Origin of the sequence: Aminobacter niigataensis (genome assembly GCF_014200015.1) — a bacterium.
Lineage (GTDB): Bacteria > Pseudomonadota > Alphaproteobacteria > Rhizobiales > Rhizobiaceae > Aminobacter > Aminobacter niigataensis.
On sequence record NZ_JACHOT010000001.1, the window covers coordinates 389660 to 501403 of the forward strand.

The window sequence follows — 111744 nt, forward strand, 5'->3', positions numbered from 1 at the left end:
GTTCTCCCTTTGCTGGCACTACGGGCCTTTGCCGAAACCGGACGCCACGGCAGCATCAAGCGTGCGGCTGAAGCGATGGGGGTGACTTCCGGTGCGGTGAGCCAACAATTGAGGTTGCTCGAGCAGCGCTCTGGCGCGCCGCTGTTTTCGCGAACACGATACGGCGTCGAGTTGACGGAAGTCGGCGCAAGCGTCCATCCGGCAGTCCTGCGTGCCTTCGACCAGATCGAACATGGCCTTGACCTGCTCGAGGCCAGAAATGCTGCGCAATCGATCACCATCTGCACCGTGCCATCCTTCGCGGCATCCTGGCTCGTTCCTCGTCTCGGCCGGTTTACTAGCCGGCACCCTGAGATCGAGGTCCGGGTCGAGGCATCATCCGAACTGGTGGATCTGCGCAAGGGAAGGGTGGATGTCGCAATCCGCCACGGGCTTGGCGACTATCCCGGCCTCGATGCCATTCATCTGATGGCGCCCGAACTGATACCGGTGGCTAGCCCGGCGCTGCTGGCCGGCGGCCCTCGACTGACGGAGCCTGGCGACTGTCTTGCCTACCCCCTTCTGCAGGACTCGGACAGGGCCGACTGGCGGCTCTGGCTCAAGGCAATGGGGATCGAAGGCGACGCGCGCATCGAACGCGGGCCTTCATTCGACGATGATTTTCTGCTGATCCGAGCGGCTGAAGCCGGGCAGGGCATCGCGCTCATTCGTGACATCTATGCCAAGGAAGAGATCGCCTCCGGCCGGCTCGCTGTCGCCATCGAGCGCCCATGGCCAACCGCGTTCGCCTATTATGCCGTCACCTTGCCGCATGTCGCCGAACGCCCCGCGATCGCGCGCTTCGTTGCCTGGCTCATGGAAGAGGCGCAAGCAGGCTGAGTTACTCCGCCCATTCCTTGTCGGCGGTGAAGGCGATGGTCAGCCAACGATCAGGGCCTTCATCGCCAAGGGCGTCGCCTATCTCGTCGCGCAGCCGGTCCCATTCCTCGATGGTTTTCGCGGGCAGGCCGGGCGGCACGATGAAGTAAAGCTCGACCTGCATCAAACGGCCGACCTTGGCGACATAGGCGCGATAGGAAACGAAACCGTGTTTCTTCACGGTTGCACGGGCAACCTCGTCGACATGCGTCTTGAGCGTTTCCGGCGTGATCAGCAGAATGTCGGAAAATGCCTGGCGGACGGTGGCGATGGGCATCGGTATGATGATCAGGCAGACCAGCGCCAGCACCGCAGGGTCGACATAAGGCGCGACCCAGCTCAGTTCGGTGCCTTCGACCAGACTGCCGCCGATGAAGGCAACCAGCAGCGCTGCGGTGATGCCGCCGGACATCATCCATGCTGTGACGTCGAGGGTGACGAAGTCGGACTGGATCGTCCGGTTGGCGCGGCTGCCGATGAACGCCATGGTCAGGCAGGCGGCGAGCGTCACCGCGGCATAGACGATGGCGAAGTCGAACTCGAGCTGGCGGCCGCCGGCCAGCAGGTTGGCGATGGCGTTGATCAGGGCGTAGATGGACACGCTCATCAAGACGATGCCGTTCATGCCCAAAACGATGGGCTCCAGGTGCCAGAAGCCGAGCGAAAAGCGCTTGTGCAGCCGGCGGTTGTGATTGGCGTTGCTGGTGATGAGCCGCGCGACGATCAGCGCCAGGATGGTCATGGTCGCATCGGCGAGGGAATAGGCGCCATCGAAAGCGATCGAGGACGAGCCGCTCAAGACACCGAAGGCAATGCCGAAAACCGCGACGACGAAGGTCACGGCGATGGAAATTCGAAGGACTTTCGTTTCGCTGAGCATGTCGCCGGTTATGGAATGGCGCTGCCGCGATGTCTATCGACTGTGGCAGCGGCTCATTGCCTTGGCGAAAGCACCCGCGGCCCCGGGATTGGCTTGCCCGTCAGATGGACTTGCCGTTCGAGGCAAGGCGGAAGCTTTCGCGCCCACCGCTCGGCACGACGATGATCTGCTTGACCTTGCCCTGCTTGAAGGCAGTGAGGAAACGCTTGTAGTCGGCGAAGGCAACGCAGCCATGCGACTCCTCGCGGCCGCCGCGCAGCAGGTAGCTATGGGTCAGGAAGCCATCGCGGCCGAATTTGTTCTTGCCATCGACGGGCAGCATGCGGATCGCCTCGACGCCATGGAAGCGCTTTTCACGCATTCTGAGATTGTAGGTATGCGGCGGGGTCGGGCCGTTCATCTTGACATGGGTGTAGCGCGGATTGTCGGCCATGTTGCCGATGCCGGAATGGGCCTCGAGCACGCTGCCGTCGGGCATGTAGACCTTGGCGGCGCTGATGTCGTAGACGGCGACGCCGTTGCCGGCCCTGGTCTTGCCGCCGAACATGTTGCGCAACGACTGGCCAAGGGTGCTGCCTGGCTTGTCTTCCGGGATTTCCGGACGGGCATAAGCGAGCTTCTGATGCTTCTGCGTTTCGCGCTTGTCGGCTGCCTTCGGCTCAGCGGCCTCGCCAGCGTCCGGCTTGCCGGCGTCGGCGGGCCGGGCGGTTGCTTCCGGGCGAAGTTCGGGCCGGGGGGCCGCAGAAGGGGTTTCGGCATAGTCGGGCAGGGCGGCGGCTTCCGCTTCAACCTGTGCTGCGGCGAGTTCCTCCTCGGAAGGACCCGTCAGCAAGGTCGACAGGGCCGTGTCGGCGGCGGCGCCCGGCGACGGATCGGCATAAGCGAGGATCGTCGGGTGCTGCGTCGTCGAGGCGGGCAGCGGCACGTCCGGGCTGGACGTTGTGGCGTCCGCGGCGAGGCGTTGCGGTGCGGCCGCATCGGCCGAGCCGAACAGGCTGGCGAGCTTTTTCGAGCTGAGGTCGGCCTGCCTGGCGATGGTGTCGAAGCGGGCGGAATGGCCGGTTGGGGGTGCAATAGCTGCAACATCGACATGCCGGGGGGATTTGCCTGAGCCAGAAACCAGGCTCGCGGTCACAACGGGCTGCGCGGCGTTGGCGATAACGGGCCTCTGCCTTGGTGCGGTCAGCCGCGACGCCTTGTCGGTACTGACATAGGCCGTCAGACGCGCCTTGGGGACCTTGACCGCCTGGACCGGTGGCTTGGGCGCAAAGTGGGTCGCATCGAAGGCGCTGACATTGCCCATCGCCACCACGCCGGCCATCGACCACGCGGCCGCGCCGGCAAAAGCGGTGCCAAGGGAAGCGATCAGCAATGGACGCAAAAGACGGCGCAAAGGCCGGAAACGAACGGTTTTACTCACTAACGCGTAGCAGACCAGTTGTCTCGCAACGTCTACGGCCGGCGAGCGACCGCAGTGCGTGATTTCCGGAATGTCCCCAACTCGACAGAACGATGGAGAAAGGATGGACAAATATGGTTAAATTTTGCTTTGCGGCTGCGACGACGCTCCGGGAGCGTCTGTTGGCGCTGATTTGGCTCACCCAAAAGCATTTGCCGTTTGGGGTGGGATGGCCTACATAGCGCCCAACTCCTATCACTTGAGAAGCAGGATACGCGCGCGTGGCACGCCAGTTCATCTATCACATGTCGGGACTGACCAAGTCCTACGGCACCAAGAAGGTGCTGGATAATCTCAACCTGTCGTTCTACCCCGACGCCAAGATCGGCATCCTGGGCCCGAACGGTGCCGGCAAGTCGACGGTGCTCAAGATCATGGCCGGCCTCGACAAGGAATGGTCCGGCGAGGCTTGGCTGGCTGATGGCGCGACCGTCGGCTACCTGGCGCAGGAGCCGCATCTCGATCCTGCCAAGACCGTGTTCGAAAACGTCATGGACGGCGTTTCCAAGAAGACCGCCATCATCGAGCGCTATAACGAGCTGATGATGAACTACTCGGACGAGACCGCCGACGAGGGCGCCAAGCTGCAGGACGAGATGGACCGTCTCAACCTGTGGGACCTGGAACAGCAGGTCGAGATGGCGATGGACGCGCTGCAGTGCCCGCCCGCCGACTCCGAAGTGACCCAGCTGTCGGGTGGCGAACGCCGCCGCATCGCGCTGTGCCGCCTGCTGCTCGAACAGCCTGACCTCCTGCTGCTCGACGAGCCGACCAACCATCTCGATGCCGAGACCACGGCGTGGCTGGAAAAGCACCTGCGCGACTATCCGGGCTCGGTGCTGATCATCACCCACGATCGCTACTTCCTCGACAACGTGACCGGCTGGATCCTGGAACTCGATCGCGGCCGCGGCATCCCCTATGAGGGCAACTACACCAAGTATCTCGACGCCAAGGCCAAGCGCCTGATCCAGGAAGGCCGCGAGGACGATTCCCGCCAGAAGGCGATCTGGCGCGAACGCGAGTGGATCGCATCCTCGCCCAAGGCACGCCAGACCAAGTCCAAGGCGCGTATCAAGGCCTATGAGGAGCTGGTGGAGAAGGCGGATCAGCGTCGTCCGACCGACACGCAGATCGTCATTCCGGCTGGCGAACGCCTCGGCAACGTGGTGATCGAGGTCGATAGCGTGAACAAGGGCTACGGCGACGAACTGCTGATCGAAAACCTGAACTTCAAGCTGCCGCCCGGCGGCATCGTCGGCGTCATCGGCCCGAACGGCGCCGGCAAGACCACGCTGTTCAGGATGATCACCGGCCAGGAAACGCCCGATAGCGGCTCGATCCGTGTCGGCGAGACCGTCAAGCTCGGCTATGTCGACCAGAGCCGCGACGCGCTCGACCCGACCAAGACCGTGTGGGAAGAGATCTCCGGCGGTGCCGAAGTCATCAAGCTCGGCAAGCATGAAGTGAACAGCCGCGCCTATTGCTCGTCGTTCAACTTCCGCGGCGGCGACCAGCAGCAGCGCGTCGGCAACCTGTCGGGTGGTCAGCGCAACCGCGTCCACCTTGCCAAGATGTTGAAGAACGGTGGCAACGTTCTGCTCCTCGACGAACCGACCAACGATCTCGACACCGAAACTCTGGGCGCGCTCGAAGATGCACTCGAAGCTTATGCCGGCTGCGCCGTCATCATCTCCCACGATCGTATGTTCCTCGACCGCATGGCTACCCACATGCTGGCCTATGAAGGCGACGCGCATGTCGAGTGGTTCGAAGGCAACTTCGAGGAATACGAGAAGGACAAGATCCGCCGCCTTGGCGCCGATGCGGCCAACCCGCACCGGATGAGCCACAAGCGCCTGACGCGCTAAGCTCCAGACTATTCCAAGCGCCCCGCCAAAAGCGGGGCGCAATTGGTTTGGTGTGCGGAAACCCGGCCGGTCAACCCATCAATGCGGCGATGCGGGACGGATCAGGTTCGCGGGCGAGATTGAATATCTCGGCGTGAAAGCCGCCAAGCTTTCCCTTGTCTTTAAGGACCATGGGAAAGTTGTGCTTGCGGCCGGGTACGCCAATTCTGTGGCTTGCGGGTGCGATTGCCGCGAGCTTGGCCGCGTGGTCGAGGTCTTCGCGGCAGCCCACACTGTACAGGAGATAGCAGCGCGTCGTCAGTGGCGAGCGGCAGTTGCAGAGCGTGTCGAACGCGCCAACCCGCAGGCCCTTTGCCATCGACCCGGGATGCCAGGCATATCTGCCACCGACGCTGATCGCCCGATCGGCGCCCATGAGGTTGCCGGCCCGAATGGCAGGAAATCCGCCCATGCTGGTGCCGTAGGTCATGATCGACCGATAGCCGCGTTCGCGGGCCAGGTTGCCGACGCGCAATGCCAGATCGCGCATCGAGGAAGCAAATCCCTCGATGCCGCCGTCGAAGAATTCACGCCTGGGATCGGCCAGTTGCAGGAAGTCATGCTGGGCATCGTCCAGATCTTCGAGGAACAGCGCCGCGCCCATCATGATGAAGCCATGCTTGGTAGCGAAGCCGACGATGAGATTGGGCGCGCTGCGCCCGGCAGAGTAGAGATTGACGTGCGTTGCGATTTCCGTGCGCGAGAAGCGCGTCAGCGGCGGTTCGCCCGAGCTCAACAGGCCGAAACGGACAAGATTCTTCACGATCCCGTTGCTGCGCGGCAACCTCAACCCAAAGCTGGGCGAAGCCGCTTCGGCGGCGACTTCCGAAGCGGATCGTCTGCGGAACTTAAACACGCGCAGTCGAGATGAGGGCTGCAAGCTCGCCGACATTGGCGCAGCCGTTGACGGCTTCTTCGTCGAGCACAACGTCGAAGCGCTCTTCCAAGCCCATCACGTATTCCATGGTGGTGAGGCTGTCGACGTCGAAAGATTCTATCGGATTGGACAGTATCTGCGCATCCGATATGCCGCCGCCGTGGCTTGAGCTGTTCAAGCCGGCTATGTCGCGGAACATCTCGACGCAGACCAGGCGAACATCTTCAGTCATGGATGGTGACTCGCGCAAATTCGGGGAAGCTGAAGGCATAGTCGCCCGTTCTCATCTTGATCTCACCAACGGTGAATTTCCGTGAGTTGGCCGACAAGGCTTTGATCAGGCTGCTCCAGATCGTGAGGGTTGCCGGCTTTCCCAAGCAAAGGTGACGCCCCTTGCCGAACAGCAGATCTGCCTGGTCTTCGGAAACATGGTAGGCGGTCGCGTCGATCATCAGCCGTACGCGTTGCCCCTTGCTCACGATCAAGCCGCCGATTTCCACGTCCTCGGCCGCTACCCTTTCGATGTACGGGACGCCGGTCGAGGGCAAATTGTCGGGATAGTCGATTTCATCGAGACGCTTGCCGGCGTTGCGCGCCAGTGTGTGCCACAACGACAGCGCAATCGAGCCAATGAGGGCGTCGTTGCCAAGTATGTTCATGGCGACGGCGATCTCCGGCGTCGTCGGTAGCCGGGTTTCCTGCGAGGCAAAAGCGCAGGTCATGGCCGCAACCTGATCATTCACGCCTTTGCGGCGGTTCAGACTCAGCACCATGTCGAAGACTTGCGAAACATTCATATGCCCGACAAGTTCAGCCTGCTCTAGGCCGAACCAGAGTGAGAACAATTTGTTGAAGATCGGCCCCGCAACGTCATGCACCAGATCGACATCACGTCCGCCGGTGAAGGTATTCGTTGCCAGCCCGGCAATGAAATTTTCGATAGCACGCAACTTGCTGCGGGAATCCGCGCCCACGACCGACGCGACCTGTCCGCGGAGATGTCGGTGGCGGCTGCCCTCATTTGCCAGCGGGACATGGTCAAGTGCTGCGATGCTCGCATCGAAATTGAACTTGGTGCGATCTGCTATCTGGCGATAATGATCGGCAAAAGCGATAACCTTGAATCGATCCGATCGAAATATTTCGGATATGAGATTTTTATCGAAAACGCATATACATCTTAACTTTTCGTCGAAACGAAACGGATGCATGCTCAGGTATACATCAGCTCGGTCGGGATCGTGATGGATCTTTAGCATTGGCGGCTGCTGTGCATGTAGAACTCACTTCTCGTAGCGGATTCAACTTGGCAGCTCAAGCAGGTTCGCGTATTCCGCGCATCGGCTTGACCTAGTTCAGCGAAAAGTTGGTATTCAAATGCGAGAAGGCCGACGATGATGGCGATGCGAAACCGATTCCGGAATTGCAGTCGATGCGCTAGACGTCAGTAAGATTGTGCAGGCGGTGTTCCAGTGACCGCACGAGAATTGGACGGACAGTACTTCATGCATCGCGTCATCATCAGCGGTATCGGCGTTGAAATCCCCGAGGCGTCGATCAGCAACGACGAATTGGTCGAGAGCTTCAACGCCTGGGTCGACATCGAGAACGCCAGGAGGCAGGCCGCCGGCGAGGAACTGGTCCGCAAGTCGGACAGCGAGTTCATCGTCTATGCCTCGGGGGTGAAAAACCGCCACGTCCACACGCTTGACGGCATTCTCGACCCCCAACGCATGGCGCCACGCATTCCGCCACGCGCCGACGACGCATTGTCTGTCGAAGCCGAGTTCGGCGTCGCCTCGGCGCGCAAGGCGCTCGACCATGCCGGGCTGACTGGCGCCGACATCGACATGGTGATCTGTGCCGCCTCGCACCAGCAGCGGCCTTATCCGGCGATATCGATCGAGATCCAGAAGGAACTGGGCATCGAAGGTGCGGCCTTCGACATGAGCCTCGGCTGCTCGTCGTCGGCGGCGGCGCTGCATGTCGCCTTCAACCTGGTGCGCTCGGGCGGGCAGAAGCGCGTGCTGATCGTCACGCCCGAGATCATCACCGGCCATCTCAACTTCCGCGACCGGCAGACGCATTTCATCTTCGGCGATGCCTCGGTGGCGATGGTGGTAGAGGCGATTGGGCCGAAGGAGACGCGGCCCGGGCGCTTCGAGATCATCGATACGCGCAACTGGACGCAGTTCTCCAACAACATCCGCACCAATTTCGGCTTCCTGCTGCGTGCCGGCCAGGAAAACACCTCCGTCGTCGAGATGGAGGGCAACATGATCAAGCAGGTGGGCAACAAGGTGTTCAAGGAGGTGACGCATGCGGCGCACCGCTTCATCACCGCCTTCCTCGCCGACCACGGCATGACGCCATCAGACGTCAGGCGCTACTGGCTGCACCAGGCCAATGCGCGCATGAACGCCATGATCCTGAAGCTGGCGCTCGGCCACGAGGCCGACCAGGACACCGCACCGATGGTTCTGGAGCGGCTGGGCAACACGGCCGCGGCCGGCGCCATCATCGCGCTCAAGGAAAACCACGAGGACATGAAGGCGGGCGAGCACGGGTTGATCTGCGCCTTCGGCGCCGGTTATTCGATCGGCGGCGCCCTGGTGCGGATGCACTGACGCATCAGTCCGGGTGATGCCGGGATCAGGCTTTTTGTCTGGATTTTCTGTGGGCTGATTGGCAATGTGCCGCCTCTAATTGAGAGGCAAAAGATGCTCGATCCGACGATGCGCAGGGAAGGCGAACCCGAAATCCTGCCCGGCAGGAAGCTCGCCGCGCGCGTCGCTGGCGTCTACACCGCGCCCTTCGACCATTTTGTCACCCGGGCAGTGGGAACGCTGCCGCTGAGCTTCGAGGGCATCGACGGCGATTTTCATGCCGGGCATGTCAGGCGGTCGGGCGGGCGCGAGCCGTGGTATCCGCGCGGCACCGAAATGCGCAACGAGCGGCAGCTTTCCATCGTGGCGCCCGACGAACTGGCCGTCGTCGCCGAGCGCATGGGGCTCACCGAGATCAAGCCGGAGTGGATCGGCGCCAACCTCCTGCTCGACGGCGTGCCGATGCTGTCGATGCTGCCTTCCGGCACCATGCTGTTCTTCAAGGGTGGCGTGACGATCAAAATCGATGGACAGAATGCTCCGTGTCGCCTCGCCGGGCGCTCGATCGCCGAGCATGCCCGCATGGCCGACCACGACGCCGGCTCGCTGATGTTCCCCAAGGCCGCAAAGCGCCTGCGCGGGCTGGTCGCCTGGGTGGAAAAGCCCGGCGTGATCGCGGCCGGCGAAGAGGTCTCGGTGCGGGTTCCCGAGCAGTGGATCTACAGGGCCTAGCCCGTCAGCGGGGGAGGCCTGCGCCAGTCAGCGGGTTGTCCGCTTGGGACGGCCGCCTTCCTGATGGTGGTGACCTTGTAGACCTTGCCTGCCTTGTCATAGGTCGTCCATTCGCCGACCTGGACGCCTTTGGAAAAATGGCCGGAACGCAGTTTCGTGCCGTCCTTGCGGAACCATTCCCAATAGCCGTCGGCCTGGCCGGCACGCAACTGGCCGACGACCCACAGGCTGCCGTCCTTGTGATGATGACGATAGGGTTCAGTGCTTTCGGTGATGCGCTTGCTCCTCTCAAGCTGCGATGCGCCGGAGGAAAGCAGAGATGGCGCGAGCGGGCAATGGGCCAAGGATACGCGCGGCCGGGTGACTAGACGTCCTCGTCGTCGGGATCGAGCAGCCGCGTGGCGCGCCAGCGGGTGAGGGTGGCGTTGATCTGGCCGATGACGAAGAAGCGGGCGGAATCGCGGTCGTAGCCTTCCGACAGGAGCTTTTCGTAGTCGCTGTGGGCGTGGCGGACATGGGCGACGGTCGCCAGCCAGACGGCGATGGAAGGTGGCAGCGTCTTCATGTGCACGGCGAGCGCGTCGGCGCGGATGGCCTCCGTGTCCGCGTAGGGCGCCAGCGGCAGCAGTGCTGTCAGCGACCTGGCAACAGCGCGGCGGCGGCCGGTGGGTGCAGCCATGCTCAGGTGTCCTTGCTCGGACGCGAAGCGTCCGGAAAGGCGTCGACGGATGCGAAATAGGGTTTCAGGTCGATGACGGGGGTGCCATCGAGCGCGTCAATGGCATCGAGCTCGATCACCCCGGTTTCGACGTCGAGCGCAACGATGCGGGCGACATGCATTCCAATGGGGTTGGGCCGGGCAGGCGAGCGAAGGGCGAAAACGCCTTTTGCTTCAGTTGCATGGCGCGGTTTTTGCACAATCAGATTCCGCGGCGCCTTTTCGAACCAACTGAGGATGACGACGTGGCTGAAGCCGGCCAGCCCGGCGAGGCCCGGCCGGTAGAGCTCGTCGACGGTGACGGTTGCGCCGCCGCCGCGCTCGCGTGCGGCATCCATGTTCTTGGGGCACTCCTCGCGCAGCTTCCACGGCGAGGTGATGCGGCCGATATAGGCAAGGCTGGCGTCGGACGACTGCGCGGGATCGCCGGTCAGCGCAATCTCGCCCTCGCGCTGTTCGAACATCTGCATAGGCCCCTCCCACTGTCGCGCCATTTTCTTGCCCGCATGCGACATTGGGCGTTGCAATCGCTCGCTTCGTCACATAAAGATATGTTTATGTCTTTTGGCGAGAACCAAAGCCGATGCACGTTACGCTCGACACCATGGTAGATACCTTGAAGGCGGCTGCCGAATCCAGTCGCCTTCGCATCCTGACGCTGCTTTCGCGCGGCGACCTCACCGTCTCCGACCTGACCGAGATCCTCGGCCAGTCGCAGCCGCGTGTGTCGCGCCATCTCAAGCTTCTGCTCGAGGCCGGGCTGATCGACCGCTACCAGGAGGGTTCCTGGGCTTTCTTCCGACTGTCCGACGCCGATCAGGCGCGTGGCTTCGTGCAGGGGCTGGTGTCTGGCATCGACAAGGGCGACGGCCAGGTGGTGCGCGATTTCGAGCGGCTCGTGGACGTCAAGCGCAAGCGGCAGGAGAGGGCGGCACATTACTTCAGCGCCAATGCCGCGAGCTGGGACGAGATCCGTTCGCTGCATGCGCCCGACCGCGCCGTCGAGGCCGCGCTGGTGAAGCTGGTCGGCAAGCGGCCGTTCCAGTCGATGCTCGACCTTGGCACCGGCACAGGCCGGCTGCTAGAAATCTTTGCGCCGCTCTATCGCCGCGGCGTCGGCATCGACATGTCGCGCGAGATGCTGGCGGTGGCGCGTGCCAATCTCGACAAGGCCGGGGTGGCCCATGCGCAGGTGCGCCAGGGCGACATCTTCTCCCCGCCGGTCGAGCGCGACGCCTTCGATCTCGTCACCGTCCACCAGGTGCTGCATTTCCTCGACGATCCGGCCCGCGCCATCCAGGAGGCGGCACGCCTGCTGCGCCCGTCGGGGCGGCTGGTGATCGTCGATTTCGCGCCGCACGGCCTCGATTTCCTGCGCTCCGAGCATGCGCATGCGCGCCTCGGATTCTCGGACCGGCAAATCGCCGACTGGCTGGCCGAGGCAGGGCTGGAACTCGATGATACGCAGGAGTTCGAGCCGCGCGGATCGTCCAAGGCCAGCCTGACCGTCAAGCTGTGGCTGGCACGCGACCGCCGCCAGCTGATCGCCGAACCAATTCCAGACATTCAAGCCGCAAGGGAAACCGCCTGATGAACCAATACCCCCTGTCCAGGCGTTCCGACATCGGCAACAAGATCCGGGTCTCGTTCGAATTCTTCCCGCCCAAGAACGACGAGATGGAGGCACGGCTGTGGGAAACGGTGACCAGGCTCGAGCCGCTGAAGCCTCAGTTCGTGTCGGTGACCTATGGCGCCGGCGGCACGACGCGCGAGCGTACCGCGCGCACGGTGAAGCGCATCCTGCAGGAATCGACGCTGACGCCGGCAGCCCACATGACCTGCGTCGACGCCACCCGCGAGGAGGTCGACCAGGTGATCGCGGAGTTTGCCGCCATGGGCGTCAAGCGCTTCGTGGCGCTGCGCGGCGACCCCAAGGAAGGCGTGGGCGCTGCCTACCAGCCGCATCCGGGCGGCTATGCCAATGGCGCCGAGCTGGTCGGCGCGCTCAAGGCGCAGGGCGATTTCGACATCTCGGTGTCGGCCTATCCGGAAAAGCATCCCGAAAGCCCTGATTTCGCTACCGATTTCGACATGCTGAAGCGCAAGGTCGACAATGGCGCGACGCGGGCCGTCACCCAGTTCTTCTTCGACAACGACCTCTACGAGCGCTACGTCGAGCGCGCCCGCAAGGCCGGCATCTACATTCCGATCGTGCCGGGCGTGCTGCCGATCCACAGTTTCGCCCAGGTGGCGAATTTCTCCGCCCGTTGTGGCGCACATGTGCCGAACTGGCTGGCCGAACGCTTCGAAGGGCTGGACAAGGACCCGCAGACGCATGCGCTGGTGGCTGCGGCAGTCGCGGTCGAGCAGGTGCTCGATCTCGTCGAGCGCGGCGTCAGCGACTTCCATTTCTACACGATGAACCGCTCCGACCTGGTGGTGGCGGTGTGCCACATGATCGGCATCCGGCCACAGCCGGTGGTACAGGGTGCGGCGGCGGCCTGAGGCGGTTTCGACAAGCTGCAAAGTAGTTTGCGCGTCCGTGGGGGCGCGGCGCTGTAGAAACCAAAAAGGCCGGGACTTTGATCCCGGCCTTTTTTTAAGTTGTCCACCTTAGAGGTGCTATCGTCTTCCGCCGTCTTAGCGGCCTTATGGAAGAACTCCAACGATGAGCGCGCCGATAAAAGCAAACGCGGCGCAAATCATGAGTGCATTGATTGACCTAGTCAGTCCCATGCATAGCCTCCTCTGCGCAAGCCACAGGCCGGAATCTAGGGTCATTTCGGCCACACACAAGCAAAAAATGTGCTGCATTGCGACAAGATTGTGAGAAATGCGACGCATTCCCCGCCCTTAGCCTTTGGTTTTGTTTACCAAAACGGCTGGCTGCAGTTGTGGACAAATTGTGGCAAACAGCTAGCCCGCAGCGGCCGCCCGGCGCCTGAACAGGCGTCCGTCGATGGTGACGAGGCCCAACGCGATCAGCGCCATGCCACCCAGTTCGAAGGCTTCAAGCCGCTCTCCGAGGAAGGTCACGCCAAGCAGAATGGCGCTCGCCGGCACGATGAGGGTGACCAGCGAAGTGTTGGTGGCGCCCGCCGACGCGACCAGGCCGAAGAACAGCAGATAGGCGCAGGCGGTTGAAATGAGCGCCAGCGCGAAAACAGCCATCCACGCGCCACTGCTCGCCACAAACAGGCCGTCGGTGCCGTGCACGGTGAGCACGACCGGTATCATGATGATGGTGGAAGCGGTGAGTTGGCCGGTCGCCACGACTGCCGGCGGCACGCCCCTGAGCCGCCGCGCCACCATCAGCGCAAAGGCGTAGGAAAGCGATGCGCCGATCAGCGCCAGCTTGGCCCAGACCGGCCCGCCGAGGCCGGCGACCAGCCCTGGTCCGATCATGACGGCGGTGCCGGCGATGCCGAGCGCAATGCCTGCGAGCTTGTTCCAGTTCAGTTTCTCGTCCGATGTCATCATGTTGGCGATGATCAGGGTCCAGAACGGCGTGGTGGCGTTGAGCACCGAAGCCAGGCCGGCGCCGATCTCGGTCTGGCCGGCAAAGATCAGCGAGAAGGGAATGACGTTGTTGAGCAGCGACAGCCCGAACAGCGTTGCTGCCAGCGGCAGCGCGAGGCGGAAGGAGGGGCCGCGGACAAGCAGATAGAGGTGCAGCGCGCATGCAGCGATCATCACCCGGAACAGGACAAGCTTGAGCGGCGCAATCTCGGCCACCGCGATATGGACGAAAAAGAACGAGCCGCCCCAGATGACGCCCAGAAGCAGCAGTCTTGCCCAGTCGCGTGCACTCATTTCGGCTTCCTTCTTCGCTTTGTCACATTCGACAGCTACGCGCGATTCTCGGGTAGGGCCACCCGAATCCAAACGGTGACGCAACGCTCCTGCCAAACTCGTTCGGGTTGCATCATCGGCGACTTGCTTTAGATTCCGGCCGGTAACGAGGAGCTTCCATGCAGCGATTCGAGAATGCGCGCGAAGCGGCACTGGCGCTCCGTCCGGATGCCCCGGTCTATTGTTTCCGGCCAGAAGTGCTCAAGACCGATGCCAGGAACTTCATGGAGATGTTCCCCGGCAGGACGGCCTATGCCGTCAAGACGAACGGCGAACTGATCGTGCTCAAGGCGCTGGTCGAGGCCGGCGTGACGATGTTCGACGTGGCATCGCCCGGCGAATTCGCGGCAGTCAGGGAGGTCACGGCCGAGGCCGAAATGATCTACATGCACCCGGTCAAGGCGCAGTCCGACATCAGGCTGGCGCTGGAAACCTATGGCATCAGGGTGATCGCCGTCGATCATGAGGACGAGATCAACAAGCTCAACCGCGTGGTACGGGCGCTCGACATCGATCCTGGCGCGATCACCGTGTTTGTGCGGGTGCAGACCAAGGGCTCGGCGGCCTACGAGCTGTCGAAGAAGTTCGGTGCCGGGCCAGCCAACGCCGTCGAACTGGCCGAGCGGCTGAACCGCAACGGCTACAAGGTCGGGCTGTGCTTCCATGTCGGCAGCCAGATCGAGGATCCCGACACCTATGAGCGCGCGCTTGCCTCGGTCGACTGGGTGCGCAACCGCATCAGCTTCGATCTTGCAGGGCTCGACGTCGGAGGCGGGTTCCCGGCCGAATACGGCCACGATCCGAACAGCAAGAAACCGGCGATGCCGTCAATCGGGCAGATCATGTCGCGCTTCCGCGCCGACCTGAAGGAATACAATTTCGACGAGATGCCACTGGTGGCCGAGCCCGGCCGCGTGATCGTGGCGCGCTGCCTGTCGCTGATCGTGCGGGTGCTGCTGCGCAAGGGCAGGCGGCTCTACATCAACGACGGTATCTGGGCGTCGCTGTCGGATTCGTGGACCGGCAAGATCACGCTGCCGGCGCGCTTCATTCCTGATCCGGCGATCCGCACGCGCAACGGCGATGCCGGCAGCATCGTGCCGTTCAAGGTGTGCGGGGCGACCTGCGATTCCGTCGACATCCTGTCGCGGCCGTTCTGGCTGCCGGAGACCATCGACACCGGCGACTGGATCGAGATCGGCCACATCGGGGCCTATTCGCTGTCGCTCCGCACCCGCTTCAACGGCTTTTACCCCGACACTTTCGTCGAGGTGACGACGCCATTCGACGAGGGCGACGCACCTGTCGGCTTCGCCAGCCTGGAGACGATGGCGGATTGAGGGGGATGAGGTGATTGGCCTGGCCCGCTCGGAGACCTCGGCAGATCGCCTGACGGCTGCCGGGGCGACGCCGCTGCTCGGCGACCTGCGCGCGCCGGCGGAATGGGTGGCCAAGCTACCGACGTTGGATGGGGTCATTCATGCCGCATCAGACTTTGGCGACGACATGGGGCCGGTGGACATGGCGCTGCTCGATGCGCTGTTGCCTGTGCTGGGCGCGATGCCGAAGCGGCCGCGCTTCGTCTACACCGGCGGCTGCTGGCTGTTCGGGGCGACGGGAGAGAGGGTGGCATCCGAAGACAGCCCGTTTGATCCGCTGCCGGCATTCAGCGAGACGATCACCAATATGAGGCGGGTTCTCGAAGCCCCCGAGATCGACAGCTTCGTCGTGCATCCGGCGATGGTCTATTCGAGTGAAGGCGGCGTGTTTTCCTCGTTCATGGAAGCGATGCGCGAGGGAAAGCCGGTCGAGGTTATCGGCTCGGAGCAGGTGGTCTGGCCGCTGGTCCATGCCGACGATCTCGCCAACCTGTATTTGCAGGTGCTCGAAAAGGCGAAACCCGGTTCGGTCTACAATGGCTCGGCCATCGACGGTCTGGCCGTCGGCGAGATCGTGCCGGAAGTGGCGCGGTTGATCGGGACGGAGCATCCCGAAGTCCACATCGTCAGCGCCGACCTTGCGGCGGAGCGGCTGGGTGAATGGGCGCGGGGCTATGCCCTCAGCCAGCGGCTGAGCGGGCATAAGGCACGTGCCGAGCTTGGCTGGAAGCCGGTCCACCAAGACGCGGCTTCGTTGTTCCAGAGAGCGAATAGGGAATAGGGAGTAGCGAATAGGGAAGAAGCGCGAGTATTCCTACTCGCCACTCGCTACGCCTCAGAGGTTCGCCAGCAGCTCGTCCGTCGGCCAGCCGTCGACCGGCAGCTTGAGGCGCATCTGCTCCTGGCGGATGGCTTCGCGGGTGTTGGTGCCCAAAATGCCGTCGATGCCGCCGACATCGTAGCCCTTGTCGGAGAGCTTCTGCTGCAACTGCTTCATGGCGTCGCCGGTCAGGCCGGCGTCCGGATTGCCGCGATCGAAGGCTGGCTGGCCGGCGAGGCGTGCCGCCAGGTTCGCGGCGGTCAGCGTGTAGGTCGCCGACTGGTTCCATTCGAGATAGACGTCGTAGTTGTCGTAGGTCAGGAAGGCAGGACCCTTGCGACCCATCGGCAGCACGATGCCGGCCTTGAGGCCGGTGTCCTTGAGCGGGGTGCCGTCGCGCATGGTGACGCCCATCGCCGCCCATCTGGCGAGCGGCTGCTTGTTGGTCCGGCCGGTTTCTTCCCAGGCCATTTCGGCAGGCACGCGGACTTCCTCGATCCAGGGCTCGCCGCGCTTCCAGCCGCGCGACTGGATCTTCTTGCCGGTGGTGAGGATGACGTCGGCCGGCGTGTTGCGCAGGTCGACAGTGCCGTCGCCGTCGCCGTCGACGCCGCGCGCCAGGTAGTCCGACGGCAGGATCTGGGTCTGGCCGATCTCGCCGGCCCACGCGCCCTTGACGTCGGCGGGCAGCACGTTGCGGTCGATCAGGGTCAGCAGCGGCACGACCTGCGGACGGAACAGCGTCGGGCGGCGGCAGTCATGGGCCAGCGTGACAAGCGCGTTGAGCGCGTTGAAATTGCCCTGCACGGCACCGAAATCGGTTTCCAGCGCCCAGAACGCGGCAATGACAGGGCCGGGCACGCCATAATCCTGTTCGGCCTTGGCGAAGTACTGGCCGTATTTCTGCAGGTTGGCAGCGCCGTGCTTGAGCCGGTAGTCGCTGATCATGCGCTCGGAAAACTGGGTGAAGGTCTGGGCAAAGACGCCCTGGGCGCGGTCGCGCTCCAGCACCTTCGGGTCGATGACGGCATTTGCCAGCGCCGACAGGCCCTTTTCGCCGACGCCGGCGGCGCGGGCCTCGTTGGCGAGGCTCTGCTTCCAGGTGGCGAAATCGTCGCCGCATTCAGAGGTTGCCGCAGGCGCGGCCTGGGATACGGCAGCGGTGTCCTGGGCGATAGCGGGCGCGGCGGCTGTGGCGAACAGAACAGCGGCCAGCGCTTTGCTCAGCAGATTCATTGGGCAGGTCTCCTGCTTGGCCCGTCATTCCGGGTTCTTGCCTTCGCCGAATGGCGAAATGCAGGCAGACGGCCAAGTCGATGTCTTTGCCGCGCCTTCTACAGAACCAGGGCGAGGGCCGCACCCCCTCTTCTTGTCGCATCTGCCATGCGAAATACGCAGCCCGGCGGTGCAGGCAGGGCTGCGGGGAAAAATACTACCTCGTGTTGGCGGCGAGCCACTTCTTCCAGTGGGACTCGGTGCCGTTGAACACGTTGATGTCGGCGTCGCCCCTGATGCCTGGCACGACACCGGTGCCGGTGTACTGCCAGAAGGTGAAGGGGTGGCTACCGTATCTCGAGGTCGGATGGCCGGCGACGGAGCGCAGCCAGTAGGGATAGCCGCGGAAGGTCGACAGATCGTTGTCGTCGAAGAAATCGATCGATGTGTAGATGATCGGCTTCTTGCCGTAGTGGTTTTCGACCATTTCGAGGAAGATCTTCATCTCGCTGCGCACCGTGGCCGCTGGTGGCCGCAGCTTGCAGGACGGCGACTGCGGGTTCCACTCCATGTCGAGGATCGGCGGCAGCGAAGAACGCTCATTGGGCACGTTCTGGATGAACCAGCGCGCCTGTTCGGCGGCAGGCCGGCAGAAATAATAGAAGTGGTAGGCGCCGCGCGGCACGCCGGCAGCCTTGGTCTCGCGCCAGTGCTCGCCGAAATAGTCGTCGACGCGGTCACCGCCCTCGGTCGCCTTGATGAAGGCGAAGGAGATGCCGCTGCCCTTGGCCTGCTGCCAGTCGATCGAGGTCTGGTACTTCGAAACGTCGGTGCCGTGGACGGCATAGGTCCAGGGCGCGCCGCTTTCCCACTGGTGCGGATCGCTGTCGCTGAAGCGCGGATTCTTGACCGAAACGCTGGCCATGGCGCCTGGCTTGCCCGTCGGGGCAAGCGACAGGGTGTCCGATGTCGAGCAGGCGCCGAGAAAGGCGAGCAGCACAAGAGCCGAAACGCGGCGCATTACTTCTCCTTGCGACCGGCAGAACCGGCCAGAGCACATCGTTTATGGGGCAGGCCCTGCGGCCAGATACTGTTCTGATGGATCGGCGGTTTCCCCGAGACACCGCATATCCCCCTCTGTGATCGCCGATCATGGTTGATAAACCGTTGATCGCGCTCGACAGCCTCAAAGATTTGCGTGAGGAATGACGGCAATTCCAAGGCGGAAGCAAGACAGCGGGGCGGGGACAGCAATGCGCAGGCTCGGGAAGATCCTGAAGTGGCTGGTGGCTCTTGTCGTCGTGGCGGTTGCGGGGCTCTCCGCTTGGCTCTATTTCGCGCCGCCTGATTTGATCCGGGTCGGCTCCGGCTATGCCGCCAAGATCGTCTGCTCCAACGTCTTCATTGCCGGCCGGGATGCCGGTCAGGTGCTGGCCGACGATGTCCAGGCGCCGGGCCATCCGCTGCTCAGGCTGATGTCGGTCGATGTCGATGACAGCGCCGGAACTGTGCGGGCGGGGCTGTTCGGCATCTTCGGCAAGGGTCTTGCCGTGGTGCATGACGGCGCCGGCTGCAGCAACGTGCCGGATGGCGACATCGCTGCTGCGGCGCTCGGCCCGGTTCCGGCCGCGACCGCAGCCAAGAGCGATGCGCTGTGGCCGGAAGGCGACAAGGTCGATGCCTCGCAGAACCCGGCTATTGCTGCGATCCTCGACGACGCCGGCCTTGCCGGTCCGGGAATGCGGGCCATCGTCGTCGTGCAGAACGGCCGGATCGCCGGCGAGCGCTATGGTGAGGGTTTCAGCGCCGCTACGCCCTTGCTGGGCTGGTCGATGACCAAGACGGTGACGGCGGCGATCATCGGCACGCTGGTCGGCGAAGGCAGGATGTCGGTCGACAAGACCGGGCTGTTCGAGCAGTGGAAGGCCGACGGCCGCGCAGCGATCAGCCTGGCGGACCTGATGGCGATGTCGAGCGGGCTCGCGTTCAACGAGGATTATGGCGACGTCACCGATGTGACGCGCATGCTCTATCTCGAACCCGACATGGCGAGCTTCGCCGAAGCCAAGCCGCTGGCCGGCGAGGTCGGCAAGGTGTTTTCCTATTCCAGCGGCACGACGCTGCTCTTGTCGCGGCTGTGGCAGGATGCGGTCGGCGATCCCGCCAAGGCGCTTGCCTGGCCGCACGAAAAGCTGTTCGGGCCGCTCGGCATGACAAGTGCGGTGCTGGAGGCCGATGCGCGCGGCACTTTCGCCGGCTCGTCCTATCTCTATGCCACGGCGCATGACTGGGCGCGCTTCGGCCAGTTCCTGATGCAGGAAGGGGTGTGGAACAGCACGCGCGTGCTGCCGGAAGGCTATGTCGCCTGGATGCGGGAGGCGGTTCCCGCCTCGAACGGCGAATATGGCCGCGGCCAGCTCTGGCTGCGCGGCCCCGAAGGCGGCTCGCCCGAAGGCGAAGATTCCGACGCCGGCTTCGACCTGCCTGCGGATGCGTTCTGGATGCAGGGCCATGACGGGCAGACGGTGGCGATCGTGCCATCGGCCAATCTGGTGGTGGTGCGCATGGGGCTGACGCCGTCGAAGCTGCACTACAAGCCACAGGCCATGCTGGCGGCGCTGGTGGCGGCGCTCAAATAGGCTTCGGTCCGCCCACGACGATGAGCCAGGCATAACCTCGGTACAGCGAGGTGAAGCGAAAGCTCTTGCCGGCAGCCTGGGCCTGCTGTGCGATCTCCTTGGCCAGACTCTCGCGTGGCGAAACATGGAATTTTCCAAGCCAGCCGCGAAGCAGCTTGCGGAACCAGCCGGGCAGGCCTTCCTGCTGGCCGAAATCGACGATGTGGAGCGAGCCATCTGACACCGAGAGCGCAGCGGAAACCGAGCGCTCCCAGCCGGGGATCATCGACAGGGCGTAGGAGACGAACACCCGGTCGAAGCCGCTGCGCCCGAACAGGGCGGCGGCGTCGAACGAGGTTGCATCCGCCTGCGCCAGCGATATGCGGTCCGAAAGGCCGGCCCGGGCGATCGATGCCCTGGCGGTTGCCAGCATCTCGGCGGAAATGTCGAGGCCGTAGAAATGGGCGTTCGGAAAGCGCCGGGCGGCAAGGATCAGGTTGCGCCCGGTGCCGCAGCCGAGTTCGAGCACGGTTCCGCCCGTCGGCGGGGACAGCTCCGAAATCATCCGGTCGCGGCCGAGCAGGTAATATTTGCGCGTCAGGTCGTAGATATGACGCTGATGCCGGTAGACCTGGTCCATCAAGCCGGAATGGCTGGCCGAGAGCTCGGGCGCACTCATCAGGGCTTGTTCACATAGAGGTGGAAGCCGCCATAGATCGCCGAACGGTCGCGCGCGGTGAAGTCGCGCGACATCTCGTCCGCGTAGCTCCACTGGTCGAGAAGAGCAGGCGAGAGGCGGCCGGGCAGCAGGCTCGGCTCGGCGGCGGTGCGGAAGATGACGCGTGCGCCGGGGGCTGCGGTGCGGGTGATTTCGGACCACAGGGCGTTGAGCTGAACGTCGCTCATCCAGTCCTGGGCGTCGAGCAGGACGTATCGATCGACCGAACCGGCATCCTTGCTGGCGAGCAGTTCGGTGAAATTGGCGTGATGGATCGCCACGCGATCGATGTTGTCCCGAATGGTCGCATAGTTGGCCTGCTCGAGATAGGCGGGCAGCGCGGCTTCGCCGGGCTCCGGATAGCGGCGGGCGAAGGCCTGCCAGGCGAAATAGTTGTTCTCGAGCGGGAAATCGCAGGCGAGCTTTTCGAGGCGAGCCCGGAGCACGCCCGCCATCGAACCGTCGCCCGAGGTCAGCAGGGAGTCGTACTGCGCCGGCGGAATGCCGAGGCCGAACAGCGACGACTTTCGCGACGTTATCCAGCGCAGGGCGCGGCGGTCGAAGATCGGGGCCAGGTATTCGTCGAAGAAGCGGCGCTGTTCTGCCCTGTTGCCAGTCGCCATGATACCGGCCGGATCGACGCCATAGAGCTTCGCCGCGCGGTGGCCGGCGGCGATGAACAGGCCAAGCAGACCGGTCTTGTAGAAATTGTTGTCGAAGGTTGCGATGCGCCGCTTGCCGCGCCAGTTGCGGCGCTCCCAGTAGCCGCGGGTGGCGGTGTCGAGGTGAGGGGCGATGAAGCGGTCATAGGCATGCGAGTTGTGCTCGGTGCCGGCAGTGCCGAAGAAGCGGAACAGGTCGGCCTGCGACGGCAGGTGGCGGACGGCGGCCAGCTTCATCTTGTTGAGAGCGATGTGGGCGGCGTTCAGGTCGACGGCATCGATCCGCGCGGGCGAACGGGTGAGATAGGCGAGGATGTTGCAGCCGCCTGAGGCTATGGTGACGATGCGGTGGCCCTCGGCCAGTTGCATCGCTTCGATGTCGACCTCGGGGTCTTCCCAGATCTGGGGGTAGACCAGGCCGGAAAACAGAAGCGCAAAGAGGCGCTCTGAAAGCCCTTCCTTGGAAAGCGGGCGGTTCTGATAGACCGCCTTTCCAACTTTCTTGCCGCGACGAAAGACAAGTTCTCCGGAAACGTTGGTCATGGAAATGCGATTCCCCGCTTCGTTGTTGGCCGCAGCGGGTAGCGCACCGGCGTGACAGCGCGGTGACGCCCAAATGACGCCTGTGCGACATTGCCGGGCTGCCTGGGAATGTGACAGCCGGACTCCGAACGTTATGAAACCGCCGCCACGCCCATGCATTTTTCTCTCCGACGCCCGCCTGACGGGCCGTTTCGAAAGGAGATTGTCATGAAGAAGCTCATTCTTGGTTCGGTCGCTGCGATTGCACTGTTTGGCGTTGCCGCCTGTAGCGACACCGACGACACGACCACGCAGAGCGTGCAGCCGCCCGCCACCGAGGAGCCGGCACCGATCACTCCGGCGCCCGCGACGCCTGAGGCGACCCCTCCGGCCACCGACAACTCGACCACCCAGAGCATCACGCCGACGCCGGAGACCGGCACTGACGGTGAGATGCAGAACCACGACACGATGCAGCCCAAGCCGGTCGAACCGGCAGCCCCCGCACAGTAAGCGAGCGGGAGGAGGAAAAGGCCGGAGCAACTGCTCCGGCCTTTTTCGTTGGGTCTCAGCGCGAGACGCGCGCGCGCCTGCCGAGAGCGACTATGGCGATGACGCCGAGGGCGAACAGCACCGTATGCGCGCCCACATGTTCGCCGAGCAGGAATGCCGATATGGTCAGCGTGACGAAAGACTGAAGCAACTGGACCTGGCTGACCCGGGCGATGCCGCCCATGCCGAGGCCGACATTCCAGGCAAAGAACCCCAGAAACATCGAGCCGAAACTGAGATAGAAGAACGCGAAGGTCTCTGACGACGTGGCCTGGGTGAATTCAGGATGCCAGCTCCAGATCGCCGCGGGGACGGAGATGGGGGCGGTCAGGATCAAGGACCAGCAGATGACCTCCCAGCCCGGCATGTGGCGCGAAAGCTTGCCGGAGACGACATAGCCCAGGCTGGCCGACAGGGCTGCGAGGAACAGGAACAGGTCGCCGGTCGAAAGCTGCATGCCGCTGTCGCTTATGGCGAAAGTGACGACGAGGACGGCGCCGGCGACCCCGCAGATCCAGAAAAACACCGATGGCCGCTCGCCGCCGATGATCGCGGCGAAGATACTGGTGGTCAGCGGCAACACGCCGAGCACCACCCCGCCATGCGAAGCGGGGACCGTCTGCATGGCGATCGAAGAGAAGATCGGGAAGCCGAACACCAGAAGCAGGCCGGCCAGGAACAATGCCGGCGCATCGCTCTTCGGAAAGCGCTTGCGCAGGATGAAGAGCAGCAGGGCCGCGGCAAGGGACGCCATCGCGGCGCGTCCGTGGGTGACGAACCAGGGCGTAAATGTGGTCAGCGCGACGCGCGTCGCCGGCAAGGTGCCGCCGAAGATGACGACGCCAAGCGTTCCCAGAGCGAGCCCGATGGTCTCGCGGGAAGGCCTGTGGGTCGACTGCGTGGTGTTGCGCGCATCCATGGCGCACCGTTAGCGGGGGCGGGCTTTCTCGTCGTGGATTTTCCGTTGGTCCAGAGTTTTGGTCCAGGGTATGCAGTGCCGACAAAGTTATGCGTCGAGCGCAATGGCATCTCGCATTTGCGAATGTTTCATCCTAAGAAGCGGCCATGTCGATTTGGGACCGCCTCGGCGACTTCATTGCGCGTATCTCGGCCTCGGCGGCAAACGGCGTGGCCGATGTCGTGGAGGCTGTCCGAACCGTCTTTTCAGGCGATGCCGAATTGCGCCGCCGCGTCGCTTTTTCGGTGGCGATGATCGCGCTTTCGGCCAAGATGGCCAAGGCCGATGGCGTGGTGTCCCAGGACGAGGTTCGCGCCTTCTACGAGATCTTTGCGGTTCCGCCCGAGCATGCGCGCGACGTGGCTCGCCTCTACGACCTCGCCCAGCAGGATGTTGCCGGCTACGAGCTCTATGCCCAGCGCATGGCCCGGCTGTGCGGCTCCGGCCATGCGAACTGCGGCATGCTCGAGGACATTCTCGACGGGCTGTTTCACATCGCCAAGTCGGATGGCATGCTGCATCAGCGCGAGAGCACGTTCCTGCATCGGGTGTCGGAGATCTTCCGTATCGAGGAATCCCACTACCAGACGATCCTGGCGCGCCATCTCGATCTCGGCGAGGCCGATCCGTATCGGGTGCTCGGCATCGAGCGCGGCAGATCGTTCGAGGATGTGCGCAAGCACTATCGCAAGCTTGTCGCCAACAACCATCCCGATAAGCTGATTGCACGCGGCCTGCCGGAAGAGTTCATCCGAATCGCCACGACGCGCATCGCCGCAATCAATGCGGCCTACGAAATGATCGAAAGGGGGCTGCGGCACGCATGAGCGGTTTCCAACCCGACCACCCGCATGCCGAGGTCCGGCTATCGCCCAATTTCGGGCTGCGGCGTGAGGGTGTGAAGCCCGACATGATCGTGCTGCACTACACCGGCATGGAAACCGGCGAGGGCGCCGAGGCCTGGCTGTGCGATCCGGCGAGCGAGGTGTCGTCGCACTACCTTGTGCACGAGGACGGCCGCATCGTGCAGATGGTGCGCGAAAGCGACCGGGCCTGGCATGCCGGCAAGAGCTCCTGGCGTGGCCAGACGGACATCAACTCCTGTTCGATCGGCATCGAAATCGTCAATCCCGGCCATGCCTTCGGCTATCGTTCTTTTCCACGGCGGCAGATGGAGGCGGTTATCGCGCTCTGCCAGGGCATTGCCAAGCGCCACAATGTGCCGCCCGAACGTGTGCTGGCGCATTCGGATGTGGCGCTGGGGCGCAAGGTTGACCCGGGTGAGAAGTTTTCGTGGCGCACGCTGCACGAGGCCGGCATAGGTCATTGGGTCGCACCTTCGCCGCGCAATGGGCGCCGGGAAATGCAACCTGGCGAGGTCGGCAACGCTGTCGAGGAGCTGCAGTCGATGCTGGCGCTCTATGGCTACGGTGTCGAGATCACCGGCCATTTCGATGCGCAGACAGCGGTAACTGTCCAAGCTTTTCAACGACATTTTCGCACCAGCTGTGTTGACGGGGTGGCCGATGCCTCGACAATTTCGACCTTGCGGCGGCTGCTTTCGTCCCTCGAAGGAAGCCTTGACTAGCCTAGGTAGCTGATTCGCAAAGATTACAACCTGTCACCCTTTGTGACTTGCCCGGCCATTTTTCCCGCCAGTTCGCCCGTCACATGCATCTCCGTGCAAGGCGCCGGCTAATCCTGCCATGCCCCGAAGAGGGCCCCGGCGTCGAGGAAGGGATGCTGCACGACAGCTTTCGGCTGTCGCGCGGCCTGTTCGAGAACAAGGATAACATGAAGAATTTGACCGTTGTTGCGGTGGCGTTAGCCGCCGGCCTGACTTCTTTTGCCGCTCACGCCCAGGACGGAGCAGTCAGGGCCTCAAAGGCGATCATCGAAACCACCACAAAAGCCAAGATGAACAAGGCGGCGGACGATTGCCCCTATCTCTTCGGCTGCAGCTCCAAGAAAGAAGCTGCCATCGACAATTTCAAGACTGCATCGATCGGCGCCAAGGGTGCCAAGACCGTCAAGGAACAGGCCGGAAAGACGGCCAGGGCAACCAAGTCGAATGCGCCGTTCGGCGAAATCGTCGCGCGTTATGCCTCGTCCTATGGCGTCCCAGTGTCGCTTGCCCATGCCGTCATCAGCGTCGAGAGCAACTATCGCCCGAACGCGCGTGGCAAGGCCGGCGAGATCGGCCTGATGCAGATCAAGCCGGCAACGGCACGGATGATGGGCTATTCGGGATCGGCGAAGGGCCTGTTCAATCCCGAGACCAACATCAAGTTCGGTCTTAAATATCTGGCCAAGGCGCATGAGCTTTCGGGCGGCACCACCTGCGGCACGATCCTCAAATACAACGCCGGCCACGGCGCCAAGCGCATGAACCCGATTTCTGCCGCCTATTGCAAAAAAGTGCAGGCTCGTATCGGCGGCTAACGGCCCGAAGACAGGGATGGTTCCCGGGACGGCGCACGTTTTTGTTTGCCTTTTGCCGTGCGAACCATTCTATACGCCTTGCCAGCTGGCCGGGCGGCCGCACCCGCAATTGCCGAAAGGCCGCGGGTGAGGAAAGTCCGGGCTCCATGGATACACGGTGCCGGTTAATGGCCGGCGGGGGCGACCCCAGGGAAAGTGCCACAGAAAGCAAACCGCCGCGGTTTTCCGCGGTAAGGATGAAAGGGTGGGGTAAGAGCCCACCGCGCGACTGGCAACAGGAGCGGCACGGCAAACCCCACCGGGAGCAAAACCGAATAGGGGCGGTACGAGGGGCGACCCTCAGGGCTGTTTCCGGCTCACCGCCCGGGTAGGTTGCGTGAGGCGCATGGCAACATGCGTCCAAGAAGAATGGTCGCCACGTTCCCGTGCCGCAAGGCGCGGGGGCCATACAGAACCCGGCTTACAGGCCAGCTGGCGCTGCCTTTTAGCCCCATGACTTCAGCGACTTGCGGCGATGCTTGCGCGTCTTGAGTCAAGGGCGCCGATGTTGCCCGCCAGGGCAAACCCCGCTGCTGTTTTTGAGTCTGGTACGATTTGATCGTGCCATTGTCGCAAACGGGAGTAGAGCCATGGGCCATGTCGACAAACGCAGCATCACGCTCTCACCCGAGCTTGCCGCCGCCGTCGATGGCGCGGTCGATGCCGGGGAATATGCCTCCGCCAGCGAAGTCATCCGCGACGCATTGCGGCTCTGGAAGGAACGGCGCGACCTCTTTGGCTACACCATCGAGGAACTGCCAGGAAGGCATCGATAGCGGGCCGGGGCAGTTCGACACCATGGATCAGCTAAAGGCCGAAGCGCGCAAGCGGCTTGGCCAAGCAGGTGGTTGAGGCCAACCCGTGCGCATCAGGCGGACGGCTTCGTAGGTGTTCAGCCGCCGATCCTGTCCAGCGACGCCTCGATCGCAGCCCACAATTCCTCGACCGGCTCGCAGCCGACTGAAAGCCTGACGAAGCCCGGCGTGACCGCATCGCCGCGGCGGAGCCTGCGTTCGGCGACCGTGTGGACGCCGCCGAATGATGTCGCCGCATGAATCAGTTCGCAGCCGTTGATGAAATCCTCGGCCCTTTCTTCCGAACCGAGGTCGAAGCTGATCAGGAAGCCGAAGCGCTCCATCTGGGCGCGCGCCAGATTGTGGGACGGGTCGTCGGCCAGGCCCGGGTATCGGAGGCCGCTGACAGCCGAATGTTGCTTCAGCCTCTGCGCGATGACTTCCGCCGACGAACACATGCGGTCGAAGCGCAATTCGAGCGTCTCCAGGCCGCGATGGACCAGCCAGGCTTCGAACGGGCCCGGAATGCCGCCGGCATTCTGCCGCCACTCGGCGACGGCGGTGACGATTTCGGCGTTGCGGCTGGCGACGTGGCCGAACAGCACGTCCGAATGACCGTTGGGCGCCTTGGTGTCGGCGGCGACGACGATGTCGGCGCCGAGGTCGAGCGGCCGCTGGCCGAAGGGCGTCATGGTGGTATTGTCGACCACCAACTGGCCGCCAGCCTTGTGGACCGCAGCCGCCACCGCGGCGATATCACAGATGTCGAGTGCCGGGTTGGAAGGGCTTTCCACAAAGACCAGCCGATAGCCGTCGAAACCACCGTCGAGGAATGACGATGTCGGCCTGACGTCGCAGGCAACGCCAAAGGCACCGAGGAAGCGGTCCGCCAGGATCCGGGTAGTGTGATAACCGTCCGACGGCAGCAGAATGCGGTCGCCTGACTTGAGCAAGGCGAAAAACACCGCCGAGATCGCCCCCATTCCCGATGGGAACGCCACGCAGGGCGCGTCCTCGAGATGCCCGAGCATTTCTTCGACCGCGTCCCAGGTCGGATTGCTGAAGCGACCGTACTGGTTGAAGCCGGTGGCGTCGCCGGGAGCGTGGAAGATTGCCGCCATGGTCAAGGGCAGGGGAATGGGGTCGCCGACGGAGAGCCTGGCGCGGCGCAGGTGGGCTAGCTTTGCTGCGCGGGAACTCGATGCATTCGTCATGGTTTGCGGGCTCTCGGTGAAGGTGGCATCCGACGCTAAGGGCAGTGGCGCGAGCGGGCAAGGGAACTCGTCTTGTGCCAGCCGCTCGTAACCCTTCGTTAGCCTTAAGGGATCATAAAAATCGGGATGCCATGAGAGGGCTCGAAAGGTCCGTCAAGGCATTGAAGTGCACCCTGTTCCCGTTGACGCCCATATCACCCCATGTTATCCCAAATCGGTAACCATGATTTCGTTCCAGTAGAGGGTGAGGCGTTCGCCGATCCGGCAGTCGCGGCGGCTGCGGATGGCGATGCATTGTCGATCAACGGAGACAGTCTGGATTTGCGGTTGGGCCGCGCCATTGGGGCGCGGGCGACATGACGACGAGGGGCGCGGCCGCGGAAGCGGTCGGATCATACGATGGATCGGTTTCTGTCAAATGCGGTGAACAGGATCGATGCGAAGGGACGGGTCTCCGTTCCGGCGCATTTCCGTGCCGTATTGCAGAAGCGCGGATACGCCGAGCTATATGCGTTGAGGGCGCTCGACGTTCCGGCACTCGATGTCGGCGGGCTCGACCTGCTCGACCGTTACGAGCAGCGCATCGCACAAGAAGATCCGTTCCTGCAGACGGCGGACGACATGTCCTTTTTCATCCATGGCGACAGCACGTTCCTGAAACTCGACCAGGACGGGCGCATTTCGGTCTCGGATTTCCTGCGCGAGCATACGGGGATCACCACCGACGTGGCCTTTGTCGGGCGTGGGCAGTTTTTTCAAATGTGGGAGCCGGAGCGGCTGCGCAGCCATGGCGCGGATGTTCGCGCCCGGCTCTTGAAGCTTCGGCAGGCGACGAAGCCTGGGGAGCGACCGGAATGATGGCGGGTCACGGCGATGACCAACATGCTGTCGGCGGACCGGCCCGCCACATTCCGGTGCTCCTCGCCGAGGTCCTGGCCGCGCTCAAGCCGCAGCCGGGCGAAGTCGTCATCGACGGCACGTTCGGCGCCGGCGGCTATACCAAGGCCATCCTGGCGACCGGTGCTTCCGTCGTGGCGATCGACCGCGATCCCGATGCCATCGCTGCCGGCCGTGATCTGGAGGCGCAATCGGGCGGCAAGCTGCGCCTGGTGCAGGCGCCGTTCTCCAGCCTCGATGAACATGTCGAACTGGTCGATGGCGTGGTGCTCGACATCGGCGTTTCGTCGATGCAACTCGACCAGGCACAGCGCGGCTTCTCGTTCCGCGCCGACGGCCCGCTCGATATGCGCATGGCCCAGGCGGGTGCGAGTGCCGCCGATGTCGTCAATCGCTTCAAGGCCGGTGATCTTGCGCGCATCTTCGGTTTCCTCGGCGAGGAGCGGCACGCCGGGCGCATCGCCCGCATGATCGAAAACCGCAGGGAAAAGCGGCCGTTCGAGCGCACGCTCGACCTGGCGGATGCGATCGAAACGCATATCGGCCGCGCCCCCAAGGACAAGATCCACCCGGCGACGCGCGTGTTCCAGGCGCTGCGCATTTACGTCAACGACGAACTCGGCGAACTGGCGCGGGCGCTGTTTGCCGCCGAGCGTGCGCTGAAGCCCGGCGGACGCCTCGTGGTCGTCACCTTCCATTCGCTCGAAGACCGGATCGTCAAGCGCTTCATCGCCGATCGCTCCAGCGCGCCGTCGCGTTCGCGCTACATGCCGGAACTCGAAGTGATTGCGACGACCTTCACCAAGGCGGGCAATGCGGTCGGGCCAGGCGACGCCGAGACCGCGATCAACCCACGTTCGCGGTCGGCCAAGCTGCGTGCCGCGGTCCGCACGAGCGTTGCGCCACGCGGCGAAGACTTTTCCATTTTCGGACTTCCGAAGCTTCCCGACGTCAGCCAGTCGGGAGAAAGGTGAGCCCATGTTCCGCACCAGTGACATCGTGCTGATCGCCGCAATGGTCGGCGCTGCCGCCTTCACTTACCAGACCAAGCACGAGGCCGAGAACCAGCTCGATGCCGTCCGCAAGATCCAGGCGCAAATCCGCTTCGAGGAAGACACTACCGACCTGCTCAAGGCCGACTGGAGCCTGCTCACCCAGCCGTCGCGGCTGCAGAAACTGGCCCAGACCTATGAGTCGGAACTCAAGCTTCAGTCCGTGGATGCCCGCCAGATCGTCAGTCTCAAGGATCTGCCGGTGCGCCCGCTGACCATCGAAGACATCACGAGCGAGCGTTTTGGCGGGGTTGCCGAAATTGCGCCGGACCAAACCACGACCGGAGGGATCGCCCAATGATCGGATTGTTCGGCAAGAAGCGCAGCGCGGGCGACAGCTCCATCGTCGTCGACAGCGCGCGGAAAGCCACCGGCGGACGCACGCGCAACCGCGTCGTCATGACCATGGCCGTGTTCTTCGGTATCTATGCGACGATCGGCGGCCGTCTCGTCTATCTCGCCATGCAGGACCCCGAGACGTCGAACGGACCCGAAAGCCGCGTGACCGCATCGCGCCCCGACATCGTCGACCGCAATGGCGAGGTCCTGGCGACCGACATCAAGACCGCCTCGCTGTTCGCCGAACCGCGCCGCATCGTCGACGCCGACGAGGCGATCGAGAAGCTGTCGACCGTGCTGCCCGACCTCGAGGTCGAGCAGACCTACCTCAAGCTCAAAAGCGGCACAGGCTTCGTCTGGCTGAAGCGGCAGCTGACGCCCAAGCAGCAGGCCGAGATCATGCAACTCGGCATTCCCGGCATCGCCTTCCGCACCGAAAAGCGGCGCTTCTATCCCGGCGGCGAGACGACCTCGCACATCATTGGCCTGACCAACATCGACAACAAGGGTATTTCCGGTCTCGAAAAATACATCGACGACCAGGGGCTCGCCGATCTGCAGGCCTCCGGGCTGGCGATCGCCAAGGACCTCAAGCCGGTCAAGCTGTCGATCGACCTGCGCGTCCAGCACATCGTTCGGGACGAACTGGTCACCGCGCTCGAAAAGTATCGTGCCATCGCTGCAGGTGCTGTCGTAATCAACGTCAAGACCGGCGAAGTGCTGGCCATGGGCTCGGTTCCCGATTTCGATCCCAACAACCCGTTCAACGCCCAGGACAAGGACCGCCTGAACCGCATGTCGGCGGGCCTGTTCGAAATGGGCTCGACGATCAAGAGCTTCACCACGTCAATGGCGCTCGATTCGGGCAAGATGACGCTCAACAGCACCGTCGACGCCAGCCGTCCGATCACCATCGGACGCCAAACCATCCGAGACTTCCACGGCAAGGGCCGGGTGCTGACTGTGCCGGAGGTGTTCATCTATTCGTCCAATATCGGCTCGGCCAAGGAGGCCGACGTCGTCGGCATCGAAGGGCACCGCGAATTCCTCAAGCGCCTGGGCCTGCTCGACCGCCTGCAGACTGAACTTCCCGAAACGGCTCGTCCGACCGAGCCGAAGGTCTGGAAGAAGGTGCATTCGATCACCGCTGCGTTCGGTCACGGCTTTTCGACGACGCCGTTGCAGACTGCGGCCGGCACGGTGGCGCTGATGAATGGCGGCCGTTACATGACGCCGACCTTCCTGCCACGAACCTTGGAAGAGGCAATGGCTGTTTCAAGGCAGGTGGTAAGCGAAAAGACCAGCGAAGAGATGCGCTATCTGTACAATCTGAACGCGACGGCGCCGGGTGGTTCCGGCAAGCGCGGCACGGTTCCCGGCTATCGAGTTGGCGGCAAGACCGGTACGGCTGAAAAGGTCGTCAACGGGCGCTACTCGAAGGAAAAGAACTTCAACGCCTTTATCGCCGCCTTTCCGATGGACGATCCGCAATATCTGGTGCTGACGATCATCGACGAGCCGAAGATGGAGGGGTCAACCCGTTCAGCCACGGCAGGCTTCACCGCTGCACCGATGGTGGCCAATATTATCCGGCGTTCGGCGCCTCTGCTTGGCGTCAAGCCAGAATTCGGCCAAGAAGGTGGTGCAACTCTGGCTTCTTATCCCTGATTCTGCAGGCGCGCCGGCGGCGCGCCGCTTTGTATGTAGCGAACGGAACTCGATGAAACTGATTGACCTTGCCGGTATCCTGCCCGTCGATGGGGTTCTGCCCAGAGATGTCGAGGTGAGTGGAGTTTCGTCGGATTCGCGGCAGGTGACGCCAGGAACGCTGTTTTTTGCCGTCTCCGGAAGCAAGGCCGACGGGGCCGCCTATGCCGGCGATGCCGCAAGGCGCGGCGCCGTTGCCGTCATCGCTGCCAAGGGGGCCCAGCTCGGCTCGGCCGGCGTGCCAGTGATATCTGTCGATGATCCGCGCCAGGCATTGGCGCTGGCTGCCGCCAAATTCTACGGCCGCCAGCCAGAAACCATGGTTGCGGTGACAGGCACCAGCGGCAAGACTTCGGTGGCAGCGTTCGCGCGACAGATCTGGACGCATGCCGGCTATGCCGCCGCAAGCATCGGCACGACAGGTGTGGTGGCGCCCGGCCGCAACGAATACGGACAGCTGACTACTCCGGACCCGGTCGCGTTGCACAAGCTGCTTGCCGAACTCGCGGACGCCGGCGTGACTCATGCCTCGATGGAAGCGTCGAGCCATGGTCTCGACCAGCGCCGCCTCGACGGCGTGCGGCTGGCCGCCGGCGGTTTCACCAATCTCGGCCGCGACCACATGGACTACCATCCGACGGTCGAGGAGTATCACCGCGCCAAGCTGCGCCTGTTCGATGCGCTGCTGCCGAAGGGCGCTCCGGCGGTCGTCTTCGCCGACGATCCGTGGTCACAGCCGACCATCGCTGCGGCGCGTGCTGCCGGCCTCAAGGTACTTACCGTCGGCCGCCATGGCGATTTCCTCAGCCTCAAGCGGGTCGAACACGAACGCCACCGGCAGCGCGCCGAGATCGAATGCGATGGCGTCATCTACGAGATCGACCTGCCGCTGGCCGGCGATTTCCAGGTCGCCAATTCGCTTGTAGCCGCCGGTCTTGCGATTGCCACCGGAACCGATGTCGCCAAGGCGCTCGGGGCACTGGAATATCTTGAAGGCGCGCCAGGCCGCCTCGATCTGGTCGGCACGACGGCTGCCGGTGCGCCCGTCTACGTCGACTACGCCCACAAGCCAGATGCACTGGAAAATGTCCTGGCGGCGGTTCGGCCGTTCACGACAGGCCGTGTCATCGTCGTTTTCGGCTGCGGCGGCGACCGCGACCGCGGCAAACGTCCGATCATGGGCGAAATCGCCACGCGACTGGCCGACGTCACCATCGTCACCGACGACAACCCGCGCTCGGAAGTGCCCGAAACCATCCGCGCCGCAATCATGGCGGCGGCACCGGGCGCCATCGAGATCGGCGACCGCAGGCAGGCCATCCACGAGGCGGTGAGCATGCTCCATGCAGGCGACACGCTGATCGTTGCCGGCAAGGGCCACGAGGAAGGTCAGACGATCGGCGCGGAAACGCTGCATTTCTCCGATCATGAGGAAGTGCGCAACGCGCTCGCCCGGAGTTCGGCATGAGCCTGCTGTGGACTTCCGAGGCACTTGTCGAGGCGACAGGCGGCCGTCCCTTCGGCCAGATGCCTGAAGGCATATCGGGCATATCCATAGACAGCCGCAGCCTGAAGCCTGGCGAAGCCTTCTTCGCCATCAAAGGCGATACGATGGATGGCCACGACTTCGCCACCGCCGCCATCAAAGCAGGCGCTGGCCTGCTTGTAGTTGCCGAAGGCAAGCTGCCGGCGCTCGGGCGTCTGAGCGCGCCGATGATCGTCGTGCCCGATGTGCTCGCAGCCCTTGTAAAGGTTGGCATTGCGGCGCGGACCCGCTCGCGGGCGCGCATCATCGCCGTCACCGGCTCGGTCGGAAAGACCTCGACCAAGGAAGCGCTGCGCCACGCACTCTCGTCGGTCGGCAAGGTGCATGCTTCGGCTGCTTCCTTCAACAACCATTGGGGCGTGCCACTGACGCTGGCGCGGATGCCGGAGGATTGCGACTATGCGGTCTTCGAGATCGGCATGAACCATCCGGGCGAGATCAGCCCTCTCGTGCGCATGGTCCGGCCTCATATCGCCGTCGTGACGCTGATTGCCGCCGCCCATCTCGGTTTCTTCCGCAATCTCGACGAGATCGCCAAGGCCAAGGCCGAAATCTTCGAAGGCGTCGAGCCGGGTGGGGCGGTGCTGCTCAACCGCGACGACGGCCGCTTCAAGCTGCTGGAGAAATTCGCCCGCGCCGCCGGCATCGACAACGTGATGAGCTATGGCGAAAACGCCCGCGCCAACTTCCGGCTGCTGAAATGCACGCTCGAGGCCGACCATTCGATGATCGTGGCGCGCATCGGCGGCCGCGACGTGCCCGCTCGCATCGGCGCGCCGGGCCGACACATCGTGCAGAACGCGCTCGCCGTGCTTGGTGCCGCCCATCTCTGCGGCGCTGACGTGCCGACTGTCGCTACGGAACTTGCCTCGATGTCGGCCGAGAGCGGCCGCGGCCAGCGCCATGTCCTGCTCCTGCCCAACGGCCCGATCACCCTGATCGACGAGAGCTACAACGCCAATCCGGCCTCGATGAAGGCGGCGATCGAATTGCTCGATGCAACGCCGATCCATGGTGCCGGCCGGCGGATCGCCGTGCTCGGCGACATGCTTGAGCTCGGCAGCCATTCGGCCAAGCTGCATGCCGGGCTCGCCGAGCTGATCGGCTCGACGAGGACCGACATGGTGCTGATGGCGGGACCCGAAATGAAGGCGCTTGCCGATACGCTGCCCGAGGGGTTCAGGGCGGAATATCGCACCGGTGTCGAAGAGTTGAAGGCTGTCCTTTTGCAGACGCTTCAGCCCGGCGACGCCGTCATGATCAAGTCGTCGAAGGGCATTGGTTTTTCCAGGCTCGTCGACGCGCTCGTCAAGACATTCCCGGCGCATGCCGGCAACACCACAGCGACCTGACGGGGTCTCGGGGGACGGATACGCATGCTAACTTTGCTTGTCGACTTTGCGGACAAGGTGTCGTTTTTCAACGTCTTCCGCTACATCACCTTCCGCACCGGCGGCGCGCTGATCACCTCGGCGCTGATCGTCTTCATCTTCGGCCCGGCGATCATCAACGCCCTGCGCCTGAGGCAGGGCAAGGGCCAGCCGATCCGCGCCGACGGCCCGCAGACGCACTTCAAGAAGGCCGGCACGCCGACCATGGGCGGCCTGATGATCCTGTGCGGTATCATCGGCTCGACGCTGCTTTGGGCCAATATCACCTCCGTCTATGTCTGGGTGGTGCTGTTCGTCACGCTCGGCTTCGGCGCCATCGGCTTCTATGACGACTATCTCAAGGTAACCAAGCAGTCGCATCTGGGCCTATCCGGCAAGGCGCGTCTCGGCATCGAGTTCGTCATTGCCGCCATCGCCGCATGGATCATCATGCACAACGGCCAGGCGCCGTTCTCGTCGTCGCTGACCTTCCCGTTCATCAAGGACTTCCTGCTCAACCTCGGCTGGTTCTTCATCCCGTTCGCCTGCTTCGTCATCGTTGGCGCGGGCAATGCGGTGAACCTGACAGACGGTCTCGACGGCCTCGCCATCGTTCCGATCATGATCGCCGCGGCCTCGTTCGGCGTCATCGCCTATCTCTCGGGCAACGCGGTCTTCGCTGAATACCTGCAGATCCATTTCGTGCCAGGCACCGGCGAACTCGCCGTCATCCTGGGTGCTGTCATTGGTGCTGGCCTCGGCTTCCTCTGGTTCAACGCGCCGCCGGCGGCCATCTTCATGGGCGACACCGGTTCGCTGGCACTCGGCGGCCTGATCGGTACGGTCGCGGTCGCCACCAAGCACGAGATCGTCATGGCGATCGTCGGCGGCCTGTTCGTCATGGAGGCGCTGTCGGTCATCATCCAGGTCGGCTTCTTCAAGATGACCGGCAAGCGGGTGTTCCTGATGGCCCCGATCCACCATCACTTCGAAAAACTTGGCTGGACCGAAAGTCAGGTCGTCATCCGCTTCTGGATCATCGCCGTCATCCTGGCGCTGATCGGTCTTTCCACCCTCAAGCTGCGCTGAGGCCATCATGATCCCCGCCACCTCATTTCAGGGAAAGCGAGTAGCGCTCTTCGGCCTCGGCGGCTCGGGGATCGCCACTGCGCGCGCGCTGGCGGAAGGCGGGGCAGAGGTGCTGGCCTGGGACGACAATCCCGAAAGCGTGGCAAAGGCCGCTGCAGAAGGCATCGCCACGGGCGATCTGCGCGGCGCCGAGTGGGCAGGCATATCGTCCTTCGTGCTGTCGCCGGGCGTGCCGCTGACGCATCCCAAGCCGCACTGGACGGTGGAACTGGCGCGCGGCGCCGGCGTCGAGGTGATCGGCGACATCGAACTGTTCGCCCGCGAGCGCATCGCTACGGCATCGGCTGCGCCCTTCATCGCCATCACCGGTACCAACGGCAAGTCGACGACGACAGCGCTGACGGCGCATATCCTGCAGTCGGCCGGACGCGACACGCAGATGGGCGGCAACATAGGCCGCGCCGTCATGACGCTCGATCCGCCGCAGCCGGATCGTCACTACGTCGTCGAGTGCTCGTCGTACCAGATCGACCTTGCGCCTTCGATCAACCCGACGGCGGGCGTCCTGCTCAACCTGACGCCGGATCATCTCGACCGTCATGGCACGATGCAGCACTACGCCTCGATCAAGGAGCGGCTGGTGGCCGGCAGCGATACCGCTATCATCGGCGTCGACGACGTCTATTGCGCCCAGATCGCCGACCGGCTCGAGCGGGCCGGCAAGAACGTCGTGCGCATCTCCAAGCGGCTGCCGCTGACCGATGGCTATTTCGCCGATGGTACCGATCTGATGGAGGCGGCCGACGGCCGCTACAGCCGCATCGCCTTCCTGGAAGGCATCGGCTCGCTGCGTGGCCAGCACAACGCCCAGAATGCACTTGCTGCTGTAGTGGCCTGCCTCAAGGTCGGGCTCGATCTCGGTGAGATCCAGGCGGGCCTCGAATCCTTCCCCGGCCTTGCCCATCGCATGGAGCAGGTCGCACGCAAGGGCCATGTGCTGTTCGTCAACGATTCCAAGGCGACCAATGCGGACGCCGCCGCACCTGCGCTGTCGAGCTTCCCGCGCATCTACTGGATCGCCGGCGGCCTGCCCAAGGAAGGCGGCATCGAGCCGCTGCGCAGCCTGTTTCCGCGCATCGCCCGGGCCTATCTGATCGGCGAGGCTGCTCCGGCATTCTCCGCGACGCTGGGCGAGGCTGTGCCTTACGAGATTTCGGGCACGCTGGCCGCAGCCGTCGAACATGCGGCCGAGGATGCAGCTAGGGACGACTCGAGCGAGGCGGTGGTGCTGCTGTCGCCGGCCTGCGCCAGCTTCGACCAGTTCAAGAACTTCGAGATTCGCGGCGAAGCCTTCAGGCAAGCTGTGAATGCTATTGATGGCGTGAGCGCTATCGGAGGGGCAAGATAATGGCCAGCCGTCTCGACAGAAGTCCCGTCGCCCTGTGGTGGTGGACGGTCGATCGATGGTTCCTCGCGGCATTCCTGTCGCTGATGGGACTGGGCATCGTGCTTTCATTCGCCGCAAGCCCGGCTGTCGCCGAACGCATCGGGCTCGGCAGCTTCCACTTCGCCACGCGCCAGATCATCTTCACGATCCCGGCGCTGGCAGTGATGATCGCGGTGTCGTTCCTCGATACCCGGCAGATCAGGCGCGTGGCGCTGGTCATGCTCTGCATCATGCTGGTGATGATGGTTGCGGTGCTGTTCGTCGGCGTCGAGGTCAAGGGTGCCCGACGCTGGCTCTCGCTGGCCGGCCTCTCGATCCAGCCGTCGGAATTCCTCAAGCCGGCCTTTGTCGTCATCTCTGCCTGGCTGCTCGCCCAGCACGAGCGCCATCCAGACATCCCCGGCAATCTGTTTGCGATGATCCTGCTCGGCGTGGTCCTGGCGCTGTTGATGGCGCAGCCGGACTTCGGCCAGACGATCCTCGTTCTCGGTACCTGGGGCGTGATGTTCTTCATGGCCGGCATGTCGTGGTTCTGGATCATCACCCTTGGTGCCGTCGGCCTCGGCGGCGGCTTTGCTGCCTACACTGTGTTCCCGCACGTGGCGGGCCGTATCGATCGCTTCCTCACCGGCGAGGGCGACACGTTCCAGGTCGACATGGGCCGCGAAGCGATCATCAGCGGCGGCTGGTTCGGCGTCGGACCGGGCGAGGGCATGGTCAAGCGGGTCATCCCCGACAGCCACGCCGACTTCGTCTTCTCGGTGGCGGGCGAGGAGTTCGGCATCGTGCTGCTCCTGATCATCATGTCGATCTTCGCCTTCATCGTGCTGCGCGGCCTGCGTACCGCACTGAAGGAACATGACGACTTCACCCGCTACGCGGTTGCCGGTCTTGTCGTGGTGTTCGGCTTCCAGTCGATCATCAACATGAGCGTGAACCTGCAGCTGATGCCGGCCAAGGGCATGACGCTGCCGTTCATCTCGTATGGCGGCTCGTCGCTTATCGCCATCGCCATCTCCATGGGCATGGTGCTGGCTCTGACCCGCAAGAAGCCCGAGAAGCTCAGGCCGACCGGATTCTCCGCCATGCCGCGGCACGCAGTGCCGGCGGAATAACATGGCCAAGGGGACTGTCATGCTTGCCGCCGGGGGTACCGGCGGCCATCTCTTTCCGGCCGAGGCGCTGGCGCATGAACTGACGGCGCGCGGCTGGCAGGTGCATCTTGCCACCGACGACCGCGCCGAACGTTTCGCCGGCAAGTTTCCGGCCACAGCCATTCATCCGATTTCCTCGTCGACGATCGGCTCGAAGAACCCGATTGCGCTGATGAGGGCGTTCTGGAGCATCTGGCGCGGCGTGCGCCAGGCCTCGCAGGTGATCGCCAAGATCAAGCCTTCCGTGGTCATCGGCTTCGGCGGCTATCCGACGCTGCCGCCGCTCTATGCCGCGACCCGCCGCGGCGTGCCGGCCATGGTGCACGAACAGAACGCCGTGATGGGCCGCGCCAACAAGGCGCTGGCGAACAGGGTCGATGCGATCGCGGGCGGCTTCCTGCCGGAGAACTCCGGCGCCAACAGCGCCAAGATCGTCGTTACCGGCAATCCGGTGCGGCCAGCCGTGATCGAAGCGTCGAAGACCCCTTATGTTGCGTCCGGCGGCTCGGACCAGTTCAATCTTCTGGTCTTCGGCGGCAGCCAGGGCGCGCAGTTCTTCTCCGATGCGGTGCCCGGCGCCATAGCCCTGCTGCCCGAAGTGCTGCGCAAGCGCCTGCGCATCACCCAGCAGGCCCGCGTCGAGGATGCCGACAAGGTCAAGGCGGCCTATGCCAGGCTCGGCATCGCGGCCGACGTGTCGCCATTCTTCAACGACATGGCGCAGCGCATGGCCGCTGCCCATCTGGTGATGTCGCGCTCGGGAGCATCGACTGTCTCGGAGATCGCGGTCATCGGCCGTCCGGCACTTCTGGTGCCGTACCCGCATGCGCTCGACCACGACCAGGCCGCAAACGCGGCGCGCCTGGCGGCGGCCGGCGGCGGCGAAGTTCACCCGCAGTCGACGCTTTCCATCGAGCGGATCGCCGGGCTCATTGGGGGCGCCATGGACGACCCCGCGCGCATGGCCGCCATGGCAACTGCCGCAAAGTCAGTCGGCAAAGCAGACGCCACACGGTTGCTCGCCGACCTCGCAGAGGCTATTGCGTCGAAAATACCCGTTGCGGAATTCAGGAAGGGAGTGCGGCCATGAAGATGCCGCAGACGATCGGCCTCGTGCATTTCATCGGCATTGGCGGCATCGGCATGAGCGGCATCGCCGAGGTGCTGCACAATCTCGGCTACAAGGTGCAGGGCTCGGACCAGTCCGAGAGCGCCAACGTGCAGCGCCTGCGCGAAAAGGGCATCGAATGCTTCGTCGGTCATAAGGCCGAGAACCTTGGCGACGCCGAGGTGATTGTCGTTTCGACGGCGATCAAGAAAACCAATCCGGAACTGATGGCGGCGCGCGAGAAGCTGTTGCCTGTCGTGCGGCGCGCCGAGATGCTGGCCGAACTGATGCGCTTCCGCAATGCGGTCGCCATCGGCGGCACGCACGGCAAGACCACCACCACGTCGATGGTGGCGACGCTGCTCGACGCCGGCGGGCTCGACCCGACGGTCATCAATGGCGGCATCATCAATGCCTATGGCACCAACGCCCGCATGGGCGAGGGCGAGTGGATGGTTGTCGAAGCCGACGAGAGCGACGGCACCTTCCTCAAGCTGCCGGCTGACGTCGCCGTCGTCACCAACATCGATCCCGAGCATCTTGACCACTACGGCACCTTCGACAAGGTGCGCGAGGCGTTCCGCCAGTTCGTCGAGAACGTGCCGTTCTACGGCTTTGGCGTGATGTGCACCGATCATCCTGAAGTGCAGGCGCTGGTCAGCCATATCGAGGACCGCCGCGTCATCACCTATGGCGAAAACGCCCAGGCCGACGTGCGCTTCACCAATCACCACATGGACGGCGCGGTGTCGGTCTTCGACGTGGTCATCCGCAACCGCAAGTCGGCGTCGTCGACCACCATCGAGGGCCTGCGCCTGCCGATGCCGGGGCGCCACAACGTCTCCAACGCCACGGCTGCCATCGCGGTCGCTACCGAACTGGGAATCTCCGCCGAGGCAGTGAAGAGCGGGCTGTCGTCCTTCGGTGGCGTCAAGCGCCGCTTCACCCATACCGGCACCTGGAACGGCGTCGAGGTGTTCGACGACTACGGCCACCATCCGGTCGAGATCAAGGCCGTGCTCAGCGCGGCGCGCGAAGCTACCAAGGGCCGCGTCATCGCCATTGCCCAACCGCACCGCTTCACCCGCCTGCGCGACCTGTTCGACGATTTCTCGGCCTGCTTCAACGACGCCGACACCGTGATGGTCGCACCTGTCTATGCGGCCGGGGAAGATCCTATCGAGGGCGTCAATTCCGAGACGCTGACCGCGCGCATCCGCGCCGGCGGCCATCGCGACGCCCGTCATATCGAAGGCGCCGCTGCCGTGGCGCCTGTCGTGCGCGAACTGGCCAAGCCGGGCGATTTCGTCGTCTATCTCGGCGCCGGCAACATCACGCAATGGGCCTATGCACTGCCGAACGAACTCGCCGGAGGCGGGTCGTGACGGGTGGCGAAGCGCTGATCGAAAAGCTTGGCGATCGCCTTTCCGGGTTGCGCGGACGCATCACGCCCAGCGCCGAAATGGAAAAGATCACCTGGTTTCGCGCCGGCGGCCTGGCCCAGGCGCTGTTCCAGCCGGCCGACGAGGAAGATCTTGCCGCCTTCCTGAAGGCGGTGCCGGAAGAGATTCCGGTGATGGTCGTCGGCATCGGCTCCAACCTTCTGGTGCGCGAAGGCGGCATTCCCGGTTTCGTCGTACGGCTTTCGGCCAAGGGGTTCGGCGAGGCCGAGGCGATCTCGCCGACCGGAATCAGGGCAGGGACGGCAACGCCCGACAAGCGCGTCGCAGCCCTTGCGCATGACAACGGCATTGGCGGCTTCCATTTCTACCACGGCATCCCCGGTGCCATCGGCGGCGCCTTGCGCATGAACGCGGGCGCCAACGGCGTCGAGACGCGGGAGCGGGTCGTCGACGTGCGCGCACTCGACCGCCAGGGCAACCTGCATGTGCTGTCCAATGCCGACATGGGCTACAGCTATCGCCACTCGTCTGCGGCTGCCGACCTGATCTTCACTTCGGCGACCTTCGAGGGGTATGCGGAAGACAAGGACGCCATCAAGGCGGCCATGGACGCGGTCCAGCATCATCGCGAGACGGTGCAGCCGATCCGCGAAAAGACCGGCGGCTCGACCTTCAAGAATCCCGAGGGTACCTCGGCCTGGAAGGAAATCGACAATGCCGGCTGCCGCGGCCTGATGATCGGCGGCGCGCAGATGTCGCCGATGCACTGCAACTTCATGATCAATACGGGCAATGCGACCGGTTACGACCTCGAATATCTTGGCGAGACGGTGCGCAGCCGCGTGCTCGAGAATGCGGGCATCCGCCTGCACTGGGAAATCAAGCGCATCGGTCAGTTCAAGTCCGGCCGCGAAGTGCAGGAGTTTCTTGGGCAAATGCTCTAGAGGAGCAGGTCCAGGGGCCGGCCACGACGATCATTTCAGCCCTCGCTGCGCCGTGCATCGAGGGCTTTTTACTGCCCGATTTTCGCCTTCCGCCGCTGCCATCCAAGTGTTCTCGGGATTCGCCCGAGGTCACGAAATCGCAATGACTTTCAATCGGCACTTGCCACGGAATCAAGTCTCTGATTCTCTGACCTAAAGCGTTTCCTGATTTGAGTCGCGTGACGCGTAAACCGCGTTTTCATCCGGAGGGTCAACTTCCGGACAGGTGTGATTCGGTCTTTGGAAACAAGGCGTTGTGTTCGGAGTTGAGAGGGGATTGTCGGGGATGAAGTCGAAGCATGTCGCTGTCCTGATGGGCGGGTTTTCGTCCGAGCGGCCTGTATCCCTGTCGTCTGGAAATGCCTGTGCCGATGCGCTCGAGCAGGTGGGTTATCAGGTCACCCGGGTCGATGTCGGCCGCGATGTCGGTGCGGTGCTTGCCGAGCTCGGGCCGGATGTTGCGTTCAACGCGCTTCATGGCCCCTTCGGTGAGGACGGCACGATCCAGGGCATCCTCGAATATCTCGGCATTCCCTATACCCATTCCGGCGTGCTGGCGTCGGCGCTTGCCATGAACAAGGAGCAGTCGAAGAAGGTTGCCAAGGCTGCCGGCATTCCGATTGCTGAATCCCGCGTTCTCGATCGTTTCGCGATCGGCAACCAGCATCCGATGAAGCCGCCCTACGTGGTCAAGCCGGTGGCGGAAGGCTCAAGCTTCGGCGTGGTCATCGTCAAGGAAGACCAGTCGCATCCGCCACAGGTGATCTCGTCTTCGGAGTGGCGCTACGGCGATACGGTGATGGTCGAGCGCTACGTCCATGGACGGGAGCTGACCTGCGCCGTCATGGGCGATGTCGCGCTCGGCGTCTGCGAGATCATCCCGACCGGTCACGCCTTCTACGATTATGATTCAAAATATGTTGCCGGGGGATCAAAGCACGAATGCCCCGCGAAAGTTTCACCGAATATTTACCAAAAAATACAAACACTGGCGCTCAAGGCTCACCAAGCGATCGGGTGCCGGGGCGTCTCCCGGTCTGACTTCCGGTACGACGACCGCCATTCCGAAAATGGAGAGGTCGTCTGGCTGGAGGTCAATACGCAACCCGGCATGACGCCGACGTCGCTGGTGCCTGAGATTGCTGCCCACGCCGGGCATACGTTTGGTGAGTTGTTGAGTTGGATGGTGGAGGACGCTTCGTGTTTGCGTTGAGATCGGGAGATAGCGGGAGGGTGAACGGCGCAACGCCGCGCGTCTTCGGGCTGTCCCTGTCCGCGGAGCATTTCGTGCTGCCGCGGCTGCTGCGCAAGCCGGTTCGCATGCTGTCGCGCTTCGGGCGTGGGGAGTTCACTCCTCCGCCCTATGCCGCGTCGATGCTGACGGCGGCGTTTCTTGCCGCGAGCTCGCTCTATGGCGCTTATGTCGGCGGCCATTTTCCGGCACTGGTCCAGGGCGTCACCGCCCGCAGCGGTTTTGCCGTCGACCAGATCAAGGTCTCCGGCAATCGCGAAACCTCCGAAATCGATATTCTCGACAAGCTCGAGCTTGACGGCTGGACGTCGCTGGTCGGCTTCAACCCGGAAGAGGCGCGCGAGCGCATCGTCAGCCTGCCTTGGGTTCGCGATGCTGCGGTCCGCAAGGTCTATCCCGACACCATCGAAGTTCGCGTCGACGAGCGCGACGCCTTTGCCATCTGGCAGCATGGCAGCCAGCTCAGCGTCGTCGAAAAGGACGGCAAGGTCATCGCTCCCTTCACCGGTGGCCGTCAGGTCGCATTGCCGCTGGTCATCGGTTTCGGTGCCGCCGAGCGCGGGGCTGACTTCGTCGCCAAGGTCCAGGCCTTTCCGGAGCTGGCGTCGCGCGTGAGAGGCTATATCCGTATCGGCGAACGACGCTGGGACCTGCGCCTCGACAACGGCATCACCGTCAAGCTGCCGGAGAACAAGGTCGATGCGGCGCTCGCCGATCTCGCTGCGCTTGATCGCGACGATGCGATCCTGACGCGTGACATCTCGGCAGTCGACATGCGTTTCGGTGACAGGTTGGTGGTGCAGCTCACGCCGGAAGCGGTCGAGCGTCGTGCCGACGCGCTGAAGACCAAACCGAAGGTCGTCAAGGCGAAGGCGGGGAGCAGAACATGAGCTGGCTTGGCGGTCAAAAAGATCCGGTTTCGCGTCGCTCGGGCATCCTCACGGTGCTCGATGTCGGTTCGAACAAGGTTTGCTGCGTGGTGGCCAAGCTGAAGCCAGCCGAAGGCAGCCAACTTCTCAAGGGGCGTACCCATCAGGCCCAAGTGATCGGCATCGGCCACCAGAAATCGCAAGGGGTGAAATCGGGCGTGGTCGTCGATCTCGATCGCGCCGAGCACGCCATCCGCCTTGCCGTCGATGCTGCCGAGCGCATGGCCGGGCTTACGGCCGACTCGCTGATCGTCAATCTCTCGGCCGGACGCATCAAGAGCGAGGCGTTCACCGCGACGATCAATCTCGGCGGCCACGAGGTCGAGGAAGCCGATGTCCGGCGCGTGCTGGGAGCCGGCGCCAAGCAGGCGCTGAAGGCCGAGCGCGATGTCATCCACTCGCTGCCCGTCGCCTTTTCGCTCGATGCCGAACGCGGCGTGCGCGATCCGCGCGGCATGGTCGGGGACACGCTTGGCGTCGACATGCATGTGCTGACCGGCGATTCGGCGCCGATGCGCAATCTCGAGCTTTGCATCAACCGCTCGCACCTGTCGGTCGAGCACATGGTTGCAACGCCCTATGCCAGCGGCCTGGCCGCACTGGTCGACGACGAGCTCGAAATGGGTGCTGCCTGCATCGACATGGGCGGCGGAACCACCACCTTGTCTGTCTTCTCCGAAGGCCGCTTCGTTCACGCTGACGCCATTCCGATCGGTGGCAACCACGTCACCATGGACATGGCCAAGGGGCTTTCCACCCGGCTCGACGATGCCGAGCGTCTCAAGGTCATGCATGGTTCGGCTTTGCCCGGCAGCACCGACGACCGCGACCTGATCAGCATCCAGCCGATCGGCGTCGATGACAGCGAAGTGCCGCTGCAGATCCCGCGCTCGGTGATGACGCGGATCATCCGCGCCCGTATCGACGAGACGTTGGAACTGCTGCGCGACCGGCTCAACAAGTCCGGTTACGGCAATGCCGTCGGCAAGCGCGTCGTCCTGACGGGCGGGGCCAGCCAGCTCGTCGGGCTGCCCGAGGCAGCGCGTCGCATTCTCGGCCGCAATGTACGCATCGGCCGCCCGCTCGGCGTGGCAGGTCTGCCGGAGGCGGCCAAGGGGCCGGCTTTCGCGACCGCCGTCGGGCTTTTGATCTACCCGCAGATGGCTGGCATCGAGAGCCATTCGGCGAAAGGGATTTCCCGTTACAGGGCAACGGGAACTGGCGGAAAACTGCATCGCATGAGTCAGTGGTTGAGAGACAGTTTTTAGGAATTGACGGGGACAGCCCCATTGGCGGCCGCACGGCGAAGCGGCTTGAAAGGCAAAAAGGACGAGGACTATGACGATCAATCTGCAGAAGCCGGACATCACCGAGCTCAAGCCCCGCATCACCGTGTTCGGTGTCGGCGGCGGCGGCGGCAATGCCGTCAACAACATGATCACCGCCGGCCTGCGCGGCGTCGAGTTCGTGGTGGCCAACACCGACGCCCAGGCGCTGACCATGTCGAAGGCCGAGCGCCTCATCCAGCTCGGCGCGCATGTCACCGAGGGCCTTGGCGCCGGTTCGCAGCCGGAAGTCGGCCGCGCGGCCGCTGAGGAGTGCATCGACGAGATCATCGACCACCTGTCGAACACCCACATGTGCTTCGTCACCGCGGGCATGGGCGGCGGCACCGGTACCGGTGCAGCACCCGTCGTTGCCCGCGCCGCGCGCGAAAAGGGCATCCTGACCGTTGGCGTGGTCACCAAGCCGTTCCACTTCGAGGGCCAGCGCCGCATGAAGACGGCGGACTACGGCATCGAAGAGCTGCAGAAGTGCGTCGACACGCTCATCGTCATCCCGAACCAGAACCTGTTCCGCCTCGCCAATGACAAGACGACCTTCGCGGACGCCTTCGCCATGGCCGACCAGGTGCTCTATTCGGGTGTCGCCTGCATCACCGACCTGATGGTCAAGGAAGGCCTGATCAACCTCGACTTCGCCGACGTCCGTTCGGTGATGCGCGAGATGGGCAAGGCCATGATGGGTACGGGCGAAGCCTCGGGCGAGGGCCGTGCAATGGCCGCTGCCGAAGCTGCGATCGCCAACCCGCTGCTCGACGAGACCTCGATGAAGGGTGCGAAGGGCCTGCTGATCTCGATCACCGGCGGCCGCGACCTGACCCTGTTCGAAGTCGACGAAGCCGCGACCCGTATCCGCGAAGAAGTCGACCAGGACGCCAACATCATCTTGGGCGCGACCTTCGACGAGGACCTGGAAGGCGTCATCCGGGTGTCGGTCGTTGCCACCGGCATCGACAAGTCGGCCGCCGACATGGCAGCGGCACCCCTGACCATCCGCCAGGCGCCCAAGCCGGCCCAGCGTCCGGTCGAGACTGCCCGTCCTGCACTGCAGGCGGCACCGGTCGAGCAGCCGCGTATGGAAGTACGCACCAACGACCCTGTCGCAGAAGCCATCCGTCTTGCCGAGACCAACGCCGCAGCCATGGCCCAGCCGCGCACGGCGGCACCGCAGGGTGAAGAGTTCCGCCCGCAGAGCAAGCTGTTCCAGGCTCCGCCGGCCCAGCCCCAGGCCCAGCAGTATCAGCCGCAGCCGCAGCAGTTCCATCAGCCGGCTCCGCAGCAGGTGGCACAGCCACAGGCTGCGCCCCAGATGATGCAGCCGGCACCGGTCCAGCCGCGCATGCCGCGCGTCGAGGACTTCCCGCCGATGGTGAAGGCCGAGGTGGAAGCCAAGGCCCAGCCGGCAGACCACGAGGACCGCGGTCCGATGGGCCTGCTCAAGCGCCTGACGAGCGGCCTGACCCGCCGCGAGGAAGAGCCGGCACGCCTGCAGCCCGCGCAGCCGCGCGAGCCGAAGCTGCGCCAGCCAGCCCCCGAGCAGCGCCGCGTGACCGGCCAGGAATCGCAGCTCTACGCGCCGCGCCGCGGACAGCTCGACGAACATGGCCGCCTGGCGCCGCAGGCACGGACTCAGGAAGACGATCAGCTGGAGATTCCCGCGTTCCTTCGCCGGCAAGCCAACTGAACTGTGAACGAGCAGTAACACTGTTTGAAAGGCGGGCGTCTCGACGCCCGCCTTTTGATCTGAAAAGATCAGTCAAATCATTGACTTGACGGGGTGAGTCGAGGCGTCCCCGCAGTTACACAGAGTAAGAAACCGTGATTTGGAGTCTATCATCCGGAAGACTATCTTCGCGCCGACTAAGGTCGCTTGGGCGGGTATCGTGGGGATGAGGTCCCGTCTGGCGAAGATAAGAGCCGTGCGCCGTGGTGTGGCGAAGCGGACGTGGTGAGTACGGGCATATGGGGATCGACTTGCAGGATTATCAGACAACACTCAAATCGCGTGTCACGCTGTCGGGCATTGGCGTTCATAGCGGCAAGCCGGTAGCCATCCATTTCGCGCCGGCAGACGCGGATACGGGCGTGGTGTTTCAGGTTGTCGACCGAGAATTCCGCGCAATTGTGTCAGAAGTGGGTGCGACCGATCTTTGCACCTTGCTCGGCGACCCAGCCGGCCAGCATGTCGCTACGATCGAACACCTGATGGCCGCCCTGTTCGGCCTCGGTATCGACAATCTGCTGATCGAGGTCGAAGGCGCCGAAATTCCCATTCTGGACGGCAGTGCCGCGCAGTTCGTCGAGGCCATCGACCAGGTCGGCATCGAAGTGCAGGGCGTCAAGCGCCGCTACATCCGCGTTCTCAAGCCCGTTCGAATCGAAAGCGGCGCCTCGTGGGCCGAGTTCCGCCCCTATGGCGGCACGCGATTCGAGGTCGAGATCGATTTCGAAAGCCCGGCGATCGGCCGCCAGTCCTTCGCATCCGACATCAACGACGACATTTTCCGCCGCGAGATTTCGCGCGCTCGCACTTTCGGCTTCATGAAGGATGTCGAGCGCTTATGGGCAGCCGGATACGCGCTCGGTTCGTCGCTCGAGAATTCCGTCGTCATCGGCGACGACAACCAGATCATCAACATCGAAGGCCTGCGTTTCTCCAACGAATTCGTGCGGCACAAGACGCTCGACGCGATGGGCGACCTTGCCCTTGCAGGCGCGCGTTTCATCGGCTGCTTCCGCTCCTATCGCGGCGGCCACCGGCTGAACGCGGCTGCGCTGCGGCGTCTGCTTTCGGACCGTTCCGCCTTCGAGGTCGTCGAGACATCGCGCCGCGAGCGCGGCCGTTCGGCCGAACTGATTGCCGTCAGCGCCGCAGTCCACGCGCCCTGGACGCTTTGACGGAAGGCAAAACGCCGGATTGGTGGTGTGGCCTGGCTGCACCACTCGCCCGGCGAAATGGCATGCGCCTTGACCTGCCACAAAATTGCGCGATTGACGGCCGATAGCGTTGCCCGGCACGGCCAGTTGTGATCTATGGCCATTGCCTAAAAGCGAAACAGCGCCAAAGGGGCGAAACTCTGTGATGTCATTGATACGAGCCGATCGATCGAAATTGCGCGTGAAGCCTCTGGTTGTGGCGCTTTCGCTCATCGCTCCGACGCTTGCGCTCTCCGGCTGCATGTCGGGCGAAGCCGATGTCGATCTGGCGACCTATGTCGAGCAGACCGAACCGGCCGACGTTCTCTACAATCAGGGCCTCGCCAACCTCAATGCAGGCCGCCTCAAGGAGGCCAGCCGCAAGTTCGAGGCGGTCGATCGCCAGCACCCGTATTCCGAGTGGGCGCGCAAGTCGATGGTGATGGGCGCTTTCGCCAGCTATCGCCAGGGCTCCTATGAAGAGGCCATCAATTCGGCCAAGCGTTACCTCGCGCTCTATCCGTCGACCGACGATGCAGCCTATGCGCAATACATCATCGGCCTCAGCTACTTCCGTCAGATTCGCGACGTGACGCAGGATCAGAAGGAAGCCCGCCGCACCATCGAGGCGATGACCGAGGTCGTGCAGCGCTGGCCGGCGTCGGAATATGTCGACGATGCCAATGCCAAGATCCGTTTCGCCCGCGACCAGCTCGCCGGCAAGGAAATGCAGATCGGCCGTTATTATCTCGAGCGCCGCGAGTACATCGCCTCGGCAAAGCGCTTCCGCAACGTCATCGAGAACTACTCGAACACGCGCCACATCGAAGAAGCGCTCGCCCGTCTTGTCGAGACCTATTACGCGATGGGCCTGACTTCGGAAGCGCAGACGGCAGCCGCCGTGCTCGGCCAGAACTATCCTGACAGCCAGTGGTACAAGGATTCGTACAAGCTGCTGCAGACCAGCGGCCTTGAGCCGCGAGAAAATGCCGGCTCATGGATATCCAAGGCCGGGAAGATGTTCTCCGGCGCCTGACCAGCAATAGATGCTCTCGCGCCTGTCGATCCGCGATATCGTCCTGATCGAACGGCTGGACATCGATTTCATGCCGGGCTTGTCGGTGCTGACAGGTGAAACCGGCGCCGGCAAATCCATCCTGCTCGACGCATTGTCGCTCGCGCTCGGTGCGCGCGGCGATGCCTCGCTCGTTCGCCATGGGGCAACCCAGGGGCAGGTGACGGCCGTTTTCGACGTTGCGCGCAACCATCCGGCGCGGACGCTGCTCGCCGACAATGCCATCGACGACGACGGTGACATCATCCTGCGCCGGGTGCAGACCGCCGATGGCCGCACCCGTGTCTTCGTCAACGACCAGCCTTCCAGCGTGACCTTGATGCGCGACATTGGCCGCGCCCTGGTCGAGATCCACGGCCAGCACGACGACCGCGCGCTGGTCGATGGCGGCGCACACCGCGAAGTGCTCGATTCGTTCGGCGGCCATGTCGGCGAGGCGAGGGCGACCGCCGAGGCCTGGAAACTCTGGCGTGCGGCCGAGCAGGAACTGTCGCGCCATCGCGCCCGCGTCGAGGCTGCCGCGCGCGAAGCGGAATATCTGCGCGCCTCGGTGACCGAATTGGCGAAGCTCGACCCGCAACCGGGCGAGGAAAGTGAACTCGCCGAACTGCGTGCCTCGATGATGCGCGTCGAAAAGATCGCTTCCGAAATCCAGGACGCCCAGGACGTTTTGTCCGGCTCGTCGTCGCCGCTGCCGCAACTGGCAAGCCTGTTGCGCCGCCTGCAGCGCAAGTCGGCCGAGGTGCCCGGCCTGCTCGACGAGGTGGTGAAATCTCTCGACGAGGCGATGATCTCGCTGGATGCGGCGCAGTCGGGTGTCGATGCCGCACTTCGGGCCACCGAGTACGATCCGCAGCGGCTGGAGAAGGCTGAAGAGCGCCTGTTTGCGCTGCGCGCCGCGGCCCGCAAGCACAATGTCGCCGTCGACAACCTGGCGCAGCTGCGCGACACGATGGTCGCCGACCTCGCCGACCTCGATGCGGGCGAGGGGCGGCTGCACTTGCTGGAGCAGCAGGCGAAGGCCACGCGAGATGCCTATGACCGCATCGCTGCCAGCCTGTCGGAACTGCGCAAGACGGCGGCCGAAGGATTGCGCAAGACCGTCATGGCCGAACTGCCGGCGCTCAAGCTCGAGCGGGCCGAATTCATCGTCGAGATGGCCAGCGAAGCCGACAACCGCATGCAGGAAGGCATCGACCAGGTCGAATTCTGGGTGCGCACCAATCCCGGCACGCGGCCCGGACCGATGATGAAGGTGGCGTCTGGCGGCGAGCTTTCGCGCTTCCTGCTCGCGCTCAAGGTGGCGCTTGCCGACCGCGGCTCGGCACCGACGCTGGTCTTCGACGAGATCGACACCGGCGTGGGCGGTGCGGTGGCCGATGCCATCGGCCAGCGACTGGCGCGACTTGCCAACCGTGTGCAGGTGCTTTCGGTCACGCATGCGCCGCAAGTCGCAGCGCGCGCGGCGACGCACTTCCTGATCTCCAAGAAGGGCAACACCGACAAGGTGGCCACCGGCATCCACGAGATGGACCGTCCGGCGCGCCAGGAGGAGATTGCCCGCATGCTCTCGGGTGCGACGATCACCGAAGAGGCGCGCGCCGCCGCGGAGCGGCTGCTACGCGAGAATGTTGCCGCCGCTTCCTAAGGGATGGCAGCGACGGCAACATGTCAGGAGCCTTTGCGATCCTGCTGATTTGCGTGGGCTTTTGGTGAAACCGGCTCCCCTGCACATGCTTCCTGATTTATGGTGGCGCCGCAATTTGGCCGGAGCCGCAACATGTCCGAGAAATCAGTCGATTCGCTAAGCGAGGCAGAAGCCGCGGCCGAGCTTGCGCGGCTGGCCGAAGAGATTGCCGGCCATGACCTCCGCTATCACGCCGACGATGCGCCGACAATTTCGGACGCCGACTATGATGCGTTGCGCCGGCGCAACCTCGCGATTGAGCAGCGCTTCCCGCAACTGGTACGCGAGGATTCGCCGTCGAAGTCGGTTGGTGCGGCAGTGTCGGAGAAATTCGGCAAGGTTGCCCATGTCGTGCCGATGCTGTCGCTCGACAACGCTTTTGCCGACGAGGACGTGAGCGAGTTCGTCGGCCGCATCAGGCGATTCCTCAGGCTTGGTGCGGATGAGCCGGTGGTCATCACAGCCGAGCCGAAGATCGACGGCCTGTCGCTGTCGATTCGCTACGAGAACGGGCGGCTGGTGACGGCGGCGACACGCGGCGACGGCCAAGTCGGCGAAAACGTCACCGCCAATGCCCGCACCATCGCCGACATCCCGAACGTGCTGTCGGGCGATTTCCCCGAGGTGCTGGAGGTGCGCGGCGAGGTCTATATGAGCCACGCCGATTTCGCCGAGCTCAACCGCCGCAACGGCGAGGCGGGCAAGCAGATTTTCGCCAATCCGCGCAATGCGGCGGCAGGCTCGCTGCGCCAGCTCGACACCTCGATCACGGCCAGCCGGCCGCTTCGCTTCTTTGCCTATGCCTGGGGCGAGTTGAGCGAGATGCCGGCCGACACCCAGATGGGCATGGTTGCAGCCTTCGGCCGTTATGGCTTCAAGACCAATCCGCTGATGAAGGTGTTCGACAGCGTCGAAGGCCTGCTGTCGCAATACCGGACGATCGAGGCCAATCGGGCGACGCTCGGTTACGACATCGACGGCGTGGTCTACAAGGTCGACCGCCTCGACCTGCAGCAGCGGCTTGGCTTCGTCTCGCGCTCGCCGCGCTGGGCGATCGCGCACAAGTTCCCGGCGGAGAAGGCGACGACGAGGCTGCTCGGCATCGACATCCAGGTCGGCCGCACCGGCTCGCTGACGCCGGTGGCGCGGCTGCAGCCGGTGACAGTCGGCGGCGTTGTGGTGACCAACGCCACGCTGCACAACGAGGACTACATCAAGGGCATCGGCAACAGCGGCCAACCGATCCGCGAGAGCCGCGACATCCGTGTCGGCGACACGGTGATCGTGCAGCGCGCGGGCGACGTTATTCCGCAGATACTCGATGTGGTCATGGAAAAGCGGCCGGCGGAGGCGCAGCCATACCAGTTCCCGACTCGCTGCCCAGCCTGCGACAGCCACGCGGTGCGCGAGGAGGGCGAGGTGGTGCGGCGCTGCACCGGCGGCCTGATCTGCCCGGCGCAGGCGGTGGAACGGCTTCGCCACTTCGTCTCGCGCAATGCCTTCGATATCGAAGGGCTTGGCGAAAAGCAGATCGAGTTCTTCTTCCAATCGCAGGATCCGGCGCTGCATATCGGCTCGCCCGCCGACATCTTCACGCTCAAGCGTCGGCAGGAGGGCTCGCTCACCAAGCTCGAGAACATCGACGGTTTCGGTGCGACCTCGGCGCGCAAGCTGTTTGCGGCCATCGACGATCGCCGCCAGGTCGAGTTCTCGCGCTTCCTGTTTGCGCTCGGCATCCGCCATATCGGCGAGACCAATGCCAAGCGGCTGGCCCGCCACTACGTCAGTTTCGACGCGTTCCGCGCTGCCGGCACCACTGCGGTGATGCCAGAGGGGAAGGGCGACAAGGGCAACGCCGCCTGGCAGGAACTGACCGGGGTCAACGGTATCGGCGGCATTGTCGCCGAAGCGGTCGTCGAATTCTTTGCCGAGGAGCACAACCGGCAGGTGCTCGACGCGCTGCTGGCGGAAGTCACCCCGCTCGACGAGGAGCGCATCGGCGATGTGTCGTCGCCGGTCTCGGGGAAGACAGTTGTCTTTACCGGATCGCTGGAAAAGATGTCGCGCGACGAAGCCAAGGCGATGGCCGAGAAGCTCGGCGCCAAGGTGGCGGGCTCGGTGTCGAAGAAGACCGACCTGGTGGTGGCCGGGCCGGGTGCGGGGTCGAAGCTCAAGGCCGCGACCGACCTCGGCATCGAGGTCATCACAGAGGACCAGTGGTTCGAGCGCGTCGGGCAGGCGGGCTGACAGACTTCATGCGTGCACTTGCCATCGACTTCGAAACTGCCAACGAGCAGCGCAGCAGCCCGTGCTCGGTGGGCCTGGCCTGGATAGAGGACGGCGCGGTCATCCGCGTGGAAGAGAGGCTCATTCGTCCGAAGGACATGCGTTTTTCGCGTTTCAACATCGCTGTCCACGGCATTCGCCCCGAGCATGTCGAGGATGCGGCGGAGTTTCCCGAGGTGATGGAGGAGTTCGAAGAAGATCTCGGCGATGCGCTGGTCATTGCCCACAACGCCGCTTTCGACATGAGCGTCATGCGGGCGACCTATGCGCTGTATGGCATCGCCTGTCCTGATATCGACTATGTCTGTACGCTGAAGATGGCAAGAATGGTGTGGCAGGACCTTGCCTCGCACCGGCTCAACGAGGTGTCGCGCCACATCGATTTCTCGTTCAAGCACCACAATGCGGCCGAGGACGCGCATGCCTGCGGGGAGGTGGCATTGGCGGTTGCGCGCAAGCTCAACGTCTCTGCGATGCGCGATCTGCCGACCAGGCTCGAGATGACGACGGGCCGTCTCCACGCCAGCGGTTACTCGCCTTGCTCGGTGAAGCGAGCCAAACCGGCGCGATAGTTTCGCTGATCATTGGCTCAACCGAATTGATGTGACAGGCAAAGCCGGCTGACTTATTCAGACATCCGCGCAGAGCGGTGCGCGTCGGTCCGCTGCCCTGCGGCCTATTTGACCTGCGCATCGTGCATTCCGAATATCAAAGATCGATTCTCGGGCCGATGCGCCACGGAGGCCGAATGTCTGATCGTCAAACCGAATTCTGGCAAGGTGCACGTCTGAGCGTGCCGGTCGTGGTCGCGTCCGCGCCATTCGCCATTCTGTTCGGCGCGCTCGCCGTCGACAACGGCTTCAGCGTCGCTGAAGCAACCCTGATGAGCGCCACCATCTTCGGCGGCGCGAGCCAGCTCGTCGGCATCGAGCTGTTCGGCCAGCATGTCGCCCCCTGGCTCATCGTGCTGTCGATCTTCGCGGTCAATTTCCGCCACGTGCTCTATTCGGCGGCGATTGGCCCGCACATCGCGCACTGGCCCTGGGTCCAGCAGGCCATCGGCTATTTCTTCCTGACCGATCCGCAATATGCCGAGGCCGAGCGCATCCGCGAGCAGGGCGAAAAGGTCGGCTTCGCCTGGTACATGGGCATGGCGCTGACGCTGTATGTTTGCTGGGTAGTCGAAAGCTGCATCGGCGCGCTGTTCGGCCGGCTGATCCCTGATCCGCATGCCATAGGCCTCGACTTCCTGCTGCCGATCTATTTCCTCGGGCTGGTGATGAGTTTCCGCAAGCGCCCGCGCTGGCTGCCCATCGTGGTCGCGAGTGCCGTGGCTTCGATGATCGCCTACAAGACGGTCGGTTCGCCCTGGCATGTCTCGATCGGTGCGCTCGCGGGTGTGCTGTTTGCTGCGGCGATGCCGGTGCGCCCCGGCGAGGCGGCCACAGTCGATGAAACGGCGGAGGTGGTGTCGTGAGCACGACGCTGTGGATCATCATTGCCGGTGCGGTCGCCACCTATCTGACCCGTATCGGCGGCCATCTCGTCATTTCGCGCTTCGAGCGTATCCATCCGCGTGTCGAGGCGGGCCTGAACGCAGTGCCGGCGGCGGTGCTGACCACGCTGGTGGCGCCTGCCGCACTTTCTGCCGGTCCGGCTGAACTCACAGCACTTGCGGTGGCAGCCGTTGTTTCGCTGCGCGGCGGATTGATGACGATGTTCCTGGCGGGAGCTGCCGTGCTGATCGCCATGCGGCATTTCATCGGCTGAGCAAAAAGCCGGCCGCCGTGGCGGCCGGTGTCTTCATTGGCCCGATCAGACGATCGGTGCAGTCGCCTGTTCGAGCCAGGCCAGCGTTTCCCCGTCGAGCATCGGCCCAATTTCTGCAAGCACGCGCGCGTGGTAGGCGTTCAGCCAATCAAGCTCTTCGCGGGTCAGGAGATCGGCGCGTAGAAGGCGCTGGTCGAAGGGGGCCAGCGTCAACGTCTCGAAGCCGTGCATGGCGATGTCGCCCCCTGGGATCGCCGCGGCCTGTGTCACCAGGATCAGGTTTTCGAGCCGGATGCCGTAGTGGCCTTCCTTGTAGTAGCCGGGCTCGTTGGACAGGATCATGCCCGGCAGCAGCTTCTCCATGCCTGTCTTGGCGATGCGCTGCGGTCCCTCATGCACGGCGAGGTAGGAGCCGACGCCGTGGCCGGTGCCATGGGCGTAGTCCAGCCCATGCTTCCACAAGGCCATGCGTGCCATGGCATCGATGTCGGCACCGCGCGTGCCGGCCGGAAACCTGGCGATGGAAATTCCGATCATGCCCTTGAGCACCAGGGTGAAGCGCTCGCGCATCTCCTCGGTCGGCTTGCCGACCGGCATCGTGCGGGTGATGTCGGTGGTGCCGTCCTGATACTGCGCGCCCGAATCGAGCAGGAACAGCTCGCCGTCGCCGAGCACGCGGCTGGTGGCGCGCGAGACGCGGTAATGCATGATCGCGCCGTTGGGACCGGCACCCGAAATGGTGTCGAAGGAGACGTCGCGCAGCGGCATCTGGGTCTCTTCGCCGGTCTGGCGGCGGCATTCTTCGAGACGGGTGACGACGGCGATCTCGTCGAGCTTGCCCGGCTCCTGCCGGTCGAGCCAGCAGAGCAGCTTGGCGACCGCAGCACCGTCGCGGCGATGGGCGGCGCGTGAGCCCGAGATCTCGGCGCTGTTCTTGGTGGCGCGCGGCAGGCGAGCAGGGTCGGGTGCAGAAACCACCGTGCCGCCATTGTCCTCGATCAGGGCACGCAGCCTGTCGGCGGCAAGCACCGGATCGAGCGCGATTCGCGCACCAGATTTGGCAAGCGCCGCGACTGCGTCCTCGAGCTTGCCCGGTGCCTTGATGTCGGCGAACTGGGTGAGATAGGCCTCTTCGGTGCGGCCGAGCTTGCGCTTGTCCATGAAGACGGCATGCGAACCATCGGCGGCCAGAATGGCAAAGCCCAGTGCCAGCGGAGTATGCGGCACGTCGCCGCCGCGGATGTTGAAGGCCCAGGCGAGCGAAGACGGGTCGGTCAGGATCGCATGGGTTGCGCCTTCGTCGTCGATTGCCGCTGCAAGCCGCTTGAGCTTGTCCTTGGCGAGTTCGCCGGCCAACGCCTCGGGATGGATCTCGACGGGGGCCAGCGGTGCGTCGGGCTGATCTTCCCAGATCGCGTCGATGGGATTGCGGGCAAGCGGGACCAGCACAGCGCCGACCTCCTCTGCCGAGGCGGAAAGCGCCTTGACGTCGCCCATGGTGTGCAGCCACGGGTCGAAGCCCAGTCGCGCACCCGTGGGCAGGTTTTCCCTGATCCAAGCGGCCGGCGGGTTGTCGATCAGGCTCTCGATCGAAAAGATGCCGAGATCGACCTCGTCGCGCACCTGCAGCGTGTAGCGGCCGTCGACGAAGACATAAGCGCTCTTGCCGAGCACGATGGCCACGCCGGCCGAGCCGCTGAAGCCGGTCAGCCAGCGCAGCCTGTTCGAGCGCGGGGCAACATACTCGCCCTGGTGCTCGTCGGCGCGCGGCACGATGAAGCCATCGAGCCCGTTCTCCTTTAGCCACTGCCTGAGGAGCGCCGTGCGCGGCTTGCCGACGGAGGGATCGCCGGCTGAATCGAAGGACTGGAACATGATGGTTTCCCGGAATCTGGATTTCCGGCGAACCTATCTTTGTGCGCCACCGGTGGCAACGCCGCCAGCTCGGGCCACGATGTCAGTTCTTGAGGTGGATCGTCACCCAGCCTTCGCGGTGGAAGGTTTCGACATGGCGGAACTTCGCCGCGACATAGGCTTCGACCACCGCATCGTGCTGGCGGTCGAGGATGCCCGAGAGAACCAGCGAGCCGCGTGGGGCGAGATGCGCTGCCATTTCAGGCGCAAGCTGCATCAGCGGCTGCGCCAGGATGTTGGCGACGATCAGGTCGAACGGGCCGCGTGCGGCGAAGATCGGATCGTCGAAGCCTGCCGCCGTTGCCGTTTCGACGTGATCGCCGGTGCCGTTGAGGCGGACATTGGCCGCGGCGACTTCGGTTGCGACCGGGTCGATGTCCGTGGCGAGCACCGGGATGGGCGCCAGCTTGGCAACCGCAATGGCGAGAACCGCGCTGCCGGTGCCGAGGTCGAGCGCGTTGGCCGGGTTCTCCTCGGCAATGACCTTTTCGATCATTTCGAGGCAGCCGGCCGTCGTGCCGTGATGGCCGGTGCCGAAGGCGAGGCCGGCTTCGATCTCGATGGCGATCTGGCCGGGGCGCACGTCGTCGCGGTCGTGGCCGCCATGGACGATGAAGCGGCCGGCCTGGACCGGCTTCAGGCCTTCGAGCGACTTGGCCACCCAGTCGATATCGGGCAGGACCTCGCGGGCGATCGGACCGGTGTGGCCCGCCTCTGCGAGGGCTGCGGCCATGCGGCGCTCGATGTCCGCGACGTCGCCGTCCGTATAGAGCGACACTTCGTGGATATCACGATCCTCGTCGACTTCGATCACCGCGATCGGCCAGCCATCCTCCTCGAAAATTGTGTCGAGCGAGGCGAAGATGCGGTTTGCCGCTTCGCGGCCGGTGGTGAAATAGAGCCGTGTCTGGGTCATGTCGGGTCCGGTCGAGGAGGGTCAGCCTTCGTTCGCTAGCCGCTTGAGCTTGGCGAGCGCAGTCTCTGGGTTCTCCTCATAGGCGATGGTGCCGAAGAAATCACCCTTGCTGTCGAGCAGCAGGACCGACGCGGTGTGGTCCATGGTGTAGTCGCCGCCCTCGGTCTCGACCTTCTTGGAATAGATGCCGAAGGACTTGGACATGGCCGCGATCTTGGCCGGGTCGCCGGTGATGCCGGTGATGCGGTCGGAGACGTTGCTGACGTAGGTGTTCATCACCTCGGGCGTGTCGCGCTCGGGATCGACAGAGACGAAATAGGCGCGGATGTTCTTGCCTTCGTCGCCCATCTGCTTGAGCAGGCCGTCGAGCTCGAACAGCGTCGTCGGGCAGACCTCCGGGCAGTGGGTGAAGCCGAAGAAGACGGCGCTCGGCTGGCCGCGGAAGGCGGCTTCGGTGATCTCGGCGCCCTTCTGGTCGACGAGCACGAAAGGCGCGCCGAAGGCCTGGGCGCTGTTCTTGCTGCTGTACCAGTCGAAGGTCAGCCAGCCGACGCCGGCGGCCATCAGGATCAGAATGCCGGCAAGGATCGTGCGCATCATCGAATGTGATTCCATGGTGTGATTGGTAACGGCTTCAGAAGCACCAGGACATGCCTGCTTCGACCAGTGACATGAAGATGCCGGCGTCCTTGTCCAGCCAGGAGGCAAAGGCGAGGCCGCTGGACGCCGCAAACGCCGCCAGGCCGAGCGCGATCCACGCGACGGTCTTGAGCGATATGCGCCGAGGCTGTTTCATCAACCCTACATAGCGCGCCGCGCGCTTTGCCAAAAGGGACATGTTGACGCCCTCATTCGTCCACAAGACACCATTTCGAGAGCAGGATGCATCATGATGCGGCTTGCAACGCGCGGGCCGCCGACCCAAGTGTGGGCGGACACCATTCCAGGAGGTTTCGATGCGGCTTGCCTTTTCCGTCCTTGCCACCGTTCTTGCGTTTGGGGCTTCCGCCCCTGCCTTTGCCCAGCAGGTGGGTGAAGTCGGCGTCGACTGGCTCGGCAACGACATCATCGTCGAGGCGATCAAGGACCCCGAGGTCGAGGGCATCACCTGCCACGTCTCCTATTTCGACCGCGGCGTGATCGACCGGCTGCAGAAGGGCAACTGGTTTGAGAACCCCTCCGATTCGGCGATTTCCTGCCGCCAGACCGGGCTGATCACCATCGGCGAGATCGATCTGGGCGAGGAAGGCGAAGAGGTGTTCAAGCAGGGCATCAGCCTGATCTGGAAAGAGCAGGTGGTGAACCGCATCTACGACAAGAAGAACGAGACGCTGATCTATCTCGCGCATTCGCGCCAGGTTCAGGACGGCTCGGCCAAGATGTCGATGACGACGGTGCCGCTTTACGGCCAGGAGGTCGTCTGGACCAAGGGCAAGCCGCAATAGCTTGCGGGCGAGGTGGCGCGGGCGTAAATCCGCGTCATGGACACACCAGCAGACCTTCGATTCAAGGATGACGAGCCGCGCATCCACCCGACGTCAGAGCTGAAAGGCTGCCGGCTCGGCCGTCATGTCGCTGTCGGCGAACGTGTCGTGCTGCGCGAGGTCGTCGTCGGCGACTACTCCTATTTCGAGCGCCACGCCGAGGCGATCTACACCACCATCGGCAAGTTCTGCTCGATCGCCGCCAACAGCCGCATCAACGCGCTCGAACATCCGATGGAGCGGCTGACCACCCACAAGGTGAGCTACCGCCCCAACGAGTATTTCCGCTATCTCGGCGTCGACGGCGATTTTCGCGACCGCCGCAGGGCAAAGCCGGTGAGCATCGGCCATGACGTGTGGATCGGCCACGGCGCGGTCATCATGCCCGGGGTGACGATCGGTAATGGCGCGGTGGTCGGGGCGAATGCGGTGGTGACGAAGGATGTGGCGCCGTTCGAGATCTTCGTCGGCGTGCCGGCCAGGCGGCTGAAGATGCGGTTTCCCGCCGAAATCGCCGCCCGCATCGAGGCATTGGCCTGGTGGGACTGGCCGGCCGAGCGGCTGTTCGAGGCCATTCCCGACATGCAGAGCCTGCCGATCGAGGCGTTTCTCGACCGCTGGGAGGCTGCCAAGGCCTGATGCCGAGGCGTCGCTGTCACAGCAGCACGGAACCGGGAGCGGATGTCGCGTGTTTTCCTTCGCCGGACGAAGGGATCTGCGATGTTCGAGAGGGAGTTCACCAGGATTGCCAACAGGGTTGCCTATGCCGCCGGGCTGCCGCTGACCTTTCTCGGCTGCTGCCTGATCGTGCTCGCATGGGCGGTCTCCGGGCCTGTGTTCGGCTTTTCCGACACCTGGCAGCTGGTCATCAATACCGGCACGACCATCATCACATTCCTGATGGTGTTCCTGATCCAGAATACGCAGAACCGCGATGGCGCGGCGATGCAGGCCAAGCTCGACGAGCTTATCCGCGTCGGCAAGGCGCAGAACTATTTCATCGGCATCGAGCACCTGACCGAGACCGAGGTCGAGGACATCAGACGCAAATGCGAGGAAGCGGCCAAGCGGCACGACGCGAAAGCGGGGGCAAAAGCGTAAGTGGCGCCGCGGTCCAGCTTCTGGAAGGTTGACGCTGGGCGGCCTGGGGAACAAAATTGAAGCGGGTTGGGTTTTGTGGCGTGACTGATTGGTTGGACATCCTGAAAGAGCAGGCCAAAACTGGCGCGGAGATGGCGCGTGAGGTGCCCGCGACGCTTGCCAACCCCGACATCAGCCGCGACCAGGTGAAGAAGCTGTTTGCCGCGCTTGAGCAGCAGGCCGAATTCGTCGAGAAGCTGCGGCAGGTGCTTGAGGCCAATGATTTCGAGCCCGAAGTGCTGGTCGCCGCCGAAAAACTCGAAGACCGCTATGCCGAACTGGCGGCATCCGTTGCCGAGCGGCTGAAGGCGATGCGCGGCGGCAGCGCGCCGACCCGCCGGCAGTAAGGTTCCTCCTGCCTGAGAAGCAAGCCGGGTGCGCCTTGCGCGAACGTGCGGGCGATGTTCAGGCCGGTGCCGTGCCGCTGTGAATGACCTTCTTGATTTCTGCACGGAACCCCGGAGTGTCCTTTTCGCCATGGACCGCTACCGCGTGCTGGACGGCGGCGTTGATCAGCTCGTCCTCGGTATCGGCGGCGATCGCCACCGTACACTTCATTTCGCTCGGGAATTCACGGCAATCGATATATTGGCGCATCGTCTTCGCCTCCCTGCGATAAAAGTTAGCGCTTGCTAATTTTATGCCTGGGACGACCAAGCGGCAACCGATATGTGGGCCCGCCAAGCGGTTTGGGCCGGGGCCACGATGTAGGCGGGTGGCCGAGCGCGATCTCGCGGCTAAAGGCTCGGGCTGCGGAGGAGGGGATGCCCTACCAGACGCTGATCAACTCGATCCTGCATAAGTATGTGGAGGGGTGAGGGCCTCATACCGCGTTCACAAACCCGTCCAGCACCTTCTTCTGTCCGGCCTTGTCGAAGTCGATGGTCAGCTTGTTGCCGTCGATGGCCGAGATGTTGCCGTTGCCGAATTTTTGGTGGAACACGCGGTCCCCTACCTTGAAGCGCGACGGTTCTGACGCGACGGACTTGGCCACCAACTCGCCCTCGATGGTACGGCCCTTGACCGAGCCGCGGCCGGCGCCAAAGCCTGAATCGGTTTCGCCATAGCCGATGCGCTCGACCGAATGACCGGAGCGCGAGCCCCAGTTACGGTCGGTGGCTTCGGTGCGGTTCTGCTGCGCGCGCTGCCAACCCGGCGTGGCATAGGTGTTGGAGAAGGATTTCTGGCCGACGTCGTCGAAACGCGAGGCGCCGTAGGGGTTGCGGCCGCCGCCACCGTAGCCGCCGTATGAATTGCCGGCGTCGGCGACCTCGACATGCGCCTCGGGCAGTTCGTCGAGGAACCGCGAGGGGATTGTCGATTGCCACAGGCCGTGGATGCGGCGGTTGGAGACGAACCACAGATGCAGGTTCTTCTTGGCGCGGGTGAGGCCGACGTAAGCGAGGCGGCGTTCTTCCTCCAAGCCCGAGCGGCCGCCCTCGTCGAGGGCGCGCTGGTGCGGGAACAGGCCTTCCTCCCAGCCGGGCAGGAACACGGTCTCGAACTCCAGGCCCTTGGCCGAGTGCAGCGTCATGATGTTGACGGCGTCGAGGTCCTCGTTCTTGTCGGCATCCATGACGAGCGCGACATGCTCGAGGAACGAGCGCAGCGATTCGTATTCCTCCATCGAGCGGATGAGTTCTTTGAGGTTTTCGAGCCGTCCCGGCGCTTCGGCCGAGCGGTCGTTCTTCCACATGTCGGTGTAGCCGCTCTCTTCGAGGATGGTCTCGGCGAGTTCGTTGTGCGGCGTGTTGTCGAGCGCCTTTTGCCAGCGCTCGAAATTGGCCGCGACCTCGCGCAAGGCGGCACGCGGCTTAGGCTTGAGCTCGTCGCTTTCGGCCAGATTGCGCGCCGCTTCGAGCATCGGCACGCCAAGGGCGCGGGCGGTGTCGTGGACCTGGCGGATGGCGGCTTCGCCAAGGCCGCGCTTGGGGATGTTGACGATACGCTCGAAGGCGAGGTCGTCGGCGCCCTGGGCGACGACGCGGAAATAGGCCATGGCGTCGCGGATTTCCTGGCGCTCGTAAAAGCGCGGGCCGCCGACGACCCGGTAGTTGACGCCAAGGGTGACGAAGCGGTCTTCGAACTCGCGCATCTGGAACGAGGCGCGGACGAGAATCGCCATGTCGTTGAGGTTGTGCTTCTGGCGCTGCAGTTGCTCGATCGTCTCGCCGACGGCGCGGGCTTCCTCCTCGGAGTCCCAGGCGGCGTGGACATTGACCTTGCCGTCTTCGGGATCGTTGCGATCGGTGAACAGCGTCTTGCCGAAGCGGCCCTCATTATGGGCGATGAGATGGGAAGCGGCACCGAGGATATGAGCGGTGGAGCGGTAGTTACGCTCGAGCCGGATGACGACGGCACCCGGAAAATCCTTGTCGAAGCGCAGGATGTTGTCGACCTCGGCGCCGCGCCAGCCATAGATCGACTGGTCGTCGTCGCCGACGCAGCAGACGTTCTTCTGGCCCGGCGCGCCGGTCTCCTGCGCGAGCAGGCGCAGCCACATATATTGCGCGGTGTTGGTGTCCTGATACTCGTCGACGAGGATGTATTTGAAGCGCTTGTGGTATTCCTTCAATACGTCAGGATAGGCGCGGAAGATGCGGATCGGGTGGCACAAAAGGTCGCCGAAATCACAGGCGTTCAGCGTCTGCAGCCGGTCCTGATAGGCCTTGTAGAGTTCGCGGCCCTTGCCGTTGGCGAAGGCGCGCGCATCGCCCTCGGGGATCTCGGCCGGGCCGAGCCCCTTGTTCTTCCAGCCGTCGATCATCATGGCGAACTGGCGCGCCGGCCAGCGCTTGTCGTCGAGGCCTTCGGCCTGGATCAACTGCTTGATGAGGCGGATGACGTCGTCGGTATCGAGGATGGTGAAGTCGGAGCGCAGGCCGGCCAGTTCGGCATGGCGGCGCAGCATCTTGACGCCGATGGAGTGGAAGGTGCCGAGCCAGGGCATGCCCTCGACGGCTTCGCCGACAAGCAGGCCGATGCGCTGCTTCATCTCGCGCGCGGCCTTGTTGGTGAAGGTGACGGCGAGGATCTGGCTGGGGTAGGCGCGGCCCTGGCTGAGGATATGGGCGATGCGGGTGGTGAGCACACGCGTCTTGCCGGTGCCGGCGCCGGCGAGCACCAGAACCGGGCCTTCGGTGGTCTCGACAGCTTGGCGCTGCTCGGGGTTCAGGCCCTTGAGATAGTCGGCTGCGGCGGGCGCCTGGCGGGCGGCCATGGCGCGCGCGGCAATACCGCTCGGCGCAGGTGTGCTGCCGGGCCGGGGCGGCATTCCGCCGGGCTCGTCGAAAAACGGCATGTCGTCCGGAAAGTCTGACATTTGCCCCGAATGTAGTGATTCGGGGCGGAAAGGCCAGCCGCGTCTCTGTTTTGTTCTGGTTTAGGCGGGGAAAGTGGCGGCCTTGACCTGAATGCTCTGGCATGGCTAGCTTGCCACACGGCTGGATGTGGCCGGCAGCCCGCGCCCCGACAAGGGGTATGGCGAACACATCGGACGCTTCCGTCACCTGATCCCAAGGGATGGTGAGAGCATCGGCAATGCGGGCACTGATGGACATGCTCACCGGAACCTGAGGATCGGAAGATCATGCGAACCTATCGTGATGCAAAGGCGATGGCGAAGGCCATGCGCGAGGCGCTTGCCCAAAAGAACCTCGATGTCAGCCACAGCGAGGCGCTCGAAATCGTCGCCCGGCAGTTCGGTGTCGACAATTGGAATATCCTGTCGAGCAAGCTGGAGAAGGTGGAAGAGCCTGCCACCGGTGCGGTGAGCTTCACCCAGCCGGTGCCGATCTTCCGCATCTTCGACGAGGATAAGGCGAGGGGCTTCTACGAGGGCTTTCTCGACTGCAAGGTCGACTGGGAGCATCGCTTCCATCCCGGCGCGCCGCTCTACTGCCAGGTGTCGCGCGGTGGCTTGAGGCTGCACCTGTCGGAGCATTCCGGCGACGCCAGCCCCGGTGCGACCGCTGTCTGCTACATGCAGGGTGTGGAAGCATTCCAGAAGGGGCTGATCGCCAAGGGCTACAAATACAACCGTCCGGGCCTGCAGCATCAGGACTGGGGGCTGGAGTGCGAGGTGATCGACCCGTTCGGCAATCGCATCCGCTTCATGGAAAGCCAGGATTGATCAGCGTCTTAGCTGCGCCCGAGGCCCGGGCACCTCCACTGCACGGCGGTGCCCATTCACGCAACCGTGACACCACCTACATTTGCATACGCTAAACTCGCCGCCTGATGTCGAAGACAGGGAGCGAGCCATGACCAGACCTGCCATCACCCAGGCGATGATCGACGCCTACGACGAATACACCCACCTGACGCTCGACCGGCGCCACTTCATGGAGACGCTGACCAAGCTCACCGGATCGGCTGCCGCGGCGGCGGTGATTGCGCCGATGCTTTCGGCCAACCAGGCGCGGGCGGCCATCGTTGCCGAGGACGACACGCGGCTCAAGGCCGAGGAGATCACCTATCCCGGCGGTGCCGGCGAGATGAAGGGCTATCTCGTCCAACCGGCGGAAAATGCGGGCAAGCTGCCGACGATCATCGTCATCCACGAAAACCGGGGCCTCAATCCGCATATCCGCGACGTGGCGCGGCACATCGCGCTCGAAGGCTTCGTCGCGCTGGCGCCCGACTATCTGTCGCCGCTCGGCGGCACGCCGCCTGACGAGGAAAAGGCGCGCGAGATGTTCGGCCAATTAGATGCTGCGCAGACGGTGGCAAACGGCGTCGCGACGGTGGCTTTCCTGAAGGGGCACGAAAGCGGGAACGGCAAGGTCGGCGCGGTCGGCTTTTGCTGGGGCGGCGGCACTGTCAATCTGCTTGCCGTCAACGCGCCGGACCTCGGCGCCGGCGTCGCCTATTATGGCGCGCAGCCCAAGGACGAGGCGGCAATCGCCAACATCAAGGCGGCACTGCTCTTGCATTATGCCGGGATGGACGAGCGCATCAACGCCGGCATCGACGCCTACAAGGCGGCGCTGACGAAGGCTGGCAAGGATTTTGAGGTTCACGTCTATGACGGCGCCCAGCACGCCTTCAACAACGACACGTCCGAGGCGCGCTACAACAAGGAGGCGGCGGACCTGGCCTGGGGCCGGACAATTGCCTTCTTCAAGGAGAAGCTGGCCTGATCTGCCTTGTGGCAGGCGTGAGCCGTTCGCGCGCGCCTGCCTGGTTCAGGCCACGCCGCGCTTGGAGCGGGCCTGGCGCAGGATGACGCGCCAGCGCAGCATCTCGATCGGGATCGGCCCGTTGTTGTTGGCGATCTCGAAGATTTCGTTGTTGATGTTGCGCAGCGAACGCCAGAAATCGTAGTCGCTGATGCGCGGGTCGCAGGCAAGCTTGCTGGCTGTCGTTTCGATGTCTGTTTGCATGCCTTGCCTCAAGCCGTCCGGTGCCCGCCGCGACTCAACTTCGCTGCGTGGGATTGTCGGGGTGAGGGTGCAGCCGATCAACGAACCGGTGGCTGTGATGCAGGTTATGAACAGGTAAGGTTAATCGCCTGTGGCCCTTCAGCCACTATACCGGCTTGCGCCTGATGCCGATCGAGCGGCCGGCGCGTTCCGGCATCGGCAATGCGGCATGGGCGGCACCCATTGCCTGAAGGTTCGCCATGATGTCCTCCGGGAAGGGCGCGACCTTCGGGCCAGTCATATCGACATGCAAAGCGAGATATTCCGACGTCGCCGCCAGCCAGCCGTCGACGTGGCGCAGCTCCTGGTAGACACGCAGTCGCTTGTCGTCATGGTCGAGCAGCTGGAAGCTCGCGGTGACGCGGTGTTCGAGATGCAGTTCCTGCACATAGCAGACGTGGACTTCCGCCGTGTAGATGGTGAGCTTTCGGTCGCGGACGTAAGCAGCCCCCATTCCGAGCAGATCGAGCGCCTCGTCGCTGCAGCGGTCGAACAGGACGTTGTAATAGGCCATGTTGAGGTGGCCATTATAGTCGATCCAGCCTTTCTCAATCTCCATGACGCGTGACACGAACGGGGCTGGCATGGCGTAATCCTTTGGTCTTCTGTTGCGCTGGACAAACCGGACAGGGTGGCAGATTACCCGAGCATAGGGTGCCGGCAAGGCGGCATGCTGTTCCAATCGCGGAGGAAAACATGGCTTTGAGCGACCTGAAGGCGATGGCGCGGAACGAGGAAGGGATCGCCACCGCTCTCGGCATCCTCAAGCAGAAATTTGGCGAGCGCTTCCAGGCCGGCCAGGCGATCCGTGAGCAGCATGGCCATACAACGACCTATCTGCCCAACCAGGCGCCCGACGGCGTGGTGTTCGCCGAAAGCACGGCAGACGTGCAGGACGTCGTGCGGGTCTGTGCGGAACATCGCGTGCCGGTCATCGCCTTCGGCACGGGCACGTCGCTGGAAGGCCATGTCAACGCGCCGGCAGGCGGCATCTCGGTCGACACCTCGCGCATGGACAAGGTCGTCTCCGTCAATGCCGACGACCTCGACTGCACGGTCGAGGCGGGGGTGACGCGCGAGGCGCTGAACACCTACTTGCGCGACACCGGGCTGTTCTTCCCGATCGATCCCGGCGCCAACGCCAGCCTCGGCGGCATGGCGGCGACCCGCGCCTCGGGTACTAATGCGGTGCGCTACGGCACGATGCGCGAGAACGTGCTTGCGCTGCGGGCCGTGATGGCCGACGGCAGCGAGGTGGTGACCTCGCATCGTGCCAGGAAAAGCTCGGCCGGCTATGATCTGACGCGGCTGCTGGTGGGGTCGGAGGGCACGCTCGGCATCATCACCGAGGTGACGCTCAAGCTGCAGGGCATCCCGCAGGCGATCTCGGGCGGGGTCTGTCCGTTCCCGAGCGTCGAGGCTGCATGCCAGGCGGTGATCGCGACCATCCAGATGGGCATTTCGGTGGCGCGGATCGAACTGGTCAACGCGCTGCAGATGCGGGCGATGAAGATCTATTCCAAGCTCGATTATCCCGAAAGCCCATGCCTGTTCCTGGAATTCCACGGCTCGGACGCCGGTGTGGCGGAGCAGGCGGAAAACTTTGGCGAGATCGCTGCCGAATATGGCGGCGGGCCGTTCCTGTGGACCACGGTTGCCGAGGAGCGGGCGAAGCTGTGGAGGGCGCGACATGACGCCTATTGGGCGTCGCAGACGCTGCGCCCCGGCGCACGCGCGCTGTCGACCGATGCCTGCGTGCCGATTTCGCGGCTGGCCGAATGCATTGCCGAGACTGAGGCCGACATCGAGCGGCTGGGGCTGATCGCGCCGATCGTCGGACATGTCGGCGACGGCAATTTCCACACGCTGGTGCTGATGGACCCGAATGACCCAACAGACATCGGCCGCGCCGAGGAGTTCGTGAAGCGGCTGGCCGAGCGGGCGATATCAATGGACGGCACCTCGACCGGCGAGCACGGCATCGGCCAGGGCAAGATGGGGCTGATGGAGCGCGAGCACGGCCACGGCGTGGCCGTGATGCGGGCGATCAAGCAGGCACTCGACCCACAGAACATCCTCAATCCCGGCAAGATGCTGCCAGCGGCGGACTAGACAAACGTTGACCTGAGGTCGCCGGCTTGCTACTGCGCCGCCGTCCAACAAGGAATTTTATGCGCAGAGACTTCAATCGTTGAAGCGTCGGCCAGCGGGCCGATGACAGCCGAGAGGCTGAACGAGCGCTTGCGCCTTTCTCTGACACGTAAATTCCAAGGATAATTCCATGAAACACGCTCACGGCGCGACGGTTCGCGCCTATTCCGACACGGCTGATCGCATGCGACTGGCCGAAATCTGGCTGGACGCTTCGCGCATCGGCCATCCGTTCCTGACGGAGGAGGATCTTCTCGCCCAACAGGCCAAGGTGCGGGACGTCTACCTGCCGCAGGCGGAAAACTGGGTGGCCGAGATAGACTGCAAGCCGGCCGGCTTCATCGGCCTGATCGACAATTTCATCGGTGGGCTGTTCGTCGACCCGGCCGCCCATGGCCATGGCCTGGGCAAGGCGCTGGTGCTGCATGCAGCAAAGCTGAAAGGCGCGCTCGAGGTCGAGGTCTATGCCGACAATTTGTCGGCCGTTGCCTTCTACCAGCGCATGGGTTTCGTCGAACTGCTGCGGCACGCCCATGACGACGAAGGCAGGCCGCTCGAGGTGATCCGCATGAGGCGGGCGGCATAGCGACCAGCCGTCGCTTTTTGCGGGAGAGGCTACGCCGCGGCGTTGACGCGCCGCGGCGTACAGCCCAACATGCCACCAAATGACCACGCTCCTGCGCTTAGACGCTTGGGACGCATGAAAAGATTTGCCCCGAGGCAATGCTCGCTCGCCTGTTCGTAATATTTGGTGGACTGTTTGTACTGGCGCTGCTTGCGGCACTGGTGGGGCCGTATTTTATCGACTGGTCCGGCTACAAGGCCGAGTTCGAGCGCGAGGCGAGCGCCATTCTCGGCCGCAAGGTGGCTGTGCAGGGCGACGTGCGCGCGCGAATCCTGCCGTTTCCGTCGGTGACGTTTTCCGATGTGACGGTGGGCGGCGGGGCCGACGGCAAAGATGCCATGACTGTCGAGACGTTCTCGATGGATGCGGAACTGGCGCCGCTGCTGCGCGGCGAGTTCCTGATCTACGACATGCGGCTGGTGCGGCCGAAGGCGACGATCGATGTGGCTGCCGACGGCACCGTCGACTGGGCGATGCGGCCTTCGGCGCCCTTCGATGCCAAGCAGATCTCCATCGAGAAGCTGACCGTCACCGAGGGGCAGGTGAGGGTGCGGCATGGAACCAGCGGGCGCGACCAGCTTCTGTCGGAAATCAACACCGAGATTTCGGCCAAGTCGCTTGCCGGCCCATGGCGGATGGACGGCTCGCTCCGCATCAACGGGATGAAGACGCAACTGTCGGCTTCGACCGGCTCGGTCGACCCGACCGGCCAGATGCGGCTACGGCTGCGGGCCACACCCGAACGCCGTGGCTTCGTGCTGGAAAGCGACGGCAATGCGAGCATGGACAAGGGGCGCGGGCTTTATGCCGGCAATTTCAGCGTCATCGAGGCCCAAGCCGAGCCGCCGGCCGCCAAGGGCGACAAACCCAAGGCGCCAGCCAAGTCTGCGGGACCCGGCTTCAGGCTGAAGGGCAAGTTCGCACTCGACCACGCCAGGCTCGGGGTCGAGGAGTTCCGCTTCGAAAGCGGGCCGCTCGACAATCCCTACACCGCCGACGGCACGGCGGAGATCGACCTTGGAACCACGCCGCATTTCTCGATTGCCGCCAATGGTGCGCAGGTGCGCTTCGACGAGGCGGTGGGCGGAGAAGCCGCTGGAGCCGGATTTTCGATCACGCAACGGCTGACGGCGCTGGAGAGCGTGCTGGTCGACCTGCCGCGGCCGACGATACCAGGTACCATCGACGTCGACCTGCCGGCTATCGTCGCCGGAGACACCACGGTGCGGGATGTCAAACTGTCGGCCGAGCCTGGCGAGGGCGGCTGGAAGCTGAATTCGGTGGCTGCGACGCTGCCCGGGCGCACGCGGCTGGAGGCCGACGGTTTCCTGAAGACCGAAGACAGCCTGGGCTTCGATGGCCAGTTGCTGCTGGCGGTCGGACAGCCCTCGGGCTTTGCCGCCTGGGTGGCGCGGGATGTCGATGAGGCGGTGCGCCGGCTGCCGGCCGCGGGGTTCAAGGCCAAGGTGGCGCTGACGCGCGAACAGCAGAAGCTCGACGACATCGAGCTGATCCTGGGCAAGGCCAAGTTCACCGGCGAGCTGGACAGCCTGCAGCCAGGCGATGCGCGGGCTTCGGTGACCATGAAGCTCGACGGCGGCGAACTCGACCTCGAAGGTCTGCGCGCCTTCGCTTCGCTGTTCGTCACCGACCAGGGCGCCAATCGCTTTGCCGACAGCGATCTCGATCTTGCAGTGAAGGCTGGACCGGTGAACCTTGCCGGCCTGAGCGCCGAAAGCCTGGATACGGCCCTGCGCCTGCGCGAGGGCGTGCTGGAGATCGACAGGCTGTCGATAGGCGAGCTGGCTGGCGCTTCGTTGAGCGCAACCGGCCGTATCAAGGATTTTCCTGCCACGCCAACCGGCAACCTCGATGCGTCCGTGGTGGCGGTGGATCTCGCACCGCTGGTCGCGCTGGCGGCCGCACAGTCGCCAGACAACAGGCTGCTGGCGGGTCTTGCCGCGCGCGCGGCGGCCTATCCGGGCCTGCTCGCCGATGCCCGCATCGATTTCGTGGCCAGTGCCGTGGAGAACGGCAACGGTTCGACCGGCGTCGCGCTGAGCGCGCAGGGCAAGGCCGGTGGCTCCGACCTGCTGGCGACCCTTTCGGCGCCGGCCTTTGAAGGGTCGTTGCAGGGCGCACAGATCGCGCTCAATTTTTCCGCCCGCAACGAGGACGCAACCAGCCTGATGGCGCTCGCCGGCCTGCCGGCGCTGCCGCTTGGCGTGATCGGGCCGGGCGAAATGGAGGTGGCAGCGAAAGGTGCTGCGCAGAACGGACTCGAGGTCATCGCAAGCCTCAAGGGCGACGACGCCTCCGCAGGTTTTACCGGGACGGTCGCGCTGCGCGACGAGGGCCCGAGCCTGAAAGGCAGGGCGACGTTGCGCGCCGCCGATGTCGAGCCGTGGCTGATGACGGTGGGCGTGGCCCTGCCGGGCATGGGCACCGGCAAGGCGGTCGATCTTGCTGCGGACGCGAGCTATGCCGGCGGGCCGTTGTTGCTCGACAGGCTGGACGGCACCGTGAACGAGGGTGCGGTGGTCGGCAATCTCAAGGCGGAGCTGGTCGGCGGCGTGCCGCATCTCGGCGGGTCGCTGACACTCGACGAACTCGACCTCGCGCCTTTTGCCGAGATGATGCTTGGCGCTAGGGCGCTGGAGAGCGGCGACGGGGCCTGGCCGGCAGCGCCATTCGAGCAGAAACCGGTCGCGCCGTTCACTGCCGACCTCGAGATCGTCGCCGGTACACTAGCCGCCGAGCCGCTGGCGACCGCCAATGACGCGGTGCTGGCCCTGAAACTCGATGGCCAGTCGCTCAGGCTGTCCAACCTCAGGGCCAAGCTGTTCGGTGGCGCCCTGGAGGGGCTGATCGAACTCAAGAACAATGACGGCACGGCCCTGCTGAGCAGCCAGCTGAAACTCGGCTCCGCGGAAGTTGGCGGGATTCCGGGCGCGGGTTCGCTGGGCGGCAAGGGTGATTTTTCGGCGACCTTTTCTGGCAGCGGCAAGTCTATCGAGGGCTTGGTCGCTTCGTTGTCGGGCTCCGGCACCGCTGTTGTCGACGGGCTGACCGTGCCCGGATTGAACCCGGATGCGTTCGCTCCGCTGATCGCCAAGGCCGACGCGCTGGGCCGCGACATCAACGGCGCGCGTGTCGCCGAGTTCGCTCCCGGGATCGCTGGCGCCGGCAGCTTTGCCGCGGAAAAGGCAGACGTCGCCTTCACCATCGCTGGCGGCATCCTGCGCGCGCCACCGCTGACGCTGAAGAACCCGTCGGCGACACTTGCCGCAGACCTGCGTGCCGATCTCAACGACGGCGTCGTTGCGGCGAATGGCAACATCACCTACGCGCCGGGCAAGGAGGCCCTGGTGGGCTCGGAACCGGTGCTTGGCTTCCGCATCGAAGGCGAGCCGGGGGCGACCGCGCTGTTGTTCGACAGCGAGCCGATGGCGCAATTCCTGACCCAGCGTGCGCTGGAAAAGGAACAGGCGCGCGTCGAGGCGATGCAGGCGGTGTTGCTGGAAAAGCAACGGCTGCGGCGCGAGGTGCGCTATTTCGCCGGTCTCCAGGCCGAGCGCGAACGTATTGCGGAAGAAGCGCGGCTGGCCGAGGAAGCCCGCATTCGCGCCGAGCAAGAAGCGAAGGCCAGAGCCGAGGAAGCCCGGCTCAAGGCCGAAGAGGAAGTCCGCGCGGCGGAGGCCGCCGCCAAGGCGCAGGCCGAAGCCGTCAGGCAAAAGGCGCTCGAGGATGCCGGCAAGGCTCGTCGGGCGGCGGAAGAAAAGGCGCGGCTGGCGGCCGAGCAGAAGGCAAAACTAGAAGCTGAGGAAAAAGCCAGGCGCGAGGCCGAAGCGGCCAAGCCTGCGCCGGTTTCGGAAATCGAACGGGCGCCGCTGCCCGATGCCCGGCCAATGGCAATGCCGGATCTGGCGATCCCGGCAGAGCCTGCGCCCCCGCCGCCCGCCGAAGCACCCGTCAAGAAGAAGCTCGAACCGCTCAGTCTCGACGACTTCTTCAAGTCGCTGCAGAGCCAATAGGCAGGCGGGCAGCCCCAAGGGCGGTTTCAGCCGACCTTGGCCTTTTTCAGGACGTCGTTGATACGGCTTTGCCAGCCTTTGCCGGTGGCCTTGAACTTGGCGATGACATCGGGATCGAGCCGGATCGAGACGACCTGCTTGGGCGCCTCGACCGAGGGGCGGCCGCGCGCGCGGCGGATGCTTTCCGCCAATTCAGGAAACACCTCGGCGAACGGTTTTGCGGTCTTCAGTTCTTCCTCGGTCCATTCCGGATTATCGGAAACCTCGTCCCAATCCTCCTTGGTGTAGCCGCGTCCGGGCTCGAATTCTTTTCTTGTCGGTTTTCCGGTCATTTGAGCAGCCTCTGTTCCTGTGGGCTGGCGGGACGCATCGATATCACCGACACGCCTTCGCTACCTAGCCTTGCGAAAATCACGGCAATGGAACCATCGGCAAACCGGCCGATCGCCTTGAAACGATTGAATTTCGTCGGATGTACGATGGCGCTCATGAAAAAGTCCTCATCAAGCAGGGCGAAGTCGAAGCCATGCTTTTCGAGATTGGCCAGACGCTTTGGTTCGTCCCAGACGATCTTCATTAAATGTATTACGTTTAATGGGCGAGGTCAAGAACTAAGCGTATTACGAAAATTGTAACTGGCAAAGGGCCGCAACAACTGCAGCTAGTGACCGGACCGCTGGGCCGCGCCAAGCTTCGCCTGTTCCAGGACGAACAGCCTGAGTGCGGAGGACAGGTTTGCCTCGCGCGGGCGCTGGGCGTCGACTTCGGCAACGAGGGCGGCAAGGGGCATGCCGCGCGTGGCCGAGATGGCGACAAGGTCGTCGTAGAAGGGTTTTTCCAGCGAATAGCTGGTGCGGTGACCGCGAATCGTCACCGAGCGTTTTTCGACAAGGCTCACTGGCCGGATTTTTCCGGGTCGCTGTCGCGGCGATGGCCGTCGACGAATTTCTCGGCGCGATCGGCGGTCAGCCGGTCCCGTGCCTTTTCCGCCTTGGTGCGGCCGTGCAACGCGCGGTTCTGGTCGGCGACGGTCTCGCGCTCGGTCCGCGCCTTGTGCTTCCTGAACTGGCGGAGATTGACGACGTCGGCCATGGACGACCTCGTCCTGTTTTACTTCTTGCGGAAAGCGTCGAGCGAGACGACGTCGGCGCCCTTGCCGTGGGCCGGCTCTTCCGGTGGTTCCTTCTCGGCCGCTCCGGCCTTTTTCTTCGGCGCAGCCTTGCGCTCGGCTGGCTTTACCACCGCGATCGGCTCCGGCTTGGCCGCATCTTCTTCAGGCGCGGCCGCGGGCTCGGCCTTGACCTCGAACTCGAGCTCGAAATTGACCGAGGGATCGTAGAAGCCGCGCACGGCGGAGAAGGGGATCTCGAGCTTTTCAGGCACATCCGAGAAGGACAGACCAACTTCGAAGCCGGTATCGGTGACCTTCAGGTCCCAATACTGGAACTGGATGACGATGGTCATCTGCTCGGGATAACGCTCGTGCAGACGGCTGGAGATGCGCACGCCCGGCGCGCCGGTCATGAAGGTGATGAAGAAATGGTGGTTGCCCGGCAGGCCTGTGCGCGCGACTTCCGCCAGGACCTTGCGCATGACGCCGCGCAGTGCCTCCTGGGCGAGAATGTCGTAGCGGATCTGGTCTTCGGCCATATGTCGATGCGGGTCCGATTGAATCGTTCCCTTACCTGTAATCAAGCTTGAGCCCGGCGTAAACCGGATATAGCGCGGTATTGAAGATGATCAGATTGCAGCCGGGCGAGGCTTGCCATATGCGCGCAGAAAGCAGCGCACGGCATTGGTTGCAGCCGTCCTGAGCTGCTCCTCCGAGAGGTTGTCGCCGAAGATCATCGCCATCTGCAGATCGGCATTGACGAGGGCCAGGAACTGGCGGGCGGCGACGTCGGGATCGTCGATTTCGAGCCACCCGGCATGTGCCAGGCGGGCAAAACGCGCGGCAAGGGCGGCCCAGGTCTTTGCCGGACCATCCTCGCGCCAACCGGCGAAAAGTGCTGGGTAACGCTCGCCCTCCGTATGCAGGAGCTTGCGCAGGAACTTGCCGTCGCGATTGCAGATGCAATTCTGGTTGAGCCGTACCGCGAAGGCCACGAGGTCAGCTTCGAGATCGACCGGCTTGTCGGGGAAGGTGGCCAGTGTGTCGAAAACGCCGACATTGATCCGGTCAGTGATTTCTCGGACTACTGCGACCAGCAAATTCTCCTTATCACCGTGATGGTTGTAGACCGTCTGGCGCGAGACGCCGGCCTCGGCCGCGATGAGGTCGATATTGGCGCCGGCAAAGCCCTCGCGGCAAAAGACGCAAGCGGCTGCATCGATGATGGAGAGGCGCTTGGCGCTGTGGCTGCGGGCGACCGCAATGTCAGGAGCGTTGGCAGGTGTCATGGAATTTTTATATACAGGTGATTGACGATTTGGACAAGTGTGTCTAAAAATATGTACTCGCTTCGAGATGACCGGTTCGGGAAGAGTCGGAATTTCGGATTGCGGAACGTCCTTGGATTACACGTCGCCGTCTTCTCGCGGCGGAAACCAGATCCGAAAGAATCACGCCATGACACCCCAATTCCTCCGCGTAGCGGTCGTGCTCGGCCTTTTGTCGGCCATCGGTCCGTTTGCAATCGACATGTACCTACCGGCGCTGCCGACGATCGGCGCCGACCTCAATGCCGGCACTGCCGCTGTGCAGATGAGCTTGCTCGTGTTCTTCCTCGCCATGGGCCTGGCCCAGATCGTTGTCGGGCCGATCTCCGACATGATCGGCCGCAAGGCGCCGCTCTATATCGGGCTGGTGCTGTTTGCCATCGGCGGTGTGGGGGCTGCACTCGCGCCCAATATCGAGTGGCTGATCGCCTTCCGCGTGGTCCAGGGCCTCGGCGCCTCGGCCGGCATGGTGGTGCCGCGCGCCATCGTACGTGACCTGCACACCGGCACTGAGGCGGCACGGCTGATGTCGCTGCTGATGCTGGTCTTTTCCGTGTCGCCGATTCTGGCGCCGCTGACCGGTTCGTTGGTGATCGAGGGCTTTGGCTGGCGCGCCGTTTTCTGGGTCGTCACCGGTGCGGCGGTACTGGCCATCGTGCTCTTGTCGACCTCGCTCAAGGAAACGCGCCCTGCCGCGCATCGTGCCGAAAGCTCGGTGCGCAGCGCGCTGAGCGGCTATCGCTTCCTGCTCGGCGACCGCAACTTCCTTGGTCTGACGTTCATCGGTGGCTTCGGCATTGCCAGCTTCTTCGTCTATCTCGCCAACTCGTCGTTCATCCTGATCGACCATTACGGCCTGTCGCCATCGGTCTACAGCGTGTTCTTCTCGATCAATGCGGTGGCCTTCATAGGCATGTCGCAACTGACGGGCTACCTGACCGAACGATTCGGGTTGCGGCGCGTGGTGCGGGTCGCGGTGGTCGGTTATGCGACGATGATGGTGGTGCTGCTTGCCGTATTCGCCTCGGGCGTCGACCGGCTTGATGTCCTGGCTGCCCTGCTGTTCGTCGGCTACGGCTTCCTTGGCCTGGTCATCCCGACGACCTCGGTGCTGGCGATGGAAGAGCATGGCGAAATTGCCGGGACTGCGTCCGCCCTGATGGGGACGTTGCATTTTGCCACCGGCGCGGTCGCCATGGCGGTGGCGGGCCTGTTCTTCGACGGCACGCCCCTGCCAATGGTGGTGGGTATCACCATGTCGGCGGTCATCGCCTTCGCGCTCGCCCAACTGACGCTCGGCCGCAGCCGCGACGTGGCGGTGGAAGCGCCGGCCGAATGAATTAGGTGGGGCCGGCGATTGTCGTCCGGCCCCATAGTTGTCAGTGCCGATGGCCTTACGATGACTTCGGGAGCGAGCCGAAATGTCGCGGCCATCTTCGTGCAGCCTTGATATCGTCTTATTTACCTATGAGCCGGTAAGTCACCGCCAAGACCACCGGAAGTAGAGCGACGACGCCCGAGGCCATCGAAAATCTTGAAATTCATTCCCTCCGCTTTGCTGCTGTTGTTCGCAGCAACGTTCTTGTGCGTGTGGTTGCTTGAGCGCCGCCGGCGGCATCTGCTGTTTTTCTCGCTTGCATTTGCGGCTGTCGGCAGCGCCACCATCGTGCAGTTCGCCTTGTGGCCCCCTGATATCGGCTACAACACGATCGTTTCCGCCATGCTCTATGCCGCAGGGCCGCTGCTGTTGGTCGAAGGTGTGCTCGCGCGCTCACGCAGGTCGATGCCACTGGGACTGCACGCGGCCTGGTTCGCGGCCATTGTCGGCCTGCTGTGCTATTTCTACTACGTCGACAACAACCTCCAGGTCCGCGTCTATGTGCTCAATATCGGCATGGGCTGTATCATCTTGAGCGGTGCGTGGAAGCTGCGGGACCTTGTGCGCGGCAACGTCATCGACCGCGCCATGGTCTGGCTCCTGCTTGGTCTTGGCCTGACCTTCTTCGTGCGCGTGCTGCTCGACGGCAGTTCGGTTCCGCCCGACGACGTCGACGCATTCTTCGAATCCGCATTCTGGATCTGGGCGCAGTTCAGTATGTCCCTGCTTGGCGCTACCCTGGGACTTGGGCTGCTGGTCGTCGCCTGTGCCGACATCGTTCTGGGGCTGAAGGCAGAGCGCGACACCGATCCGCTTACCGGATTGCTGAACCGCCGCGGCCTGCAGGGACGGGAGGCGCGCCTGCTGTCTGTCGCCCGGGGCAAGCCGCTTGGCATCGTTGCCTGCGACATCGATTGCTTCAAGACGATCAACGATCGATTCGGCCATGCCGCTGGCGACGTGGTGCTGGCGACATTCGCCGGGATCATGAGGAAGAAACTGCGGGCCGGCGACATAGCTGCGCGGACGGGCGGCGAAGAATTCATCATGGTGCTGAATTGTCCCCTGGACCAGGCATACAGCCTGACCGAGAAGTTGCGCCGCGAGATCGCAAGCGCCCATTTTGCCGGGCTGCCTACGGATTTTGCCGTGACCTGCAGCTTCGGCATCGCCGAGTTTCATCCCGGCGAAGGGCTATGGGATGCGATCGGCCGCGCCGACAAGATCCTCTATGCCGCCAAGCGCGCCGGCCGCAACCGGACATTCGCGGAGGGGTTGCAATTGCCGAGCGCGGCGTAAGCCGGTTCAGGGTAGGCGCGAGCGTTCCCGGACGAAGGCCAGCCGTTCCTCAACCGGTGCCCTCGGCACCTCGACGAGATCATAGCCGCAAGCCGTATAGCTTGCGACCATCGCGGCATGGGTGCGCCGGGCCTCGTCCTCATCCTGCTTGCGCTCGCTGTCCTGGGTGAATATTTCGGGCCAGTGCGGCAGGATGAAAACGCGGCTGTTGTAGCGGAACTTCTGTGCCGCGCTCTCGAAGTGTGGCGGCACCGGCAGGCCGACGAGGCTGGCATAGCCAATGACGTCAGGCACGCCGCGGTCGAACCAGATCGGCCCGGATGCGGCCATGGCGATGGCGTGCGAACGCATTTCCCATGACAACATGAGTTCGGCAAAGAGCGAGGTATCGTGCCAGGGAAGGGCGGTTCCGCCGATCGCGGCCTGATCCCTGATGATGCCGCGGCCCGCCTCGACCGATGTGGCATGGCCGGCCTCGGCGAGTGCTGAAATCAGCGTGGTCTTGCCTGAGCCCGGGCCGCCGGTGAGCACGAAGAAACGATCGGAATTTGGGGTTGTCATTGAAAGGTCTCCGGACAAGCGGGACCGGCCATGCACAGGCAGGCTGACATTGCGGGATCAACCACGCAACGCCGAAATCAGCCAAGGCCGGCAGCTCATGTTTGGGGAAAGCAGATTTGGGGAGATAAGTGGAGGTTTCTGTTGCCAGGTACCTCCGAACCCCGCCTAGAAGTGCGAACCTCTAGGGCTTAATTTGAAGCTATCGCACAGCTTACGCTGCGAGACGTGCTTCCGCATAGTTGTCGTTTGCAACTACAAGTTTAGCCCGATAACGGTGGTACAATGCCGAGCAAAAGTCCGATCTTTACACCCTCGTCGATCCTATTTCGCCCCCAGCAAAAGCCGTCGCTCACTGCGCGGCGGCTTTTGGTGGAGGCGCCGGGTACCGCCCCCGGGTCCGAATGGCTTATTACATCGGCAGTTTATCGCCATAGTCAGTCAAGCTGACGGATCGAATATAGGGAGGCTCGGCGAAAAAGGAAAGGTCGAACGGCAAGTCGAGCGGGCCATATGCAACAGTTTTATCAGACCACGCGAAGACGCAGGGTTGACTCGCGCGTTGCGCGAACCGAAGCTTCCGGCGCTGGGGGGCCTGCGTTGCGTTTACCGGTCAAGGCCGGCCTTTCCCACGGCAAATGAGCCAATTCGTCGATGAGGGGAATCCAAATGGCCGACTATCTTGCAGACGTGAAGAAATACGATGCCGGCGCCAAGGAAGAGGTGGTGAGCAAGATCGTCAAGCACCTGGGCATCGCGCTCCGGAACCGCGATTCCTCGCTGGTCTCGTGCACCGATCCCAAGGAACTCGACAGGGTCAAGGCCGGCTGGATCGCCAAGAAGCTCGGCGTCGAGGACGCCAAGAAGGCTGACGGCGCGATCGAGAAGGTCTGCAAGGCGATGTCGGCCGACAACACCAAGAATCGCGTCACCTTCTACTATCTGGTCGCCAAGGAACTCGGAAAGCTCGGCGCGCTCTAAGCCGCGCTGCTTCCAGTTCGGTTATTTCCTGCGCCGGGCCTCGCAGTCCGGCGTCGGTTGTTTGACGCGTGCCGGCGACAGCATCCTTGCGCAGGAGGGGCTGCGCCCCAAATCGAGTGTTCGTTGCCTCAGGCCGGGCAGGTCCGCTATGATCGGACATTCTCCGAATCGAGCCGACCGATGCGCCCTAGTCCAGACTTTCCCGAACATAGCGCCGCGGACGGTTGTCAGTAGTTCTGCCCACAAGGCTTGTGGCTTTTCGCCGAATGCCTTAGCCGCTTCTAGCCCGAGCACGCGGGCCTAACTCCGCCCAAAGGAGCGAACTTGCGCCACCCGGAATTCCAGTATCTCGACCTGATGTTCCACATCCTCGAAAAGGGGGACAAGCGGATCGACCGCACGGGCGTCGGCACCCTGTCGACGTTCGGCGCGATGCTGCGCTTTGACCTGTCGGATGGGACGGTGCCGATCCTCACCACCAAGAAGGTCTACTGGAAGCTGGCGGTGAAGGAGATGCTCTGGTTCCTCACCGGGGAAACCAACATCCGGCCGCTGCTGCAGGAGAAAGTTCGCATCTGGACGGACTGGCCGCTGGCCAAATACCGCAAGGAGACAGGTGAGGACGTCTCCCAGCAGGAGTTCGAACGGCGGATCGTCGATGACGAGGCGTTCGCCCTGCAATGGGGCGATCTCGGCCCGGTCTACGGCAAGCAGTGGCGCCGCTGGCAAGACGCCAACGGGGTCGAGCATGACCAGATCGCCAGTGTCATCGAGACACTGAAGACGAACCCGTCGAGCCGGCGAATGCTCTTCCACGGATGGAACGTGCCCGAGATCGGGCAGATGGCACTGCCGCCCTGCCACATGGTCTACCAGTTCCACGTCACCAGTGCCGGGCGGCTGAACATGCTGATTTTCCAGAGGTCCTGCGACCTGCTGCTCGGCGCCCCGTTCAATTGCATCGGCGGAGCGGCGCTCCAGGCGATGGTCGCCCAACAGGTGGGGTTGGAACTCGGAGACCTGGTCTGGATGGGCGGCGACATTCACCTCTACCTCAACCACTTCGAGCAGGCGCGAGAGCAAATGTCCAGGGAGCCGCGGCCGTTCCCGACCCTGCGGTTGCTGCGGAAGCCGGATAGCATCGATGGCTACAGGATCGAAGACTTCGAGGTGAGCGGTTACGATCCATACCCTCCGATCGCCGCGGACGTGGCCGTCTGACGGCAACCCCAAGGCTGGGCATGCGCGCCCGGCGACACGTCGCCTGAACAAAGAAGCCATGGATCGCGTGAGCGTCCATGGCTTTGGTGGCGGCTTTGTCCGGCCGCCTGCGGCAGTCTGTTCCGAGATCCGAACTAGCGCAGGACGGTGGTGACCTTGTCGCCTTCGTCGTTGAGCTGGATCGAGACCTGTTCGCCGACCTGGACGGGCGGAAGGGCAACGTCGCGCGGGATGGTGAAGCTCTTGCCGCTCTCGAGGGTGATGACGCGAGCGGACGAATTGAACTTGGCGATCATGCCATTCTGCGAGGAGGCGAGTGCGGCGCCGGACATCATGGCGAGTGAGGCGGCGGCGAGAACCAGAGTCTTCATCGAGTATTCCTTTCTTGGGAGTGTCGCCAATATCGGCGACGTCCCAGTTCTAGCGGTCGCCTGTTGCGGGGCGTTTTCTGCCGCCGGAGAGAAGTGTTTCGTTTGTTTCAGATCTGCGACGACTGCCGAAATATGGAGGGATCGGCCGTCACAGCGACCGCCTTTGGCATCGGCCACGCAAGAGGTTCGCCTGGCCATGCCTGGAACGGCACGCAGCAAGCGACTGATAAACAGCAGGGAATTGGGGCGCCCGCGCTGGCTTCGGCGGGCGGGGGCGAGAAGGGGGGAATTGGGCCGCCGATTCCTGAGGCAGCTTGTGGCGAAAAGCAAATCCCCACCTGCTAGGCAACAGGCGGGGATTGAACGTGTCAAAAGGCGGGAAAAGTCAGATCGCCGGCAAGCTGGTCGCCGGGCTGCGTGGGCTGGCTCTGTGCCAAGGTCGCCGTTTGGCTCTTGAACGATCCACTGCCTTCAAATGCGCGGCAATCATCGGGTCGACGATGTGGGGATCGGTCAGCGGTGCCATATGTCCTGCATCCGCAATCATGGCAAGGCGCGCACCGGGGATCATTTCGGCGACAATCTCGGTGGTGCGCAGGCTGACGCTTGGGCTTTCGAGCGCCATGGCCACAAGCGTCGGGCATCGAATTTGGGCACAGCCGCCGGCCGGCCAGGAGGGGACAAGAGAAGCGGTAAGATCCGCACCAGCCCGGGGCAGGTGGGAGGCAAGCGTCTGCCGCAGCCCAGGGCTGGTTCTCTGCCAGGCGCCGCGGCCATACCAGAAGTCGACATAGGCGCTCATGCCGCCTGCCGGGTCATGCGCTGGGAGCGCCGCCTTCATCCTGTCGGCCAGCCCGACAAGCTCGGCGAACAATGCCCGATCGGATGGTGCTCCGTCGCGCAGCAGATGAAAAGCCGTCGGCTCGATGAGCGTCAGGCTGCGCACCAGTTCAGGCCGCGCCATGGCGATCTCGAGCGCGAGTGCGGCGCCCTGCAGATGGCCGACGAGGTGCATCGGCTCGTCGATGATCGCCTCGATTGCGGCCTTTGCGGAATCGGAACTGGCGTATCTGGAAAGATCTGGCGCGACCACGCGATAGCTGCCTCTGAGATAGTCCGACAGGCCCTGCCATTGCTGGCCGCTGCTGGCTGAGCCATGCAACGCAAGCACTGGCAGTCGAGACTCCACCTCGGTGAAGTCTCGACTGCTCAACTCAGCCCATGTCGTGTTCATGGCCACGCTTTCGATCGGAAGAACCGTAGGCAAGCGAGTCGATTTCGCAGCGCGGAACGCCAATGTCCTTGAGCAGGTAGTCGTCCAGCTCGGACAGGTTCCGAACGGCGCGGTAGTGTGCCCGCCGGGCGAGATAGGCCTCGATGGTAAGGCGAATTCTTGTCCCCTGGGAGAGGACGAAAGCAACAGCGGGGGACCGAATGGCAAGGGCAGACATTTGGGAGGACTCCGTCAATTGGCGACGCCAAGGACCGGCGACACTTCAGGTTTAGTTCATTTTCATTTCAGCTCGTTTTCAGGGAGGCGATGGAAGTGTTTCGTTTGTTTCAATCTGGCCGCTTCCAGGCGCACCACGGCTGTCCCGCTCAGTCGACAGGCGGATGCAACGCTGGGCATGGAATGAGCCGATTGGCGCCTCGGGGTGCCATGACGTCAGGCGACAGACCGGGTGCTCCATGGATGGTGGAGCGCATCGGTGCGCTCTTGAACATGTAACGCAACCGACCCGGCACGAACGGAGCCCCGAGCGAGGCCATTGCCGAGGAGGCTGGCTCCGTGCCTTTCGAGCGTGGTGCTTGTTGGGGCTGATGCGATGCGATCCCCTGGAAGCTGGGAAACTGCATGATCGATGCGAGGTCGGTGGCATCGGCTGCGCCGCATGCCGGCAGAACGACAGACAACGCCAGTAGGGTCCGTCTCATCTCAATTCTCCTCTTGGGATGATGTTCGATTGACTTCGTTCGAGCCCTGGGGCCGACGGCATCAACAGCCTGCCGGTTTTTTGGTAGGCTGTTGGGGTCCGCTGCGCAGACCATTTCCAGCGAAGTCGATGCAATTGAGCGTAGCGCGCGCGTGTTTCAGTTCGTTCTCGGCGTCGGGAGAAAAAAGTTTCGTTTGTTCGTTCAGACGACCCGGAGCCCGGAAAGACTGAAACAAAACGGTTTGGTTCGACCTCAAGCCGAAACAAAGCGCGACTATTCAGCGATCGGCGATCACGCCGCCGTGAAGACGATGCCGGGCTTTCCGTCGAGGAGACGACCTATGCAAGCTGACTGCCGAGTTTCGGATGCGCGAACTGGCTACGCGCTGTTCGACATCGACGACGTGCTCGAGGACGCCAATGCCGCGATCTACGGCGACAGCAGCGCCAGCATTGCCGGCGATGACGGGCCGGCCGATGTCGGCAGCGTCGTCGGCAAGGTTCTCCGAAACTTGAAGAGCTTCGACGGCATCGAGGTTGAGCCGACGGACGATTTCGCGCGACACGCCGCAACACGCTGGCGCCAGGACAATGTGCCCCCGTTCGAAGCGCAGACGGTCGATGGCGGCTGGAGGCTCCTGACCAGCCACCCCAGGCCCAATGGCGGTGTCGCGCTGATCAGCACCGACATCACCGAGATGAAGCGTGTCCAGATCGCGCATCTCGACAGCGCCGAAATCTTCCGCTGCATCACCGACAGCCATCCGCTTCCGGTCTGGGTCGTCGACGAAGAAAGCAAGCAGATCGTCTACGAGAGCCTCGACGGTTCGCGCCTCCTGGGCCGCAAGTGGCGGCCGAACGAGCCGCAGTTCATCATCGACCATTTCGTCGACCCCGATGATTTCGAGAAGATCAGGGAACGGGTCGGCCACGACGACATCCTGCGCGACCATGAAATCGAGCTCAGGCGACCGAATGGGTCCAACGTCTGGTGTTCGACGAATTGCCGCCGGAGCCACTATCGCGGCCGGCCGTCGCTCGTCATCGGCGTGCTCGACATCACCGAACGCAAGAAGGCAGAGGCAATTGAGCGTGAAGCAACCGCACTGATGCAAATGGTGCTCGACGCCTGCCCGGTCCCTACGCGGATGTCGACGATCGAGGGAGAAACACTCTACCGCAACCCGGCCAGCAGGGAGCTCTATGGCGACCGCGCGCATATCGGGAGCTATTACGTCAATCCCGATGATCGCAAGACGCTGGTCGGCGTCCTTATGGACAAGGGCTGCATCGATGATTTCCGGGTGCGGCAGTACGATGCCAACGACAACATCTTCTGGGGTTCGATCTCGGCGCGGCTGATCGATTTTCAGGGGCGGCCGGTGATCGTTTCCAATGCGACCAACATCACCGACATCATCGACGCCCAGAACCAGACCCGACAGGCAAGCGAGCGGTTGATCGACGCCATCGAGTCCCTGGCCGAAGGTTTTGCGCTTTACGACAAGGACGACCGCCTGGTCCTGGCCAACAGCCAGTACCGCAAGATGCATGCCCTCAGTGCGGACGTGCTGGTTCCCGGTGTCAATTGGTTCGACTTCCTGCGCGTGACCGCCCAGCGCAACCAGTTCCCGGTTTCACAGGACAGGATCGACGACTGGCTGGACGAACGGGCCAAGGACAGGCGGGAGTTCCGGCAGCAGGAATTCCAGCATACCGATGGAGGCTGGTTCTTCGTTTCAAACTGTCCGACCCGCGAGGGCGGGTTCGTGGTCACTCGTGTCGACATCACGGAACGCAAGCGCGCCGAACTGGCTGCGAAGGAGGCCGACGAACTGGTCCGCAAGGTCCTGGAGGCCTGCCCGGCCAGCATCCAGATGACGAGGGCGGAGGATGGAAAACTGCTCTACCGGAGCCCGGCTTCGGATGAACTGCTCGGCGGCGTCGACAACGCCTTCGACAGCTACGTCCATCCTGCGCATCGGAAGCAGTTTGTCGAACGCCTGTTGCTGATGGGCGAAGTCGACGATTTCGAAACGCAACTGAAGCGCAAGAATGGAGAAGCATGCTGGTGTTCGCTCTCGGCAAGGCTGATCGACTTCCACGGCGACAAGGTCATTGTTTCCCACACCTATGACCTCTCCGACCGCATCGAGATGCAGCAGCAACTGGAGCGCCAGCGCGAAACGCTGCACCAGAACGAGAAGCTTTCCGCACTCGGCGGCCTGCTGGCAGGCGTCGCGCACGAGTTGAACAATCCGCTTTCGGTGGTGCTCGGCATGTCATTGACGCTGAAGGAGACGGCGTCCGACCCCAAGACCGTCGAACGGGCCGACAAGATCAGCAGGGCCGCGGAGCGCTGCGCGCGCATCGTCAGGACCTTCCTGGCGATGGCAAGGCAGCAACCGACAAGGACCTCGAATGTCGCAATCGACGACATTGTAACGGCAGCGGTCGAGGTCGTTGGCTATTCGATCAAGTCGTCCGACATATCGCTTTCGGTTCAGCGTGCACCTGATCTGCCCGCGATATGGGCCGATCCTGACCAGCTGACCCAGGTTCTGATCAACCTACTGGTCAACGCCGAACACGCGGTGCATGGCTGGGACGGCCCAAGAGACATCGTGATATCGACGGAACTGCAGCCGGAGAGCGGCAACATTCTCGTCAAGGTGGCGGACACCGGTCCGGGTATCCCGAACGAGATCCTGCCGCGCATCTTCGAGCCCTTCTTCACGACCAAGGAGGTCGGGGCCGGCACCGGGATCGGCCTGTCTTTCTGCTATCGCATCATTCAATCCCACGAGGGGACTATCCAGGTCGAGACGAAGGAGGGTGGAGGATCGACCTTCGTGGTCTCGCTGCCCGCTTCCGACCGGCTTGCCGAGCGGTCCGAGACCGAGGCCATTGAACTGCCGAAGTCGACGGGACGCGTCTGCCTGGTGGTGGATGATGAAAAGGACGTCGGCGATCTTATCGCCGAGATCCTCACCCAGGACGGCTTCACGGTGATCGTTGCCGGGTCCGGCGAGGAGGCGTTGAAACAGCTGAAATCGCGAACATTCGATGTTATTCTGAGCGATCTGAAAATGCCTGAAATGGATGGCCGCAGATTCTACAATCATGTCTGCGATTTGCATCCGGCGGAGGCTGACAGACTGGCCTTTCTAACCGGAGACACGATCAGTCCGGACGCACAGGTGTTTTTGCGCGCGACGAAGCGGCCTTACCTGGAGAAGCCGGTCAAGCCGTTCGAACTGCGGACCTTCGTCTCCAGGCTGGTCAACCGCGATGCTTGAAAGGCTGTATTTGCCTGCCACCGCGAACAGGGTTAATTTCAGCAAAGGTGAGGAAGCGTTGACCGCTAACCCGCATATCGTTGTCTGCGACGACGAGCCGGATCTACGCGACACTGTCGCGGAGTATCTGGAACGTAATGGCTACGCCGTCACGACAGCCGATGCCGGCCCGGCCCTGCGCGAGATCGTCGACACCCAGCCCGTCGATGTTGTCATTCTCGATATCCGGATGCCGGGCGAGGATGGCCTGTCACTGGCTCGCTACATGCGGGAGCATTCGAAGGTCGCCATCATCATGCTGACCGGCTCCGCCGAGATCATCGACCGGGTGGTCGGCCTGGAGATCGGCGCCGACGACTACATCGCCAAGCCCGTCGACCTCAGGGAGTTGCTTGCCCGGGTCAAGGCTGTGCTGCGCCGCACGTCCGGGCATGACCAAGTCATTGGACAAGGCGATCATCTCGGCCCGCATGTCGTCAGGTTCGGCAATTGCCGGCTCGACCTGGAAACGCACAAACTTTTCGATCCCGACGGTCTCGACATTGCCATCACGCCGATGGAGTTCCGGCTGCTCAAAGTGTTTGCCGACAATCGCGGCAAGACGCTCAATCGCGACCAGTTGCTGGAGCTTGCCCACGATCGCGGCTGGGATCCCTTCGACCGCAGCATCGACATCCGGATTTCCCGGTTGCGAAAGAAGATCGAGAACGATCCCTCAAAGCCGGAAGTGATCAAGACGATACGCGGCGTGGGATACCTCTACTCGTAGTAGCATCGGCCGTCTACGCACGCTGACGGCCTGGTATTTGCACAATCAAGGTGCGGACAACCTTGGCTGAATCTGGACTACGGCCGGAGGGCGACATACAGTTTGCCCGTCATGGCGAACCGCCTTCCATATTGAGGCGGAGCGGCGAAAATCGCCCTGACGCGGGTTCGAACGTGCCATGGCTGAGGCCGCAGGCAAGGGAGCGGCGGCTGATGGACGTAGCGATTTTTGTGGCGATTGCCGAAAACGGGGTGATCGGGCGCGACAACGGCCTGCCGTGGAAGCTGTCGAGCGACCTTAAGCGCTTCAAGGCCGACACGATGGGCAAGCCGATCATCATGGGCCGGAAGACCTATGAGAGCATCGGCAAGCCTCTGCCGGGCCGGCTTAACATCGTCGTAAGCCGCGATCCGGCCTACCGGGTCGACGGTGCCGAAACGGTACAATCGGTCGAAGACGCCATTACGCTCGCCACGGCCAAGGGCCGTTGCACGCCAGGCGTCAGCGAAATCTGCGTGATCGGCGGTGGCGAGATCTATCGCCAGGCGCTGCCACTGGCCGACCGGCTGCATGTCACGCATGTTCTGGCGAGCCCTGACGGCGACACGCGCTTCCCGACGATCGATCCGGCCCTCTGGTTGGCTGTTCGCTCCGAAGACTTGCCCGCCGGCGAAAAAGACAGCCATGCGACACGCTATACAGTTTACGAGAGGCGTCGCGGGGTGCATTGAGACGGTGGTTTCATACATATGTAGTGAAATCAGAAGCGCTTACGGGCCATTTCGTTGAAAGCGCTTGATCGCATGCCTATAGATGGTGGTAGGAAATCTTCGGCCGTTTCAGGCGCGGCCGCCAATAATACCTAGTGAAAGGACTTTCATGCCCTGGAACAATCAAAATGGAGGCGGCGGCGGCCCATGGGGCGGCGGCGGCAGCGGCGGCGGCGGTGGCCCCTGGGGGCAGGGACCGCGGCCTAGTGGGCCACAGGGCTCGCCTCCTGATCTCGAAGACATCATTCGCCGGGGCCAGGACAAGCTGAAACGCGCGCTTCCGGGCGGCGGCGGTTCGAGCGCCATGGTGCTTGGCCTGCTCGGTGCTGGCTTACTGGCGCTCTGGGCGTTCCAGGCGATCTACACCGTGCAGCCTGACGAACTGGCAGTCGAACTGCGCTTCGGCAAGCCGAAGCAGGAGCTGTCGCAGCCAGGTCTGCATTTCCATTGGTGGCCTGTCGAAACCGTCGAGAAGGTCAACACGGCTGAAAAGCTGGTCAATATCGGCGAAGTGCGCGGCAGCACGTCATCCGGCCTGATGCTTTCGGGCGACCAGAACATCGTCGACGTGAAATTCTCCGTCGCCTACCAGGTATCCGACCCGCAAGCCTATCTGTTCAAGGTTTCCGAACCCGACGTGATGGTTCGCCAGATCGCCGAAAGCGCGATGCGCGAAGTGGTCGGTCGGCGTCCGGCACAGGACATCTTCCGCGACGACCGCCAGGGCATTGCCACAGGCGTGCGCGACATCATCCAGGATACGCTCGACCAGTACGGTGCAGGTCTGGCCGTCAACGCGATCTCGATCGAGGATGCAGCACCGCCGCGCGAAGTGGCCGACGCATTCGACGAGGTGCAGCGTGCCGAACAGGACGAAGACCGCTTCGTCGAGGAATCCAACCAGTATTCCAACCAGAAGCTCGGCCAGGCGCGAGGCGAGGCGGCCCAGATCCGCGAAGACGCCGCTGCCTACAAGAACCGTGTCGTGCAGGAAGCCGAGGGTGAGGCGCAGCGCTTCATCTCTGTCTATGACGAATATGCCAAGGCGCCAGACGTGACCCGCAAGCGCCTCTATCTCGAAACGATGGAAAAGGTGCTTCAAGGCTCCGGCAAGGTGATCGTCGAGCAAGGCAATGGACAGGGCGTGGTGCCCTATCTGCCGTTGCCTGAACTGCAGAAGCGCGCTCCGGCGGCGGGAGGCAACTGATGTCCAATCGTCTTCCCATCATCGGCGTCTTCGCCGCGATCATCCTGTTCCTGATCTGGTCGTCGATCTTCGTGGTCAACGAGCGCCAGCAAGTCATCGTGCTGCGCTTCGGCGAGATCGTCGACGTCAAGACCGAGCCCGGCATCTATTTCAAGGCGCCGTTCTCGATGTTCGAGGCTGACAACGTGCAGGTCATCGAGGACCGCGTGCTGCGTCTGGACCTCGACGACATCCGCGTCCAGGTCTCGGGCGGCAAGTTCTATGACGTCGACGCCTTCATCGCCTATCGCATCAACGATGCCCGCAAGTTCCGCTCGACCGTTTCGGGTAGCGTGGAACTGGCCGAACAGCGCCTGCGCACCCGCTTCGACGCGGCCCTGCGCCGTGTCTACGGCGTGCGTGGCTTCGAAGCGGCGCTCTCGGAAGAGCGCGCGGCCATGATGCGCGAGGTTCGCGACCAGCTGCAGCCCGACGCGACGTCGCTGGGCCTCGAGATCCAGGATGTTCGCATTCGCCGCACCGATCTCACCCAGGAAGTGTCGCAGCAGACCTTCGACCGGATGAAGGCCGAGCGTTTGGCCGAGGCCGAAAGGCTGAGGGCACGCGGCCGCGAAGCAGCACAGCGCATCCGCGCCCGTGCCGACCGCGAAGTGGTCGAGACCGTCGCCGAAGCGCAGAAGGAATCGGAAATCCTGCGCGGTGAAGGCGAAGCCCAGCGCTCCGCGGTGTTCGCCAACGCCTTCAACCGCGATCCTGAGTTCTTCGACTTCTACCGGTCGATGAGCGCCTATGGTACCGCGCTGAATGCCGACGGCACGACAATGGTGCTGTCGCCGGAATCGGAGTTCTTCCGCTATTTCCGCAGCCCCGACAGCAACAAGGCAACGCCGGCGCCAGCCGCCGGCGCTGCTGCTCCCGCCGCCAGCAACTAAGCAGTGCGGGACTTTATCGTCGCCATGGGCCTGGTCCTCGTTTTCGAGGGCCTGGTCTATGGCGGCTTTCCTTCTGCGGCCAAGAAGTTGGCCGCACAGGTGACCGAAATGCCCGATGCGGTGCTCAGGACAGTCGGTCTTGCCGCCATCGTCATCGGCGTGGGCGTCGTCTGGCTCATCCGGGGATAACGGACGATTTATTCCGTACCGGTAGCAATGGCCGCAAACAGGCCTTATTTGTTTTCATCATGACGCTTCGCGTTCGGACGGCCCGCCGCGATCAATGCTTTGACAGCCTCGGGAGGCTTCCCTGATGATTTCCACGCCCCTTTTGCGCGCCATGCGAAAGGCCTCTCTGGCCGCCACGACGGCGCTGATGATCGGTGCGAGCGTCGCTCCGTCCTTCGTGACACCTGCTTTCGCGCAAGGGCCGGAATCGGTCGCCAATCTCGCCGAAGGCCTGCTGGGCGCGGTGGTCAACATCTCGACCTCGCAGACGGTGAAGGGCGGGGAAGGCGAGAACGCCGTCCCGATGCCGCAATTGCCCGAGGGATCGCCGTTCCAGGACTTCTTTGACGACTTCTTCAAGGACCGCGAAGGCCAGAACAATGGCGGCTCGCAGAAGGTGCAGTCGCTGGGTTCGGGTTTTGTCGTCGATGCCGAGCAAGGCATCGTGGTGACCAACAACCACGTCATTGCCGACGCCGACGAGATCGAGGTGAATTTCTCCGACGGCTCGAAGCTGAAGGCCGAACTGGTCGGAACCGACACCAAGACCGACATCGCCGTGCTCAAGATCGATCCCAAGGCCAAGAAGCTGACGGCGGTGAAGTTCGGCGATTCCAACAAGATGCGGATCGGCGACTGGGTGATGGCGATCGGCAATCCGTTCGGCCTCGGCGGCACGGTGACGGTGGGCATCATCTCAGCGCGCAACCGCGACATCAATTCCGGCCCCTATGATGACTTCATCCAGACCGACGCCGCGATCAACCGCGGCAACTCGGGCGGACCGCTGTTCAACATGGAAGGCGAGGTCATCGGCATCAATACGGCGATCATTTCGCCGTCGGGCGGCTCGATCGGCATCGGCTTCTCCATACCGGCCGAGATAGCAACCGGCGTGGTCGAGCAACTGACGCAGTTCGGCGAAACCCGTCGCGGCTGGCTAGGCGTCCGCATCCAGCCAGTGACCGACGACATCGCCGAGAGCCTGGGCATGGCAACTGCCAAGGGCGCGCTGGTGGCCGGCATCATCAAGGGCGGGCCTGTCGACAACGGCATCATCCAGCCGGGCGACGTGGTCATCAAGTTCGACGGCAAGGATGTCGTCGAAATGCGCGATCTGCCGCGCGTTGTTGCCGAGAGCCCGGTGGGCAAGGCGGTCGATGTGGTGATCGTGCGCAAGGGCGTCGAGCAGACGGTGAAGGTAACGCTCGGAAGGCTCGAGGACGGCGAGAAACTGGCCGAAGGCGAAGCTGCCAAGCCGGAAGAGGGCGCTGAAAAGGGGGCCGAAGTCGCAACAGCGAGCATGCTCGGCATGACCATCGGCGAGCTCAACGACGACACGCGCGCCAAATTCGGCATCGCGGCCGATGTGTCGGGCGTGGTGGTGACGGCGGTTGCCAAGGATTCGGCAGCTTCCGAGCGTGGCATCGCCGCCGGCGAGGTGATCACCGAGATCGCCCAGGAATCGGTGTCGACGCCGAAGGAGGTGATGGACCGCATCTCCGCGCTGAAGGAACAGGGCCGCAAGAACGCGCTGCTGATGCTGGCTTCCAAGACCGGTGAGCTGAGGTTCGTGACGATCCGCATGGATTGAGGCCGGAAGTACGGGCAACACGCTGATGCAAGAGAAAAAGGCGGCTAGTTGGCCGCCTTTTTCCGTTCCTGCCACTGGCTGCGGGACAGCCTGTAGAGCAGGTGCCGCTTCAGTTCCGGGTGCGTTTCGGGAACGCGCGGGTGGTCGAAATCGCCGGAGGGCTCGTGGCGCATGCCGAGCCGCTGCATGACAGCGGTGGAGCGAAGATTGTTCCACACGGCAAAGGAAACGACCTCGTCGTCGCCAACCACGTCGAAGGCAAAAGCGAGCCAGGCCTCGGCGGCTTCAGTGACGTAGCCCTTGCCCCAATATTCCGGTGCGAGGCGCCAGCCGATTTCCATGGTGCCTTTGGGAATGAAGGGCTCGAGGTCCGTGCGTACGATGCCAACGAAGCCGATACATTTGCCGGTGTCGGCAATCTCGGCGGCGGCAAAGCCGAAGCCGTAGCGGTCGATGCCGGCGGCCAGACGATCGAGCAACTCGTCGCTCTCGGCCCTATTGCGGCGCATCGGGAAGAATTCCATCACTGTTTCATCGGCGTTGATGCGATGAAACAGCTCGCGGTCGCGCTCTTCCCAGTTGCGCAGGATCAGGCGCTGGGTGCGGAGCGGTTCCATCAGGCGAAGTCGCCGCGGTTGTAGCCCTGGAGATAGAGCAGGGCGGTGAGGTCCGCGTGGTCGATGCGGATCCTGGCCTCCGCGGCGACGGACGGCTTGGCGTGTAGAGCGACGCCGCTGCCTGCCAGGCGGATCATGTCGAGGTCGTTGGCGCCGTCGCCGACGGCGATGGCATCGTCCACGGCGAGGCCGAGGCGCGCGGAAATCTCGTTCAGCGCGTCGGCCTTGGCGGCGCGGCCGAGGATAGGCTCGGAAACCTTACCGGTGAGGCGGCCGTCGGCTTCGATCAGGTGATTGGCGCGGTCTTCGTCGAAGCCGAGCTTGGCCGCGATGCGGGAGGTGAAGACGTCGAAGCCGCCGGAGACAAGTGCGGTGTAGGCGCCATGCGCCTTCATGGTGGCGACGAGCGCCTTGCCACCCGAGGCGAGGGTGAGGCGGGTGTCGATGATGCGGTCGATGACCGAAGCGTCGAGACCGGCGAGCAGTGCGACGCGTTCGCGCAAGGCCGGCTCGAAGGCGATTTCGCCATTCATCGAGCGCGCGGTGATGTCGGCGACGCGATCCTTGACGCCGATCTCGTCGGCGAGTTCGTCGATGCACTCCTGGTCGATCATGGTCGAATCCATGTCGGCGATGAGGATCTTTTTCCTACGCGTCGCGTTGTCCTGGACGGCGAAATCGATGGCTTCGCCGGCGAGCAAGGGAGCAAGGGCTGCATTCCCATCGTCGACCGAAAGCTCTGATGGCAAGGCGATGTCGCAGGCGATGTTGGCGTCGAGCCACACAATGGCGCTTGCACCAAGGGCGCGAGAGGCCTTATCGGCAAGGGACGGCAGCAGCAGAGCGCGGTCCGGATGGGAAATCAGCGTGGCGACGAGCGGCATCGAAAATTCCGATATAGGCGAGGGGCGCATCAAGAACGCGACCCTGATAGCCGGGCCGACCGCCAGCGGCAAGTCGGCGCTGGCGCTTAAGCTTGCCGAGCGCGACGGCGGCGTGATCGTCAATGCCGATTCGATGCAGGTCTACGACGTGCTCAGCGTGCTGACGGCCCGGCCGGGCGCCGACGACCTCCGCCGCGCGCGGCATTTCCTCTATGGCCACGTATCGCCGGCGACGGCCTATTCCACCGGTACTTGGCTGCGCGACGTGGCGGTGCTGGCAGACAGCGGCCTGTTCGCCGACAAGCCGCCGATCTTCGTCGGCGGGACCGGGCTCTATTTCCGGGCCCTGGCCGAGGGCATCTCGGAGATGCCCGAAATTCCGACAGAAATCCGCGACCGCTGGCGCTGGCGGCTCAACGAGGAAGGCGCGCCGAGACTGCACCGGTTGCTGATGCGGGTCGACAGCGAGGTTGCGATGAAGCTCAAGGCCAGCGATGGCCAGCGCATCGTGCGTGCGCTGGAAGTGCTCGAAGCTTCGGGACGTTCGATCCTGAAATGGCAGGCCGATCGCGGCCATCCGATGATCGACCTTGCCAGCGCACGCTTCCTCGTCATCGAGCCGGAGCGCGAACTGCTCATCAAGCGTATCGACCTGCGGTTCGACAAGATGCTCGAGCTTGGTGCGCTGGAAGAGGTGAAGGCGGTCACTGCGATGAGGCTCGCGCCTGAGCTGCCGGCGATGAAGGCGATCGGCCTGCGCGAACTGGCAGCCGCGATCGCCGGTGAAACAAGCTTCGAAGAGGCCATAGAACGGGCCAAGATCGCGACGCGGCAATATGCCAAGCGGCAGTCGACATGGTTCCGCAACCAGTTCGGACCGGAATGGCAAAGGATCGGCGGCGAGACCGGCGAAAAGAACGAAACCACAGCGACATAGCCATTTGCGCTGGGCGGATTAACCCTCCGTAAGTTGCGGCATGGCATAAGGCCTTGGGGATCAATCAGGGTAGCCATGCGCTTTCACAAGGCTGAAACCGCGTTTTTCGTTTTCATCGCGCTGATTTTGACCGCAGCGCTGGCGACCTTCTATGCCTGGACACTTGTCGAGGGGCCGGCCGACGCGCTGTACATGCCCGGGCGCGTCGAGAGCATCGAAATTCTCCAGAAATTGCTTTTGGCAATCGCTGTGCTTTTGGCCGGGACACTGGTCTATGGGCTGTTCTTCATCTTTCCCCAGATACGGACCCAGGTGAAGGAAGGCGGCAAGCTGCGCGAGATGACGGCTTCGCTGAGCGCGCGCTCGCGCAATCTGGAGCAGGCGGCCCTGACCGACGGTCTCACCGGCATGCAGAACAGGCGCTATTTCGACGACGCGCTCAGGGAATATCTCGGCGAGTTCGGCCGCATCGACAAGCCGGTCGGGCTGATGATCCTCGACCTCGACCATTTCAAGCAGGTCAACGACACCTACGGCCACGACGCCGGCGACGAGGTGCTGCGGTCCGTCGCCAAGTGCCTGCAGAGCATGACGCGCTACCACGACGTGGTGGCACGGCTCGGCGGCGAGGAATTCGCCATCGTCGCGCCCAACATGGATCTCGAGCTGTTGCAGCGGGTTGCCGAGCGCATGCGCAAGGCGATCGCTTCGCTTGCCATCGAGACAGGCGGTGCCCAGCTCAACGTGACGTCCAGCGTCGGCCTGGCCCTGTGGGACAAGGCAGAGACCGCCGAGGAATTCTACCGCCGCGCCGACAAGCAGCTCTACGAGGCCAAGCGGCAAGGCCGCAACCGCGTCTGCGCTTGAACTTGCCGAAGAGGCCGTGCCACGTCCGGACGTTGTCGAGTGGCCGGACAGTGCCCGATTTACGTTCGGTCCGATCGGCACCATGTGGTTGCAGCTGAGCGATTGCCGTGGCCGCCTGAGCATCCTTTCTCAATGCAATTTCACTGCAATTTCGTCCGAGGTTCCGGACTTACCGTCTGTGCGACGCAATGCTCCCGACAGTTGCCAAGCTGCAAAGAGGAGCAAGTCGTGGGCATTTCCTACGTTAAATCGCCGACGCGAAACCCTGGTGTGGATCACGCCGGCGACAGGGGGCTTTCGCTTATCGCATGGCTGGGCGCGATGATCGCCGAGGTGCGAAGAGAGACAGCGCTGGACGATCTCGGCGAAGGACAATTGGAAGATATCGGCATCAGGCGTCTTGCGCAGAGAGGGCGGTGGATTGATGGCCTCGAAACGTCACTTCCCTTCGACTTCGAATACTCCACCACTCCGCATTCCCCTGCGGCGGCCGAAGGGCACAAACAGCTTCTGAAGCCAATCGCAACCGACTGAGACCGAACGGGATCTCTGGCGCACACAATTTAGTGGCAGTTCCCGCATGAAGTGCCGGCGGCGTCGCCAGTAGAAATGCTGGCCATTGTTGGGCATGATCGCCAGTGCCGCGATGAGCAAAGCAAACAGCCCATGTCAGTTTTCGAGTTCGCAGGTCACACGCTGGATCTCAAGCAAGGCAGGTTGCGGAATGGAGCCGGCGACGTCACGTTGCGCCCGAAATCGCTGGCCTTGCTTACCTATCTGGTCAGGAATCCTGGCCGGGTGATCGACAAGCATGAACTGATCGAGGTTGTGTGGCCGGATGTCGTGGTTTCGGACGACTCGCTTAGCCAGTGCCTGAAAGACATTCGGGTTGCCCTCGGCCCCCGGGCGGAAGGTTTCATCCGGACAGTACCGCGGCGCGGCTACATCCTCGACGAGCAACGTTTGCGATCTTATGACGAGGGTTCCGACCGGCCTCCGCCGCGGAAACTGCAATCCACGGCCGACAGGCCATCGATTGCCGTTCTCCCATTTGAAACCGCAGAAGCTGACCAGGAATGGTTTTCCGACGGCATTGCCGAAGACATCACAACAGCGCTGACGAAGAGCCGGAGGCTGTTGGTCGTCTCGAAAAACTACAGTTTCGCGTTCAAGGGACGCGCTGTCCGTGGAAACGACATCGCCCGCGAACTCCGTGTTCAGTATCTCCTGGAGGGCAGCGTGCGCCTGTCGGGACAACGCGTCCGTGTTTCCACTCGATTGCTGGAAGGCGCAACAGGAGAGTTGTTTTGGGCCGAGCGGTTCGACCGGGACCTTGCGGACATTTTCGCAATCCAGGACGAGATCACCGAAGCTGTCGTCAAGCACCTGGAACTCGAACTGCTACCCGAGGAGAAGCATGCCATCCAGCAGGCTCGAACCGGCAACATCGAAGCCTATCACTACGAACTGCAAGGCCGGCAGCTGGCGCTGGAATTGACCAAGTCATATCTCGTCCTGGCCCGGCGCCTGTTTGGCAAGGCGGTTGAGCTCGATCCCGGCTATGCACGTGCCTATGCCGGCATGGTGATCTGCGACTGCTACCTGCGCGACTGGCATGGGAAGGACAGCGCGCCGGATGAGATCCTGGCTATCGCAGACAAGGCACTGCATCTCGATCCCACCCTGCCGGAAGCTCATGTCGCACGCGGCTTTGCCCTGTTCTGCAATGAAAGATACGAGGAGGCCAGCGTTTCATACCAGAAGGCTCTCGCCATCGATCCCAATTCGTATGAGGCAAATTTCTTCTTTGCATCGACGATGGCGCGCTTCCTGAACGACCGGGCGAAGATGATCTCGATGTTCAAGCAAGCGTCGCGCTTGCGACCAGACGACTATCTCTCGCCGATGATGATCGCCGCCTTTCTTGCCAGAAACGATCCGGAAAGGCTGGATTGGGCGAGAATTTGCGTCGAACGCTCGGAGCGCGCGTCCGGCATTCACCCCGAGAACGCTGCACCGCTGCATCGTGGTGCCGTCGCGCTTGGCTATCTCGGCGACATGGAGAAGGCGCGTTCCTGGTTGGCCCGTGCGCTGGCGATCGATCCGGACGACTTCATTGCAAATGTCAACGCGGCGGCCCTCTACGCCCATCTGGGGGACGTGGAAGGAGCGCTGCAACACCTCAAAAAGGCCGCGCGGGACATCCCTCAGAACACGATAGACATGCTCCGGAACGATGCCGACTTCGATGTCATTCGCGATGATCCGCGCTTTTCGGCGATCCTGCACCCGCGTTATCCTGGAATGGCCTGAGGGTTGTTCCCGAGCACAGTTCGAAACCCAGTGTGGCTTGAACTTGCCACTGGACGTCCTTCTTCAAGCCAGCAACACTGGCTTGTCCGTTGCCGGTGAAGGCTGCGGGTGCCTGCGTGCAGAGGAGGAATGCGATGGACGAACCCGACCGGTGGCGAAACATGGCGAGCGCGCCAAAGGACGGCAGCCGGGTCCTGGTGACGGTACGTTCGTCGGAACAGGGGCCGGCGGAGGTCGATGTCGCCTATTGGGCAAGGCCCGACGCATTCGGCATCGAAGGCTGGCGCGCTGCCGACTCCTATCCCGGCTGCGTGATCGGCTATGCCGACCCGGAACTGAAGTGCTGGATGCCGTTGCCGAAGGCCAATCTGAGCAAGAATTCGCCGGAGATGCCAACGCCCTGGGAGGGCGAGGACGAGGAGCAACTGGACGGCTCGGGGATCTGAGATTCCAGGCCCGGCTTGGCCTGCTGCCATCGAGTGGGGCGCAGGCTTCCGAGGATCTCAGCTGTTCGGCGGGCGTCCGCCAAACGTCGACGGACGCAAGCCGAAGCGGGTGTCGAAATCGTCGTCGGGCTGCTGCTTGGCCGGAGGCTTTTGGTAATCGGTGTCGCCAGCCTGGCGCTGGCTGTCGACAACTTCGGTGAAACCCAGTGCTGCGGCCTGCGGCTTGGGCACATTGCGCAGGCGTTCAACCACGGCGACGAGATCGACGTCGTCGCCGCTGCCGGATGGGGCTTCCGCGGCCCGCTTGCCGGTGCCTGGGATGAGTTCGGGCGAAAGTTTTTCGAACTTCAGCCGCATAGTGGTGGCGACGCCTTCGCCGAAGGCGATGGCCTCGCGCTGGCCCATCGAGGACAGGAAGGAGAGGCTGGAGGCCGACGAATCGGCAATCGCCGAGCGGATGATCGCCTGGTCCTGCTCGTTGGCGAGCCGCATGGCGAATACTGTTGAGCACTGCGACAGGATCGTCGGGTCGAGTTCGCCCGGGCGCTGGGTCACGACGCCAAGATAGCAGCCATATTTGCGGCCTTCCTTGGCGATGCGCGACAGCGCGTGCCGGGTCGGGGCGAAGCCGAGGCGGTGGTCGGCGGGCATGTAGCGGTGGGCTTCCTCGCACAGCAGCAGCAGCTTGAGCCGCCCTTCGCTCCACAAAGCGAGGTCGAAGGCGAGGCGGGCCAGCACCGAACAAACCGAATTGACCACCTCCGAAGGCATGCCTGCCATTTCGAAGCAGGTGACCGGGCGGCCATGGGTGGGGACGCGGAAGATGTTGCCGATCGTTTCGTGGATGGTGTCTTCGATCAGCCTGGAATGGAACATGAAGCGGTAGCGCGGGTCGGCGAGCGCGGATTCGATGCGCGTCCTGAGCGATTTCAGGATCGGCCGTTCGTTCTTGGATTCGAGCAGGCCCATGCGCTCGTCGATCTGCTTGATGAGATCGGCCATGCGGTAGGGGACCGGCGTGTCGGCGGTCAGCGCATCGACGCCGCGACGCAGGAACGCGCCGCCCTGCGGGCTGCGATAGAGGTTCTTGGCCACCGGGATGAGGTCGCGCAGCACGTCGATCTCATCGGCGTCGGTCTCGCGCCCGCGAAACAGCACCTCGGCGAATTCCTCGAGGCGGAACAGCCAGAACGGCAGGTCGAGCGTGTTGCTGTCGACCTTGACGCAATATTCGGGCAGCGAGCCCGCGAACTCATTGTGCGGGTCCATGATCAGCACGCGCAGGTCGGGCCGCGCGACAATGGCCTTGCGCAGCAAGAGCGAGACGGCGGTCGACTTGCCGACGCCTGTAGTGCCGACGACGGCGAAGTGGCGGGCCAGCGTTTCATCGATGGCGATGCAGGCGTCGATGCTGTCGTCCTGCGACAATTGCCCGATGGTCACGGTGTGTCGGCCGGCAAGGTCGTAGACGGCCTGAAGGTCGCGACTGCGGATGCGGTGGGCGATGGCACCGATATAGGGATAGGCGGTGATGCCGCGGTCGAAGACCGGCTTCTTGTCCGCGCCCACATCACGCACTTCTCCGATCAGCTCGACATTGACCTCGATGGGGTTGTCGCCTTCGCTGCTCCAGGAACGGTCCGACTTGGCGATGGAATAGACCAGCCCGATCGTCCGGGTCTCGCCGAGATTGATGCAGATCATGCGCCCGACCGTCCAGAGGCCGACCATGCTTGCGCTGCCGGTCTCGGCATAGGCGCTGATGACCGCGCGAGCACCGTCGCACTGCACGACGTTGCCGAGGATGCGGGCGTCGTCCTGCTTCGGGTCGCGCCGCTCCTGCGAGGTGGTTTCGCCACCCGCGGCCTGACGTTCGGTGTACATTGATGCCACGTCCCTTATTCCCCAAGCCGCAAGGCTAGCGCAGCGCGGTTAAGGCCGGGTGATGGCGGATGGTGTAGCCCGGGTTAACCGGAACGCTCCAATTCGAACGTTGTGCGGGCAAACTGACGTTGCGGAAAATTTGCGCGGGTCAGGTTGACAGTTCGCCTTCCTGCGCATTAACGTCCGCGCCATGAATACAACACTCATTCTCGTAGTAGGATTGCGCATGGGCAAGGCGGTGTAACCGCCGGGCGAATTCCCCCATGCGCAAATGTGAAGGCTCCCTCGGGGGCCTTTTTTATTGCCCGAAACAGGACTAAACGAGCAGCAACCGCCGAGAACGGCGAAAAGGAAGACGGGACGGACCGATGAGCGGACATAGTGACAGCGGACGACGCGAAATGACCGGCGCCGAGATGGTGGTGCAGGCGCTGAAGGACAACGGCGTCCAGCACCTCTTCGGCTATCCCGGCGGCGCCGTCCTTCCGATCTATGACGAGCTGTTCCAGCAGGACGACGTCCAGCACATCCTGGTGCGCCACGAGCAGGGCGCGGGCCATGCTGCCGAGGGCTATGCGCGCTCGACCGGGAAGGCCGGCGTGATGCTGGTGACCTCGGGCCCCGGTGCCACCAATGCGGTGACGCCGCTGCAGGACGCCTTGATGGATTCGATCCCGCTGGTGTGCATTACCGGCCAGGTTCCGACCTCGCTGATCGGCTCCGACGCCTTCCAGGAGTGCGACACCGTGGGCATCACCAGGCCATGCACCAAGCACAACTGGCTGGTGAAGGACGTCAACGATCTGGCCGGCATCCTGCACGAGGCCTTCCATGTCGCCACCACCGGCCGTCCGGGCCCGGTCGTGGTCGACATTCCGAAGGACGTGCAGTTCGCCAAGGGCATCTACACGCCGCCGCAGACCGCACCGCGCACCTCCTATCAGCCCAAGGTCCAGGGCGACCTGGAAAAGATCAAGGAAGCCGTTGCGCTGATGGCGGATGCCAAGCGGCCGATCATCTATTCCGGCGGCGGCGTGGTGAACTCCGGTCCCGAGGCGAGCCATTTGCTGCGTGAACTGGTCGACCTCACCGGCTTCCCTATCACCTCGACGCTGATGGGCCTCGGTGCGTACCCCGCATCGGGCAAGAACTGGCTCGGCATGCTGGGAATGCACGGCAGCTACGAAGCCAATATGGCGATGCACGACTGCGACGTGATGATCTGCGTCGGCGCCCGCTTCGACGACCGTATCACCGGCCGCCTCAACGCGTTCTCGCCGAACTCGAAGAAGATTCACATCGACATCGACCCGTCGTCGATCAACAAGACCGTGCGCGCCGACGTGCCGATCCTGGGCGATGTCGGCCGCGTGCTGGAAGACATGGTCCGGCTGTGGCGGGCGACCGCCAAGGCGGACAAGAAGACGCTGTATCCGTGGTGGGAGCAGATCGCCAAGTGGCGCGCGCGCGACAGCTACGCCTACAAGCCCAACAGCGACGTGATCATGCCGCAATACGCGATCCAGCGGCTGTATGAGCTGACCAAGCACCTCGACACCTACATCACGACCGAGGTAGGCCAGCACCAGATGTGGGCGGCCCAGCATTACGGCTTCGAGAAGCCGAACCGCTGGATGACCTCCGGCGGCCTGGGCACGATGGGCTACGGCCTGCCGGCAGCACTTGGCGTGCAGATCGCGCATCCAGAATCGCTTGTCATCGACATCGCCGGCGACGCTTCGGTCCAGATGTGCATCCAGGAGATGAGCGCGGCGCTCCAGTACAATGCGCCGATCAAGGTCTTCATCCTCAACAACTCCTACATGGGCATGGTTCGCCAGTGGCAGCAGCTGCTGCACGGCAACCGCCTGTCGCATTCCTACACCGAGGCGATGCCCGACTTCGTCAAGCTGGCGGAAGCCTATGGCGGCCACGGCATCCGCTGCGACAAGCCGGATGAACTGGACGATGCGATCAAGGAGATGATTTCGGTGAAGAAGCCGGTGATCTTCGACTGCCGCGTGGCCACTCTCGCCAACTGCTTCCCGATGATCCCATCGGGCAAGGCGCATAACGAGATGCTGCTGCCCGACGAGGCAACCGACGAGGCCGTGGCCAACGCCATCGATGCCAAGGGCCGCGAACTGGTGTGACGGATCGCGTGCGGCCTTCCAGGGAAGGCCGCACAATCAACGAGTTGGCGCAACCGCCTGAGATCGAGAATCATCTTATGAACGCACAGCTACAACCCACCGGTTCGGCCTATTTCATCGCCAAGGAAACCGAGAAGCCGGAAAACCACACGCTATCGGTGCTGGTCGACAACGAACCGGGCGTGCTTGCCCGTGTCATCGGCCTGTTTTCCGGTCGTGGCTACAATATCGAGAGCCTGACCGTCTCGGAGACGGAACACGAGAAGCATTTGTCGCGCATCACCATCGTGACGCGCGGCACCCCGCATGTGCTCGAGCAGATCAAGCACCAGCTCGAACGTATCGTGCCGGTGCATCGCGTCGTCGACCTGACCGTCATGGCGCAGGAACTGGGCACCGGCGGCGCGCTTGAGCGCGAACTGGCGCTGGTCAAAGTTTCCGGCACCGGCGACGCCCGTGTCGAGGCGCTGCGCCTGGCCGATGCCTTCCGTGCCAAGGTGATCGACGCCAATACCGAACATTTCATCTTCGAGCTGACCGGCAAGGTGTCGAAGATCGAGCAGTTCATCGCCATCATGAAGCCGCTGGGCCTGGTCGAGGTCTGCCGCACCGGCGTGGCCGCGATGAACCGTGGCCGGCAGGGAATGTAACTGCCGCAGGCGCGAAGCCAAAAACAGAGGCCGCCGGTGCGCTACACCGGCGGCCTTTGACTTTTCCGGGGATCCGAGTCCGCCAGGACGCAACGCACGAGCGCTGGCCCAGTCATCAAGCCGATCTGGATTTTTTTGAAACGACAAATAAGGTCAATAATACTGACTTAAAAAGAGGGAAAACGAATGTCGTACGACGCATTCCTGGCACTGCTCGTCTATGCTTTCGTGACCTCGATCACGCCGGGGCCGAACAATTTCATGCTGCTGGCCTCGGGCGTGAATTTCGGCTTCGTGCGCACCATTCCGCACATGCTGGGCATCGGCATCGGTTTCCTGACGCTACTTCTCGGCGTCGGCTTCGGCCTCGGGGCCGTGCTGTCGGCCTTTCCGATGCTGCATGGCGGCCTGAAGATCGCCGGCGGCGCTTATCTGCTCTATCTCGCCTGGCGCATCGGCATGTCGCGCTCGCTCGGCAAGGACGGCGAGGCCAAAGCGCGGCCGATGACTTTTCTCGAGGCGGCGGCATTCCAGTGGGTCAATCCCAAGGCGTGGGTGATGGCGGTGACTGCCATGGCCGTCTATACCAGCCCGGAATCGCCATTCCTGTCGGTGCTGGTGATCTCCGGGGCCTTCGCCCTGGTCAACCTGCCGAGCGTTTCGAGCTGGGCCGGATTCGGCATGGTGTTGCGCGGTTTCCTCGCCGATCCGGTGCGGCTGAAATGGTTCAACATCGCCATGGGACTGCTGCTGGCGGCGACGTTGTGGCCGATGCTGAAGTGAGCCGCTGGACACTTGTGCCGCAGGAATTGCGGGCATAGCTTCCGTCCATGTCACACCATCACCATCACGACAACGAGCTCGACCCCATGGCTGCCCGGGTGCGGGCGCTGGAGACGATCCTGACCCGCAAGGGGCTGATCGATCCGGCGGCGATCGACGTCATCGTCGACACCTACGAGACCAAGGTGGGGCCGCGTAACGGTGCCGCCGTGGTGGCGAAGGCCTGGAGCGAGCCGGATTTCGCCGAATGGTTGAAGCGCGACGCGACAGCGGCGATCGCCTCGCTCGGCTTCACCGGCCGCCAGGGCGAGCACATGCAGGCGGTGTTCAACACCGACGAGACCCACAATCTCGTCGTCTGCACGCTGTGCTCCTGCTACCCTTGGTCGGTGCTCGGCTTGCCGCCGGTCTGGTACAAGGCGCCGCCATATCGCAGCAGAGCGGTCATCGATCCGCGCGGCGTGCTGGAAGAATTCGGACTTTCGCTGCCCAAGGACAAGAAGATCCGCGTCTGGGATTCGACCGCCGAGCTGCGCTATCTCGTCGTGCCGCAGCGGCCGGCGGGCACCGAAGGCTGGCGCGAAGAGCGGCTGGCCGACCTGGTGACGCGGGATTCGATGATCGGCACCGGCGTCGCGCGGGAGGCGGCATGAACGGCCCCCACGATCTCGGCGGGCAGATGGGTTTTGGCCCGGTGGCGCCTGAAAAGGACGAACCCTATTTCCATTCCGAATGGGAAAAGCGGGCGCTGGGCGTGACGCTGACGGCAGGCGCCATGGGCGCCTGGAACATCGACGAAAGCCGGCATGCGCGGGAATGCCTGCATCCAGCCGATTATTATGCGTCGAGTTATTACGAAATCTGGATCAAGGCGCTGGAACAACTGGTCAAACGGCACAACTTCGTGACAGCCAACGACCTCGCGGCGAGTGATGCCGTCGATACGGCAGCGAAACCCAAGCGGGTGCTGAAAGCGGAGAACGTACCGGCCGTTTTGGCGAAAGGCGGGCCTTGCGATCGACCGGTCGCCGTACCGGTGCGGTTTGCGGTCGGGCAACGCGTGCGGACCAGGAACTTTCACCCCACCGGCCATACCCGCCTGCCGCGTTATGCCCGCGGCAAGGAGGGGGTGATCGACGCGGTGCGCGAAGGTTTTGTCTTTCCCGATACCAACGCGCATGGCCGCGGCGAGAACCCGCAATGGCTCTATACGGTGGCTTTCACCGCAGGCGAATTGTGGGGCGAGGGGGCTGATCCGACGCTTGAGGTCAGCATAGACGCCTGGGAGAGCTATCTTGAACCAGCATGAGGTGCGGCTAGCGGTTGGGACCGAGGGGCTCGATGCACCGGTCTTTGCCGAGCCGTGGCAGGCCGAGGCTTTCGCAATGGTGGTGGCGTTGCATGAGCGCGGCCTGTTCACATGGAAGGAATGGGCCGAACGTCTTTCGGTTGAAGTGAAGAAGCCTGGCGCGGCTGCCGACGGCAGCGACTATTACGCACGTTGGCTTGCCGCCCTTGAGCGCCTGATGGCCGAGAAGGGCTTGGCAGGGCACGACGAGGTCGATGCGGTTGCCGCGGCCTGGCGACGTGCCGCGCACGCCACGCCGCATGGCCAGCCGATCCTGCTGGAGAACGATCCGGCAAAACGCTGAGGTTCCTGTCGGATACCTGAATTTGATAGGCTCGCCGCAATCCCTCCTTGTATTCAGCGATTTTTCGGTAAGATGCTGTCATAGTTTTGGAATATTCAGCGGTCTGCATTGCGTTCATCTGGGGCAGGTATTGGGTAGATTTTTTGGAGCTGTTGCCACCGTTTGGTTTTTTTGGGCCGCAGCCTCGCTCTGGAACTTCCAGTTTCTTGGTGGTTTTGCGTTCCCGCCGTTACTTTTTTTGCTGCCGGGATATTACTTCAAATACTGGGGCTTCGTTTGGCTGCCATTTCTGGCTGGCCTCTCTTGCGCGGTTGTTGCAGGAATTCTTGTGCATCGGGCGGAGCCTTTGGAATCGCTGTCGTGGAAATTGCTGGTGGCGAATTTCGCTTTTCTTTTTTTCTTCGTCCTATCGGCGGAAGTGAGAACAAGCCAGTTGATGAGCGCCGCCGTCGACGCCGCGAATGCCGACTGCTTCGACAGTCGATTTTTCTCTTCTTCGGTTGCAATCGCTGGAGAGGAATTTCAGTTCGATGTTCATGCAGTCTATCGCAAGGATGGCGATGTATTCATCTGGAGCTATCGGGACACAGCTTTCTTTAGGGTTCCAGAGACCATTTATCGCAATCTTGATCTGATGGGGTGTGCGGCAGGCCGGGCGTTGCAGGCCAGTTGATTTTCCCCGAACGGACTCGACTGAACCGGCAAATCCCTTGCCCTTCGCCGCCGAATCCTGTCAGTCAAACCCATGGAATTCTCTCCTCAGCAAGACGATGCGCTGCAGGCCGTGGCGCGCTGGCTCAAATCGGGAAAGCCGCAGGTTTTCCGGCTGTTCGGCTATGCCGGCACCGGCAAGACGACGCTGGCGCGCTATTTCGCCGAGCATGTCGACGGCCAGGTGCAGTTCGCTGCCTTCACCGGCAAGGCCGCCCAGGTACTGCGCTCGAAGGGCGCCACCAATGCGCGCACCATCCATTCGCTGATCTACCGGCCGAAGGGCGAGGAGGCGGTTGCCGACGAGGCGACCGGCAAGACCTCGATGTCGCCGACCTTCTCGCTCAATCGCCAAAGTCCGATCGCCAAGGCCAAGCTCGTGGTGATCGACGAATGCTCGATGGTCGACGAGCAGCTCGGCCGCGATCTTTTGACGTTCGGCACCCCGGTGCTGGTGCTGGGCGACCCTGCGCAGCTGCCGCCGATTTCGGGCGGCGGCTTCTTCACCGAGCACGAGCCGGACTTCCTGTTGACCGAAATCCACCGCCAGGCGCGCGACAACCCGATCATCCGGCTGGCGCTCGACGTGCGCGAGGGCCGCGAGTTCATGCGCGGCGACTACGGCACTGCCCAGGTGATCGGCAAGGAAGATGTGAACCAGGATCTGGTGCTGGGCGCCGACCAGGTTCTGGTCGGGACCAACCGCACGCGTCGGCGCTACAACCAGAGGCTGCGCGAGCTCAAGGGTTTTACAGCCGGCTACCCGCAAGCTGGTGACAAGCTGGTTTGCCTGCGCAACGACCCGGCCAAGGGCCTGCTCAACGGTTCGTTGTGGAAGGTGATGACCTCGTCGCGCGAAACGGTGAAGCCAGGCATCAATCTTCTAGTGTCGCCGGAGGAAGACGATCCCGATCGCGGCTTGGCCAAGATCAAGCTTTTGAAGCAGGTGTTCGAGAGCCCGGACGACGAAATCCCCTGGGGTACCAAGAAGCGCTACGACGACTTCGATTATGGCTACGCGCTGACGGTGCACAAGGCGCAGGGCTCGCAGTGGAACAATGTCGTGCTGTTCGACGAGAGCTGGGCCTTCAAGGACACGCGCCAGCGCTGGCTCTACACGGCGATTACCCGTGCGGCCGAACAGCTGACGATCGTTCGGTAGTGCTCGCCGTCAGGCAACGATCTCGAAAAATACGGCAGTCGCATCGTCGCTGACTTTGAAACGAGGGAACTGCTTGCCGTCGGGGTCTTCGGTCAGTTCGATGTGGCGCAATTCTGCAAGCAGCGGAGCAAGGCCAGCAGTGGTTGCGGCGCCGACGAATTCCGCAATGTCGTAGCGGCCATATTGGTCGACGAGCGCGGCGAAGCCGTCGCTGCAGAGCAGACCCCTGGCCGGCAGCGAGGGCTCGAGCCTTTCGGTGACAAGGTGCTCGGCGGCAGACGGCTCGATGCCGAGCGTCCAGACGGAGCCTCCGGTGCGGTTGTAGCCGGCGCGGTGGCGACGCAGTTCTTCGCGCACGCCCGGTGCATCGGCCAACGCCTGATGGGTGGCAAATCCGCCGGCATGAGCGATAGCCGCACGCGCGCCGTCGCGCTCCTGGGCGGAGGCACCCTTGATGGCGCTGGTGCTGAAGGTGCCGCCGTCGGTGCCGAGCAGGAACAGCCGGCAGTCGCCCAGGCCGTGGGTGACGATGTCGTCGCCTTCGATGCGGACCATCTGGAAGCTTGCCACCGGCAGGTTCCATGGCTCGATCGGCAGCGCAGGGGCCGCCTCGTGCACGACATTGGCAGCGCGTTGATTGAGCTCGCGCACGACATCGGTCATGGGGCGGCCGTTGCGGGCCAGCTCTTCGAACGTGCTCTGGGCAAACCGGGCCAGCCAGGCGGCGTCGGAGCCGTGCAGGCCGAGGAGGCTGTCTCCGCCGAGGCCGGTGGCGCCGTCGATGACGAAGGCGCATGTGGCGTTGCCGCCGGCGCTGTCCTCGTTCGGGCGGCTGATGGAGCCGGGTGCAGTGATCGAATCTATGATGCGGATGTTGGGCATGATGGAGGCTGTCTGGCGCGCGGCCGTGACTGGAGTATGACCGCAGGCTATTCGATCGGGCTTGCGCCAAGCCATTGCCACGCCTTGGCTTCGTCGGCGTCGGCGAAATGCCTGGTTTCGATCGAGGTGAGCGGCGCAAACAGGCCGACCACCGGTCCCATCCAGGCTGGGCCACCGACCAGCGCATAGCGCCTGATGTGATGCAGCGCCTTCATCTTGCCCTTGAAGGTAAGGGGATCGAAAAGCGCCGACCAGTCGAAGCCGTCATATCCTGTCGCGCGCAGCAGAACGTCGATCTTGTCGTGGCCTTCATAGGCCGCGTCCAGCAGGCCGTAGGCGTTTTCGATGTCGGCCTGGGTGAAATGGCCGACGATCTCGAAGGCAAAGACCTCGTTGTTGTCGGTGTCGATGCGCCGGAAAGGCGGCGGGGCATCCATGGATTTCATTGGTGTCCTCCTCGATGGCCGTCTGGCGGTTTTTGGCCGCAACGTCATTGGAACACATAAAAGCGCTCTCTGTTCCCGGCCAAGGCGTGTTACGTGCGTTCGTCTCAAGATTTGCCGTGAGTTGCCGATGCCCGCCAAGCTCTCCGTGAACGTCAATGCCATCGCCATGCTGCGCAACCGGCGCGACCTGCCATGGCCTAGTGTCACCGGCCTCGGCCGCCTGGCACTTGCCGCCGGTGCGCATGGGCTGACGGTGCATCCGCGTCCGGACCAGCGCCACATCCGCTTTTCCGACGTGCCCGAGATCCGGGCGCTGATCGACGACGAATTTCCAAAGGCAGAGTTCAACATCGAAGGCTACCCGAGCGAAGACTTCCTCCAACTGGTCGAGAAGCACCAGCCGGAACAGGTGACGCTGGTGCCGGACGATCCGTCGCAGGCGACCTCCGACCATGGCTGGGACTTTGCCACCCAGGCGGGTCTGCTCAAGCCGGTGGTGGCACGGCTCAAGAAGGGCGGCTTCCGCGTCTCCCTGTTTGCCGATGCCGACCCTTCCAGCGTCAACGCTGCCCGCGACACGGGCGCGGACCGGATCGAGCTGTTCACCGGGCCATACGGCGCGTGTCACGATGATCTAGCCGGGGCAGCGAAGCAACTGGAAATGCTTGCTAAAACCGCAGATGCGGCAATCGCTGCCGGCCTCGCGGTCAATGCCGGTCACGACCTCGTCGTCGACAACCTGCCGCAGCTGATGCGCAGCATCCCCAAGCTGGCCGAAGTGTCCATCGGCCATGGCCTGACGGCAGACGCGCTGGAATACGGCATGAGCGGCACGATCAAGCGATATCTGAACGCCTGCGGGTGGTAGAAGGCATATGCCGACTGCAAGGGCGGAACATTAGCTGTCGCAAAACAGCTGTTGCTTTTGCGCTGCAGCAAGCGTAGAGCCCCGCGGCTTCACGGAGAGTTGTCCATGATCGATGCCGGCCCTGACAAGGCGAACGCGAGCGGGCAGCCGGTCCAGACGGACGGTCATTCCCACGACATCAGGATTCTCGTGCTCGGCGCACTCGGCGTCGTCTTCGGCGATATCGGCACGAGCCCGATCTACGCGTTCCGCGAGGCACTGGTGGCGTCGGCGGGCGGCGAGGTCGCTTCCCGCGAAGACATTCTCGGCGTGCTGTCGCTCATCATCTGGGCGCTGACCATCATCGTCACCGTCAAATACGTGATGTTCGTGCTTCGGGCGCACAACCGGGGCGAGGGCGGCACGCTGTCGCTGATGGCGCTGGCAAGGCGCAGCCTGCCCAAGCGCTCGGGCATCATCCTGGCGCTCGGCATGGTCGGCGCCGCACTGTTCTACGGCGATGCGGTGATCACGCCGGCGATTTCGGTACTGTCGGCGGTCGAGGGCATGAATGTCGTCACGCCGGCGTTCCAGCCTTACGTCGTGCCGCTGACGCTGGTGATCCTGGCGGCGCTGTTTTCAGTCCAGCGCTTCGGCAGTGGCGGCGTGGCGATCGTGTTCGGGCCGATCACCCTGGTCTGGTTCCTGGCCATCGGCTATTCCGGCATTGTCCACATAGCCGACGATCCGGAAATCCTGCTGGCGGTCAACCCGATCTACATCGTGCAGTTCCTGGTCAACCAGCCCGAGGTGTCGTTCGTCACCATCGGCGCGATCTTCCTTGCCGTGACCGGTGCCGAGGCGCTTTATGCCGACCTCGGCCATTTCGGCCGCAGGCCGATCGTGCTGGCCTGGCTGTGCATCGTCTTTCCCTGCCTGCTGCTCAACTATGTCGGCCAGGGCGCCTTCGTGCTCTCGCATGACGGCACGGTGGGCCATCCGTTCTTTGAAATGAACGAGGGCTGGATGCTGGTGCCGATGGTGGTGCTGGCAACGGCCGCGACCGTCATCGCCAGCCAAGCGGTGATCACCGGCGCCTATTCGCTGACACGCCAGGCCGTGCAGCTCAACATGCTGCCCCGCCTGGTCATCCAGCACACGTCGGAGACGACGCAGGGCCAGATCTACATGCCGCGCGTCAACTTGCTTTTGGCTTTGGTGGTGATGCTGCTGGTCGTCGGATTCGGCGAATCGAGTGCGCTCGCCTCGGCCTACGGCATTTCGGTCACCGGCAACATGCTGGTGACGACGCTGCTGCTTTCGGTGGTGATGCTGCGCATCTGGCGCTGGCGGGTCGCCGCCGTCGTCGTGGCGATCTCGATATTCGGCCTGATCGACATCGGCTTCTTCGCTTCCAACATCGTCAAGGTGTTCGAGGGCGGCTGGGCATCGCTGGCGGTCGCTTTCACGATCATCCTGATCATGTGGACCTGGGTGCGCGGCAGCCGCTATCTCTTCGACAAGACGCGCAAGAACGAAATTCCGCTCGACTTCCTGGCTGGCAGCCTGATCAAGAAGAAGCCGCATCTGGTGCCCGGCACAGCGGTGTTCCTGACCAGCGATCCCGACAGCGCGCCGACCGCGCTGATGCACAGCCTCAAGCACTACAAGGTGCTGCACGAGCAGAACGTCATCCTGTCGGTGGTGACGGCGCAGCAGCCCATCGTCCCCGACAGCGAACGGGTGAAGATGGAGCAGGTCAACGAGCTGTTCATGCGCGTGAAGCTGAAATTCGGCTACATGGAGCAGCCGAACATCCCCAAGGCGCTGGCCATCTGCCGCAAGCAGGGCTGGAAGTTCGACATCATGACGACGTCGTTCTTCCTGTCGCGGCGGTCGCTCAAGGCGTCGCCCAATTCCGGCATGCCGGTGTGGCAGGACAGGCTGTTCATCGGGCTGGCTCGTACGGCAGCCGACGCGACCGAGTACTTCCAGATTCCGACCGGGCGTGTGGTCGAGGTCGGTACCCAGGTGTCGATCTGAGGCCTGGACTGAGCACCACTACGGCGAAGTGAAGCATTGCCAAGCACGGCCCATCCGTGAACCTTTGCTGCGGATGGGGTGGCGCATGAACGGTCGAAATCTTCACATTGCAATTGCCGGTGCCGGGCCCGCCGGGCTCGCTGCGGCCCTCTACCTGCAGCGCGACGGCCATCGCGTCACCGTTTTCGAACGCTTTGCCGAGCCGAGGCCGGTTGGGTCGGGTCTTATCGTGCAGCCGACAGGACTGACCGTGCTCGAGGATCTGGGCCTGCTCGGCGAAATCTCGACACTTGGCAGCCGCATCGACCGGCTGCACGGCACCGATGCCAAGAGCGGGCGCACTGTGCTCGACGTGCGCTACGACGCCCGGCCAGGTGGGCGTTTCGGCATCGCCGTCCATCGTGCGGCGCTGTTCGGCACACTCTATCGCGCGGCTCGACGCGCCGGCATCGAAATCATTACCGACGTCGAACTCGAGGCGGTGGAGCCTGGCGAGCAGCCGCGGCTGCTTGATGCGGCTGGGCGTGGCCTCGGATCGTTCGACCTCGTCGTGGACGCGACC

Annotated in this window: 111 protein-coding genes and 2 other RNA genes (2 of these 113 only partly in view); 74 read left to right on the forward strand and 39 right to left on the reverse strand. The window is 63.5% G+C overall.

Annotated features, from left to right (window positions below):
* A protein-coding gene (locus GGQ99_RS01940; RefSeq protein ID WP_183260312.1) for a LysR substrate-binding domain-containing protein crosses the window boundary here: on the forward strand, window positions 1-879 show its 3' portion. Its footprint begins 9 nt before the window's first position; 879 of the gene's 888 nt are visible here — the last part of the coding sequence; the start codon falls outside the window, past its left edge; its stop codon occupies window positions 877-879.
* Window position 880: 1 nt separating this feature from the next.
* Here GGQ99_RS01940 and GGQ99_RS01945 read toward each other — a convergent pair whose 3' ends face one another.
* Window positions 881-1798: a cation diffusion facilitator family transporter gene (locus GGQ99_RS01945; protein WP_108607597.1), complete on the reverse strand. Its 918-nt coding sequence runs from the start codon at window positions 1796-1798 to the stop codon at window positions 881-883.
* 100 nt (window positions 1799-1898) lie between these two features.
* Window positions 1899-3170, reverse strand: coding sequence for a tlde1 domain-containing protein (locus GGQ99_RS01950; protein ID WP_245439341.1), 1272 nt, complete (start codon window positions 3168-3170; stop codon window positions 1899-1901).
* Between the two features lie 308 nt (window positions 3171-3478).
* Here GGQ99_RS01950 and ettA point away from each other — a divergent pair, with 308 nt between their 5' ends.
* Window positions 3479-5128, forward strand: a complete 1650-nt coding sequence (ettA, locus tag GGQ99_RS01955) for an energy-dependent translational throttle protein EttA (RefSeq protein WP_108607598.1) — start codon at window positions 3479-3481, stop codon at window positions 5126-5128.
* 70 nt (window positions 5129-5198) lie between these two features.
* Here the strand turns inward: ettA and GGQ99_RS01960 are convergent, their stop codons facing one another.
* From GGQ99_RS01960 to GGQ99_RS01970, 3 genes are read right to left on the reverse strand one after another with little or no spacing between them, the layout of a single operon-like run.
* The gene (locus GGQ99_RS01960) at window positions 5199-6059 is read right to left on the reverse strand and encodes a hypothetical protein (protein ID WP_183260314.1); all 861 of its coding nucleotides are present in this window, start codon (window positions 6057-6059) and stop codon (window positions 5199-5201) included.
* The gene (locus GGQ99_RS01965) at window positions 6016-6276 is read right to left on the reverse strand and encodes an acyl carrier protein (RefSeq protein ID WP_183260316.1); all 261 of its coding nucleotides are present in this window, start codon (window positions 6274-6276) and stop codon (window positions 6016-6018) included. The genes GGQ99_RS01960 and GGQ99_RS01965 overlap by 44 nt, the downstream gene beginning before the upstream one ends.
* Window positions 6269-7303 carry a hypothetical protein gene (locus GGQ99_RS01970; protein ID WP_183260317.1) on the reverse strand — a complete coding sequence of 345 codons (1035 nt, stop codon included), beginning with the start codon at window positions 7301-7303 and terminating at the stop codon, window positions 6269-6271. The genes GGQ99_RS01965 and GGQ99_RS01970 overlap by 8 nt, the downstream gene beginning before the upstream one ends.
* A gap of 246 nt (window positions 7304-7549) precedes the next feature.
* Here GGQ99_RS01970 and GGQ99_RS01975 point away from each other — a divergent pair, with 246 nt between their 5' ends.
* Together GGQ99_RS01975 and GGQ99_RS01980 are read left to right on the forward strand one after the other, a co-directional pair.
* Complete coding sequence (locus GGQ99_RS01975) at window positions 7550-8671, forward strand: beta-ketoacyl-ACP synthase III (protein WP_183260319.1); 1122 nt, start codon at window positions 7550-7552, stop codon at window positions 8669-8671.
* A 93-nt stretch (window positions 8672-8764) separates the two neighbouring features.
* A complete protein-coding gene (locus GGQ99_RS01980) occupies window positions 8765-9382 on the forward strand; it encodes an MOSC domain-containing protein (RefSeq protein WP_183260321.1) in 618 nt (205 codons plus the stop codon).
* Here the strand turns inward: GGQ99_RS01980 and GGQ99_RS01985 are convergent.
* Genes GGQ99_RS01985 through tsaA form a run of 3 tightly spaced genes read right to left on the reverse strand, consistent with a single transcriptional unit; the run spans window position 9379 to window position 10564 of the window.
* The gene (locus GGQ99_RS01985) at window positions 9379-9726 is read right to left on the reverse strand and encodes a toxin-antitoxin system YwqK family antitoxin (protein ID WP_246389380.1); all 348 of its coding nucleotides are present in this window, start codon (window positions 9724-9726) and stop codon (window positions 9379-9381) included. The genes GGQ99_RS01980 and GGQ99_RS01985 overlap by 4 nt on opposite strands.
* 20 nt (window positions 9727-9746) lie before the next feature.
* Window positions 9747-10061 carry a DUF2293 domain-containing protein gene (locus GGQ99_RS01990; protein WP_108607602.1) on the reverse strand — a complete coding sequence of 105 codons (315 nt, stop codon included), beginning with the start codon at window positions 10059-10061 and terminating at the stop codon, window positions 9747-9749.
* 2 nt (window positions 10062-10063) lie between these two features.
* Entirely contained in the window at window positions 10064-10564 is a 501-nt protein-coding gene (gene tsaA, locus GGQ99_RS01995) for a tRNA (N6-threonylcarbamoyladenosine(37)-N6)-methyltransferase TrmO (protein WP_183262331.1), read from the reverse strand.
* 119 nt (window positions 10565-10683) lie between these two features.
* Between tsaA and GGQ99_RS02000 the strand changes: the two genes are divergently transcribed.
* Both GGQ99_RS02000 and metF read left to right on the forward strand, forming a co-directional pair.
* Window positions 10684-11691 (forward strand): ArsR/SmtB family transcription factor, encoded by a 1008-nt coding sequence (locus GGQ99_RS02000; RefSeq protein ID WP_183260323.1) that lies wholly within the window; start codon window positions 10684-10686, stop codon window positions 11689-11691.
* A complete protein-coding gene (metF, locus tag GGQ99_RS02005; RefSeq protein WP_108607605.1) occupies window positions 11691-12605 on the forward strand; it encodes a methylenetetrahydrofolate reductase [NAD(P)H] in 915 nt (304 codons plus the stop codon). Before GGQ99_RS02000 ends, metF begins: the two co-directional genes overlap by 1 nt.
* Before the next feature lie 411 nt (window positions 12606-13016).
* Here metF and GGQ99_RS02010 read toward each other — a convergent pair whose 3' ends face one another.
* Window positions 13017-13913: a DMT family transporter gene (locus GGQ99_RS02010; protein WP_183260325.1), complete on the reverse strand. Its 897-nt coding sequence runs from the start codon at window positions 13911-13913 to the stop codon at window positions 13017-13019.
* A 158-nt stretch (window positions 13914-14071) separates the two neighbouring features.
* On the opposite strand from GGQ99_RS02010, the gene GGQ99_RS02015 reads away from it, so the two are divergent.
* Both GGQ99_RS02015 and GGQ99_RS02020 read left to right on the forward strand, forming a co-directional pair.
* Window positions 14072-15292 (forward strand): alanine racemase, encoded by a 1221-nt coding sequence (locus tag GGQ99_RS02015; RefSeq protein ID WP_183260327.1) that lies wholly within the window; start codon window positions 14072-14074, stop codon window positions 15290-15292.
* 10 nt (window positions 15293-15302) lie between these two features.
* Window positions 15303-16112, forward strand: a complete 810-nt coding sequence (locus tag GGQ99_RS02020) for an NAD-dependent epimerase/dehydratase family protein (protein ID WP_183260328.1) — start codon at window positions 15303-15305, stop codon at window positions 16110-16112.
* A 54-nt stretch (window positions 16113-16166) separates the two neighbouring features.
* Here the strand turns inward: GGQ99_RS02020 and GGQ99_RS02025 are convergent, their stop codons facing one another.
* Together GGQ99_RS02025 and GGQ99_RS02030 are read right to left on the reverse strand one after the other, a co-directional pair.
* The gene (locus tag GGQ99_RS02025; RefSeq protein ID WP_183260330.1) at window positions 16167-17387 is read right to left on the reverse strand and encodes a lytic murein transglycosylase; all 1221 of its coding nucleotides are present in this window, start codon (window positions 17385-17387) and stop codon (window positions 16167-16169) included.
* 196 nt (window positions 17388-17583) lie between these two features.
* Complete coding sequence (locus GGQ99_RS02030) at window positions 17584-18387, reverse strand: glycoside hydrolase family 25 protein (protein WP_183260332.1); 804 nt, start codon at window positions 18385-18387, stop codon at window positions 17584-17586.
* A 232-nt stretch (window positions 18388-18619) separates the two neighbouring features.
* Between GGQ99_RS02030 and GGQ99_RS02035 the strand changes: the two genes are divergently transcribed.
* Entirely contained in the window at window positions 18620-20005 is a 1386-nt protein-coding gene (locus GGQ99_RS02035) for a serine hydrolase domain-containing protein (RefSeq protein WP_183260334.1), read from the forward strand.
* Here GGQ99_RS02035 and GGQ99_RS02040 read toward each other — a convergent pair.
* Window positions 19998-20663, reverse strand: coding sequence for a class I SAM-dependent methyltransferase (locus tag GGQ99_RS02040; protein ID WP_183260336.1), 666 nt, complete (start codon window positions 20661-20663; stop codon window positions 19998-20000). The two genes, GGQ99_RS02035 and GGQ99_RS02040, sit on opposite strands and share 8 nt — an antisense overlap.
* The gene (locus GGQ99_RS02045; protein WP_183260338.1) at window positions 20663-21907 is read right to left on the reverse strand and encodes a BtaA family protein; all 1245 of its coding nucleotides are present in this window, start codon (window positions 21905-21907) and stop codon (window positions 20663-20665) included. The genes GGQ99_RS02040 and GGQ99_RS02045 overlap by 1 nt, the downstream gene beginning before the upstream one ends.
* Before the next feature lie 207 nt (window positions 21908-22114).
* On the opposite strand from GGQ99_RS02045, the gene GGQ99_RS02050 reads away from it, so the two are divergent.
* Window positions 22115-22399 (forward strand): hypothetical protein, encoded by a 285-nt coding sequence (locus GGQ99_RS02050; RefSeq protein WP_108607614.1) that lies wholly within the window; start codon window positions 22115-22117, stop codon window positions 22397-22399.
* 55 nt (window positions 22400-22454) lie between these two features.
* Here GGQ99_RS02050 and GGQ99_RS02055 read toward each other — a convergent pair whose 3' ends face one another.
* Window positions 22455-23357, reverse strand: coding sequence for a DMT family transporter (locus tag GGQ99_RS02055; RefSeq protein ID WP_183260340.1), 903 nt, complete (start codon window positions 23355-23357; stop codon window positions 22455-22457).
* 146 nt (window positions 23358-23503) lie between these two features.
* Here GGQ99_RS02055 and GGQ99_RS02060 point away from each other — a divergent pair, with 146 nt between their 5' ends.
* The 5 genes from GGQ99_RS02060 (at window position 23504) to GGQ99_RS02080 (ending at window position 26653) form a co-directional block, all read left to right on the forward strand.
* Window positions 23504-24223, forward strand: a complete 720-nt coding sequence (locus tag GGQ99_RS02060; RefSeq protein ID WP_108607616.1) for a J domain-containing protein — start codon at window positions 23504-23506, stop codon at window positions 24221-24223.
* Complete coding sequence (locus tag GGQ99_RS02065) at window positions 24220-24984, forward strand: N-acetylmuramoyl-L-alanine amidase (RefSeq protein WP_183260342.1); 765 nt, start codon at window positions 24220-24222, stop codon at window positions 24982-24984. The genes GGQ99_RS02060 and GGQ99_RS02065 overlap by 4 nt, the downstream gene beginning before the upstream one ends.
* Before the next feature lie 152 nt (window positions 24985-25136).
* Window positions 25137-25838 carry a lytic transglycosylase domain-containing protein gene (locus GGQ99_RS02070; protein WP_245439343.1) on the forward strand — a complete coding sequence of 234 codons (702 nt, stop codon included), beginning with the start codon at window positions 25137-25139 and terminating at the stop codon, window positions 25836-25838.
* Window positions 25839-25919: 81 nt separating this feature from the next.
* An RNA gene (rnpB, locus tag GGQ99_RS02075) (RNase P RNA component class A) lies at window positions 25920-26317 on the forward strand.
* 150 nt (window positions 26318-26467) lie between these two features.
* Complete coding sequence (locus GGQ99_RS02080; RefSeq protein ID WP_406872170.1) at window positions 26468-26653, forward strand: ribbon-helix-helix domain-containing protein; 186 nt, start codon at window positions 26468-26470, stop codon at window positions 26651-26653.
* 116 nt (window positions 26654-26769) lie between these two features.
* On the opposite strand, the gene GGQ99_RS02085 is transcribed toward GGQ99_RS02080, so the two are convergent.
* Window positions 26770-27885, reverse strand: coding sequence for a cystathionine gamma-lyase (locus GGQ99_RS02085; protein WP_183260344.1), 1116 nt, complete (start codon window positions 27883-27885; stop codon window positions 26770-26772).
* A gap of 399 nt (window positions 27886-28284) precedes the next feature.
* Here GGQ99_RS02085 and mraZ point away from each other — a divergent pair, with 399 nt between their 5' ends.
* The 23 genes from mraZ (at window position 28285) to GGQ99_RS02200 (ending at window position 55238) form a co-directional block, all read left to right on the forward strand.
* Window positions 28285-28743 (forward strand): division/cell wall cluster transcriptional repressor MraZ, encoded by a 459-nt coding sequence (gene mraZ / locus GGQ99_RS02090; RefSeq protein ID WP_183260346.1) that lies wholly within the window; start codon window positions 28285-28287, stop codon window positions 28741-28743.
* A complete protein-coding gene (rsmH, locus tag GGQ99_RS02095; RefSeq protein ID WP_183260348.1) occupies window positions 28740-29756 on the forward strand; it encodes a 16S rRNA (cytosine(1402)-N(4))-methyltransferase RsmH in 1017 nt (338 codons plus the stop codon). Before mraZ ends, rsmH begins: the two co-directional genes overlap by 4 nt.
* 4 nt (window positions 29757-29760) lie before the next feature.
* Entirely contained in the window at window positions 29761-30135 is a 375-nt protein-coding gene (ftsL, locus tag GGQ99_RS02100) for a cell division protein FtsL (RefSeq protein ID WP_183260350.1), read from the forward strand.
* On the forward strand, window positions 30132-31841 hold the full coding sequence (locus GGQ99_RS02105) for a peptidoglycan D,D-transpeptidase FtsI family protein (RefSeq protein ID WP_183260352.1): 1710 nt from the start codon (window positions 30132-30134) through the stop codon (window positions 31839-31841). Before ftsL ends, GGQ99_RS02105 begins: the two co-directional genes overlap by 4 nt.
* Before the next feature lie 52 nt (window positions 31842-31893).
* Window positions 31894-33348, forward strand: coding sequence for a UDP-N-acetylmuramoyl-L-alanyl-D-glutamate--2,6-diaminopimelate ligase (locus tag GGQ99_RS02110; RefSeq protein ID WP_183260354.1), 1455 nt, complete (start codon window positions 31894-31896; stop codon window positions 33346-33348).
* Entirely contained in the window at window positions 33345-34778 is a 1434-nt protein-coding gene (locus tag GGQ99_RS02115; protein ID WP_183260356.1) for a UDP-N-acetylmuramoylalanyl-D-glutamyl-2,6-diaminopimelate--D-alanyl-D-alanine ligase, read from the forward strand. Before GGQ99_RS02110 ends, GGQ99_RS02115 begins: the two co-directional genes overlap by 4 nt.
* A gap of 24 nt (window positions 34779-34802) precedes the next feature.
* The gene (gene mraY / locus GGQ99_RS02120; protein WP_108607624.1) at window positions 34803-35885 is read left to right on the forward strand and encodes a phospho-N-acetylmuramoyl-pentapeptide-transferase; all 1083 of its coding nucleotides are present in this window, start codon (window positions 34803-34805) and stop codon (window positions 35883-35885) included.
* A gap of 7 nt (window positions 35886-35892) precedes the next feature.
* The gene (gene murD, locus GGQ99_RS02125) at window positions 35893-37293 is read left to right on the forward strand and encodes a UDP-N-acetylmuramoyl-L-alanine--D-glutamate ligase (RefSeq protein ID WP_183260357.1); all 1401 of its coding nucleotides are present in this window, start codon (window positions 35893-35895) and stop codon (window positions 37291-37293) included.
* A complete protein-coding gene (ftsW, locus tag GGQ99_RS02130) occupies window positions 37293-38447 on the forward strand; it encodes a putative lipid II flippase FtsW (protein ID WP_183260359.1) in 1155 nt (384 codons plus the stop codon). Before murD ends, ftsW begins: the two co-directional genes overlap by 1 nt.
* Before the next feature lies 1 nt (window position 38448).
* Window positions 38449-39576 carry an undecaprenyldiphospho-muramoylpentapeptide beta-N-acetylglucosaminyltransferase gene (gene murG, locus GGQ99_RS02135; protein ID WP_183260362.1) on the forward strand — a complete coding sequence of 376 codons (1128 nt, stop codon included), beginning with the start codon at window positions 38449-38451 and terminating at the stop codon, window positions 39574-39576.
* Complete coding sequence (murC, locus tag GGQ99_RS02140; RefSeq protein ID WP_183260364.1) at window positions 39573-40979, forward strand: UDP-N-acetylmuramate--L-alanine ligase; 1407 nt, start codon at window positions 39573-39575, stop codon at window positions 40977-40979. Before murG ends, murC begins: the two co-directional genes overlap by 4 nt.
* The gene (gene murB / locus GGQ99_RS02145) at window positions 40976-41941 is read left to right on the forward strand and encodes a UDP-N-acetylmuramate dehydrogenase (protein ID WP_108607629.1); all 966 of its coding nucleotides are present in this window, start codon (window positions 40976-40978) and stop codon (window positions 41939-41941) included. The genes murC and murB overlap by 4 nt, the downstream gene beginning before the upstream one ends.
* Window positions 41942-42266: 325 nt before the next feature.
* A complete protein-coding gene (locus GGQ99_RS02150; RefSeq protein ID WP_183260366.1) occupies window positions 42267-43193 on the forward strand; it encodes a D-alanine--D-alanine ligase in 927 nt (308 codons plus the stop codon).
* The gene (locus tag GGQ99_RS02155; protein ID WP_183260367.1) at window positions 43181-44122 is read left to right on the forward strand and encodes a cell division protein FtsQ/DivIB; all 942 of its coding nucleotides are present in this window, start codon (window positions 43181-43183) and stop codon (window positions 44120-44122) included. Before GGQ99_RS02150 ends, GGQ99_RS02155 begins: the two co-directional genes overlap by 13 nt.
* The gene (ftsA, locus tag GGQ99_RS02160; RefSeq protein WP_108607632.1) at window positions 44119-45429 is read left to right on the forward strand and encodes a cell division protein FtsA; all 1311 of its coding nucleotides are present in this window, start codon (window positions 44119-44121) and stop codon (window positions 45427-45429) included. Before GGQ99_RS02155 ends, ftsA begins: the two co-directional genes overlap by 4 nt.
* A 70-nt stretch (window positions 45430-45499) precedes the next feature.
* A complete protein-coding gene (gene ftsZ / locus GGQ99_RS02165) occupies window positions 45500-47188 on the forward strand; it encodes a cell division protein FtsZ (RefSeq protein ID WP_183260369.1) in 1689 nt (562 codons plus the stop codon).
* Window positions 47189-47466: 278 nt separating this feature from the next.
* A complete protein-coding gene (gene lpxC, locus GGQ99_RS02170) occupies window positions 47467-48402 on the forward strand; it encodes a UDP-3-O-acyl-N-acetylglucosamine deacetylase (RefSeq protein ID WP_183260371.1) in 936 nt (311 codons plus the stop codon).
* Between the two features lie 184 nt (window positions 48403-48586).
* Window positions 48587-49456 (forward strand): outer membrane protein assembly factor BamD, encoded by an 870-nt coding sequence (locus GGQ99_RS02175; protein WP_183260373.1) that lies wholly within the window; start codon window positions 48587-48589, stop codon window positions 49454-49456.
* Between the two features lie 10 nt (window positions 49457-49466).
* Window positions 49467-51143 carry a DNA repair protein RecN gene (gene recN / locus GGQ99_RS02180; protein WP_183260375.1) on the forward strand — a complete coding sequence of 559 codons (1677 nt, stop codon included), beginning with the start codon at window positions 49467-49469 and terminating at the stop codon, window positions 51141-51143.
* A 132-nt stretch (window positions 51144-51275) separates the two neighbouring features.
* On the forward strand, window positions 51276-53429 hold the full coding sequence (gene ligA, locus GGQ99_RS02185; RefSeq protein ID WP_183260377.1) for an NAD-dependent DNA ligase LigA: 2154 nt from the start codon (window positions 51276-51278) through the stop codon (window positions 53427-53429).
* An 8-nt stretch (window positions 53430-53437) separates the two neighbouring features.
* A complete protein-coding gene (locus GGQ99_RS02190; protein ID WP_108607637.1) occupies window positions 53438-54040 on the forward strand; it encodes a 3'-5' exonuclease in 603 nt (200 codons plus the stop codon).
* 176 nt (window positions 54041-54216) lie between these two features.
* Window positions 54217-54945, forward strand: coding sequence for an AzlC family ABC transporter permease (locus GGQ99_RS02195; protein ID WP_245439346.1), 729 nt, complete (start codon window positions 54217-54219; stop codon window positions 54943-54945).
* A complete protein-coding gene (locus GGQ99_RS02200; protein WP_108607638.1) occupies window positions 54942-55238 on the forward strand; it encodes an AzlD family protein in 297 nt (98 codons plus the stop codon). Before GGQ99_RS02195 ends, GGQ99_RS02200 begins: the two co-directional genes overlap by 4 nt.
* A 45-nt stretch (window positions 55239-55283) precedes the next feature.
* On the opposite strand, the gene GGQ99_RS02205 is transcribed toward GGQ99_RS02200, so the two are convergent.
* The 4 genes from GGQ99_RS02205 to GGQ99_RS02220 form a co-directional block, all read right to left on the reverse strand.
* Window positions 55284-57113 (reverse strand): aminopeptidase P family protein, encoded by a 1830-nt coding sequence (locus GGQ99_RS02205; RefSeq protein WP_183260379.1) that lies wholly within the window; start codon window positions 57111-57113, stop codon window positions 55284-55286.
* 82 nt (window positions 57114-57195) lie between these two features.
* The gene (locus GGQ99_RS02210) at window positions 57196-58068 is read right to left on the reverse strand and encodes a 50S ribosomal protein L11 methyltransferase (protein WP_183260381.1); all 873 of its coding nucleotides are present in this window, start codon (window positions 58066-58068) and stop codon (window positions 57196-57198) included.
* A gap of 21 nt (window positions 58069-58089) precedes the next feature.
* Entirely contained in the window at window positions 58090-58668 is a 579-nt protein-coding gene (locus tag GGQ99_RS02215) for an SCO family protein (protein WP_108609836.1), read from the reverse strand.
* Between the two features lie 34 nt (window positions 58669-58702).
* Window positions 58703-58864 (reverse strand): hypothetical protein, encoded by a 162-nt coding sequence (locus tag GGQ99_RS02220; protein WP_183260383.1) that lies wholly within the window; start codon window positions 58862-58864, stop codon window positions 58703-58705.
* A 160-nt stretch (window positions 58865-59024) separates the two neighbouring features.
* Between GGQ99_RS02220 and GGQ99_RS02225 the strand changes: the two genes are divergently transcribed.
* From GGQ99_RS02225 to GGQ99_RS02240, 4 genes are all read left to right on the forward strand, one after another.
* On the forward strand, window positions 59025-59513 hold the full coding sequence (locus GGQ99_RS02225; RefSeq protein ID WP_183260385.1) for a CreA family protein: 489 nt from the start codon (window positions 59025-59027) through the stop codon (window positions 59511-59513).
* A 36-nt stretch (window positions 59514-59549) separates the two neighbouring features.
* The gene (locus GGQ99_RS02230; protein ID WP_183260387.1) at window positions 59550-60191 is read left to right on the forward strand and encodes a DapH/DapD/GlmU-related protein; all 642 of its coding nucleotides are present in this window, start codon (window positions 59550-59552) and stop codon (window positions 60189-60191) included.
* Window positions 60192-60272: 81 nt separating this feature from the next.
* The gene (locus tag GGQ99_RS02235) at window positions 60273-60653 is read left to right on the forward strand and encodes a low affinity iron permease family protein (protein ID WP_183260389.1); all 381 of its coding nucleotides are present in this window, start codon (window positions 60273-60275) and stop codon (window positions 60651-60653) included.
* An 80-nt stretch (window positions 60654-60733) separates the two neighbouring features.
* Window positions 60734-61039, forward strand: a complete 306-nt coding sequence (locus GGQ99_RS02240) for a hypothetical protein (RefSeq protein ID WP_108607645.1) — start codon at window positions 60734-60736, stop codon at window positions 61037-61039.
* 58 nt (window positions 61040-61097) lie between these two features.
* Here GGQ99_RS02240 and GGQ99_RS02245 read toward each other — a convergent pair whose 3' ends face one another.
* Window positions 61098-61289, reverse strand: coding sequence for a DUF1059 domain-containing protein (locus GGQ99_RS02245; RefSeq protein ID WP_108607646.1), 192 nt, complete (start codon window positions 61287-61289; stop codon window positions 61098-61100).
* A gap of 226 nt (window positions 61290-61515) precedes the next feature.
* On the reverse strand, window positions 61516-64014 hold the full coding sequence (locus GGQ99_RS02250) for an ATP-dependent helicase (protein WP_183260391.1): 2499 nt from the start codon (window positions 64012-64014) through the stop codon (window positions 61516-61518).
* Between the two features lie 267 nt (window positions 64015-64281).
* Between GGQ99_RS02250 and GGQ99_RS02255 the strand changes: the two genes are divergently transcribed.
* Both GGQ99_RS02255 and GGQ99_RS02260 read left to right on the forward strand, forming a co-directional pair.
* Window positions 64282-64824 carry a glyoxalase superfamily protein gene (locus GGQ99_RS02255; RefSeq protein ID WP_183260393.1) on the forward strand — a complete coding sequence of 181 codons (543 nt, stop codon included), beginning with the start codon at window positions 64282-64284 and terminating at the stop codon, window positions 64822-64824.
* Window positions 64825-64954: 130 nt separating this feature from the next.
* Entirely contained in the window at window positions 64955-65833 is an 879-nt protein-coding gene (locus GGQ99_RS02260) for a dienelactone hydrolase family protein (protein WP_183260395.1), read from the forward strand.
* A gap of 45 nt (window positions 65834-65878) precedes the next feature.
* Here GGQ99_RS02260 and GGQ99_RS02265 read toward each other — a convergent pair whose 3' ends face one another.
* Together GGQ99_RS02265 and GGQ99_RS02270 are read right to left on the reverse strand one after the other, a co-directional pair.
* Complete coding sequence (locus GGQ99_RS02265) at window positions 65879-66076, reverse strand: hypothetical protein (RefSeq protein WP_108607650.1); 198 nt, start codon at window positions 66074-66076, stop codon at window positions 65879-65881.
* A 145-nt stretch (window positions 66077-66221) separates the two neighbouring features.
* Window positions 66222-66701, reverse strand: a complete 480-nt coding sequence (locus tag GGQ99_RS02270) for a thioesterase family protein (RefSeq protein WP_246389382.1) — start codon at window positions 66699-66701, stop codon at window positions 66222-66224.
* A 110-nt stretch (window positions 66702-66811) separates the two neighbouring features.
* On the opposite strand from GGQ99_RS02270, the gene GGQ99_RS02275 reads away from it, so the two are divergent.
* From GGQ99_RS02275 to GGQ99_RS02285, 3 genes are all read left to right on the forward strand, one after another.
* A complete protein-coding gene (locus tag GGQ99_RS02275; protein ID WP_183260397.1) occupies window positions 66812-68227 on the forward strand; it encodes an FAD-binding oxidoreductase in 1416 nt (471 codons plus the stop codon).
* Between the two features lie 169 nt (window positions 68228-68396).
* The gene (locus GGQ99_RS02280) at window positions 68397-68852 is read left to right on the forward strand and encodes a GNAT family N-acetyltransferase (RefSeq protein WP_183260399.1); all 456 of its coding nucleotides are present in this window, start codon (window positions 68397-68399) and stop codon (window positions 68850-68852) included.
* Window positions 68853-68989: 137 nt separating this feature from the next.
* Window positions 68990-72925, forward strand: coding sequence for an AsmA family protein (locus GGQ99_RS02285; RefSeq protein ID WP_183260401.1), 3936 nt, complete (start codon window positions 68990-68992; stop codon window positions 72923-72925).
* Between the two features lie 26 nt (window positions 72926-72951).
* Here GGQ99_RS02285 and GGQ99_RS02290 read toward each other — a convergent pair whose 3' ends face one another.
* The 6 genes from GGQ99_RS02290 to GGQ99_RS02315 all read right to left on the reverse strand — a co-directional run bounded on the left by GGQ99_RS02290 (window position 72952) and on the right by GGQ99_RS02315 (window position 75325).
* Window positions 72952-73257, reverse strand: coding sequence for a BrnA antitoxin family protein (locus GGQ99_RS02290; RefSeq protein WP_183260403.1), 306 nt, complete (start codon window positions 73255-73257; stop codon window positions 72952-72954).
* Window positions 73254-73502 (reverse strand): BrnT family toxin, encoded by a 249-nt coding sequence (locus tag GGQ99_RS02295; protein ID WP_183260405.1) that lies wholly within the window; start codon window positions 73500-73502, stop codon window positions 73254-73256. Before GGQ99_RS02295 ends, GGQ99_RS02290 begins: the two co-directional genes overlap by 4 nt.
* A gap of 84 nt (window positions 73503-73586) precedes the next feature.
* Window positions 73587-73823 carry a ribbon-helix-helix domain-containing protein gene (locus GGQ99_RS02300; RefSeq protein ID WP_183260407.1) on the reverse strand — a complete coding sequence of 79 codons (237 nt, stop codon included), beginning with the start codon at window positions 73821-73823 and terminating at the stop codon, window positions 73587-73589.
* Window positions 73820-74017, reverse strand: coding sequence for a DUF4169 family protein (locus GGQ99_RS02305; RefSeq protein ID WP_183260409.1), 198 nt, complete (start codon window positions 74015-74017; stop codon window positions 73820-73822). Before GGQ99_RS02305 ends, GGQ99_RS02300 begins: the two co-directional genes overlap by 4 nt.
* A gap of 18 nt (window positions 74018-74035) precedes the next feature.
* Window positions 74036-74575, reverse strand: a complete 540-nt coding sequence (locus tag GGQ99_RS02310) for an SspB family protein (protein WP_183260411.1) — start codon at window positions 74573-74575, stop codon at window positions 74036-74038.
* Between the two features lie 90 nt (window positions 74576-74665).
* Window positions 74666-75325, reverse strand: a complete 660-nt coding sequence (locus GGQ99_RS02315; RefSeq protein ID WP_183260413.1) for a TetR/AcrR family transcriptional regulator — start codon at window positions 75323-75325, stop codon at window positions 74666-74668.
* 169 nt (window positions 75326-75494) lie between these two features.
* On the opposite strand from GGQ99_RS02315, the gene GGQ99_RS02320 reads away from it, so the two are divergent.
* Both GGQ99_RS02320 and GGQ99_RS02325 read left to right on the forward strand, forming a co-directional pair.
* Window positions 75495-76703: a multidrug effflux MFS transporter gene (locus tag GGQ99_RS02320; protein WP_183260415.1), complete on the forward strand. Its 1209-nt coding sequence runs from the start codon at window positions 75495-75497 to the stop codon at window positions 76701-76703.
* A 195-nt stretch (window positions 76704-76898) separates the two neighbouring features.
* Complete coding sequence (locus tag GGQ99_RS02325) at window positions 76899-78041, forward strand: GGDEF domain-containing protein (RefSeq protein ID WP_183260418.1); 1143 nt, start codon at window positions 76899-76901, stop codon at window positions 78039-78041.
* A gap of 6 nt (window positions 78042-78047) precedes the next feature.
* Here GGQ99_RS02325 and GGQ99_RS02330 read toward each other — a convergent pair whose 3' ends face one another.
* A complete protein-coding gene (locus GGQ99_RS02330) occupies window positions 78048-78602 on the reverse strand; it encodes an AAA family ATPase (RefSeq protein WP_183260420.1) in 555 nt (184 codons plus the stop codon).
* Window positions 78603-78729: 127 nt separating this feature from the next.
* Window positions 78730-79089, reverse strand: a transfer-messenger RNA (tmRNA) gene (ssrA, locus tag GGQ99_RS02335).
* A 179-nt stretch (window positions 79090-79268) separates the two neighbouring features.
* Between ssrA and GGQ99_RS02340 the strand changes: the two genes are divergently transcribed.
* Both GGQ99_RS02340 and thyA read left to right on the forward strand, forming a co-directional pair.
* A complete protein-coding gene (locus tag GGQ99_RS02340) occupies window positions 79269-79580 on the forward strand; it encodes a DUF2853 family protein (RefSeq protein ID WP_108607664.1) in 312 nt (103 codons plus the stop codon).
* A gap of 324 nt (window positions 79581-79904) precedes the next feature.
* The gene (gene thyA, locus GGQ99_RS02345; RefSeq protein WP_281379859.1) at window positions 79905-80801 is read left to right on the forward strand and encodes a thymidylate synthase; all 897 of its coding nucleotides are present in this window, start codon (window positions 79905-79907) and stop codon (window positions 80799-80801) included.
* Between the two features lie 134 nt (window positions 80802-80935).
* On the opposite strand, the gene GGQ99_RS02350 is transcribed toward thyA, so the two are convergent.
* The 3 genes from GGQ99_RS02350 to GGQ99_RS02360 form a co-directional block, all read right to left on the reverse strand.
* The gene (locus GGQ99_RS02350) at window positions 80936-81172 is read right to left on the reverse strand and encodes a DUF1344 domain-containing protein (protein WP_108607666.1); all 237 of its coding nucleotides are present in this window, start codon (window positions 81170-81172) and stop codon (window positions 80936-80938) included.
* A gap of 385 nt (window positions 81173-81557) precedes the next feature.
* Complete coding sequence (locus GGQ99_RS02355) at window positions 81558-82406, reverse strand: alpha/beta fold hydrolase (protein WP_183260422.1); 849 nt, start codon at window positions 82404-82406, stop codon at window positions 81558-81560.
* Window positions 82387-82623 carry a DUF1127 domain-containing protein gene (locus GGQ99_RS02360; RefSeq protein ID WP_183260424.1) on the reverse strand — a complete coding sequence of 79 codons (237 nt, stop codon included), beginning with the start codon at window positions 82621-82623 and terminating at the stop codon, window positions 82387-82389. Before GGQ99_RS02360 ends, GGQ99_RS02355 begins: the two co-directional genes overlap by 20 nt.
* Window positions 82624-83447: 824 nt before the next feature.
* Between GGQ99_RS02360 and GGQ99_RS02365 the strand changes: the two genes are divergently transcribed.
* The 7 genes from GGQ99_RS02365 to GGQ99_RS02395 all read left to right on the forward strand — a co-directional run bounded on the left by GGQ99_RS02365 (window position 83448) and on the right by GGQ99_RS02395 (window position 91905).
* Window positions 83448-86405: a PAS-domain containing protein gene (locus GGQ99_RS02365; protein ID WP_183260426.1), complete on the forward strand. Its 2958-nt coding sequence runs from the start codon at window positions 83448-83450 to the stop codon at window positions 86403-86405.
* Window positions 86406-86463: 58 nt separating this feature from the next.
* Window positions 86464-87174, forward strand: coding sequence for a response regulator (locus GGQ99_RS02370; protein WP_108609837.1), 711 nt, complete (start codon window positions 86464-86466; stop codon window positions 87172-87174).
* Between the two features lie 212 nt (window positions 87175-87386).
* Window positions 87387-87905 carry a dihydrofolate reductase gene (locus GGQ99_RS02375; RefSeq protein ID WP_108607670.1) on the forward strand — a complete coding sequence of 173 codons (519 nt, stop codon included), beginning with the start codon at window positions 87387-87389 and terminating at the stop codon, window positions 87903-87905.
* Between the two features lie 148 nt (window positions 87906-88053).
* A complete protein-coding gene (gene hflK, locus GGQ99_RS02380) occupies window positions 88054-89151 on the forward strand; it encodes an FtsH protease activity modulator HflK (protein WP_108607671.1) in 1098 nt (365 codons plus the stop codon).
* Window positions 89151-90083 (forward strand): protease modulator HflC, encoded by a 933-nt coding sequence (gene hflC / locus GGQ99_RS02385; protein WP_108607672.1) that lies wholly within the window; start codon window positions 89151-89153, stop codon window positions 90081-90083. The genes hflK and hflC overlap by 1 nt, the downstream gene beginning before the upstream one ends.
* Window positions 90084-90086: 3 nt before the next feature.
* Window positions 90087-90272, forward strand: coding sequence for a DUF2065 domain-containing protein (locus GGQ99_RS02390; protein ID WP_183260429.1), 186 nt, complete (start codon window positions 90087-90089; stop codon window positions 90270-90272).
* A gap of 124 nt (window positions 90273-90396) precedes the next feature.
* On the forward strand, window positions 90397-91905 hold the full coding sequence (locus GGQ99_RS02395) for a DegQ family serine endoprotease (protein ID WP_108607674.1): 1509 nt from the start codon (window positions 90397-90399) through the stop codon (window positions 91903-91905).
* Between the two features lie 44 nt (window positions 91906-91949).
* Here GGQ99_RS02395 and GGQ99_RS02400 read toward each other — a convergent pair whose 3' ends face one another.
* A complete protein-coding gene (locus GGQ99_RS02400) occupies window positions 91950-92522 on the reverse strand; it encodes a GNAT family N-acetyltransferase (RefSeq protein ID WP_183260431.1) in 573 nt (190 codons plus the stop codon).
* Complete coding sequence (gene serB / locus GGQ99_RS02405; protein ID WP_183260434.1) at window positions 92522-93406, reverse strand: phosphoserine phosphatase SerB; 885 nt, start codon at window positions 93404-93406, stop codon at window positions 92522-92524. The genes GGQ99_RS02400 and serB overlap by 1 nt, the downstream gene beginning before the upstream one ends.
* Between serB and miaA the strand changes: the two genes are divergently transcribed.
* The 5 genes from miaA to GGQ99_RS02430 all read left to right on the forward strand — a co-directional run bounded on the left by miaA (window position 93390) and on the right by GGQ99_RS02430 (window position 97969).
* Window positions 93390-94343: a tRNA (adenosine(37)-N6)-dimethylallyltransferase MiaA gene (miaA, locus tag GGQ99_RS02410; RefSeq protein WP_343061662.1), complete on the forward strand. Its 954-nt coding sequence runs from the start codon at window positions 93390-93392 to the stop codon at window positions 94341-94343. The genes serB and miaA overlap by 17 nt on opposite strands.
* Window positions 94344-94418: 75 nt before the next feature.
* Entirely contained in the window at window positions 94419-95210 is a 792-nt protein-coding gene (locus GGQ99_RS02415; protein WP_108607678.1) for a GGDEF domain-containing protein, read from the forward strand.
* A 228-nt stretch (window positions 95211-95438) separates the two neighbouring features.
* Entirely contained in the window at window positions 95439-95744 is a 306-nt protein-coding gene (locus tag GGQ99_RS02420; protein ID WP_183260437.1) for a hypothetical protein, read from the forward strand.
* 75 nt (window positions 95745-95819) lie between these two features.
* On the forward strand, window positions 95820-97523 hold the full coding sequence (locus GGQ99_RS02425) for a TPR end-of-group domain-containing protein (protein ID WP_183260439.1): 1704 nt from the start codon (window positions 95820-95822) through the stop codon (window positions 97521-97523).
* 134 nt (window positions 97524-97657) lie between these two features.
* The gene (locus GGQ99_RS02430) at window positions 97658-97969 is read left to right on the forward strand and encodes a hypothetical protein (RefSeq protein ID WP_108607681.1); all 312 of its coding nucleotides are present in this window, start codon (window positions 97658-97660) and stop codon (window positions 97967-97969) included.
* A gap of 57 nt (window positions 97970-98026) precedes the next feature.
* Here the strand turns inward: GGQ99_RS02430 and GGQ99_RS02435 are convergent, their stop codons facing one another.
* A complete protein-coding gene (locus GGQ99_RS02435) occupies window positions 98027-99853 on the reverse strand; it encodes an ATP-binding protein (protein WP_183260442.1) in 1827 nt (608 codons plus the stop codon).
* Between the two features lie 368 nt (window positions 99854-100221).
* On the opposite strand from GGQ99_RS02435, the gene GGQ99_RS02440 reads away from it, so the two are divergent.
* From GGQ99_RS02440 to GGQ99_RS02475, 8 genes are all read left to right on the forward strand, one after another.
* Complete coding sequence (locus GGQ99_RS02440; protein WP_256371618.1) at window positions 100222-102006, forward strand: acetolactate synthase 3 large subunit; 1785 nt, start codon at window positions 100222-100224, stop codon at window positions 102004-102006.
* A gap of 77 nt (window positions 102007-102083) precedes the next feature.
* A complete protein-coding gene (gene ilvN, locus GGQ99_RS02445; protein WP_108609840.1) occupies window positions 102084-102656 on the forward strand; it encodes an acetolactate synthase small subunit in 573 nt (190 codons plus the stop codon).
* Window positions 102657-102842: 186 nt separating this feature from the next.
* Window positions 102843-103439, forward strand: a complete 597-nt coding sequence (locus tag GGQ99_RS02450) for a LysE family translocator (RefSeq protein ID WP_183260444.1) — start codon at window positions 102843-102845, stop codon at window positions 103437-103439.
* Window positions 103440-103486: 47 nt separating this feature from the next.
* Window positions 103487-104092, forward strand: coding sequence for a nitrile hydratase subunit alpha (gene nthA / locus GGQ99_RS02455; protein WP_183260446.1), 606 nt, complete (start codon window positions 103487-103489; stop codon window positions 104090-104092).
* Window positions 104089-104748 carry a nitrile hydratase subunit beta gene (nthB, locus tag GGQ99_RS02460; RefSeq protein ID WP_183260447.1) on the forward strand — a complete coding sequence of 220 codons (660 nt, stop codon included), beginning with the start codon at window positions 104089-104091 and terminating at the stop codon, window positions 104746-104748. Before nthA ends, nthB begins: the two co-directional genes overlap by 4 nt.
* Complete coding sequence (locus GGQ99_RS02465) at window positions 104735-105091, forward strand: nitrile hydratase accessory protein (RefSeq protein ID WP_183260449.1); 357 nt, start codon at window positions 104735-104737, stop codon at window positions 105089-105091. The genes nthB and GGQ99_RS02465 overlap by 14 nt, the downstream gene beginning before the upstream one ends.
* 130 nt (window positions 105092-105221) lie before the next feature.
* On the forward strand, window positions 105222-105764 hold the full coding sequence (locus GGQ99_RS02470; protein ID WP_183260451.1) for a hypothetical protein: 543 nt from the start codon (window positions 105222-105224) through the stop codon (window positions 105762-105764).
* A gap of 72 nt (window positions 105765-105836) precedes the next feature.
* Window positions 105837-106964, forward strand: a complete 1128-nt coding sequence (locus GGQ99_RS02475) for an ATP-dependent DNA helicase (RefSeq protein WP_183260453.1) — start codon at window positions 105837-105839, stop codon at window positions 106962-106964.
* A gap of 9 nt (window positions 106965-106973) precedes the next feature.
* Here GGQ99_RS02475 and GGQ99_RS02480 read toward each other — a convergent pair whose 3' ends face one another.
* Both GGQ99_RS02480 and GGQ99_RS02485 read right to left on the reverse strand, forming a co-directional pair.
* Window positions 106974-107846 carry a hypothetical protein gene (locus GGQ99_RS02480; RefSeq protein WP_183260455.1) on the reverse strand — a complete coding sequence of 291 codons (873 nt, stop codon included), beginning with the start codon at window positions 107844-107846 and terminating at the stop codon, window positions 106974-106976.
* A gap of 47 nt (window positions 107847-107893) precedes the next feature.
* A complete protein-coding gene (locus GGQ99_RS02485; protein WP_183260457.1) occupies window positions 107894-108292 on the reverse strand; it encodes a SpoIIAA family protein in 399 nt (132 codons plus the stop codon).
* A gap of 127 nt (window positions 108293-108419) precedes the next feature.
* Here GGQ99_RS02485 and GGQ99_RS02490 point away from each other — a divergent pair, with 127 nt between their 5' ends.
* The 3 genes from GGQ99_RS02490 to GGQ99_RS02500 form a co-directional block, all read left to right on the forward strand.
* A complete protein-coding gene (locus GGQ99_RS02490; protein ID WP_183260458.1) occupies window positions 108420-109160 on the forward strand; it encodes a pyridoxine 5'-phosphate synthase in 741 nt (246 codons plus the stop codon).
* Between the two features lie 105 nt (window positions 109161-109265).
* The gene (locus GGQ99_RS02495) at window positions 109266-111182 is read left to right on the forward strand and encodes a potassium transporter Kup (protein ID WP_183260460.1); all 1917 of its coding nucleotides are present in this window, start codon (window positions 109266-109268) and stop codon (window positions 111180-111182) included.
* An 85-nt stretch (window positions 111183-111267) separates the two neighbouring features.
* Window positions 111268-111744, forward strand: partial view of an FAD-dependent oxidoreductase gene (locus tag GGQ99_RS02500; protein WP_183260462.1) — the 5' portion only. It continues 786 nt past the right edge of the window; 477 of the gene's 1263 nt are visible here — the first part of the coding sequence; its start codon is at window positions 111268-111270; its stop codon lies beyond the right edge, outside the window.

Coding starts and splice junctions, on each gene's coding strand:
- GGQ99_RS01945 (WP_108607597.1), bottom strand. CDS start 1,798: ATGCTCAGCGAAACGAAAGTCCTTCGAATTTCCATCGCCGTGACCTTC.
- GGQ99_RS01960 (WP_183260314.1), bottom strand. CDS start 6,059: ATGTCGGCGAGCTTGCAGCCCTCATCTCGACTGCGCGTGTTTAAGTTC.
- GGQ99_RS01965 (WP_183260316.1), bottom strand. CDS start 6,276: ATGACTGAAGATGTTCGCCTGGTCTGCGTCGAGATGTTCCGCGACATA.
- GGQ99_RS01970 (WP_183260317.1), bottom strand. CDS start 7,303: ATGCTAAAGATCCATCACGATCCCGACCGAGCTGATGTATACCTGAGC.
- GGQ99_RS01975 (WP_183260319.1), top strand. CDS start 7,550: ATGCATCGCGTCATCATCAGCGGTATCGGCGTTGAAATCCCCGAGGCG.
- GGQ99_RS01980 (WP_183260321.1), top strand. CDS start 8,765: ATGCTCGATCCGACGATGCGCAGGGAAGGCGAACCCGAAATCCTGCCC.
- GGQ99_RS01990 (WP_108607602.1), bottom strand. CDS start 10,061: ATGGCTGCACCCACCGGCCGCCGCCGCGCTGTTGCCAGGTCGCTGACA.
- tsaA (WP_183262331.1), bottom strand. CDS start 10,564: ATGTTCGAACAGCGCGAGGGCGAGATTGCGCTGACCGGCGATCCCGCG.
- GGQ99_RS02000 (WP_183260323.1), top strand. CDS start 10,684: ATGCACGTTACGCTCGACACCATGGTAGATACCTTGAAGGCGGCTGCC.
- metF (WP_108607605.1), top strand. CDS start 11,691: ATGAACCAATACCCCCTGTCCAGGCGTTCCGACATCGGCAACAAGATC.
- GGQ99_RS02010 (WP_183260325.1), bottom strand. CDS start 13,913: ATGAGTGCACGCGACTGGGCAAGACTGCTGCTTCTGGGCGTCATCTGG.
- GGQ99_RS02015 (WP_183260327.1), top strand. CDS start 14,072: ATGCAGCGATTCGAGAATGCGCGCGAAGCGGCACTGGCGCTCCGTCCG.
- GGQ99_RS02025 (WP_183260330.1), bottom strand. CDS start 17,387: ATGAATCTGCTGAGCAAAGCGCTGGCCGCTGTTCTGTTCGCCACAGCC.
- GGQ99_RS02030 (WP_183260332.1), bottom strand. CDS start 18,387: ATGCGCCGCGTTTCGGCTCTTGTGCTGCTCGCCTTTCTCGGCGCCTGC.
- GGQ99_RS02035 (WP_183260334.1), top strand. CDS start 18,620: ATGCGCAGGCTCGGGAAGATCCTGAAGTGGCTGGTGGCTCTTGTCGTC.
- GGQ99_RS02040 (WP_183260336.1), bottom strand. CDS start 20,663: ATGAGTGCGCCCGAGCTCTCGGCCAGCCATTCCGGCTTGATGGACCAG.
- GGQ99_RS02045 (WP_183260338.1), bottom strand. CDS start 21,907: ATGACCAACGTTTCCGGAGAACTTGTCTTTCGTCGCGGCAAGAAAGTT.
- GGQ99_RS02050 (WP_108607614.1), top strand. CDS start 22,115: ATGAAGAAGCTCATTCTTGGTTCGGTCGCTGCGATTGCACTGTTTGGC.
- GGQ99_RS02055 (WP_183260340.1), bottom strand. CDS start 23,357: ATGGATGCGCGCAACACCACGCAGTCGACCCACAGGCCTTCCCGCGAG.
- GGQ99_RS02060 (WP_108607616.1), top strand. CDS start 23,504: ATGTCGATTTGGGACCGCCTCGGCGACTTCATTGCGCGTATCTCGGCC.
- GGQ99_RS02065 (WP_183260342.1), top strand. CDS start 24,220: ATGAGCGGTTTCCAACCCGACCACCCGCATGCCGAGGTCCGGCTATCG.
- GGQ99_RS02070 (WP_245439343.1), top strand. CDS start 25,137: ATGCTGCACGACAGCTTTCGGCTGTCGCGCGGCCTGTTCGAGAACAAG.
- GGQ99_RS02080 (WP_406872170.1), top strand. CDS start 26,468: ATGGGCCATGTCGACAAACGCAGCATCACGCTCTCACCCGAGCTTGCC.
- GGQ99_RS02085 (WP_183260344.1), bottom strand. CDS start 27,885: ATGACGAATGCATCGAGTTCCCGCGCAGCAAAGCTAGCCCACCTGCGC.
- mraZ (WP_183260346.1), top strand. CDS start 28,285: ATGGATCGGTTTCTGTCAAATGCGGTGAACAGGATCGATGCGAAGGGA.
- rsmH (WP_183260348.1), top strand. CDS start 28,740: ATGATGGCGGGTCACGGCGATGACCAACATGCTGTCGGCGGACCGGCC.
- ftsL (WP_183260350.1), top strand. CDS start 29,761: ATGTTCCGCACCAGTGACATCGTGCTGATCGCCGCAATGGTCGGCGCT.
- GGQ99_RS02105 (WP_183260352.1), top strand. CDS start 30,132: ATGATCGGATTGTTCGGCAAGAAGCGCAGCGCGGGCGACAGCTCCATC.
- GGQ99_RS02110 (WP_183260354.1), top strand. CDS start 31,894: ATGAAACTGATTGACCTTGCCGGTATCCTGCCCGTCGATGGGGTTCTG.
- GGQ99_RS02115 (WP_183260356.1), top strand. CDS start 33,345: ATGAGCCTGCTGTGGACTTCCGAGGCACTTGTCGAGGCGACAGGCGGC.
- mraY (WP_108607624.1), top strand. CDS start 34,803: ATGCTAACTTTGCTTGTCGACTTTGCGGACAAGGTGTCGTTTTTCAAC.
- murD (WP_183260357.1), top strand. CDS start 35,893: ATGATCCCCGCCACCTCATTTCAGGGAAAGCGAGTAGCGCTCTTCGGC.
- ftsW (WP_183260359.1), top strand. CDS start 37,293: ATGGCCAGCCGTCTCGACAGAAGTCCCGTCGCCCTGTGGTGGTGGACG.
- murG (WP_183260362.1), top strand. CDS start 38,449: ATGGCCAAGGGGACTGTCATGCTTGCCGCCGGGGGTACCGGCGGCCAT.
- murC (WP_183260364.1), top strand. CDS start 39,573: ATGAAGATGCCGCAGACGATCGGCCTCGTGCATTTCATCGGCATTGGC.
- GGQ99_RS02150 (WP_183260366.1), top strand. CDS start 42,267: ATGAAGTCGAAGCATGTCGCTGTCCTGATGGGCGGGTTTTCGTCCGAG.
- ftsA (WP_108607632.1), top strand. CDS start 44,119: ATGAGCTGGCTTGGCGGTCAAAAAGATCCGGTTTCGCGTCGCTCGGGC.
- ftsZ (WP_183260369.1), top strand. CDS start 45,500: ATGACGATCAATCTGCAGAAGCCGGACATCACCGAGCTCAAGCCCCGC.
- lpxC (WP_183260371.1), top strand. CDS start 47,467: ATGGGGATCGACTTGCAGGATTATCAGACAACACTCAAATCGCGTGTC.
- GGQ99_RS02175 (WP_183260373.1), top strand. CDS start 48,587: ATGTCATTGATACGAGCCGATCGATCGAAATTGCGCGTGAAGCCTCTG.
- recN (WP_183260375.1), top strand. CDS start 49,467: ATGCTCTCGCGCCTGTCGATCCGCGATATCGTCCTGATCGAACGGCTG.
- ligA (WP_183260377.1), top strand. CDS start 51,276: ATGTCCGAGAAATCAGTCGATTCGCTAAGCGAGGCAGAAGCCGCGGCC.
- GGQ99_RS02190 (WP_108607637.1), top strand. CDS start 53,438: ATGCGTGCACTTGCCATCGACTTCGAAACTGCCAACGAGCAGCGCAGC.
- GGQ99_RS02195 (WP_245439346.1), top strand. CDS start 54,217: ATGTCTGATCGTCAAACCGAATTCTGGCAAGGTGCACGTCTGAGCGTG.
- GGQ99_RS02205 (WP_183260379.1), bottom strand. CDS start 57,113: ATGTTCCAGTCCTTCGATTCAGCCGGCGATCCCTCCGTCGGCAAGCCG.
- GGQ99_RS02210 (WP_183260381.1), bottom strand. CDS start 58,068: ATGACCCAGACACGGCTCTATTTCACCACCGGCCGCGAAGCGGCAAAC.
- GGQ99_RS02215 (WP_108609836.1), bottom strand. CDS start 58,668: ATGATGCGCACGATCCTTGCCGGCATTCTGATCCTGATGGCCGCCGGC.
- GGQ99_RS02220 (WP_183260383.1), bottom strand. CDS start 58,864: ATGAAACAGCCTCGGCGCATATCGCTCAAGACCGTCGCGTGGATCGCG.
- GGQ99_RS02225 (WP_183260385.1), top strand. CDS start 59,025: ATGCGGCTTGCCTTTTCCGTCCTTGCCACCGTTCTTGCGTTTGGGGCT.
- GGQ99_RS02230 (WP_183260387.1), top strand. CDS start 59,550: ATGGACACACCAGCAGACCTTCGATTCAAGGATGACGAGCCGCGCATC.
- GGQ99_RS02235 (WP_183260389.1), top strand. CDS start 60,273: ATGTTCGAGAGGGAGTTCACCAGGATTGCCAACAGGGTTGCCTATGCC.
- GGQ99_RS02245 (WP_108607646.1), bottom strand. CDS start 61,289: ATGCGCCAATATATCGATTGCCGTGAATTCCCGAGCGAAATGAAGTGT.
- GGQ99_RS02250 (WP_183260391.1), bottom strand. CDS start 64,014: ATGTCAGACTTTCCGGACGACATGCCGTTTTTCGACGAGCCCGGCGGA.
- GGQ99_RS02255 (WP_183260393.1), top strand. CDS start 64,282: ATGCGAACCTATCGTGATGCAAAGGCGATGGCGAAGGCCATGCGCGAG.
- GGQ99_RS02260 (WP_183260395.1), top strand. CDS start 64,955: ATGACCAGACCTGCCATCACCCAGGCGATGATCGACGCCTACGACGAA.
- GGQ99_RS02265 (WP_108607650.1), bottom strand. CDS start 66,076: ATGCAAACAGACATCGAAACGACAGCCAGCAAGCTTGCCTGCGACCCG.
- GGQ99_RS02270 (WP_246389382.1), bottom strand. CDS start 66,701: ATGCCAGCCCCGTTCGTGTCACGCGTCATGGAGATTGAGAAAGGCTGG.
- GGQ99_RS02275 (WP_183260397.1), top strand. CDS start 66,812: ATGGCTTTGAGCGACCTGAAGGCGATGGCGCGGAACGAGGAAGGGATC.
- GGQ99_RS02280 (WP_183260399.1), top strand. CDS start 68,397: ATGAAACACGCTCACGGCGCGACGGTTCGCGCCTATTCCGACACGGCT.
- GGQ99_RS02285 (WP_183260401.1), top strand. CDS start 68,990: ATGCTCGCTCGCCTGTTCGTAATATTTGGTGGACTGTTTGTACTGGCG.
- GGQ99_RS02290 (WP_183260403.1), bottom strand. CDS start 73,257: ATGACCGGAAAACCGACAAGAAAAGAATTCGAGCCCGGACGCGGCTAC.
- GGQ99_RS02295 (WP_183260405.1), bottom strand. CDS start 73,502: ATGAAGATCGTCTGGGACGAACCAAAGCGTCTGGCCAATCTCGAAAAG.
- GGQ99_RS02305 (WP_183260409.1), bottom strand. CDS start 74,017: ATGGCCGACGTCGTCAATCTCCGCCAGTTCAGGAAGCACAAGGCGCGG.
- GGQ99_RS02310 (WP_183260411.1), bottom strand. CDS start 74,575: ATGGCCGAAGACCAGATCCGCTACGACATTCTCGCCCAGGAGGCACTG.
- GGQ99_RS02315 (WP_183260413.1), bottom strand. CDS start 75,325: ATGACACCTGCCAACGCTCCTGACATTGCGGTCGCCCGCAGCCACAGC.
- GGQ99_RS02320 (WP_183260415.1), top strand. CDS start 75,495: ATGACACCCCAATTCCTCCGCGTAGCGGTCGTGCTCGGCCTTTTGTCG.
- GGQ99_RS02330 (WP_183260420.1), bottom strand. CDS start 78,602: ATGACAACCCCAAATTCCGATCGTTTCTTCGTGCTCACCGGCGGCCCG.
- GGQ99_RS02340 (WP_108607664.1), top strand. CDS start 79,269: ATGGCCGACTATCTTGCAGACGTGAAGAAATACGATGCCGGCGCCAAG.
- GGQ99_RS02350 (WP_108607666.1), bottom strand. CDS start 81,172: ATGAAGACTCTGGTTCTCGCCGCCGCCTCACTCGCCATGATGTCCGGC.
- GGQ99_RS02355 (WP_183260422.1), bottom strand. CDS start 82,406: ATGAACACGACATGGGCTGAGTTGAGCAGTCGAGACTTCACCGAGGTG.
- GGQ99_RS02360 (WP_183260424.1), bottom strand. CDS start 82,623: ATGTCTGCCCTTGCCATTCGGTCCCCCGCTGTTGCTTTCGTCCTCTCC.
- GGQ99_RS02365 (WP_183260426.1), top strand. CDS start 83,448: ATGCAAGCTGACTGCCGAGTTTCGGATGCGCGAACTGGCTACGCGCTG.
- GGQ99_RS02375 (WP_108607670.1), top strand. CDS start 87,387: ATGGACGTAGCGATTTTTGTGGCGATTGCCGAAAACGGGGTGATCGGG.
- hflK (WP_108607671.1), top strand. CDS start 88,054: ATGCCCTGGAACAATCAAAATGGAGGCGGCGGCGGCCCATGGGGCGGC.
- hflC (WP_108607672.1), top strand. CDS start 89,151: ATGTCCAATCGTCTTCCCATCATCGGCGTCTTCGCCGCGATCATCCTG.
- GGQ99_RS02395 (WP_108607674.1), top strand. CDS start 90,397: ATGATTTCCACGCCCCTTTTGCGCGCCATGCGAAAGGCCTCTCTGGCC.
- GGQ99_RS02400 (WP_183260431.1), bottom strand. CDS start 92,522: ATGGAACCGCTCCGCACCCAGCGCCTGATCCTGCGCAACTGGGAAGAG.
- serB (WP_183260434.1), bottom strand. CDS start 93,406: ATGCCGCTCGTCGCCACGCTGATTTCCCATCCGGACCGCGCTCTGCTG.
- GGQ99_RS02415 (WP_108607678.1), top strand. CDS start 94,419: ATGCGCTTTCACAAGGCTGAAACCGCGTTTTTCGTTTTCATCGCGCTG.
- GGQ99_RS02425 (WP_183260439.1), top strand. CDS start 95,820: ATGCTGGCCATTGTTGGGCATGATCGCCAGTGCCGCGATGAGCAAAGC.
- GGQ99_RS02430 (WP_108607681.1), top strand. CDS start 97,658: ATGGACGAACCCGACCGGTGGCGAAACATGGCGAGCGCGCCAAAGGAC.
- GGQ99_RS02435 (WP_183260442.1), bottom strand. CDS start 99,853: ATGTACACCGAACGTCAGGCCGCGGGTGGCGAAACCACCTCGCAGGAG.
- GGQ99_RS02440 (WP_256371618.1), top strand. CDS start 100,222: ATGAGCGGACATAGTGACAGCGGACGACGCGAAATGACCGGCGCCGAG.
- ilvN (WP_108609840.1), top strand. CDS start 102,084: ATGAACGCACAGCTACAACCCACCGGTTCGGCCTATTTCATCGCCAAG.
- GGQ99_RS02450 (WP_183260444.1), top strand. CDS start 102,843: ATGTCGTACGACGCATTCCTGGCACTGCTCGTCTATGCTTTCGTGACC.
- nthA (WP_183260446.1), top strand. CDS start 103,487: ATGTCACACCATCACCATCACGACAACGAGCTCGACCCCATGGCTGCC.
- nthB (WP_183260447.1), top strand. CDS start 104,089: ATGAACGGCCCCCACGATCTCGGCGGGCAGATGGGTTTTGGCCCGGTG.
- GGQ99_RS02475 (WP_183260453.1), top strand. CDS start 105,837: ATGGAATTCTCTCCTCAGCAAGACGATGCGCTGCAGGCCGTGGCGCGC.
- GGQ99_RS02480 (WP_183260455.1), bottom strand. CDS start 107,846: ATGCCCAACATCCGCATCATAGATTCGATCACTGCACCCGGCTCCATC.
- GGQ99_RS02485 (WP_183260457.1), bottom strand. CDS start 108,292: ATGAAATCCATGGATGCCCCGCCGCCTTTCCGGCGCATCGACACCGAC.
- GGQ99_RS02490 (WP_183260458.1), top strand. CDS start 108,420: ATGCCCGCCAAGCTCTCCGTGAACGTCAATGCCATCGCCATGCTGCGC.
- GGQ99_RS02495 (WP_183260460.1), top strand. CDS start 109,266: ATGATCGATGCCGGCCCTGACAAGGCGAACGCGAGCGGGCAGCCGGTC.